The organism is Chryseobacterium paridis (assembly GCF_016595215.1).
GTDB classification, from domain to species: domain Bacteria; phylum Bacteroidota; class Bacteroidia; order Flavobacteriales; family Weeksellaceae; genus Chryseobacterium; species Chryseobacterium paridis.
In genome coordinates this window covers 1-115,343 of the sequence record NZ_JAENHK010000001.1, presented here as the reverse complement: position 1 = coordinate 115,343, position 115,343 = coordinate 1, and the positions used below count along the sequence as shown (strand labels likewise).

Below are 115,343 nucleotides of genomic sequence, written 5' to 3'. Positions count from 1 at the left end.
CACAAAAGTTCTTTCCGGACTTTCGTTTTCAGCATCTTTATATTTGAAGACTACTGTTAAGCGTTTTCCGAGAAATTGTTGAGCCTGATCCAGCTCATGATTCTGTAAAGAGCCTAATGAGTCATGAGCTAAAGTAAGCTCAAAGTTATGGTGCTTTCTTGCGCTTTGATCTAAGCGGAAATGCTTGAAGTGCTTAATTATTTTGCCCTCAATCACAACGTCCAGCTTTACCACACGCTGGACACCAGCAATATGGTTCTCAGCAATTTTGTCTGCATTGGTTATTGTATTTTTCATGACTTAGTGGATGTTGATGTATTATCTTTAAATCTAGAAATGTTTTGGGATTTTTTAAAGAAAAAAAATGTTAAATTTTAAAAAATGTAGTAGAATTACTACTTTTTTCAATTTGATTGCGAAAATATTTACTTAACATAATCACAAGTAAATGAATTTTTCTCTCGTAGAGATAAAAAGATCACCCCTAGGGATGATCTTCTTATAAATACCAATACATATAAATTATTTAGCACCTGGCCAAATACCTTCATAAATACCATTACCATAGTGGATTGTTTCAGCGCTTACGATAAAGCTGATCAACATACTGTTTTCATCCACTGCATCGAAGTCTACTTCGTGCTGGATTACATATCCATTCTCCCACTTTAAAGTAATCAGTGTTCCTTCTTCGTGAGATTTGTTGAATGTTACTTCTCCAGTTGTTGGTTTGTACTTTCCGTTTAGTAAGCTTTCTAAGATATCAGATTTCTCTGTAGCCTCAATGGTTAATTTGATAATAGCGTTTGATGGATCAGATGCTACACGTCCGGAAACGTCTGTAGATCTTGATACGCTATAGTTAAGTTTCAATAATTTTTGACCTTCGCCATTGTTGAATTTTAAGATTCCTCTTGAATTTGCTGCCATGATTTGTAAATTTTAATCGTTATTAAATGTTATAATTCAGTGATTATGTAGCAAATGTATACTTCTTTAATGGGACACAAAAACTTTTAAATATAAGTTTCATTTTTTGTAGTGTTTCTACGATTTCATGTAGTAGTTCTACGATATTTTGTAGTAGTTCTACGATTTTAAGAAGGAGGAATATAGTTTAAGTGCCGATGAATAGGACTTTTTCTGTTATAAATAGATCAATTGTGTCTTTATAACTTTTCTGCCAAGACTTTCCAATACCCTTTTATAATTTTCTATTTGTTGATCATTCTTTTCAGAGATTTCTCCTGTTTTGAAGTCAACGATAATGTAGCCCTCAGTACTTTTCAAAATTCTATCAGGTCTGTAAATTCTGCTTTCTCCTCTTTCAGAGATCATGATATCTTTCTCATTAATTACTTCCCATTTTTCATCAAAAAATTCAGAGTAGGTAGTAACGATCTGTAGCAATGTTTCCTGAATTTCATTTTTTTCAGACAAAGTAATCTGTCCTTCCAATACATAGCTTTCCAATACTTTTTGAATATCTTTCTCAGTATTGATCTTTGATAGTAATTCGTGAACGAAAAGACCTATCCTCACTTTTTCATTGCGAACCTGATAGTTTTTAGAAGGAGTGGCAATTTTTATAGAAGTATTTCTTTCGTTAATGTTCTTCAGGTTTCTGATATCCTTTGTTTGAAAAGATGAAATTTTATCCTTAGAATGTTTTTTCAGCATTTCAGGATTCACTTCGTAAAGATCAAATTCATCAGATTGTTCTGTGCCCAGTTTTTGTATAAATTCTAAAATTTCAAGATTATTAGAGGTCTTATTTTGCTTTTGAAGATAAAAAAAGAGCTGTTCTACCGGGCGGGTAGTAGCTACATATTGTAAACATAACCGGTCAATTAAGTTTTTGTATGAATTTTTTTTATTAAACTTTTCAATTTCTTCATCATAAACTTCCAGACTTTTATTGAACTGATTAATGTTGACTGACTTTAAAGCTTCATCGCTATTGGTTTCAAACCAATTGGAAAATTCAGCGTCACGATTTTTGTTCATCATCGGTATAAAAACAATAGGAAATTCAAGTCCTTTTGCTTTATGGATGGTCATGATCTGGATAGCATCAATATTTTCCGAAGCCTGAATAGTATATGTTGAAGCCTCTTCATCCCAATATTTTAAAAACTCTTTTGTGCTGGCTCCTGCATTTTGGGTAAAATTGAAAAGCATTTCCAAAAAGTTGAGAAGGAAGTCTGTTTCTTTATTTTCGAAAGAGAATTCGTTAATATAGTATTCGACAAAATTATACAAATTGAATCTCGGAAAATGATCCTGTTTCAGTTGTAAAGAATAATTCTTTTGGATGAATTGCAAAATTTCTTCGTGAGATTCAATCTCTAAAATTTCTTTCATGCCTAATGTGAAATCCGATAAAGTAACCCGACCTAATTTATTCAGATAATACATCATCATGATTAAATTGGTTTTGTTTTTCGGATTGGTTTCCCATTTCAGGAATTCGATAACTGCTTGTATCGTATTTGATAATTCTAAAGTTAATCCCTTATCTGAAATTGTTTTAATATTTGTTTCTTCACCCTTATATCTTACTTTTAGATTTCCCAGCTTTTGAGAATAGCTGAAAATATCAAAGTTACCACGGCAAAGAATTGTAATGTCAGCAAATCTAAATCCGTTATCCAGACATCCCTGAATATCTCTTTGCATTCTTTCAGAAGTGTCATTATAAAAATCCTCATTCGTGAGATTTTCAATGAGATTTACCTTTACACGACCTTCGATTCCGGATTTGGAATTTTGTTCTGCATCAGTACCGAAAATATTTTTGTGTTCTTCTTCCAGATTTACGGAATGAAATTGATACAGCTCATTATTGAACTTTACAATGTTTTTAGCACTTCGCCAGTTATCTTTTAATACCAGAAGGTCAGCTTCTTTAGGAGAAACTTCTTTCTTATTGATAATATCCAGCATCAGTTTACTTTCTCCCCCACGAAACCTGTAGATACTTTGTTTAGGATCGCCTACTAAAGTAAATGTTGTATTTTCAGTGGAAACGCTATGGTCTCTTAACGGTACAAAATTTTGCCACTGTAATTCCGAGGTATCCTGAAACTCATCAAAAAAGTAATGCTGAAATTGTGAACCTACTTTCTCATAAATAAAAGCAGAAGGTTCATTTCTAAGATTTTCGTTAATAAGAATATTAAATTTTGAAAGGAGAACCAAATCGTTTTCTTCCTCAATTTTTTTTAATTCATCCTGAATATCTTTATTTACTTTTAATGGAAGTAGCGCTGATAGAATTTTCTCTTTCTTCTGTGTTTCTATATAAAGGAGAATGAGTTGCATCCTGTTGTCCAATAACTGCTCCAGAATTTCTAAGATATCTGATTCTTTATGTTTGGCTTTGGAAGAAGCCCCTTTTCTATAATTATTGACTACAGATTCTTCCTGTGTCGTTGGAAAAGGGAAACCAGTTCTTTTCTGTTGATAAAAGTCCAAAACTTTAGTAAAGAAACCACCAATTCCATTTTTTCCCTGCGCAAAATCTTCAATGTCAATATTTCTTGATTTGAATAGATCTATGGATTGGGTTGCAATTTCAACAGCATTTTTTTTGTTGGATACAATCTCTTTACGGATTGTATTCTTTATATTTTCATAATTTGTGTCATCAAAATTTGTATTGTTTTTCAATTGTTCATAATGAATGTCTTTTACAAATTCTTTTGCCGAATCATACAAATTCTTGTTAAGATTGATGCGTTCATTATTTTCGAGGCTGTAATCAACATAATCCATAAAAGAATTGGAAATAGCATCATTTTCACCAATCTGATCAAGCATTTTATCTACTGCCTCAATCAGAAACGGTTCTGCTTCAATTTCAAGATTGAAATTTTTTGCCAGTCCTAATTCGTAAGAGAAGCTTCTTACTAATCGGGAATTAAAACGGTCAATGGTTCCAATATTTAAAGTAGAGTAGTTATGCAGAATGTAATCCAGTAATTTTTTTGAACGAATATGCAATTCGTCGATAGTAATCCGTAATCCCTCGTCTTCAAAAACCTTTTGAATGTTTTTCAAATCATTGTTGTCAGCAAAATTATTGGCCGAAAAGTTACCCAGCCAGGATAAGATCCTTTCTTTCATCTCATTCGCTGCCTTATTGGTAAAAGTTAATGCTAAAATATTTCGGATGGCATGCTGCTGATTAGGATAACGAAGACAGATCATCAAGAGCCTCTGAACAAGAGCATAAGTCTTTCCCGAACCCGCAGAAGCATTGATAACTGTGTAGGAATTTTGCATTTTTTGAGATGAATTGAAACTGCAAGTTAGCTAAAAAATAAGTGAAATTTTAACAATAACAAATCACTATTTAACAAATTGGAAATAGAAATTCCAAAAAAAATGCTAAAACGCGTTAACTGTGGTTAAACTTATGGTATACGTTAAAAATAATTTTAGATTTGTTCTATAAAAAACTTTCCGTGAAATTAAAACTACTTTTTATTTTATCATTTATTTTCTCCATTCATATTTATGCTCAAGATTATATTTTCGGAAAAATAACAACCGAAGAAAATATTGAAATGCCAGATGTTACAGTAATCAATATAAGAACTGATGAACGGGTTGTAACAAATACAGACGGACATTTTATGATTTCGGGAAGAGAAGGTGATGAACTTCGTTTTGTGAAAAATGGATATGAAAGGATTAACAGAAAAGTAACCAAAGAAAATATAGGGTCTCCTTTAAATGTAGCACTTGTCAGGCAGACAACCTTAATTGCAGAAGTAGAGGTGAAGCGCGGGCTCACCGGAGATTTAAAAATTGATTCTAAAAGCCTTAACAAACCCAAAAAAGTACAAAAGCTCACAAAAGACATTGACAAATATATAGCTCAAAAATCTGATCCAAGAATTCTTGCCGCAAAAGCAGGAGAGTTTGTTCAGCCTAAAGGGCAGGGCTTTTCTGTGGGAAAGGTGAAAGACCAATGGGACGATGTTGATTTTATGAATTATTTACGTGAGAGCTTAGGTGATCAATATTTTATCGATCTTAAAATAGAAAAATCCCTGATACAACATTTTATTTATTACGTTTTGAGGGGAGGATTTGAGCGAAAAAAGATACTTAAATACGGATTTTGTAGTGATGCTGACCTGATGAGATTTCAAAGAGCAGTACTTATAAGAATTTCTTCTTATCGTGCACCTCAGACCCAAAGATAATTGAGCATGAAGAATCTATTGATTAGAAATAGTTTGTATCTTATTCCATGCTTTGTCTTTACTGATGTGTATTCACAACAAAAAGTTTCAGGTAGAATAACGGATGAAGATAGTAATGCTTTAAATTCTGTACTTGTTTTCAATATTTCAAATAATAAGAAGGTTCAAAGTGATCCTTCGGGCCAGTTTATTATTGAAGCAGAAGAAAATGAAGAAATTCGCTTTATAAAAGATGGTTTTTACCGTTCTGATAAAAAAATTACGAAGGACAATATAAGTTCTCCTCTCCAGGTTAAGCTTCTCAGGAATGAGACTTTAATTCCGGAGGTTAAAATTGCATATAAACCCACAGGTAATTTAGCAAGAGATACCAAACATTTTGATGAGGCAAAAAAGACGGTTGCATTAAAATCAGAAATGGATAAATATATGCGAACACCCTTCAAGGTACCCTTGCCTGAAAATAAGATATCTAAAACTTTTAGTGGACATGATTTTAGTACGGGCCAAGTTGATGTTGTCAAATTATTGCTTACAGGAATAGGATTAGTGAAAAAGGCAACAAAACCTAAAATAACAAAAGCTGATTATAATGAGACCCAAAGTTTCATGAATAGGCTTAAGTTGGAGATTAATCTCGATTTTTTGGTAAGACAGGGGATGAATGAAGAACAAATAGATGAATTTCTAATCTATGCTAATGATACAAAATATCTGGCAAAGAAATATAGGAGGGACTTTAACAATGATATCATAGAATCAGAATTAAAAATTGCTTTTCAGGAATATAGCAAGACTAATAAAATTAGAGATTGATAATAGCAATTATATATAGAATATCGTTTGAATGAAAATGAGGTTTTTCTTTATTATATTATTTTTTTATGGGATTGCTTATTCTCAGCAGATTGTAACGGGTAAAATTACAGATGATAATGACATTAATCTGGGAGGTGTCACTATTGTTAATATAAGAACAGATCAAAAAGTATATAGTAATGCTTTAGGCGAATTTTCTATTGAAGCGTCAAAAAATGATGAATTGAGATTTGTAAGGCCTGGATATGAAAGGGTTTCAAAACGGATCTTTGCAGATGGGGTGAATTCTCAGGTTTTTATAATTCTTGTAAAAATCCCCGAAGAAATAGAAGAGGTCGAAGTGAAAAAGCTGTCTGGTGATCTGACAAAGGATTCAAGAAGTGTGGCTAAAGTTGATAAGGGGGAAATTGTACAACAGGCGGTTGGTCTCCCACAACCTGTTGGGAAAATGAGAGAGAAGCCTGCTGAAGTCAAAAAAGTATTGTTGCCAATACTTCTGGGACAATTAGATGTTCAGGGAGCTTTTGATCTGATCAGTGGAAAAGCCAGAAGGCAAAAACGCCAATATAAGTATGACGATTTACAGGATAATATTCTTTGGGTTCGTAAAAGGGTAGATGATGAATACTTTACCAATGCGGGAATTCCCTCAGAAAGGATTTCAGAATTTATAGAATTTTCATTTGTACTTAAACCCCAGGTTCGTACTTATGTCAAGGCCAGAAATTTATCAGGTGTATTATTACGATTAGAAGAAACGATGCCTGCATTTTTGAAAAGGCTGGAAAAATCTTAAGCTATTTTGTTAAAAAAATCTTAAAATTTCGGAATGGAAATTGATATAGTAATTTCATTGAAAATTAAATTTTAAATGATGAATCAATCAAATTCACAAAATTTTATGAATAAAAATATTATTGCGATTGCGATCGCAGCTTTAGGTTTTATTATAGGTTTAGGCTTGTTAGGAAGTGCTATTAAAAACAGAAATAAGTCTGAAAATACAATTTCGGTAACAGGGCTGGGGACTAAACAATTTACGTCTGATCTTATTACCTGGTCTGGTAGTTTTTCTAAAAATAACTTTGATCTGAAATTAGCTTACGATGGATTGTTAGCTGATAAAAAAGTAATCAATGATTATCTGATTTCTAAAGGAATCAAGCAAAATGAGATCATCTATTCTTCCGTAGACATTCAGAAACAATTTCGAAATTATACAGATTCGAATGGAAACAATGTTCAGGGAGAATTTTCAGGATATAATCTAACTCAAACCGTTTCGATTGAAAGTAAAGAAGTGGGCAAAATTGAAAATCTTTCCAGGAATATAACTGAGATCATTAATAGAGGAATTGAATTTACTTCCTCGTCACCCTCTTATTTTTATACCAAACTAACTGCTGTGAAGCAGGAAATGATAGCTACAGCTACAAAAGATGCCAGAGAACGCGCTGAAAAAATCGCAGAAAATTCAGGAAGTAGTCTTGGTAATCTTAAAAAGGGTACAATGGGTGTTATTCAAATTACCGCACCCAACTCGAACGAGGACTATTCTTACGGAGGAGCGTTCAATACAACTTCAAAAGAGAAGGTAGCGAGTATAACCATAAAACTGGAATACGAAGTGAACTAATTCTCTAGTTGTATTATTAAAAATATTTTAAAGCCGGAAGTAATTCCGGCTTCTTTATTAATGGTAAACGATATCGTAAATTTCTTCCTTGACTTCTTTTAGATTTTCAGGAGAATAATTGGCCAGTAGCCAAAGATCTAAAGGAGGTTTTCCTTCTCCATAACTTGGTTGTATATATAAATCATCAACTAAAGAAAATCCATTTTTTTGATAAAAAGAATATCGTCTTTGTGCATCTTCCCCCAAATGAGCGGGTTCAATTTCAAGAATAATCTTCTGATAATTTTTAAATAAGTATCCTGTAATATGTGATCCTAGTTTTTGACTTCTAAATTCAGCAAAGACTTCAAAATGTTCTACAAAAATAAAAGTGCTAAGCTCCCAGAAAATTAAATAACCAATAGCTTTGGATTCATTAAGTACAGAAATGACTTTGGCGTTAGGATGTGTAAATAATTGTACAAATTGATTCCAATCTCTTTGTTCTTCCGGAGGAAAAGTGGTAGAGTAAGAATCATAGATCTGCTTGATCCTATGGTCTTCAGGTGAAGTAATTTGTAAAAATTCCATAATTATAAATCAAAAACGCTAGGTCTTCTTGTAATAAAAATATCTTTAATCCATAAGGTAAATGCTAATCCCAGATAGATGAGAAAGAAAAACCCTGCCGTAGCAAAAGTAGAATAAATGAAGAACACCCGAAGTTTAGAAACAGGAATTCCCAGTTTAGCGCCCATTCTCGTAAGAACACCGAACCATTCTCTTTCCATTTTATGACGGATATTATCTAGCATTGGGTGAATTTTTTAAAAGGTTAAATTCAATACTGCAATTTAAACAATTTTTTTTGTCATATTATTTTATACTTGTAAAACTTTTTAACCGGATCTGATTGTAAAGTATTAATTAGATTCTATGCTATATATTATACTCACAATCTTCCATTGTCCTTCAACTTTAGCCACGTGCCAGAACTCCTTACCCCAATTGGTAACTTTATTATTGGATAGAAAAGAATAGTCAAAAGCTACCGAACCAATTACATCATCATTCTCAATATGTATATTTTTAAATATTTCTTCTTGCTTACCTTCATCTAAAAGGAACTGGTAGAAATTCATGGGAGTCTTTGTGAAAATATTTGAGGGCTGCGATGTTTTATTTTTTAACCTTTTTTGTTGAGTTTTGTCTTTAATTACTGCCGTCCAATTAAATGATTCTTTTGCAAAAAGACTTTTAAAAGTAGCAGTGTCTTTTTGGATTATACTTTTTTTGGCACTTGTTATGAGACTCTGTATTTCAGTTTCTTGCTTTTTGTAAGCTTGTGCATAATAAAAGTTCATAGCCAGTACTAAGAATAAAACATTAATGGTTTTCATACATTTTAATATTAAATATTTTTTTTAGATTACAAATATTCAATTAAATCGATCTGGTTTGCAGAAGAAAGTGTGGAGGGATATTTTTCTTATGTAGAAAGCGTTATTGTCTGTTTGAAAGGGGTCGATAAAATATTTTTTATGAATCTTTTAAAATTGAAAACCCAATCCTGCACTTCAGGCAGTTTTTTTCTTCACAAGAGGTTTTAAAATGATAAATAAGGCTTTGTGTTTCTAGTGAGTTATTCATTTGTATTCCCAGTTTTTTCCAGGAGGTTATAATAGCATTTTTTTCCGGAGATATTTTTTTATAGAATTCAAGTATTTCACTGAGAATTTCCTCATTGTGATATTTATGATAAGTATATTTTAGAGGAAGTATTGTATTGAGTATAACAAGTTGTATAAACTCGTAGCTTAATGTTTTGGGCTGATTAACTGTTGAGGTTTTTCCAAAATTAAAATGATCATTCCAATATTCAGATGCTTGAATATCTTTAAAAACATTTACCAATTCATTTGGATCTTTTGAAAGTATAATTCTTGAAAATAGATTTTGATGGTTGTGGTAAAGTGCTGCTAGCTGAGAAAGTCTTATAGTAGGAAAATTAGGAGGTCTTAAACGTAAAAACTTTGGATGAAATTTCATATCAGATATTTGATATTTTGCTTTTACAAAGTCAAATTCTCTTTTCCAGATTTTCATTTGTTCATCCTGAGGTTGATCAAGCCATCCCGAGATTCCAAATAGTAATCCCTCCAATTGATTTTTATTTTGTCGGATTTTATTTATAATGCTAAAATCAATACTTTCAGCGATTTGCTTAAAAATAAATGCATTTACTTTTAATCCAAAAGAGTAAGCAAGACTATGAAATAGTACTGCTTCAAAATTATTTTTAGATTGTTCTAAACTTTTTTCCAGCTCCTGAGATTTTTGATCCAGCTTCTTTACAATATTTTCTTCATGAAAATTAATGGGAATATTGTCTTTATTGAAAATATCTTCACAGGGAATAAACTGATTTTCTTTGATCAATTTTTCATATTTCCATAGAATGCTTTCATCGATATAATTCTTCAATTCTAGTTTAGGGACCTTCTTATCATTGAATTCTTCAATTTCTATATCATTTTGAAAAACAACATGAAGAATAATATTTTGGTAATTGGGATCTTGAGAATGATTATGAAAAATCCAGTCAGAGGACTTCACATGAAGCTCTATGTTTCCACTTAAGAATATATTGTTGATTTTGATTTTTGCCAGTAAAAAATCCGGACCGGCATCAGTATTCCATTTTCCGAAATTTATTATTTCAACAGGATTTCCTTCAACGTCCTTGAAGTCAAAATTTTTGAAAACCTTAAAGTTCCAAAGATATTGTAATAGTTTTTCCGTCATGAGTGCTACACAAATATAAGAGAACTCTTATGCTTTTTGCCATTCGTTTTTCAAATTTTCGATAGCCATTCTTTACATTGATGGATCTATAGGATATATTTGTTTAGATAGAATTTTGCAGTTATTTGGGGATTGGTTTTTTTGTGTTTTAATTAATATTATAATTACCAGTTCAACAACTACAGGATTCATTTGCATTGAAAAAAGATAGATTTAAGGTTTAGGAGAAAAAAAATAAGGGCTAGAAATAAATCTAAGCCCTACTTTTATAGCAGATAATACTAAGATGTTCCGACAAAACATTAAGCTTTTGTCAATTCCTTCTTAAAATTTTCTATGGTTGTTTTATACATTTCTTCATATATCGGAAGAATGTTTTTCAAATCGAATTTTATGGCTTGTTCTTTTGCGTTTATTTTCATTTTTGCTAAAAGTTCGTCATTGCTCAAAAGCTTGATTGTGTAATTACTCATAGCCTCCACATTTCCTATTTCTGCTAAGAAACCAGTTTCAGCCTGAATATTAACTTCAGGAATCCCACCAGCATTAGAGCTAATAACAGGGGTATATGCGGCCATTGCTTCTAAGGCAGCCAAACCGAAACTTTCCTGTTCGGATGGTAATAAGAAAACATCAGAAAGCTGGAGAATTCGATATAAGTCATTTACCTTTCCAAGAAGACGAATCTTGGAAATCAATTCCGGATTTTCTTCCAGAAATTGATTTACCTTTTCCATGTCCGGACCTTCTCCGATGATAATCAATTTGGATTTTACCTTCTTATTAACATTCTTAAAGATCTGCAGAACTTCTTCCACACGCTTTACAGGGCGTAGGTTGGATACATGGATCAATATCTTTTCATCCGGATCAGCAAACTGGGTTCTTTGGCATTCGTTGCATTCATCGAATTCAGAATTATCAATAAAGTTGGTAATGACCTGGATAGGTTTTTTAATATTGAAAAACTGTAGAGTATCCTTTTTTAGACTTTCAGATACAGACGTAATCGCATCTGATTTATTAATCGAAAATTCTACTGCGTGTTTGTAACTTGGATGTTGCCCTACCAAAGTAATATCAGTTCCGTGAAGGGTTGTTACCAAAGGGATATCGTTATTGTCTTCCTGTAGCATTTGCTTTGCCGTAAAGGCTGCATAGGCATATGGAATTGCATAATGAGCATGAAGTAAATCAAGTTTATATAGATTAACGACACGATAGATCATTGAACTTAATGCAATATCATAAGGCTGATACTGAAATAGGGGATACGTTTGAACATTGACCCTATGGAAAAAAATATTTGGATTCGTGATATCTAATCTTGCAGGAAGAGCAGAGCTTATGAAATGAACTTCATAGCCTTTATTAGCAAGAGACATTCCCAATTCTGTTGCTACGATACCGCTTCCGCCGTATGTTGGATAGCAAAGTATGCCTATTTTCATTGGTTTATTATTGTTTTGATGTTGTAAATATAGTTGAATTCACTTTGGTATCAGAAGCTGTAGATGGATTCAAATCAATACCCATTCCAGCTTTTAACTGATCATTAATTAGCACCGGAAGTCTCCCCCAGATTTTTGTTTTTCCAAGTAAAGCATTGGCAGTGGCGATCATTGAGTCATCATTGTTTTCATAGGAAACAAGAACCGTTGAAACTTTTGTGATATCAATGTCTTTTAATGCATAAGCACTTCCGAATACATTTAATATTACTTTTTGATTTTTGGTCAAATCAGCAAGGACTTTTCTAGATTCTGCCGAAATTTTATATGGCTTATAAGCAGTGGAATTATCTTTATGAAAGCCAACAATTACTGTAGAATTAGAAGGAATGGTATTGATTTCGCTGGCTTTTTTAATGATAACCGTAGAACCTAGTTGATTGGCAAAAGTTTGATAGGGTGCCTCTTCCAATGGAACATAATAAATTTGTTTTCCGCTAAGAGGGAGTAGTCTTTGTTCGTCTTTCAACAAAGTAAGTGCATTGGAATAAAGATTCTGAACCAGCAATTTATGGGAGTCATTATTAAGGTCATTATTAATGTTTTCGGGATTTTTCGGATGGTATTTGTCCAGACCTAAATAATATTTTGTTAATAATATTTTCTTCACACTTTCCTCTACCCGGGATTGTGGAATTTCTCCGTTATCGATCGCTTTTTGAATTAACTTCTTTCCTTCTGACACGCCTTGTGAAAAAAGCATAATATCATTGCCGGCTTTGAATGCTAATGCATCTAACTCCCCAGGCTTGTATTTATTAGCCACAGCACCCATATTAAGAGCATCTGTAATGATAAGGCCTTTATATCCTAGTTTTTCTTTTAAAAGTCCGGTAATAATATTTTTAGAAACAGAAGCCGGAATTCCTTTTCCTGACTCCAGAGTAGGGACATACAAATGGGCTACCATTACGCCACCAATTCCTTTATTCATCAGAGCTTTAAAAGGAGCTAATTCAACTGTATTTAAACGGTCCAATTGATGTGAAACGACTGGCAGGTCTAAATGTGAATCTGTACTGGTATCACCGTGACCAGGGAAGTGTTTTATGGCAGCTAGTATATTGTTATCTTGCAACCCATTAGAATAAGCTAATGCTGAATTAATTACATTATCTACTTCAGAACCAAAACTTCTGTTTCCAATAATTGGATTATTTGGATTGGTATTCACATCAACAACAGGAGCGAAGTCCCAGTTGATTCCCATTCTTTTACAATCTTCAGCAATTTTAGAAGACATCTGATAAATGAGATTTTTATCCTGAATTGCTCCTAATGTCATTGCCCATGGAAATTTATGAGCAGCTGCTATCCTTTGATATAATCCCCATTCAGCATCCATTCCAATCATTAATGGAACTTTAGACTTCTGCTGAAATTCATTAACCAGTGCTATTTCTCTTGCTGCATCATCCTGCATTAAAATCAATCCACCTATTTTATCATTTGTGACAATATTTCTTACCTGGTTGATATGGCCTTCATCCTTGTTTGTATAAAGAGCTACAATGAAAAGTTGTCCTAATTTTTCATCTTGTGATAAAGATTTATATGTTCTGTCAACCCATTGGTTAGCTTTACTCATGTCAGCCTGAGAAATGCCCTTTGGGAGGTACTGGGCCGTGATTTTTGAACTGATAAATAAGAATATGAAGAGAGAAGTGTAAACTATTTTGTTCATAACTATTGAATAAGAACAAAAATACAATTAAAAAAATCATCAGAATGGATGTTTTTAAGTTTTTTGGTATATGTTTTGGATGTGGTTTATAAATAATATTAAAACTTTTATAAAAATGAAAAAATTTCTTCCAATCCTTCTATTAGCTTTTGTCAGCTTATTTATTTTTAGCTGCGACAATAGCGATGATAATAATAACAACAATCCTGTAGATAATGATACCGTAGGTACCGCATTTGATATTACGCCAACCTTCACAAGAAGTAGTGATAATTTATATCAGTATTCTGATGCTTTTAATAGTCCTCTAGTGCAATCTGATGTAGTATTGATTTATTTACAAACTGGTCTTACGAATAACAACTCTCCAATCTGGAGATTACTTCCATATACATTCTTTACTACTAATAATGTAGCGGTTGATTATTCATTTGATTTCAGCAAGTTTGATATTGGTATTAATGTAAATTCTACTTTAAATTTAAGTACGAATCCAACATATTATACAAATAAGAGATTTAGAGTGGTTATTTTACCTGCTAATACTGGAAAAAATGCTAAAAATGCGAATGCTAAGAATGTAGCTGCTCCAGTAGACTATAATGATTACTATAGTGTAATTAAATATTATAATATTGACGAGTCTAAAATAAAGACTAGAAATTAAGATATATCTTTTCAGTTTTTTTATAATTAAAAAAGGCTCTGGAATTTATTCCGGAGCCTTTTATTATTTCTTTTCTTAATTATCATTGTCATCCAGGAGATGTCCAAAATAATCTTTCTTTGTTTGTAGATAACCTCTGCTGATGTCATTAGCAGGAATCTGTAAAGGAATTCTCGAGTTAAGGTGGATATTACTTTCTGTAACATATTTTACCTTCTCAGGATTATTTGTTAGAAGATTGATGTCTTTTACTTCCAGAACATTTAAAATTTCAATGGCTACATTAAAATTTCTGTCATCTGCAGGAAGACCAAGTTGTAAGTTAGCTTCTACAGTGTCAAATCCTTTTTCCTGTAAAGAATAAGCTTTTAATTTATTGATTATTCCAATATTTCTTCCTTCCTGACGAAGGTAAACAATAACCCCTCCATTTTCATGGATATATTTCATAGCAGCATCCAACTGCTGCCCACATTCACATTTTTTTGAATGGAAAACTTCGCCGGTAATACATTCTGAATGGAAACGGACGTTAACTGGTTTTGAAAAATCTGTATTTTCAGCAATAATTGCCATGTGAGGCATCCAGTCATTTTCGTTTTCAGAGAAAGCGATCATTCGGAAAGTTCCATGTTCCGTAGGAACGTTTGCTTCCGCTTGAATTTTAATCATTAATATAAAGTAGTTGAACTAGTTTTTAATTTCCTTTAAGAGAATCCTCAATAATAGAAATATTGGTTTTTAATCTAACCAGGTATCTGTTAAGGATTTCATCATCATCTTTTGGAAGGTTTTGTCTTAGTTTCTGAATCTTTTTATAGGATTTTTCAAAGCTTTTAATAGATCTGTTTTTTCCAGATATATTATTAGCATCTATTGCGTATAAGTAATTCTGTAAACTGTATTTCAGAGAAACTACTTCTTCATTTACACTAATAGTTTTGAATTTAGGAAAGGTAGAAATCAGATTAGATATTTCAGAGGCATTTACATTTTCTTTGATATTAATGTCTATGCTTTTCTTGAGTCCCCTATCAGAATCCGAACCTTTTGCTTCACTATAAAAACTACTAGACAACGGAGAAAAATTTAATTTTTCCGATGCGCAAGAAGAAGTTAGTATAAACAGTATTCCAAAAAAAAATAATCTTTTCATTTTTGTTGCCCCTTTTGATAAAGGATTGGGTTAAGACTTTCATCGTTATACATTTTCATTTGTTTGTATACCTTCATCTTAACATCACCGTTTTCAATATCAGTAAGCAACTGATTAATAGAAGTGGATAGGTCTTCTTTCTGTATCAGAAGGACATCTAATTTTGCCTGGCAATTCAGACGATGTTCTTCTGAAGCAGATTCTCTATTTGCTTCTAGTGACATATGATAAACCTTTAATGCGAGTATTGATAATCTGTCCACAGCCCAAGCGGGTGTTTCCGTATTGATCTTTGCATCAGGTTTTGGAGTTATATTTTTAAACTTATTAAGAAACCAGCTGTCAATAAATTCAACCAAATCAGTTCTTTGCTGATTGGATGCATCAATTGTTCTCTTTAACTGCAGAGCCTCAACTGGATTAATATTTTCATCTCTAATTATATCTTCCAAATGCCATTGAACGGTATCAATCCAGTTCTTTGCGTACAAAATTCGTTCCAAACTGTCTTTTTCGAAAGGATTATTAATTAGATTGTTGACGTCATCAAATACGTGGTAATCTTCAATAGATTGATTGAAGACTTTCCATGCAGTCTCTGTAAAATTCATTAATTCTGAAGAATTTTAGTTGCTTGAAGGATTATTGGTCGAAGAATTTTTGTTTTCAGATGGATTTTTATCCTCTTCTTTTACTGCATCTTTAAATTCTTTGATACCTGATCCTACACCCCTCATTAATTCTGGAATCTTTTTACCTCCGAATAACAGAACTAGAAGGATTGCCACGATAAGGATATGTTGCCATGATAAGGCAAGTATTGTTAATGTTTCCATTTCTAAATTTTTTACAAAGTTAGTCTTTTTTTAATAAGAAACCCACCCTAAAGGATCAACTGGTGTAGTTCCGTTCCATACCTGAAAATCAAGGGTATAAGAACCATCAAAATCTTGTCCTACAGTACCTACAATAGTCCCTGCAGAGACCTGTTGTCCTTTAGAAACATTCACACTTCCCAGGTTTGAATAAATCGTAAAGTAGTTTCCATGTTTAAGCATAACAGTTTTTGTTCCGTCACTATTTGCTAAGACTGAAGATACAGACCCAGGAAATACCGATTTCGCTCGGGTACCAGATGGAACAGAGATTTTGATTCCGTTATTTTCTTCTGTGATATTTTTAAATACAGGATGCGGCTGTCTTCCAAAACGGTGTGTAATTTGTCCCTTTTCAACAGGGAAACCTAATTTACCTCTGTTTTCAGCAAAGTTATTTCCTGCAGCTGTAGAAACTCCAAAATTGGTCATTGCTTTGGTTTCTGCTGCTTTTTTCTCGTCATCTTTTCTTTTCTCAAGTGCTGCTTCTGCGGCTTTTGCAGCAGCTAGTTTGCTGGCTGCTTCTTTGGCTCTGGCACTAGCTTCTGATGAGGCTTTTGCTGCTGCTACTTTTCTGGCTTCATCCCTGGCGTTGGATTCTGCCCGAGCAGCTTCTTCAGTACGTTTTCTCTCTTCTTCAGCTCTTTTTGCTGCCAGTTCCTCTGCTCTTTTTGCTTCAGCTTCAGCTAATTTTCTTTCTCTTTCTAATGCTTCAGCTCTAGCTCTGTTTTCCGCTTCAATTCTTGCTTTTTCTCTTTCAGCTGCAATTTTAGCTAAACGTATTTTTTCGGCTTCCGCCTTTCTTCTGGCTTCTTCTTCTGCTTTAGCAATTCTGATTTCCTCAGCGATAATACTTCTGATCTGTCCTTCTAATGCTTTGGACTGAACTTGTTTTTGCTTCAGCTCAGCCGTTAATTTTGATTCATTTTTCTTAAAATCCTCAACAAGCTGTTCTTTTTGAGCTCGTTCAACATTGATGGTTGTTAGATCTTTTTGTTGATTGATCAAAAGTTGTTGTTTATCTGTAACTGATTTTTGTCTTTGAGCGATTGTTTTTTTGATCTGATTAGCGGCATCTGTGATTTCAGCTGCCTTTTTGTCTTGATAATCAGAATATTCCTTGAGATATTGTACTCTTCGAATAGCTTCACCCAGGTTTTTTGCAGAAAGAATAAAGGTCACTTTATTTTGTACTCCTTTATTTTTATATGCATTCACTAAAACCTCAGCATAATTCTTTCTCAATACCGCTAGCTCTTTATTCTGACGGTTGATTTCCAACTGACGAAGATAAATATCATCTTCAATAAATCTCTTTTCCTTTTGCGTATTGGCGTAAACTTTTTCTCTTAAGCTTAGTTTTTTATTGATATTGGAAAGGTAGGCTATAGAAAGTTTGGACTCATTTCTTGTTTTAGCCAGGTCGGAATTTATTTGGGTGATTTGTTTTTTAAGTTCAGCATTTTGCTTCTGCAATTGTTCTTTGTTTTGTTGCCCATTGTGCAATCCGAACAATAAAATACCTATTAAAAAGCTAAATTTTTTAATCATTTAATTTCAATTTTCTTATAATTGGCTGGGACTGAATAGGCCACTTCCATCTTCGAAAAATCAAATTTCGTATTTTCTAATAAAATCTGGCTGGTTTTTGAACCTTTTATAATTATTTTAACATTTTTTGGTAGACGAATTTCATTATATTGATCCCAATCACTATAAGAAATTTCTAACTGATCTGTTGATAAGACATCCTTTAGCTGGACGTTTAATAAATCATAATTTTCATCGTATTGCAGTGAAATTTTATACTCTCTGGTTTTCTCGTCCGTAACAATTTTTTGATTTACGGAAGATACCAATTGGAATCCCTGGGCATTTTTTGTGAGGTTAAATTGAGAGTCGTTGATTTTTACGAAAGTTCTTCCCATTAAAATTCTTTCCAAAGACTTATAATCAATGAAATTCACATTGAGTAAATGGTTCAGGTATTCAAAATCTGAATCGATATAGGTTTTGCTGGTTTTATCTTGTCCTTTGACACCTTCCGGAGTTGCAATTCCTCTGGCAACGTTGATGAAAAGAGCTCTTAGATTCATCCATACCTTTTTGTCGTTTTCAATATAAATGGTTGCATCCAGAGTAGGGATAAAGCTTCCGGTTTCTACTCGTACTTTACTGTCTATCCTTATTTGCTCAAATTTAGGCTGGATCAATACATGTTCAAAAAATGTAAGTTTATCTCTTACAGGTTCGTTTGCATCTTTTGGATCGTTATTATTTTTTATAATGATACTGTCTTTACTATTATTATCTGTATTTTTAGTAACATTTCGTGTTTTACAGGATGACAAAAGAAGAAGTAATAAAACGAATGGAACCCAATTTTTCATGTATTTATCTTTTCGATTAAAATAATACTTTGCAATATTAACGCCAAACCACACAAAACATTTTGTGTGGTTTGAATATATTATATCTTGATTTATTCTATATTATTTAGATAGAAAATCTAAAACGGAATAATCACCTAATGAAATTTCTCTTGCTACTCCGAAATACTGTGCAGAATTACCAATCATAGAGTTTGATAGATTTCCATGATTAATCTGTGTATTTTCCTGAATCAGAGAGTTTTCAATATTCGAATTCACGATTATTGTATTATTACCCAATGAAACTCCCGGACCAATTTTAGAATTGGATATTTTTACATTTTCTCCAATGAAACAAGGTTGGATAATTAAAGAATTTTCAATTACAGCTGAAGAAGGGTATTGTGACATTTCTTCTTTTTCGTAAGCAAGTATTTTACTGTTGGTTTCTACAGTGGCATTTTTATTCCCACAGTCCATCCAGTCATTTACTTTTCCAAGACTGAATTTAGCTCCTTTTGCTCTTAAATTCTCTAAAGCAGTTGTCAACTGATATTCTCCACCATTTTTTATATCATTATCCATGATATAATTGATTTCATTCATTAGTTTCTCAGCACTATTAAAATAATAGATACCTATAATAGCTAAATCAGAAACAAATGTAGTAGGCTTTTCAACAAAATCTGTAATGAATCCATAGTTATCTAATTTAACAACACCAAACGCTGAAGGATCTTCTACACTTTTCACCCAGATAACACCATCTGAGTTTTTGTCTAATTGGAAATCTGCTCTGAATAAAGTATCCGCAAATGCAATAACCACATCTCCCTGCATTGAATCTTCAGCACATTTGATTGCGTGAGCTGTTCCCAGAGGGTCATTCTGATAATATATGCTTCCTTTTGCTCCTAATTTTTCTGCAATCTGAATTAAAGATTTTTCTATTTCAGGGCCGAAATCTCCGATGATAAAGGCTACTTCTTCTATTTTCTCACCAGCAACCTTTGCAATATCCTCTACCAATCTTTGAACGATAGGTTTTCCTGCAATGGGAATAAGTGGTTTTGGAACGGTAAGTGTATGTGGACGTAATCTGGATCCACGTCCAGCCATTGGTACAATAATTTTCATAAGTTATATTAGGGGATTTTTAGTTGTTTTTTATTTGAACGAATGGCTAAAAGTAATTTATAACCATATAATAAGAATAGTTGTATTATTTTAAATATTTGTTTAATTTTTCAATTTCAGTAGCATCAAAATAGAGACCAAAGTCTAATTTTTTCTAATTTTTGAAAGGAGTATATCTTTCTCTGTATACAATAGAATTCCGGTATAAAAAAGAAATAAAAGGTTACCTATCCAGAAGTTATAATCAAACAGATTTACGATCATATAGCTGAATATTCCTAAAAGTATAATAAAGATTGATATCTTTTTCATTCTATATGGAATGGGATAATATTTTTGTCCTAAAAAATAAGATAGAACCATCATTGTAAGGTAGGCAGCTAAAGTCACCCAGGCAGAAACCATAAAGCCATATTTTGGTAAAAGTACAAGATTTAGTACGATGGTAATAATAGCACCTGTCCAGGAAATATAGGTTCCTACTCTCGTTCTGTCAGTTACTTTATACCAGGTAGACAGGTTGTAATAGATTCCAAAAAACAGATTGGCAATTACAATAATAGGAATGATATTGATAGCGATCCAATAAGAGCTATTGGGAACGAGAAGGAGTTTTATCCATGATACATTAGCAATAATTCCTAAAGCAACGACCGAAGCAAAGAAAGAAAAGTATTCAGTCACTTTTGCATAAGTAAATTTTGCATTTTCATTTTGCATTTGCTTGAAGAAAAAAGGTTCAATTCCCATCCTGTAGGCTGTTACAAAAAGAGTCATAAGCACTGCCATTTTGTAGCACCCGCCATATGCTCCAGCGGCTTCAGCATCAATAATGAATTTTTGAACAAACTTATCGAAGTTTTCATTGACCATAAATGCTAACCCAGCGATCATTATTGGCCATGAATAGGTAATCATCTGGATGAACAGGTCTTTAGAAAACTGGAATTTAAGCTTTAATATAATTGGTAATACAAGAATAAACCCTAAAAAACTTGCCGCTAAGTTACTGTAAAAAGGGTAAGTTACTTTTTCTTTTAAACCAAATCTGGCACTGAATTCCTGAGGGATATATAAAAATAAAGCGATTACAAAAATACTTTGAAAGACAGCTTGAATTACTCTTACAGCAGAATATTTTATAGGTTTATTGTGAAATCTTAACCAGGCCAGAGGGATTACCAGAAGGTTGTCAAAAAATGCGATCCATGCAAACCATCGTATGAATTCAGGTGTTTTGGAATACCCAAAAATATCTGCGATCGGTTGATTAAAAAACAATACCAATAATAAAAAGATACCTGACAGCCCAGCTAAAAACCAAAACGAAGTATTAAAAACTTTTTGTTCATCATCCTTATTGGAGGAAAATCTGAAATAGGCTGTTTCAAAACCAAAAGAAAGAATAATATTAACAAAGGAAATTAATGCATATAGATTGGTGAAGATTGCAAAATCACTTGTACCAATATTTTTGATGAACAAATAATTAAGTAATACTACAATCACTCTCGGCATAATAGCCCCAATTCCATAGATAATAGTTTCGTTAAGAAGTTTTTTCAAAATGCGAAATTTTCTGCAAATGTAAATATTTAGAAATTGATTCTTTAGCAAGGATATTAAAATTCATTCATAAACCTTAATTTTGTAAGCAATCTAAAGTCTAAAGAAAAGTAAATGAGAACGCTAATAAAAAACGTAACGGTCGTTAACGAAGGGAAGACCTTTGAAAGTGATGTTTTAATTGAAAATGATTTAATTTCTAAAATAGAATCCCATATTTCCACAGATGCTGATCAGATCATTGATGGTTCAGGAAAGTTTCTTCTGCCAGGAGTAATTGATGATCAGGTCCATTTTCGTGAACCGGGGTTAACGCATAAAGGAGATATTGAAAGTGAATCGAGATCGGCTATTGCAGGTGGTATCACAAGTTTTATAGACCAGCCTAACACGGTTCCCAATGCAGTAACCCAGGAGTTGTTAGCGGATAAATATGAAATAGGGGCTAATAAAGCGTATGCTAATTATGGTTTTATGATGGGGGGAACTAATGACAATCTGGAAGAATTATTGAAGACCAACCCAAGAAATGTTCCCGGAATCAAATTGTTTTTAGGATCTTCTACTGGAAATATGCTTGTAGATAATCCAGAGACATTGGAGAATATTTTCAGTAATACTAAAATGCTAATTGCTGTTCATTGTGAGGATGAAGCAACCATCAGAGCAAATACTCAAAAATATATAGATCAGTACGGGGATGATATTCCCGTAAAATTTCACCACCTCATCAGAAGTGAAGAGGCTTGTTATAAATCTTCTTCCAAAGCTATTGAATTGGCTCAAAAAACAGGAGCAAGACTTCACGTTTTTCATCTCTCAACAGCGAAGGAAACAGCATTGTTCAGAAATGATATTCCTTTAAAGGATAAAAAGATAACAGCAGAGGTTTGTGTACATCATTTAACTTTCACCAATGAAGACTATGAGACTAAAGGCAATTTCATTAAATGGAATCCAGCTGTAAAAACACAAAAAGATAAGGATGGACTTTGGGAGGCTCTTTTGGATGGGCGAATTGATGTTATTGCTACAGATCATGCTCCCCATACGTTGCAAGAAAAACAGAATGTATACACCAAATGCCCTTCCGGGGGACCATTGGCTCAGCATTCACTAGTGGTAATGTTAGAGAATTTTAAAAATGGTAAAATCTCTTTAGAGAAAATAGTGGAAAAGATGTCTCATAATCCAGCTATTCTTTTCAGAATTGAAAAAAGAGGTTTTATAAGAGAGGGCTATAAGGCAGATCTGGTATTGGTTGATTTAAACGAAAACTGGACAGTTGCGAAAGAAAACATTCTATATAAGTGTGGTTGGAGTCCATTGGAAGGGATGAACTTCCATTCTAAAGTAACGCATACATTTGTAAATGGAAATCTGGTTTATGACAATGGGAAAATAGCAGACGAAAAGTTCGGAGAACGATTGCTTTTTGAAGTTGAGGAGTAAAATAGTGGAATTGTTATATGGCAAAATAGCCAAATTGCGGAATTGCAAAAACGAAATTATAAATATTATTCAATAGGAGCGGGCTTTAGCCCGCTTTTCTTATTTTAATATCCTCTGGCTTTAGCCAAAACTTATATCTAGGAAATGAGGAAACAAAATTGAAAAGTGATCTTTCAAGTGATAATTGTATTATTCTTTTCATTAATATTTTGCCCAATGACAAATTTTAGATTCGAAGGATTTTATACTTTTACCTAAAGAATCACTGAATAATTTACTGATGAAAGAATTTATAGATTATATACTGCATTTCGGGAATTTAAATGAGCAGCAAATTAAATTCATTTCTCAAAAAGGAAATGAGTTAGAGTTAAAGAAGGAAGATTATCTCGTTGAAGCAGGAAAGCCTTTGAAGCAAATAGGTTTCTTATTACAAGGAGTAATTAGAGTCTGCTATTATAATAATAAAGGAGAGGATATAACATGCTATTTTGTAGATGAAAATCATCTTATCTTTGGATGGCAAAATTATGTAGATGACTTGCCAATGTCTGTGTATCTACAGGCAGCTACAAATTGTCGATTGATTACTTTCTCAATTCAAGACTGGAAAGAAATTTCAAATACCATCGTTGGGTGGGATAAGATCTCTCATAAGATTTCTGAAAAAAATCATATTGAAAAGCTGGAAAGAAGAAGTCGATTGGTTTCACAGGATGCAAAGACTAAATATCTCGAGTTTTTAAGTTATTTCCCTAATCTTGCTAATCGTATTCCACTCTCTCAATTGGCTTCTTATTTAGGAATTACACAATCTTCCTTAAGTAGAGTAAGAAAAGATATCCGATAGGCACTTTTTGTCATATGGCAAAAAAACATACTTTGTGATGCTCTACCTTTACATCAATAATTTAATAAAATACCAAATGAAAACAGTATTAATTACCGGAGCCAATAAAAGTATAGGCTTCGAGACTGCAAAACAATTACTAGAAAAAGGATTATTCGTTTATCTTGGAAGTCGTAATCTGGAAAAAGGAGAAGAGGCCGTTAAACAACTTAAATCTAAGGGATTTAATAATGTTGAAGCGATACAAATTGATGTTGCTAATCAGGAGTCAGTTGATTCAGCAAGGGTTGAATTAGGTAAAAGAACAGAGACATTGGATGTTTTGATCAATAATGCTGGGATCACTGGAGATGTACCACAAAATGCTCTTGATGTTACAATAGATAATTTCAAAAATACCTATGAAACAAATGTATATGGTCCTATAAGAGTAACCCAGGCATTTATTGATTTATTAAAAAAATCTCCAGAGCCACGTATTGTAAATGTGAGTTCAGGCCAAGGATCACTTACGCTTGCATCAGACCCTACGAATATTTACTATCCCTATAAAGCAGCAGTTTATCAATCGTCAAAATCTGCATTAAATATGTACACTGTTGTTTTAGCATATGAGCTACGTGAAACTCCTTTTAAAGTAAATGCAGTCGATCCTGGATTTACGAAGACTGATTTTAATGGTCATCATGGAACAGGAACAGTTGAAGATGCCGGATCTCGTATTGTGAAATATGCTTTAATTGGAAAAGAGGGGCCAACCGGAAAATATTTCAGTGAGGAAGTAAATCCTGAGACAGGAGAGATTCCCTGGTAGTATAAGGGGATTACAAAATCGTAAAATCGAAATTAGTACTGGGCTTTAACCAGTGGCTGTTCAATCGAACGATTATTAAGTTTGGCTGAAATTATAATGTCAAGTAAATAAAAAAAAGACTACATTTTTGTAGTCTTTTTTATCTAAAATATAATTGTAGTTAACAATCATCAATATCTGATCAATTATTTTTTCGGCTTATTGCTCATATAAAAAGTAAGTTTTCCACCTTTTGCAATATCAGCATGTTTCAAAGTAAAGTTTTTGATCTCTGTTCCATTGAGAAGAATCTTTTTTACATATACATTTTTTGGATTCTGATCGATTGCTTCAATTTCAAAAGTTTTTCCATTTTCCAGATTTAATATGGCGTGATCTATTGCCGGGCTTCCAATAGCATAATCTTCCGAACCTGGTGCCACTGGGTAGAATCCTAGAGAACTTAAAATATACCAGGCGCTCATTTGACCTGTATCATCATTTCCTCCTAATCCATCAGGAGTCGCTTTATATTGCATTTCTAAAATATGGCGAATCTGAGCTTGTGTTTTCCAGGGTTGTCCAGCCCAATTATAAAGATAAGCGACATGATGCGCCGGTTCATTTCCATGGACGTATCCACCAATAATTCCTTCTCGGGTAATATCTTCAGTATCTGCAAAAAACTCATCCGATAAGTGCATGGTGAACAATTCATCAAGTTTAGAAGCGAATTTTTTCTTTCCACCCATTAAAGTAATAAGTTCATCAGGGTTTTGAGGAACAAAGAAACTGTAGTTCCATGAATTTCCTTCAATAAATCCTTGCCCATGAGTACTTAAAATATCGAAATCTTTTTTAAAGCTGCCATTTGCTAAACGAGGACGCATAAAGCCAATGCTTTTGTCAAAGTTGTTTTTCCAGTTTTCGGAACGCTTAATGAATTGATTATAAATTTCCGTTTCACCTAGATGCTTTGCTAATTGAGCAATAGCCCAATCATCATAGGCATATTCTAAAGTATTGGAAACAGAAGTTCCACTTTTCTCGGCAGGAATATATCCTAAATCTATATATTGTCCAATACCTTCGTAGTCTCTTTTATTAGCTGTCTCAACGCAAGCTTTCAATGCTTCTTTTGGGTCACCGGTGTACACTCCTTTAATAATGGCATCTGAGACTACACTTACACTGTGATAACCACTCATACACCAGTTTTCATTGGCATAATGAGACCAGATTGGAAGCATCTTTAAAGAAAACTGTTGGTAATGAGCCATCATTGACTTTACAATATCGTCGTTTCTTTTGGGCTGAATGATATTAAATAAAGGATGTAAGGCACGATAAGTATCCCAAAGTGAGAAAGTAGTATAATTGGTAAAGCCATTGGCCTTATGAACATTCTGGTCCAGTCCTTTATATTCTCCATTGGCATCCATATAGGTAGTCGGATTGATAAAGGTATGATACATTGCGGTGTAAAAATTTGTTTTCTCAGTTTCAGATCCTTGTATAATGATCTTATTTAATTCTTTATTCCAATCTTCCTGTGCTTTAGCTTTTACCTGATCAAAAGATAAATTTCCGGTTTCTTTTTCCAGGTTATCAAGAGCGTTATTTTGACTTACCGGAGATAAAGCCAGCTTTACTTCAATGGCTTCATTTTCGTTGGTGTCAAAATCAAAATTCATTTTCAGATTTTTTCCGGCGATTTCAGGGAAGTTTTTGGTCTGATCAAATTTTCTCCAGAAACCACCATATATCTGCTTCCCATCATAGTTTTTTTGACCATATGATTTGAATGGTTTTGAGAATTGTATAGCAAAATACACTGTTCTCGTCCTTGCCCAGCCATTAGTTTGTCTATATCCTGTAATGGTGTGATCGTTTTCTACGCGAACATAGGTCCATACATTTTTTCCGTCATAATTGTAGATTCCAGCCATCAAATCCAGGATAATATGAGCCTGATCAGATTTTGGAAATGTATAACGCTGAACGCCAACTCTCGTCGTTGCTGTAAGTTCAGCCAGAATATTGTGATCTTCTAGCTTTACTTTATAGTAGCCTGCTTCTGCTTTTTCATTTTGATGAGAAAACCTGCTTCTGTATCCTTTCTCTGGATTGGAAGCTGTTCCCGGATTGAATTGTAGTTTTCCTACTGTAGGCATCATGAGGAAATCTCCCAGGTCTGAATGGCCGGTTCCACTAAAATGAGTTGAGCTGAAACCTACAATTGTTTTATCTTCATAACGGTAACCTGCACAATATTTATAAACCTCACCATTATATTTTCCATTTAATTCATAGGATATAGTATCTGTTTCAGGGCTTAGTTGTACAGCGCCGAAAGGAACTGTTGCACCTGGATAGGTGTGTCCCATTTTTTCAGTACCAATCAGTGGATTAACATATTGATATAGTTTTTCGAATTTTTGAGCTTTACAATGTATGCTAAAGAATAAAACAAATAGAAAAACAAACGTTCCTGACCTTTTCATGTATAAAGTAATTTTTCGGATAGTAAAATTAAATAATAATTGTTTATAGATTCAGGTTATCTAAAATTATTTAGAACTTATTGTTTATCAGAAAACCGGAAACCTATTCCGTGTAGATTTTCGATACATACATCTTGTTCATCAGCAAGCACTTTTCTTAATCTGGAAATAAATACATCAAGACTTCGCCCCATAAAATAGTCATCATCTCCCCAAATTGCTTTGAGTATTTCCTGTCTCTTCAAAACTGTATTCTTGTGACTGATAAAATAGAGAAGCAAGTCGGATTCTCTTTGTGTAAGAGTAATTATGTTTCCGTTATTTTGCAAAGTATAGTTTTTAGGAGAAAAGTCATATTTTCCAACTTTGTATTTTGAAGGAATGGTATCTATTTTCTTTGTGCGTCTTAAGAAAACTTCAATTTTTAGAATGAGTTCTTCAATACTGAATGGTTTAACCAAATAATCATCTGCTCCGATCTTCAATCCTTTAATTCTATCTTCTTTTAATGCTTTTGCTGAAATAAAAATAATGGGGATTTCAGCATTTTTGTCGCGGATATACTGTGCTAGTTCAAAGCCATTAATTTCTGGCATCATAATGTCTAAAAGGCAGATGTCGAAACTCTGACTGTTGAATGCTTCAAGTGCCGATTTTCCATCAGCATAATGATCAATTGTATAATAGAGTTCCAAACTATCCTGGATTAGGAAAGCTATAGTCTTATCATCTTCAGCATACAAAATTTTAGATTTTTCCATTATTTATGCATTATTGAATTTAAAAAAAGGAAAAAATAAAGTTATCGTAATTCCCTTATCTGTATTGTTCACTACTGAGATTTTCCAATTATGTTGCTGTACTATTTTTTTTACATAAAATAAACCCAACCCAAAACCATTAATTTCACTATTTCTTTTTGTATTGACCCTATAAAATTTATCAAAAATATGGGGAATATTTTTAGCTGGAATTCCTGTTCCATTGTCTTTAAATTTTAAATATAACCCTTTTGAATCTTTATTAGCTGAAATAATGATACTGGGTTTTGTTTCACAATACTTTATAGAGTTATCGATAATGTTGTATATCATATTGGTGAAGTGAAACTCATCGGCAATGATTGATGTACTGCTGTCAATTTCTATTTGAATAAAAAGGTCATCATTCCTTTGCTTTATGGTGTCAGTAATTTCCTGAATGAACGGCAGTAAAACTATTCTTTGAGGTTTTAATGAGAGTCCCGAGGCATCATTTCTGGCAATATTCAGTATTTTTTCAATGTGATTATTGAGTTTATAACTTTGGGTAGTTATGATAGAAGTATATGTCTGAAGTTTGGAATTTTCCTGTATTATATCGTGTTTGTTAAGTGCTTCTGAAGCCAAAACTATGGAGGAGAGTGGAGTTTTGAATTCATGTGTCATATTATTGATGAAATCCCGCTGTAATTCTGAGAATTTTTTTTGCTGAATGATAGTGTATATAGAATACACATACACCAGAAGGATGATAATAAGTGCAAAAGTAAGGATATACCAAAATCGTAATGAACTTATCAGATAAGAGGCTTTATCAGGAAAACGAATGGAAAAATAATAAACCAGATCTTTATGTTTTGGGAATTTAATGGCTTTGTTGTCCGGACTTTCCTGTTTTTTTGAGATGTATTTTCCATAGATCATTTTATCACTATGGCAATTGTATAAGGCGTATACGTAATCTGTATTTATTTGAAAACGCGTGAATTCTGTTCTAAGATAATGTTCCAAAACTGCGGGGTGGAATTCATTATTAATATTAACGACATAATAGTCGTTGGAAATATTCTGTATTGGGCTTTCAGTAAAGGAAGTTTTTCCTCCGGACAGCTTTTGTACGACCTCCAGTAAAGCAATATTTACTGTTTGGTTAAATTTTTTATCTTCCAGATTATAAGCTTGTCGGGTCCATAGAAGCTGGGCTATCAAAATCCCAATAATAGCTACCAGCCCAAGAGTTATAATGATATTTAGTTTTTTTATTTCCATTTTATGAGAAGCAATATTATCTAAAAATATTTATTAATCTTTTATCATTAACAACTTGTTAACAATTGTTTGATAGCAGTTAACAATGTGTATTGGTGATCCATCTTACATTTGTTTAATCCAAAGATAATAATCGATTTCTTTGATTTTTTAACTATTAAAATTTATACTCATGAAAAAATTAAAAATTTCAGCTTTGCTGGCAGTTTTGGCATTCTCACCGTTCTATGCGACTGTATTTCCTGTTGAAGGAGCTACAGTAGTAAAAACGATTACAGATGCTATTAAATGGAAATCAGAATCTATTGATGTAGGAAATATTCCTCAGGGAAAACCTAAGTTGATCAGATTTGAATTTACCAATACGTCATCCAAACCCATTGTGATAGAAAATGTAGCACCATCATGTGGGTGTACTACAGCAGATTATACTAAAACACCAATTCTTCCTGGTAAAAAAGGATTTGTAGAAGCTAGTTTTAATGCAGCTGCAGCCGGGCCATTTATGAAAACGGTTGTTGTTACAACCAGCGATAGTAAAAGTCCTAAAACACTTTCTTTCAAAGGAGTGGTTGCTTCATAATTATTATATTAAAAGAATAAAATCGGCCTGGTAAGTATTTATCAGGTTTTTTATTTTATTCGGAAGAAATAGTAAAACCAAACTGATTTCAGCTATTTCATTTTAAAATAAGAACAAGAATAATTATTTATAACATTATTTATAGTATGATTTTAAATGCCATCCGTTCAATATTTATTACTTTTAGGAAAAATTAAATGATATGAATCTATATACACAGCCAATGCTTCGTGAAGGCGCATTGAAGGATAAAGTAGCTATTGTTACCGGAGGTGGAAGTGGTCTTGGAAAAGCAATGACAAAATATTTTCTTGAGCTAGGAGCGAAGGTGGTCATTACTTCAAGAAATTTAGAGAAATTACAAGGGACTGCAAAAGAATTGGAAGATGAAACAGGAGGCAAGGTTCTTTGTGTAGCTTGTGACGTAAGAAACTGGGATGAAGTAGAAGCTATGAAAGAAGCTACTTTAAAGGAGTTTGGAAGAATAGATATCTTGCTGAACAATGCGGCAGGTAATTTTATTTCTCCAACAGAAAGATTAACACATTCAGCTTTTGATTCTATTTTAGATATTGTTTTAAAGGGAACAAAAAACTGTACACTTTCCATAGGGAAACATTGGATTGATTCAAAAACACCAGGGACTGTTTTGAATATTGTAACTACGTATTCATGGACGGGTTCAGCATATGTTGTTCCGTCAGCGTGTGCGAAGGCAGGAGTTTTGGCTATGACAAGATCTTTGGCGGTAGAATGGGCGAAATATGGAATTCGTTTTAATGCAATCGCTCCCGGACCTTTTCCTACAAAAGGAGCTTGGGACAGATTACTTCCAGGAGATTTACAGGAAAAATTTGATATGAGAAAGAAAGTTCCTCTAAGAAGAGTTGGCGAACATCAGGAGTTAGCTAATTTAGCGGCTTATCTTGTTTCGGACTATTCTGCCTACATGAATGGAGAGGTAGTAACTATAGATGGTGGTGAGTGGCTTCAGGGAGCTGGCGAATTTAATATGCTTGAAGATATTCCACAGGAAATGTGGGATGCTTTAGAGGCTATGATTAAATCCAAAAAATCAAATTAATTATAAAAAGTTAAAAAATCCTGAACCTGTAACAAGTTCGGGATTTTTTTTACTTATTTATCAAGACCATAAATTTTATTAAATGAATCGTAAACTCCCAACCCTTGTTTCCGCTATTGCAGTTTTTCTGTTTTCAGGATCTGCTTTTGCTCAGGAAGCTCCGAAATATGATTATGTAGAAGCATTTAAACCTTTTTTCTATCCGCAGACAGGAACTGAAACACGTTCCGCAAGCGGGCAACCAGGTCATGCTTATTGGCAGAATTCTGCAGACTATAATCTAAATGTCAGCCTGAATGATGCTAAAAATGAAATTACAGGAACTGCTGAAATTAAGTATACGAATAATAGTCCTGATCAGTTGAGTTTCCTATGGCTGCAGCTTGATCAGAATTTATTTCAAAAAGATTCGCGTGGTAATGCTGTAGTTCCAATGTCAGGGAGTCGAAATGGGGCTCATGGTGAAAAATTTGATGGAGGATATAAAATTAAATCCGTAAAACTTGATGGTAAAGATGTAAAATACATGATTACCGACACAAGAATGCAGATTGATTTACCAAAGGAGCTTAAATCAAGAGGAGGTGTTGCAAAAATTACCATTGATTATTCCTTTGTATCTCCGGAATATGGTTCAGATAGAATGGGATTTAAACAAACTAAAAATGGTAAAGTTTTTACTATAGCTCAGTGGTTTCCAAGGATGTGTGTCTATGATGATGTTTTGGGATGGAACACAATGCCTTATGTGGGGGCTTCAGAGTTCTATCTGGAATATGGAAATATCACAGCAAATATTACGGTACCGGCAGACCATTATGTAGTGGCTTCCGGGGAGCTTCTTAATTATAAAGAGGTATACAGTAAAGAAGAAAATAACCGATGGGAACAGGCAAGAAACAGTGATAAAACAATAATGATCCGTCCGGAATCAGAAATTGGTAAAAATCAATCCTCAGGAACTAAAACCTGGAAGTTTAAAATAGATCAAACAAGAGATTTTGCATGGGCTTCTTCAGCGGCATTCATATTAGATGCTGCAAGAATTAATTTACCAAGCGGTAAAAAATCTTTAGCGATCTCTGCTTACCCTGCTGAAAGTGGTGGGGAAAAAGCGTGGGGAAGATCAACCGAATACACCAAAGCTGCTATAGAACACTATTCACAAAAATGGTATGAGTATACCTACCCGGCTGCGACCAATGTTGCTGGTAATGAAGGAGGGATGGAATATCCGGGAATTGTATTCTGTCATATGAATTCTAAAGGAAGCAGTCTTTGGGGAGTTACCGATCACGAATTTGGACACAACTGGTTTCCAATGATAGTAGGATCTAATGAAAGATTATTTGCCTGGATGGATGAAGGGTTTAATACATTTATCAACGAGTTATCTACAGAGGCATTTAATAAAGGAGAGTACTATAATAAACGAAATGTTTCTCAGATAGGTGGCTATCTGATGAATGATAATTTTGAACCTGTTATGGTTGGTCCGGATAATATGAAAGAAGGTAGTATTGCTGCCCTTGCTTATTTCAAACCAGGAGTAGGATTAGGCGTTTTAAGAGAATCTATTCTCGGACCTGAAAAATTTGATAAAGCCTTTAGAACTTATATTGCTCGTTGGGCTTTCAAGCATCCTACACCATGGGATTTTTTCCACACTATGGAAAATGTTTCTGGTGAAGAGTTGAATTGGTTCTGGAGAGGTTGGTTCTTCAACAAATGGAAAATTGACCAGTCTGTTAAAGATGTAAAATATGTAAGTGGTGATTTTAATAAGGGAGCGCAGATTACAGTGGAAAATATTGGACAGTTGCCTGTACCTACAACAGTTCAGGTGGAATTCAAAGATGGAACGAAACAAGTTGTAAAACTTCCTATTGAAGTTTGGAAGCGTAATAAAGAATTTACTTTTAAAATAGATTCCATAAAAGAAATTAAAGAGGTGAAACTGGATCCAAATTCTCAGATTCCAGATATAGATCAGAAAAATAATAGCTGGACTTCTAAGTAAGTACAATATTTAACAATATAGTCACAATTTTAAAGCTTCTCTCCGGTAGAGAAGCTTTACTTTTGTTTATTATTTAAAATATATAATTATGAATTTTCGTCTTTCAATCGTACTCCTGATGTTTTTTATACTAGGGTTTTCACAAGATCTTAAGGTCATGAGTTTCAATATCAGACTTCAGGTAGAATCTGACAAAGAAAATGCATGGACAGAAAGAAAACAGGATGTACTGGATTTATTAACATTCTATCACCCTGATTATTTTGGAGTTCAGGAAGCGCTTCCTGAACAAATGAAAGACCTTAAAAGCGGATTAAAAAATTATGACTACGTAGGAGTGGGAAGAGATGATGGTAAGGAAGATGGTGAGTTTTCAGCTATCTTTTATGATAAAGAGAAATTACAGATTGTAACATCCGGGACTTTCTGGCTGTCAGAAACTCCGGATAAGCCTTCCCGAGGATGGGATGCTGCTTGTAATAGAGTGTGTACTTATGCCATTCTTAAGGATAAAAGTTCTAAAAAAGAATTTTTAGCCATGAATCTTCATTTTGATCATGTCGGAAATGTGGCAAGAACTAAATCTGCTGAACTCCTTTTAAAGAAAATAAAAGAATTAAATCCTAAAAATTTGCCATTGACTTTAAGTGGAGATTTTAATTTAACGGATACAAGTGAGCCAATTAAGATTATTTCTCAAAATTTGAAAGATAGTTTCTACAATACTGAAACAAAACATTATGGTCCTGTGGGAACTTTCACAGCATTTAATGTGAATGAGGTTCCTAAAGACAGGATAGATTATATTTTTGTAAAGGGAATGAAAGTAAGATCCCACAGGCATATCAATGATAGAAGGAATAACCTGCTATATCCTTCAGATCACTTTCCGGTTATTGTCGATCTGTCTTTGTAAGGCATTATTTTACAGGAAAATCAATTTCAAATCCAATTCCCCTCAAGGATTGGATTTTTATTTGCGAGTCATCACTGAAATACTTTCTGAGTCTGCTAATGAACACATCGAGGCTTCTTCCTGAAAAATAGTCATTGGCTTCCCAAAGGTTGTCAAGAATATCATCTCGTTTTATGGTTTGGTTGTTATGCTTTAAAAGATAAAGTAAAAGATCTTTTTCACGCACAGTCAGACGGACATTTCCGTTGGGATGTGATAACAAAAGCTTTTCTGAATCTAGAGTATAGCTACCAATATTGATATGTGTTTCTAGGGTTGCCGGAATACTTCTTTTTAGAATATTTCTGATTCTTAGAACCAGTTCTTCAGGATCGCAAGGTTTTGAAATGTAATCATCAGCTCCAATCTTTAAACCGGTTAAACGATCTATTTTTTGATTTTTGGCAGTCAGGAAAAGGAGCGGAAAGCTGGGCTTTTCTTTTAAAATTATTTTAGCCAAAGAGAATCCGTCCATATTTGGCATCATAATGTCAAGAATACCAATTTGAAAAGTGAAATCTGAGCTTAATAAAGATACTGCCTCTTCCGGATTTTGAAACCAGGTTACATCGAATTCTTCCAACTCAAGATACTGCTTAAGGATCATCCCGAAATCAGGGTCATCTTCTACTAAAAGTATTTTAGTTTTCATAAGGCATTTGTATTTTAAAAGTTGTTCCTTCCTTTAGCTTACTGGTCACTTCTATCTTTCCATTGTATTTTTTAACGATCTGCTGTATAAAATACAATCCTAAACCGAGCCCTTTTGTATTATGAATGTTATTTGACTGTATTCTGTAGAATTTTTCAAAGATGCTTTTTAATTCTTTTTTCTCCATACCTTGGCCATTGTCCGAAACCGTAATTTCCAAACCATTTGGTGGATTCGCAATATTAATGTTTACAACAGATGCACCATATTTTACAGAGTTTTCACAAAGGTTTTTAATGATGGTCTCCATCATACTTTTACTGAAAGGGAGTTCTTGTGAAATGTTATTTTTTAAGGTAAACTGTGCTTCCGGATATGTGAAATTTAAATCTTCTATAAAAAAGTTCCAGTCTTCAGGTTGTAATGTAGGGACTCCTTCTCCTGTTTCATCTTTGTGAAGCTGAGACATTAAATTTTCGAGCCTGTTAATCTGCCTGTCTATAAGTGGTAGTGTTTCCGGATTTAAATTCTTTTTTAAAGCTTTAGATGCTATTTTCAATGTAGCAATAGGGGTTTTGAATTCGTGAGAAATGTTATCTACTACTGTATGAAGAATTTCTACTTGTTTCTGTTGGCGAATCAGGTTTCTGATGGTAAAAATATAAAGCATCAAAACACCTGAAAGTAAAAGAGTGCAGCATAAAATAAGTAAAGCGAGTTCTTTGAAAACAATTGTTTTCATATTTAATACCTCAAAGCTCGTTTTACTTCCGATTAGAAAGGCATTTTCTTTGTCTTTTTGGTTACGTTCTGAAGAAGTCCTCCATCTTCCTGTATTGGAGACACCAGCTTTTACAAGCTTGTTTTTAGTTTCATAAAGGGTGATAGGTTTATCGATAAGGTCGGTGTTGGTTGGAAGGAATACGATTGATAAATATTCAATTTTGACAGCAACTTTATATTTTTCTTTTTTAAATTTATAATCCACATACTGGCTGAAGTGGTCCTCCGTTTTTTTTCTGTTGTCTTCAAAGATGGCTAAGAATTTTTTCTTACTAAGTTCTTTGTTATTAAGCATGATAAAAATATCTTGTAAGGAGTCATCTGAAATTTTTCTAAGTCCCCCATTGTCCTCAAGCTCATCAGTAAATTTAGTGAGACCAATCTGTATATCTTTATAGATTTCACGTTCTTTTACCTGATAGGTTTTGTATAGAAAATAAGTTTGAATCCCCAAAAGAAGAAGAAACAAGATCGTAAAAAGGGCAATAAGATTTTTACTTTTAGAAATCATCTGAACAAATATAAAACTTTACTTTTCTCCTAATGGACATTAACTCATCATTAACCTTCCATTAACCGAAATTTTCCTTGATAATATACACTTTTGTAGGAGAAGATTTTTCTTCTGTCAAAATTAAAGAATCATGTATAAATTTTTAATTTTCCTATGTCTGCCTGTTTTTTTGTTTTCTCAGAAACAAAAAATTGAAGGTACAGTATCCAATACTCAGGGAGAAAAACTTTCAGCAATATCTATTAATTTATTAAATGCTAAAAATGAATTACTTACAACGTTAGTAACCAATGAAAATGGAGTTTTTGTAATAGAAGGTATCGCAGACGGTTCAGTGAAGCTGGTTATTAAAGATCTTGAATATGCTCAGTTTGAAAAGAATATTGATCTTGAAAGTCAGAACAATACATTAAATATTATCCTGAAAAAAGATGTCCAGGATATTCAGGAAGTGGTTATGACAAAACAAAAACCTTTGGTAAAAAGGAAAATAGATCGCTTAGAATTTAATGTAGAAAATAGTAATATTTCTTCTCTTAATGCCTGGGAAATCCTTAAAAAGACACCAGGGGTTACTTCTACCAATGATGTCTTAGCTATTAAAGGAAGTCAGGGGATTTTGGTGACAATTAATGATAAAAAAATAATGCTCACTGGTGAAGAGTTGAAAAATTTACTTGAAAATACTCAGGGAGATGATGTGAAATCCGTTGAGGTGATCACCAATCCACCTGCAAAATATGAAGCTTCCGGAAGTGCTGTTTTAAATATCGTGATGAAAAAAAATAAAATAGAGGGATATCGTGGTATACTTTCTTCCAAGTATATCCAGACACAATATGCAAAGGGAGTGGTGGGGATTTCCCAATACTATAAAAAAGATAAACTATCTCTCATGGGAAGTTATAATTTAGGAACAGGAACATATTATAGAGAAGGAATAGATTATGTAAATTATGTTGAAGATCAGACACGGTGGATCAGTACAATGAACCGGAAAGACAAAAATAAAAGTCAGAATACGGTGAATTTTAATTTAGATTATGAAATTGATAGTTTGACTAATATGAGTCTAAATTATTCAGGTTATTTTAGTCCAAAATCTTTTGGAACTTATGATGTACCAACATTAATATATAATAACCAGGATATTATAGAATCCCATTACAGGACAGTAAATGATCATTATTCAAGAGCGATCAATAATTCGGTAAGTTTTGAAATGGACAGGAAACTGAATAAAAAAAGCCAATTGACCTGGACGAATTATTTTGCAGGAAATAATGCACGGAAATACCAAAATGTATTAACCTATTTAAACTTCGTAAATCAACCCCCGAAAGAGAATAATTTTTTGACAAATAACCGAAATAATGTCCAGTTATATTCCACCCAGGCAGACTATCAGTGGAAAGATGATAAATGGGAACTTGAATCCGGCGCAAAATATAGTTTTGTAAAAACAGACAGCCAACTGGATTTTTCGGATAATGAGAATGGACAGCTTCAATATCGTCCTGATAAGAGTAATGTTTTTAATTATAAGGAATATAACTTTGCCCTCTATTCTTCATTAGCTTATAATCCGGGGAAATGGAATTTCAAAGCTGGTCTTCGTGCGGAGAAAACCGATTTGGAAGGAATTGTTTCCGAGCCTTATGAAGTGAATAAAAACAATTACTGGAAACTGTTTCCAACCCTTTTTGTACAATATACAACCGAGAATAATCATCAATTTGGTTTGTCATATGGAAAGAGAATTTCAAGGCCTTCTTATTCCTGGCTAAACCCGGCTAAATCTTATTTCAATTTATTTTCATATTTCCAGGGAGATCCGGAACTTAAGGCAACTATTGTGCATAATCTTAATTTCAACTATACCTGGAAAGAATGGAGCCTTGATCTGTATTATAGAAAGGAAATTTTTCCTTCTATGGAGATTTCATTTCAGGAGCCTAGTAATAATAATGTGATTTACCATTTTACAAATATTGAAAAAGCTCAGGCATATGGATTGAGTCTCTATAAAAACCTGCAAATCAAACCTTGGTGGAGTTTTAGTATTTCTGAAAATGTCGAACATAATGAGAATTATTTTATTGGTGTTGACGGTATTTTATATAACAATAAGATCTGGAATTGGGTTTCCGATGTTTCAACCAGTTTTACGTTAGATAAAAAAAGTGATTGGAAAATAGAAGTTGGACACCAGTATAATTCACCATCGGTACAAGGGACTTTTAGGGTATCCAGTTCATCATCTACTTATTTGGTGATGAATAAAAAGTTCTTAAATAAAAAATTAGAGGCAAGCCTTTTATTTAATGATATTTTCAGAACTTCAGGAGAAAAGGTCAGTACAAAATATGCCAATCAGGATAATTATTATCGGGATTATCGCGATGCTCAAAGTTTTTCAATTTCATTGAAGTATAATTTTGGAAACCAGTCAGTGAAAAATGCTAAAACCATTAAAAAAGCAGACGAACAAGGAAGGATGTAAAAAATATACGTTAAAGTTTCCTAATATCAGTATCTAAGGTATGATTAATTATATTTCTCTGTTACATTTTACCTAATTTTGAGACTTATTTTTAAAAATTACATATGAAGAGATTGCTTTTTGGATGGTTAATGGTTGCTTCAATGCACTATTTATCAGGACAAGAACTATACATGCCGAGAAATATAAAAAAAGCATATGAAAATGGAACGCGGGATATTTCGGGAGCTCCAGGTAAAAATTACTGGCAGAACAAAGGGATATACAATGTTGAAGTAAAAGTAGATGCCAACACAAAAATAGTTTCAGGAAAAGAAACAATCACCTACACAAATAACAGCCCGAATGATTTAAACTCATTAGCCATAAGATTTGTCAATAATCTTCATAAACCGGAAGCTCCCAGATCGGGAGTAGTCTCAAAGGATTTTTTAACCTCTGGTTTGCATATCAAATCTTTTATTGTCAATGGTCAAAAGTACAGTGTAAATAGTGATGATTGGGGAACTGTAGCAAGCGTTAAGCTACAAGCAGTTTTAAAATCAAAATCAAAATCAGAAATTAAAATAGAGTGGGAATATCCGCTTTCTGTTAAGAGTGGAAGAGAAGGTCAGATCGATTCTGAAACGTTCTATGTAGCTTATTCATTCCCAAGGATTTCAGTATACGATGATTATAATGGCTGGGATATGCTACCACATTCTGACAGACAGGAATTTTATAATGATTTCAACGATTATAATTTTGCAATTACTGCTCCCAAAAATTACGTAGTTTGGGCAACAGGAGATTTTCTGAATCCTGATGCGGTTTTGCAACCTAACTACTTAAAAAGATATAAATCATCTTTAAAAAGCGATCAATTAGTCCATATTGCTACTCAGGAAGAAATGAAATCCGGGAAAGTAACAAAACAAAATAAATGGAATGTCTGGAAGTTCAAAGCAAATAATATCACTGATTTTTGTTTTGCTTTGAGTAATCATTATGTATGGGATGGAGCTAGTGTTCAGCTAAAAACAAAAAGAGCAAGTGTTCAGGCTGCTTACAAAGAAGGAGCTAAGGACTTTGAACATTATGTAGATTGGATGCGCTATAATCTGGATTGGTTTTCTAAAAACTGGCCTGGAATAGAATATCCTTTTCCGGTAATGACAGCTGTTCAGGGATATGCTGATATGGAATACCCAATGATGATCAATGATACAAGTATTCCTGATGATTTTCAGGATGCAAGATTGACCGCAGATCATGAGATAGCACATACTTATTTCCCTTTCTATATGGGGATTAATGAAACCAGATATGCTTTTATGGATGAAGGTTGGGCAACAACATTAGAATATCTGATCGGGATTGATGAAAATGGAGAAGCGAAAGCCAAAGAGTTCTACCAGAATTTCAGAGTAAAAAGATGGATCAATGATCCATCAGCAGAGGAAGATCAGCCGATTATTACAATGAGTACACAGGTGAGTGGTTTAGGATATGGAAATAACTCTTATGTGAAAGCGTCATTATCTTATTTGGCCTTAAAAGATTATTTAGGAGATGACTTGTTCAAAAAAGCATTACACCATTATATGAATAACTGGAATGGGAAACATCCTATTCCGTGGGATTATTTTAATTCTATGAATACCGGATCTGGAAAAGATCTTACGTGGTTCTGGAATAACTGGTTTTATTCTAATTATTACATAGATCTGAAAATCACAAAAGCTTTGCAGGATAATGGTCTTCTTACGGTGAATGTAGATAATGTAGGAGGGTTTGCAACTCCATTTGACGCAGTGATAACCTATGATGATGCTTCGGTAGAAAATCTCCATTTTACACCTTCTCTGTGGGAAAAAAATCAGAAGCAGACAACATTGACAGTGCCAATCAAGAAGAAAGTGAAATCAGTAAAATTAGACGGCGGTATTTTTATGGATTATACACCGGAAAATAACTCAAAAAATTTATAAAACGAAAAGCCTTCAGAATTCTGAAGGCTTTTTGCTTCCTAAAAATAAGCTGTTAGTCTTAATCCAATAGTGATATACTTAATTCTTTCTTTGGCAAACGAAGTATTGAACATTTCGTTCATTTCGTCATCATCCTTTACAAGGTCACTGAATTGATAATTCATTGTAGATTTTAACTGATTGTATTCGGCATAGGCGGTGATTCCTAATTCAGAATTGAATTTATAGGTAAGCGCACTTCCCAGATTTAATCTAAATGCATTTGACGGCTTATAAGATGCTAATTCAATTTCGTTGTTGGGTGCGTCAATATGTTCACTTTTTACAGATATTTTTCCACTTGCCGGAGTTGAATAGCCTGCTGTTGCTTTCAATGTTAGCTGCCAGTTTTCTGAAAAATCATGTGAGAAATAGGGGCCGATTCCAAAGTTTAAAAATCCTAAAGATTGAGTTGTTACATCAAAATTTTCATAGTGCTGTTCGTCATCTAAGGTTAATCGTATTGGTTTTATAGGAAAACTGCTGAAGCTTACGTCTCCACCGATTCCCCATTTTTTAGAGAAAAAGTAAGCTCCTTCCAGTCCTGCCTCAAAACCTACCTGTTTATGATCATCCAGCTCAGACTCTTTTAGAAAGTTGGTTGTAGCTAAAGCTGATCCTAATTTTATAGAAAGAAAAGAAGGATTGCCATTGCTTTCTATCCTTGAAAGTAAACTTAAGTTATCTCCTTTATTCTTATAAATTTTATCAATGAAGAAATAGCCTAATTCTGTTGAGATGATCCCGATCCCTGCACCTGCAAGAATATCAGGCATCCAATGTCTATTGTTCAGGTTTCTTCCAAGTCCTGTAAGAGTTGCAGCTCCATAACCTCCTATACTATAAGCAGGATTTACAAGGCCATATTCTTTATCTAAAAAACCAGCATTGGTAAAAGCCATAGCAGCATGGCCTGAAGGGAAAGAATTTTTTGCAGAAGCATCTGGACGTTCAACTTTTGAAGTGTACTTTATAGAATTGACGAGGATTGCCATGATCGCCAGACTTGTACCATATGATAGAGTAGCTCTGCCAATATTATTTCGCCCTTTCACTCCTGCTAATTTTAAACCATATACAGTGGCTGCCGGAGCATATTGAAGGTAATCATCAAAAGTTGCTTTAAAGTTAGGGATGTATCGGTTCCTGATTTCACGGATGTTTTCCCGTCCGCCCCATGTGGCAGCAGATGCTGTAAAAAGTAAAGTCGGAGCAATCGATTTTTTTACCCATTCTTTCTTAAAAAAAAGTTTTTTTTCTGGAAGAGTTGGAGTTTCTGAAATGGCTTGCTGAAGATCATTCTTAGATGGAATAGTGTCTTGCGCCTGATATAAGCATATCATTAGCAACATGCAGAATGCCAATGCTATTTTATTCATTTTTGTGTTTTTTATGTAGTCTAAATTAAACTGGACCAAAAATATAAAAAAAATCCTTTCTCAAATCTGAGAAAGGATTTTTTTTAATATAAATTTAATTTTTTAATAAACTCTTAAACCAGCTCTTGATCCTGAAGAAGCAACAACGGCTTGCATTCTAGATTTTTGTCCTGCAGAAAACATAAACATAGCAGCGTCATCTACGTAATCCATATAATTCATGAACATGATAGATCTTGAAGTACCACTGCATGTATTATATTGAGGGTAAGTTGGCTTACCGCTGCTGGAAGTAGTTTGTGTAGGAGTATCTGCTACAAGGTCATTTCCGCAATTTGCATCTCCCCAAATATGTCTAAGATTTAAATAATGCCCCACTTCATGAGTTGCTGTTCTTCCAAGGTTGAAAGGAGAGGTGGCTCCGGTCTTTCCAAAATATGGAGCCGCGATAACCACTCCGTCATTCCATAACCCTGCTGATTCAGGAAAAGTAGCATATCCAAGAATTTCCCCTTGACTCGTTGGCATGCTTCCTACTACCCAAATGTTGAAATAATTTGTAGGATTGGTTGCGTCAATACCTCCTGTAGACGCTTTTTTCATTGCATCATTATCTGTCCAGCTTGTTTTAGTAGTAGCTTTTCTTACTGTATTAGATAGTTTGAATCGTACTTTTACATCACCAGCTTTTACAGATTGAAATTCTGTTGGAATTTTTGAAACATCACTATTGCTTCCGCCGTAATCAGCATTTAAAACTGCAATTTGTTCAGCAATTCTGGCATCTGATACATTTTGCGCAGCAGTTTTGTATAATACATTTACCACTACAGGAATTTCAACAGTACCATCTGCAAGGACTTTACCTAGTTTAAGGTCATTCATGAATTTTTCCGTATTAGCCTCTAGGTCGGCATACCTTTGTCTAAGCTCAGGATTGTTTTGAAGAGCCTGTTTTCTGATTTCCTCAGAAGGACAAAATCTTTTTCCTGTTACATTAGAAGAAGATTCAGACTTGTTAGTTGCATCTTCACTTTGATTTGAAACGTTGTCGCTGTTACATGCGGACATGAATCCTAATGCAAGGATTCCAAATAATAGTTTTTTCATTGATTTCAATATTTATATATCTTGTGGAAAAACGAAATTATATTATTTTGAATTAGTTTGCAAGTTGTGAATTTTTATTTTGATAGTGTTTTCTGTATTTTTCAAATGAAATATTTAATTTTAGGATGTAATTTTTATTGATTTGCGTGTTGTTTTAGGTACTTTGGTGGCTTTTTGTTATTTTTATAATTTCCATGTTTGTTGTTGATTTTATATTGTAATTATGTAATTAAATAAGCTATTCATTGCATAATTCGTATTAGATTAGTTATTTTTAAGATATTAATGGTGTCTTATTGATTTAATTTAAAAAATAAGTTATAATAGCATTTTATGTAATTATTATTAACTATTTGTGAGTAATATGAATATTTTTTTAACAATACTAATGGATTGATTTTTAAAATGTAAATAGAAAATAAAATCCCTTCTCGGATTGAGAAAGGATTTATATTTACAATAATATGGATTTAATTACCCTTAAGCATGATTTTAGTCTTAGGAACAGTTAGTATCTAAAAGGTGGATTTTCCATAATTAATTTAGTTGAGGAAATTAATCAAAACCATTTTTCATAGCAAAAACAGCTAGACCCACACGGGTTTTCAAATCTAATTTTTCACAAAGCTGATCTCTATAACTTTCTACAGTTCTTGGGCTGCAACACATCTTATCTGCGATTTCCTTATAACTAAGCTCTGTCACAGTATATTTTAAGAATTCTTTTTCCCTATCAGAAATCCTGACAGTGTCTTTCGACTCTTTTTCATTGTTTAGGTTAGAAAATATAATGCGTGATGCCCATTCTGGATAGAAAAACCCTTCTGTATTTAATTTTACAAGAGCTGTTTCAAGATCTTTTGGATGTGTATTTTTTAATAGGTAGCCTTTTGCTCCATTTTTGATCATTTTGATGACACTTTTATCATCACCCTGCATACTTAAAGCCATTACCTTAATATCAGGTTGGTTTTCTTTAAGCCATAATACCGTTTCGAAACCATCCATAATAGGCATACTTATATCAAGAAGGATAATATCAGGAATTTTACTATTATTTTCAAATTTCTGAATCATATCTTTTCCGTTTTCACAGACATAAATAACTTCAAAATCTTTAAAATTATCAATAATGCCTTCCAGTGCCTTTGCAATGAGGACATGGTCATCTACGATAACAATTGTTTTTTTCATGGCTGTTTTTTTAAAATAATATTGATGGTAGTTCCTTTGTTTTTCAGACTTTCGAGGCTGAAGTGAGCCCCTATGATCTCGGCTCTGTTTTTCATATTTGTTAATCCAATACCATTGGATTTTATATTACTTCTGTCAAATCCTATACCATCATCTTTGATGTTTAGCTCCCAAAGTACTTCGTCTGAAGTGTCCAGGTTTATAAAAATGTTTTTACAGTTGGCGTGCTTAATGCTGTTTTGAATAAATTCCTGAGTAATTCTTAAAAGTACATTCTTATGTACAAATCCTAGATCAAGCTGTTTAAAATTATGTTTAAAACTTACCTTACACTTTTTAAAAGCATTGGTATTATCAACTTCTTCCTGAATTAAAGTGACTATTTCTTTTTGGTTGATGTTGTCATCAGTCAAGGTTTTTGAAAGACTTCTTAAATCTTGTAGTGACTGATTGATAATTTGTGAAACTTGTTCTATTCTTTCACTTACTTCAGTAACTCTATTTTCATACAAAAGTTGTTGGGTATAAAGGCTTACAAGTGTAAGCTTTTGCCCGATATTGTCATGGAGTTCACGTCCGATCTGTTGCATAGTTGCTTGTTGAATCTCCAATTGCGTAGCTAAAAGCTCTTTTTGATGAATCTCATTTTTTATTTCAATTTCATTTAAATATTCTTTTTTACGTTGCTTATATTTTCTAATGTACACCATTACTGCAGCAACAAACAATACGAAGAAAATGTTGAATAAAATAATCGTTATTAAGAGTTCTGTTTTCCCCATATAAATGAAATTGAGAATAATATATACATAACAGCTCCAGAAATTTGGAAATAGACGAAATACATATCCCAAATTGTAATATACTTCCTTATGAGTGAGAAAAATGTTAAAAATGGTAGCGTTCCTATATAAAATAAGGTTACCCCTAAGTTAATATAAAACATTCTATTTCTACTAAAGCTAAGAATGGAATAAGAATTAACTTGCTTGTAGTATTCCATAATTACAAGTACCATTAAGATGAGACAACCAAAAGTATAGTTTAGAGAAAAAACAATTTTACTTTCTGAGAAAAACAATTCACTAGGTATAAATGATAATAGGTATATTATTGATAATGTGTAAAATAATTTTTTATTTTCCAGTGATTTAAATGCATACAACCAATAAAAAAAGATATACTGGAATGGAATTACAAAATAATTATAAAAATGAGGTTTATTTAAATGGATGAAAGGTTCTCCCCATTTTGCTACGGATTCACAGAGAAAAATGATAATTAGGTAAAGGACAAAGTATTTCCAATGTTGTCCCTTTACACGATTGTAATATAAAAGGGAAACAATAGCTGCAAGTCCTTCACACCAGTACATGCTTTCAGCCATAATTTTTTGAAAGTCACTCATTATCGGTTGTATATATTAGCTTTTTGATTTTAAAATAATTCAACTTTTGGATCAGAAGGAGGGAAAAGGCTTCCGTGGTTTTGTCCAATGCCCTCTTCTTCCATAGGAGTTGTTGCATTACGGGATTTTAATGCCATTCCTACAGCTTGTCCATTCTGAGAAAGTGGGTTGAAATCATAATCAAGTAGTTCTCCATTTTCATCTTCTTTTTTCAGAGTTGGAATCATTACTAAAGTATGTCTTTCAGCATATTCTATTGGGACAGTATGATTTTCCATAATGGACCAGTTTTCAGATTTTGGATATGCTGCATAATAAAATCTAATACCCAGATCCTTATCTGTCGTTGCTGGATTGGATTTTTTAGCCATATTTTCTATATCAACAATGAATTTTTTTAATTTTGGCAAATCAAACCAAATAGAATGTGCATCATTCACTTCAAGATTAGAATTAATTGCCTCTAGTTGGTTGTTACGATAATTGTTAATAAGTTCTTTAATAAAAGCGGTAGTCATGGTGTTGGGCATGTTGAGTGTTTCAACATCACCTTCGAAGATAGGTTTTGTTTCCATAATGTTAGTTTTTAAACACATTGTTAGTTAGTATTGCAAATCTCGGAAAATTTTTAAGTTAATTGACAGGTATTTTTCCTATTTGTTATCCGTAATTCTACGGAGTGTGCATTTTTTCTTTCTATTATGTGATTATGTTGGTTTTGCTTAAAATTTTTGTGCCGGATTAATAATGTTTTATGAGAGTTATTTTGAATTTTAAGTTAAATTTATTTATTCATTAATATAATTAATTATTATATCTATATATTTACTATAAGAAAAAAAATATTTTGAAAACAAAAATTTTTAAGAGCTTTTTAAGCTTTTTAGTAGTGTTGGTATTATTTGAATCATGTAATAATACTACCGAAAGTGATGCTTCCAAAAATGAAATAGTTTCTTTAAACTATAAGAGCCGATTAATAGATAGTAAGGCTGCTCAAGCACTTGGGAACGGATACTTGGCTAATAACTATGCTTTGTTGTCAAATCAAAGATTAGCTAAAGGAATGTCTGGGGAAGATGCAAGGCAAGTAAGTTATCCAATAGAAGTTTTACAGGCATATGTAGATTATGTGGGTTCGAAAGTAGGAGAGGAAACTTTAATTGGTGTTAATCTTGGGCAATATCCTACAGATGGAATTATAGATAATCATCAAAAAGAAGATTATATGGGATATCAAACCATGTATTTAATGTGCTATAAAAATGAAAATGATAGTATTTCACCGATCAATGGAATGGAGACATTGAATCATGCGAACCTTTTTCCTCCAGCAGAAGTAGCACCTACATATGATAAAGATTTTAAAAACTATGTAATTACAGATGATGCAGCTTCACGTTTATACAATGCTTACAGTCAGAATAATGGAAAAGTATTAGATTCGAAAGGGATAGAAGTGAAAAGACAGTATTTTTATAGTGTTGCTGTATTAAAAGGTTATCTTCAGTATGTGAAAGACCAAGCACAATTAAAAGGAATAAGTGATGTTAATATTGTAATTAACTTTGGGCAAGATAGTTTTAGTTCAGGTGTTGAAAATAAGAGCACAGGAAAAGGAGGAGATCAATGTATTTATTTCACAGCATTTCCTAGAGGAAATGAGATGAAAAATATGACGGGAAATCCTCTTAATACTCTTTCTGCACTTAAATAAAGTAAATCAGAATTACATAAATGAAAAGGTGGGAATTTGTTCTCACCTTTTTAATTTTATACGCATGGATATTTTCTGAAATCTTTGCATGTATTGTCTGCAGTACAGCATAGACCCGGAGGACAATTCCCTGCGATATCACAATAAATAGGAGCTGGACCAGCTCCAACGATTTTCTTCAAATCATTTCTTTTTAATTTTTTCATAACGGTCATTGTTTTAATTACTATAAAATTTGGTAATGATAAATGTATGAATAAGTATTCACTAAGTGACTTATTAAATAGTAAAAAAATAAGTGCTGTAAATTTTGTTTACAGCACTTACTACAAAAATAATATATATGAAAAAAACTACTTTATTTTTCTGATGGTCTGAAGACCAATCCTGTTTCATCGAAATAATCCAACGTAATTCTGTCACCATCATTTACAGTTCCGGCAAGAATCTCTCTTGATAGTTTATTCAAAACCTCTTGTTGAATTACTCTTTTTAAAGGTCTGGCTCCAAAAGCCGGATCATATCCCTTATTCATTAGATAATCTACAGCGTCCTGGGTAGCAGTCATAATGATATTTCTTTTCGCTAACATATCATTAAAGCCTCTCAATTGATACTGAACGATTTTTCCAATTTCTTTTTTCTTTAAAGGCTGGAATAATACTATTTCATCAATTCTGTTTAAGAATTCAGGACGCAAAGTTTGTTTCAACAAATCAAAAACTTCATCTTTTGTTTTATCAACAATCTCATCCTGATTTTCCTCTGTAATATTCTCAAAATTCTCTTGAATCAAGTGTGAACCTAAATTCGAAGTCATGATGATAATTGAATTTTTAAAATTCACAACCCTGCCTTTATTGTCAGTTAAACGTCCGTCATCCAAAACTTGTAACAGAGTATTGAAAACATCAGGGTGGGCTTTTTCAATTTCGTCCAAAAGAACTACAGAATAAGGTCTTCTTCTTACAGCTTCTGTTAATTGTCCTCCTTCATCATATCCAACATATCCCGGAGGAGCACCCACTAATCTGGAAACAGAATGACGTTCCTGATATTCACTCATATCAATTCTTGTCATATTGTTTTCATCGTCGAATAAAAACTCAGCCAACGCTTTAGCTAATTCAGTTTTACCAACACCGGTTGTACCTAAGAATAGAAACGATCCAATTGGTTTTTTCTCATCACTTAAGCCGGCTCTGTTTCTTCTGATAGCATCAGCTACAGCTTGAATGGCTTCGTCCTGACCTACAACTCTATGATGAAGTTCTGTTTCAAGGTGTAATAATTTTTCTCTCTCAGATTGTAAAAGTTTTGTAACCGGAATTCCTGTCCATTTTGCAATTACTTCTGAAATATTTTCTGAGGTTACTTCCTCCTTGATCAATTCATTCTGATGATTTTGCATTTCCAATTCAACTTTCTGCAAAGCATCTTCTTTCTCTTTAATTTTTCCATATTGGATTTCTGCTACTTTAGCATAGTCTCCGGCTCTGGAAGCTCTTTCAGCTTCTAATTTCAGAGATTCTATATCTTTTTTGATCTGAGTAAGATCTTCACTTTTTTGTTTTTCCTTCAGCCATTTAGCATTGATCTCATTTCTATCCTCGGAAATTTTTGCAATGTCTTCTTTTAAATGGTCTATTTTTGTTTGGTTGCCTTCTCTTGAGATAGCAGCCAACTCAATTTCCATCTGCATCAATTTTCTATCCAGTACATCAAGTTCTTCCGGTTTTGAATTGATTTCCATTCTCAATTTTGCAGAAGCTTCATCAATAAGGTCAATAGCCTTGTCCGGTAAGAATCTGTCTGAAATATATCGTTGAGACATTTCAACTGCAGCAATGATTGCTTCGTCTTTAATCCTTACTTTGTGGTGGGCTTCATATTTATCTTTAATCCCGCGAAGAATGGAGATAGCGGATTCCGTATCCGGCTCTTCTACCATAACTTTCTGGAAACGTCTTTCAAGTGCTTTGTCTTTTTCGAAATATTTTTGATATTCATTTAAAGTTGTGGCACCAATAGCTCTTAATTCACCCCTTGCCAAAGCAGGTTTTAAGATATTGGCTGCATCCATCGCACCTTCTCCCCCTCCAGCTCCAACCAACGTATGGATCTCGTCAATGAAAAGAATAATCTGTCCATCTGATTTTATTACCTCATTTACTACAGATTTTAAACGCTCTTCGAATTCTCCTTTATATTTTGCACCGGCAATTAGGGCTCCCATATCCAATGAATACAATGTTTTATCCATTAGGTTTTCAGGAATATCTCCGGAGATAATACGGTGAGCAATCCCTTCTGCAATGGCTGTTTTACCAACGCCGGGCTCACCAATCAGGATCGGATTGTTTTTAGTTCTTCTGGAAAGGATTTGTAACACTCGACGAATTTCTTCATCACGCCCAATTACAGGATCCAGTTTTCCTTCAGCTGCTAATTCGTTGAAATTTTTAGCATATTTATTTAAGGATTGATAAGTTTCTTCCGAACTTGCAGAGCTTGCTTTACTTCCTTTTCTTAATTCTTTAATTGCTCCCTCCAACAGGCTTTTGGTAACACCCATATCTTTTAGCATTTTAGAAACCTCAGAATTTGTTTCTAAAAGAGATAACCACAGATGTTCAATCGTTACGAATTCATCACCCATTTTTTTTGCAATATTAGGTGCGTCCAATAAAACCTTATTGGCAGATTGGGAAAGATAGATATTACCACCTTGAACTTTAGGTTGTTTTTCTAAATTTTCACGATTGCGTTCTCTTACCAGATTAGCATCTGCTTCAGATTTTTTTAATAAGAAAGGGGATATATTTTCATCCACCTGGAAGATCCCTTCCAGAAGATGTTGAGGTTCTATGCTTTGATTACCCAATTCCATGGCAACTTGTTGTGCCGCCTGGATGGCTTCTTGTGATTTTACAGTATATTGATTTAAATTCATATTTTATATTTTTTGAGGTTGACTTAAGTAATTTAGATTTCAGACATCAGATTTCAGACCATAAGACCTTGAATTAAAATAAATTTTAAAATCTATATCTAAAGTCTGATGTCCTTGATCTAATTTTAATCATTTAATTCGAGTACCATATCGCAAAAAGTGTTCAATTGTTGAATTTATAAAATAATTGGACAAAATTTCCGAATATTATATTTTGAGATTGAAATAGCTAGACAAAATTTCCATTTTTAAAAAATCAATTGTAAATTTTGACATTCTTTATCATTTTAACTATGATTAAAATTACTATCTGAAACTTTTGTACAGCAAAAAACTTCAATTTGATTCAAAAAAGTTACTTTTGTATTTTACTGATGGAGCTTAAAGAAAAACAAAGGAAAATATTAGACGAAGCCGTTCAGCTTTTCAAAGAGAAAGGTTATATGGGCAGCTCTGTAAGGGACTTAGCCACTCAATTGAATATAAAGGCAGCTTCTTTATATGCACATATCCGGTCTAAAGAAGAAATTCTTGAATGGATCTGTTTTGGAATTGCACAGGATTTCTTTGTAGAGCTTCAGGAAGTGTTGAATACAGACATTAATCCAAAAGATAAGCTCAATTTATTTATTGATAAACACTTATCCGTTGTCCTTAAAAATCCTGATGTTACCCACATTTATTCTAATGAATGGAAACACCTTGAAGACAGGCTTCCTGAGTTCGTAGAATTACGAAAGAAATATCAGCAAGAAGTAGAGCAACTCATTTCAGCAATCTATGAAGCTGAAAACTGGGAATTAAAATCATCTGTTTTTACCACGAGATTCATTCTTCATACTTTAAATAATTCTTATTTCTGGTTTAAAAAAAATACAGAATCTACCACAGAAATTACTGATGAGATCAGGAATAAGATACTCTTTGGCCTCCTGGGAAATCAAAAAAGATAATCCATTTTTACATCGTCGTTATTTAGAACGATTCAAAATATAACGAATGTCATAAAAATTTTGTCAGCTTCTAAAATCTTTTTAAATTTACACCTAACAAATGTTAGTTAGTTTTATGGATTTTGAAGTTGAATATTTAAAACTCGACCAATTGAGACAGCTCCAATCTGAAAGATTGATAAAGTTGGTCACTTATCTAGAGGGTAGATCGGATTTTTACAAAAGAAAATTTAATGAAATAGGAATATCTCCTCAGGAAATAAGGTCGATTGAAGATATTTCAAAATTACCTATTACTTACAAGCAAGATTTAAGAGATCATTATCCTTTTGGATTATTTACTGTTCCGAAGGATGAGTTGCAAAGAATTCATTGCTCGAGCGGAACCACTGGAAAGCCTACTGTAGTAGGATACACTAAAGAAGATGTTGACCTTTTCAGTGAAGTGGTTGCAAGATCACTGAACGCAGCTGGTGCTAAACCTGGAATGCAATTGCACAATGCTTATGGTTATGGGATTTTTACAGGTGGATTAGGTCTTCATTATGGAGCTGAAAAATTAGGAATGAGTGTTCTTCCTATTTCGGGCGGGATGACAACGAGGCAGGTGGATTTAATTATGGATTTTAAACCTGAGGTAATTTGTTGTTCGCCATCATATGCTTTGACAATCGCTGATGAATTTGCTAAAAGAGGAATCTCGGCTGATGAAATCAGTTTAAAATATGCTGTTCTGGGATCAGAACCCTGGACCGAAATTATAAGACATCATATTGAAGAAAGACTGGGAGTTCATGCAACTAATATTTATGGACTGAGCGAAATTATAGGACCTGGGGTATCTATGGAAGATTTCGAAGAGAAAGGAGGATCTTACATTTGGGAAGATCACTTTTATCCTGAAATTTTAGATCCTATTACAAAAGAACCAGTTCCTTTTGGAGAGGAGGGAGTTTTGGTCATTACCACCTTAACGAAAAAAGCAATGCCTCTTTTAAGATATTGGACGAATGATATTACAAGTCTTTACTATGATGAAAAAGGGAAAAGGACAATGGTGAAAATGAAGCCTTTGCTTGGAAGAGCTGATGACATGTTGATCGTAAGAGGTGTAAATGTATATCCAAGCCAGATAGAAGAAGCCTTTTCACATGTACAGGGGGTGGTTCCGAATTATTATCTGACACCCATCGAAAAAGAACAAATGTGTGTAGCATTAGATATAGACTTAGAAATTGATAATGATTTTGTTATTTCTCAACAACTTGATATAAATACCGATGATTATGCTATTTTTGTCGGGAATTTTGGAAAGAATATAGAAAACGAAATAAAAAAACGAGTAGGAATAACCACAAAAGTGAAAATTCATGCTCAAGACAGCTTGCCGAAATGCGAGGGTGGAAAAATTAATAGAATACTTAAGAAAAAATGAATTCATTTTATAAACTAAAAACTGTAAAGGTTCAGAAAGATACCGATGAAGCTGTAAATGTAGCAGTGGAAATTCCTGATGAGCTAAAAGATAAATTCAGGTTTAAGCAAGGACAATATCTTAACTTCCGAATGATGATCGACGGAAATGAGGAGAGACGTTCTTATTCTATCTGCAATGCTCCAAGTGAAAAAAGCAATACATTAGAAGTATTGGTAAAGCTTTTAGAAGGCGGAAAAGTTTCAGGATATTTTAATGAACATCTTCATATGGATGAACTTCTGGAAGTGATGCCACCGATGGGGGGCTTCAACACGAGTTACCATCCAACGAATACTAAAACATATGTTGGTTTAGCTGCGGGAAGTGGAATCAGTCCGGTGCTTTCCAATATTAAAGAAAGTCTTTATCAGGAGCCTGATAGCAAAGCTTATCTGTTTTATAGCAACAGAAGCATGAACCATGTGATGAAAAAAGGCGAAATCGATAAATTGGTTGAGTATTTCAAAGGAAGACTGAATGTAGTTTATCTTGTAAGTCGTGAAAAACACGAAGATCCTATTTTTGAAGGGAGGATTTCTCCTGAAAAGCTGGATCACTTATTCGAAAGATATGCTGATATTGATGTTAAAGAGGCTACTTATTTCATTTGTGGACCTGCGGAAATGATCAAGGGGATTTCTGATTATTTAAAGAAAGATAAAAAGGTACCCGCTATTCAGGTATTATTTGAATACTTCACAGCTCCGGATGATGAAAACTCTGAGGAAATGAGTGATGAATTTAAAGCTATTGCCAATATAGAAAGTATGGTAACGGTCATTATTGATGATGATGAATATTCGTTTCACCTTAATTCTAAAAAAGAGAGTATCTTAGATAAAGCATTGAAAGACAATCTTCCGGTACCTTTCGCTTGTAAAGGAGGAGTTTGTTGTACATGTAAAGCGGAAGTTTTAGAAGGTGAAGTTTTCATGGAGAAAAATTTTGCGCTTACTGAAGACGAGGTAGCAAGAGGATTTGTTCTTACTTGCCAATGTCACCCAACAACCAATGTGGTGATGCTTAATTACGACGTTTAAAAATTAATGTAACAATGTAATAATTTACCAATGTAACAATCATTGGTACATTGTTAAACTGATACACTGCTAAATTGAAAATTATGGACTTAGAAAAATTTGTTCAATACGTTCACGAAGAGAATAAAGTAGAACCAAAAGATGTAATGCCAGATGATTACAGAAAATTATTGGTTCGTCAGATTTCACAGCATGCACATTCTGAAATTGTTGGAATGTTGCCTGAAGCTAACTGGATCTCCAGAGCTCCTTCATTAAGAAGAAAAATGGCTTTGTTGGCTAAAGTTCAGGATGAGGCAGGGCATGGTTTGTACCTTTATTCAGCAACTGAAACTTTAGGAAATGGAACCATTAGAGCTGACAGAGATGCTACTTATGATGATATGCTTGAAGGAAAAGCAAAATATTCAAGCATTTTCAATTATCCTACCTTAAGTTGGGCTGATATCGGAGCAATTGGTTGGTTAGTAGATGGTGCTGCCATTATGAACCAGGTTATGTTGATGGGGAATTCTTATGGCCCTTATTCAAGAGCGATGGTGAAAATCTGTAAAGAAGAATCTTTCCATCAAAGACAAGGATATGAAATTCTGATGGCTCTTTGCCGTGGAACAAAACAACAGAAAGAAATGGCTCAGGCTTCTTTAGATCGTTTCTGGTGGCCGGCTTTAATGATGTTCGGACCTAATGACGACAGCTCGCCAAACTCTAAAATTTCAATGAACTATAGAGTAAAGCGCGAAAGTAATGACAGTCTTCGTCAAAGATTTATCGACGTTACCGTTTCTCAAGCTGAATTCCTGGGCTTAACAGTTCCGGATAAAGATTTGAAATGGAACGAAGAAAGAGGTCACTATGATTTTGGTGAACTTCCTTGGGATGAATTCATGGCGATCCTAAAAGGAAATGGCCCTTGTAACAAGAAAAGACTGCAAACGAAAGTGAAAGCGCAGCAGGAAAATCTTTGGGTAAAAGAAGCGGCAGCAGCTTTTGCAGCGAAACAACAAAAAGAAGTAATATAATAATGTAACAATATACCAATGTAAAAATGTAACAATCAATTTTATCATTCTGAGCAAAGCGAAGAATTTTATTGGTAAGCTGTTACACTGATACATTGTTAAATTAAAATTTGACTATGGCAAATTTAGATATGTGGGAAGTGTTTATTCAGACTAAACCAGGTTTATCTCACAAACACGCCGGAATTGTACAGGCACCAACAGCAGAAATGGCTTTGCAAAATGCAAGAGACGTTTATACAAGAAGAAAAGAAGGAACTTCTGTTTGGGTAGTTCCAAGCAAATATATAGTGACTTCAGAAGGGGTAGATCAGGAATCTTTTTTTGATCCTGCTGACGACAAATTATACCGTCACCCAACTTTCTATGATATTCCTAATGATGTAAAAAATATGTAATTAATATAGATTTGAAGATATGAGATATCAGACCCCAGACTTAATGTCAACATCTGAAATCTAGTGTCTGAAATCTGAAATCTATTAAACAATGAATTCATTATATAATTATTTATTAAAATTAGCGGATGATAGCTTCATTATGGGACAAAGATTGTCTGCATGGTGTGGTGAAGGTCCGTATTTGGAAGAGGATATTGCATTGACAAACATCGCTTTGGATGAATTAGGTCAGGCTAATAACTTTTATGTATATGCATCAAGAGTTGCTGATAATGGCAAGAGTGAAGATGATTTAGCATTTTTAAGATACGAGCATGAATATCTCAATGCGCATCTAACGGAACTTCCTAATGAAGACTATGCACAAACAATTCTTAAAGTATATGCTTTTGCTGTGTATCAGAAACTGATGTATGAAGCATTATCAAACTCTACGGATGAAGAACTTTCAGCAATTGCTCAGAAATCTTTTAAAGAAGTTAGATATCACTACACCCATGCTGCTTCGTGGATGAAGATTTTTGCACAGGGAACAGAAGAAAGTAAAGCACGTTTAGTAAAAGCAATTGAAAATATCTGGGAATACACAAAAGGTCTATTTGCGAAAGTGGAAGGAGAGGATGATTTAATAGCCTTAAACATTGTTCCGAATGCAGACGAATTATACAATCAGTTTGTTGCGATTACAGAAAAAGATTTTCAGGATTTTGGTTTAGAATATCCTAAAGATCATTTTATGCAGCCAAAATCAAGAACAGGATATCATACAGAATATTTTGGATTCATTCTTTGCGAATTACAATATATGCAAAGAGCTTATCCTGGATGTACCTGGTAAAAAAGAATGAGTGAATTTGAAAATGGTGAACTGCTTTAAATTTTCAAATTTTTTAATTCTCAAATTAATAAATGAAAAGCCCTTTAGAAATATTAGAAATGGTTCCCGATCCGGAAATTCCTGTGATTAATATTGTGGAACTAGGTATTGTGAGAGAAGCGATAGTTACCAGTGAGAACTCTGTTGAGGTGACTATTACGCCAACTTATTCTGCCTGTCCTGCCATGTTTACGATCGAGGAAGATATTATGAAGATCATGAAGGAGAATGGTTGGGATGCAAAAGTAGTAACCAAAATGTTTCCGATTTGGACAACAGACTGGTTGACTGATGAAGCGAGAGAAAAACTTCGTGTTTATGGAATTACACCTCCCGAAAAAGGAGCGGATGAACATCATATTGGGAAACCAAAAAAATGTCCACGTTGTGGTTCTATGAATTCAAAGCAGATCAGCAGGTTTGGGTCTACATTATGTAAGGCTTCTTATCAATGCCTGGACTGTTTGGAACCCTTTGATTATTTTAAATGCCATTGATTAATCGGCCGGTTTAATAGTAATTTATTTGTTACATTGTTAAACTGTCTGATTGTGCATTATTCTACATTGCTAGGTTATTTAATATTGTTAAATTAGGGCAATGTAATTATCTAATCATTTAATTTTTAAATTTAAAATCATGTATACACAACTTGATATTGAAACGCATTTTGATGGGAAACTCAAAATAGCTTACCTGAATCAACCGGAAACGATGAATGCTCTTACTAAGCCATCTTTATCAGATTTAAAAGATTTTATTAGCGATTGTAATAATGATGACACAGTAAGATGTGTGGCAATTTCCGGAAGAGGAAGAGCATTTTGCTCCGGACAAAATTTAGATGATGCGTTCGTGCAAGGTAATGAGCATCATGATAATGATATCATTAGAAAAATTGTAGTGGATTATTATAATCCTTTGGTGACGGAAATTACGCATTGCAGGAAACCTGTTGTTGCTTTAGTAAATGGTCCTGCAGTAGGGGCTGGTGCTATGTTAGCATTGATTTGTGATTTTGTTTTAGCCGTTGATAAATCTTATTTTGCTCAGGCATTTTCAAATATTGGATTAATTCCTGATACAGGTGGAACTTACTTCTTGCCTAAATTATTAGGAAGACAGTTAGCAAACTATTTGGCTTTTACAGGAAAAAAACTATCCGCAGAAGAATCAAAAAGCCATGGATTAGTGGCTGAAGTTTTCACAGAAGAGGAGTTCGTTCCAAAGTCAATGGAGATCTTAGAAAGAATGGCGAATATGCCAACGGCAGCTATAAAATTAACTAAAAAAGCTTTTGCTCAATCATACAACAATACATTGAAAGAGCAGCTTGAGTTAGAAGGTGATCTACAGCAGGAGGCAGCAGAAACTGAAGATTTCATTGAAGGTGTAAATGCCTTTTTACAGAAAAGAAAACCTAATTATAAAGGAAGATAATCAATTTGGAAATGAGTTAATTTGAAAATTTGAAAATGAGGAATGACAGAGAAAATATTATCGTAAACAAGACTTTCGAATTTGCATTACATATTATTGAATTTTCGGAAAGTCTGTATAAGATTAATAAATACTCGTTAGCAAATCAAATTTTTAAATCAGGAACTTCGATCGGAGCCAATGTAAGAGAAGCTCAGAATGCAGAAAGCAAGGCTGATTTTATTCATAAAATAAAAATTGCAGCCAAAGAAGCAGATGAAACAGAATATTGGCTTTTGTTATGTCTACAGTCAGAGTATTTAAATTCTCCTGATGAGAAATTACTTTCAAGTTTAAAAGAAATTATATTAATTATTAATAAAATTATTTCTACGTCAAAATTTAAATAATTTTCAAATTAACTCATTTTCAAATTTTCAAATTTAAAATATGAATGTAGGAATTATTGGTGCCGGAACTATGGGAATAGGCATCGCACAAGTAGCCGCAACGAACGGATGCAAAGTTTGGGTATATGATGCCAATCCAAAACAAATAGAAACGGCAACCGTAGGTTTGGAAAAAACATTAACCAAACTGGTGGATAAACAGAAAATTTCAGGAGAAAAGATGACTGAAATTTTAGCCAATATTTCTATCGCTACAGAATTAAAAGATTTCAAAGACTGTGAATTAGTCATTGAAGCCATTATTGAAAACAAAGAAATTAAAACCAAAGTTTTCACAGAATTAGAAAATCATGTTTCTGAAAACTGTGTGATCAGTTCCAATACATCATCTATTTCCATTACCTCTCTTGGTTCGGAATTAAAGAAACCGGAACGTTTCATTGGGATCCATTTTTTCAATCCAGCACCATTAATGCCTTTGGTTGAAATTATTCCTTCTTTATTAACTGAAAAATCTTTAGCAGAGAAAATGTACAAACTCATGAAAGAATGGGGAAAAGTTCCTGTAATTGCTAAAGATATTCCAGGATTTATTGTGAACAGAATTGCCCGTCCTTATTATGGCGAGGGATTAAGAATTGTTGAGGAAAACATAGCTACACCGGAACAGGTAGATGATGCGATGAGAACATTGGGGAGCTTTAAAATGGGACCTTTTGAATTGATGGATCTCATTGGAGTTGATGTGAATTTCTCTGTTACAACTACAGTTTATAAGGATTATTTCAATGATCCTAAATACAAACCTTCTTTATTGCAGCAACGTATGTCTGAGGCTAAACTTCATGGTAGAAAAACCGGAAAAGGTTTCTTCGATTATAGTGAAGGTGCTGAAAATCCTGTTGCTCAGAAGGATGAAACTTTATACCAACAAATATTTCTTAGAATCATCTCGATGCTTATTAACGAAGCAGTAGAAGCAAAAAGATTAGGAGTTGCCAATGATGAGGACATCGAATTAGCAATGCAAAAAGGTGTAAATTATCCGAAGGGATTGTTAAGCTGGGGGAAAGAAATAGGATATTCAAAAATTTCTGAAACCTTACAAGATCTCTATCAGGAATATCAGGAAGAAAGATACAGACAAAGCCCATTGCTAAAGAAATTAATTTAATACATCTTTAAAATGAACATTTATAAAAAAAGAATCATAAAATGTACTGCTGTTGCTTTTTTTATGACTTTTATGTTTATCCTCATAAAGATGCCTGATAGTAAAGAATCTCAAATTTCTTCTTACGAAAATTTAAATTGGAAACTATATTCATTGTATTTCTTAGGGATTTTTGTGATATACTATCTTATCGATCTGATAAATAAAAGTAATACATTAAAAAATAATAAATGACGCCGAAACAAGTTGTCGATTATATGTTCGATCAGGATTATTTCTCCCAGTGGATGAATATCAAAATGATTGAAGTAAAAGAAAATTATTGTTTACTAGAAATGCCCATCAAGAAAGATATGATTAATGGGTTAAAAACGGTTCACGGAGGAGTTACATTTGCTTTTGCAGATTCTGCATTAGCTTTCTCATCCAACAGTTCCGGAGATGCTGCGGTAGCATTAAATTGTATCATCAATTTTACCAAAGCAGGAAAAGAAGGTGATGTCTTCAGAGCCGAAAGTAAATTAGTGAATAATACCAGAAAAACAGCGATCTACGATATTGTAATCACGAATCAAAATGAAGAGCTGATTGCTAAATTTACCGGAACAGTTTATAAAATTGGAAAAAAAGTAGTAGAATTATAATTTATCAATTTACCAAAGTATCAATTTAGCTATGTAACAATATAAATATCAACGTAATTTTAAGCTGATGATAAATTTTGAAAATAATCCATTGATCCAGAAGACTGTTCAATTTTCATTAGATATTATTGAATTCTGTGAGCTGTTAGAAGAAAAAAGAAAATTTGTTATTGCGAAACAACTATTGCGTTCCGGAACAAGTATTGGGGCAAATGCATTTGAAGCCCAAAATCCTCACAGTAAAAATGATTTTATTCACAAAATTAAGATTTCAGCCAAAGAATTAGAAGAGACCAAATATTGGCTGTATTTGTGTAAACATTCCAAAAACTATCCGTTTGATGAAAAGTTAGAACATCAAATTGTTGAATTAGGGAAAATTATTTATAAAATATTAAGTACAAGCCTAAACAAAAACCTAAATAAAAACCAATCAATTTAATATTGCCAAATTGTTACATTGTTAAATTGATAAATTAAAATAATATGAATAACGTATACATCATAGATTATATCAGAACTCCAATTTCAAAATTACAGGGAGGACTATCAGAAGTAAGAGCTGATGATTTAGCAGCAATTGTTATCAAAGAAATTGTAGCAAGAAATCCTGAAGTTCCGGTAGAAGAAATTGAAGATGTTATTTTTGGATGTGCAAATCAGGCTGGGGAAGATAATCGTAACGTGGCCAGAATGGGACTTTTGTTGGCTGGACTTCCTTATAAAATTGGAGGAGAGACAGTCAACAGGCTGTGTGCTTCAGGAATGTCTGCGGTTGCTAATGCATTCAGATCAATTGCAGCTGGTGAAGGTGAAATTTATATAGCAGGTGGAGTGGAGCATATGACCCGTTCTCCATATGTAATGTCAAAACCAGGTGCAGCTTTCGGAAGAGATAGTCAAATGTTTGATACTACTTTCGGATGGCGTTTTATAAACCCTAGAATGAAAGAGCTGTACGGCGTAGATGGAATGGGTGATACTGCTGAAAATTTAGCGGACCTTCATCAGATCAACAGAGAAGATCAGGACACATTTGCATTGTGGTCTCAACAAAAGGCAACAAAAGCTCAAGAGAGCGGAAGATTGGCAGAAGAAATTGTGAAAGTAGAAATTCCTCAGAAAAAAGGAGAACCGAAAATTTTTGATAAAGATGAATTCATCAAACCAACTTCTTCTATGGAGGGGCTTGGAAAACTTCGTCCGGCTTTTAGAAAGGAAGGTACAGTAACTGCAGGAAATGCCTCTGGAATGAATGATGGTGCAGCAGCACTTATTTTAGCAAGTGAAGAAGCTGTTAAAAAATATGGTTTAAAACCAAAAGCAAAAATCTTGGGATCTGCCGTTGCTGGTGTTGAGCCAAGAATTATGGGGATAGGTCCTGTAGAGGCTACTCAAAAATTATTGAAAAGATTAAATCTTTCATTGGATGATATGGATGTCATTGAATTGAACGAAGCCTTTGCAGCACAAGCTTTGGCCGTAACAAGAAGCTTAGGATTAAAAGATGACGATTCAAGAGTGAATCCAAATGGAGGAGCTATTGCTATTGGCCACCCGCTTGGAGTTTCAGGAGCAAGAATTATAGGTTCTGCAGCGATGGAACTTCAGAAGCAAGATAAAAAGTATGCGTTGTGTACCCTTTGTATTGGTGTCGGACAAGGATACGCAATGGTTATTGAAAAAATGTAAGAATCTAGTAACCTTCTGTCATGCTGAGCGTAGCCGAAGCATCTCATTGGTATATTGGTAAACTGATACATTGTTAAATTAATTAAGAATCATGAACATCTACTCATATCACGGAATTCGTCCGGTTATAAAGCCTTCAGCTTATATTCATCCGCAAGCGGTGATTATTGGTAATGTAGAGATAGGCGAAGAAGTTTACATCGGTCCCAACGCAGTTATTCGCGGGGATTGGGGTAAAATCATTATAAAAGACGGTGCTAATGTTCAGGAAAACTGTACCCTCCATGTATTTCCTAATATTGAAACGATTTTAGAAGAATCAGCGCATATTGGACATGGGGCAATCATTCATTCCGGACACATTGGAAAAAACTGTTTAGTAGGAATGAATGCTGTTGTAATGGATAAAGCCGTAATTGGTGAAGAATGCATTATTGGTGCCTTGGCTTTCATACCTGCTAATTTTAGAAGCGAACCAAGAAAATTAATTGTAGGAAGTCCCGCGAAAATTATCCGTGATGTTTCTGATGATATGATCCATTGGAAAACCCAAGGAACAAAATTATATCAGGAATTGGCAAGAGAAGGAAAGGAAGCTATTTTACCTTGTGAACCTTTTTCAGGATTTGTAGAGCAGATCCCAACCAAAATTGTTGATTACAGTATTTGGGCAGATATTAAATAATTAATCCAATTCAATTTATTATGATAAAGAAAATTCTCGTTGTATGCAGCGTTTTATTAAGTTTGAAATTTGTGGTTTTAGCACAAAATACATCAGTAAAACCTCTTACTATTGGAGAAATAAGAACTTTTAAATCTAAAGTTCTAAATGAAGAACGAACGTTGAATATTTACCTGCCAGGTAATTTTGATAAAACAAAATCTTATCCTGTTATTTATTTACTGGATGGAAGTATAAAAGAAGATTTCATACATGTTTCAGGATTGGTTCAGTTTTTTAATCAAATGTATTCGATGCCTGAGACTATTGTGATCGGGGTTGCTAATGTAGATCGCAAGAGAGATTTTACCTTTCATACGGATTTAAAAGATCTGCAGAAAGATTATCCGACGACGGGGCATTCTGATAAATTTATCAGCTTTCTTGAAAAGGAATTGAAACCTTTTGTAGAAAGTCAGTATAAAGTAACAGATACTTATTTATTTGGACAATCATTGGGAGGGCTTCTTGCAACAGAAATTTTGCTTAAAAAGCCGGAAATGTTTACTAATTATTTTATCATCAGCCCGAGCTTATGGTGGGATGATGAAAGTCTTTTAAAGCAGGCAAAGGAATTACTTGGTAAATCAACAGATACAAAGAAATTTGTTTATGTTTCTGTAGGTAAGGGGGAGCATCCTGTCATGGTAAAAGATGCAGAAACTTTTTATGATATTCTTAATAATTCTGGCAAGAAGAATTGGACAGTAGAATATAAAATGATGGAAGGAGATAATCATGCGACGATCTTACATAGAAGTTTATATGAAGGCTTGGTAAAATTGTTTCCTTATCAGGAGCCAAAATAGTTCAATTGAAAAATGATAAATGCCTTGAAAAGATATTGGCCTTTACTATTGATAGTATTTATTGCAATCAATATTTTAGGATTTTGTTTCATAAAAGAATCAATTGGTATTTCTGATGCTTTAGAACATGCAGATTCTAATGAAATGATTGAAAGACTTAGAGCTATAGATTTTACGTATTCGATTATTAACTCATTGTTTTTAATTTTAGACATTACAATTATTTTATTGGCGGGTTATCTATTAATAATGAAACTTTTTAAATTGAATAGACATCAATAATCAAACTATTTTTATCATGAAAAAGATACTTTTTTGTAGACGGACTCATATACGAAGGTATAACAGGTATTGAATGGATTGGGAAAAAGATCATGATCAGTATTCCTGATAAGAAAATATATATCATAAAATAAATAAGACAAAATCTATATTTACAGTAAACTCTGTTTTAAATTATGGAAAAATTAAAGAATTATATCTACGGAGAATGGGTAGAAGGAACCGGAATCGGTATTCCACTTTATAATGCTGTTACAGGTGAACAGGTAGCTGTTTCAGATACAGAAGGCCTTAATTTTGAGCAGGCTCTTGATTTCGGGCGAACAGTAGGATACAAAAACTTATCCTCTATGACTTTCTATGATCGTGGAGAAATGCTGAAGAAAGTAGCATTATATCTGTTGGAAAGAAAGAAAAAATATTACGATTTATCATATAAAACTGGAGCGACTCATGTTGACTCTTGGGTAGATATTGAAGGTGGTTTTGGTACTTTCTTCACGTATTCCGGATTAGCAAAAAGAATGCTTCCTAATACACCTTTTTGGGTAGACGGAGATACGCAGAAAATTTCAGCTAACGGAACTCATCTGGGAACTCATATTTTGACTCCAAGTGAAGGGGTATCTGTGCAGATCAATGCTTATAACTTCCCGGTTTGGGGGATGTTGGAAAAATTATCAACTTCACTATTGGCTGGAGTTCCTTCTATCGTGAAACCATCTCCTTTTGGATCTTATTTAACGAATGCTGTATTTCAAGATATGATTGAAAGTGGTGTTCTTCCGGAAGGTGCTGTCCAATTGGTTTGTGGAGAGCCAGGAAATATTCTGGATTATGTTCAGGACGGAGATTCTGTATTATTTACAGGTTCTGCAACAACTGGTAGAAAACTAAAAGCTTTGCCTTCGGTTTCCGGAAATGCAGTGCGTTTCAATATGGAAGCAGATTCTTTAAACTGTTCAATTCTTGGATTAGATGCAAAACCAGGAACACCGGAATTTGATTTATTCATTAAAGAGGTACGTAATGAAATGACGACCAAAGCAGGTCAGAAATGTACGGCGATCAGAAGAATTATTGTTCCTGAGCATTTAATAGGCGATGTTCAAAACGCATTGTCTAAAGCTTTAGATCAAACTAAAATTGGAAATCCTCTAAGCAGAGAAACCAGAATGGGATCCTTAGTAGGAAAACAACAATATGAAGAAGTGCTTAGAAAAGTAAACATTCTTAAAACTGAAACTGAACTTGTTTATGATGGAAAACACGAGCTGATAGATGCTGATTATGAAAAAGGTTCTTTCATGAGTCCTAAGTTATTCCTGAATGATAAACCATTTGAAAAAAACATCTCTCATGATGTAGAAGCTTTTGGGCCTGTTTCTACTTTGATGCCTTACAAAGATGCTGAAGAAGCTGCAGCATTGGCAAAAAGAGGAAAAGGAAGTTTGGTGGGTTCTATCGTTTCTCATGATGATCAATTCGTTGCAGAAACTTCCTGGAAGATGGCATCTCAACATGGTAGAATTTATGTATTGAACAGAGATAATGCTAAAGAAAGTACAGGTCATGGTTCACCACTTCCGACATTGATGCATGGAGGTCCTGGTAGAGCCGGAGGAGGAGAAGAAATGGGCGGATTAAACGGTCTTCATTTCTTCTTACAAAAAACAGCTATTCAGGGATCACCAGATATTTTGACAGCTATTACTAAAATATATCAGCAAGGAGCTGAGAAAAAGTTTGCAGATAAACACCCTTTCCAAAAATATTTTGAAGATGTTGAGGTTGGGGATTCATTGGAAACGGCAGGTAGAACAGTTACCGATGCAGATATCGTAAATTTCTCTAATGTTTCTTGGGATCATTTCTATGCACATACTGATGCGACAAGCTTAACGGGGACTATTTTTGATAAAACCGTAGCTCACGGATATTTCATCCTTTCTGCTGCGGCAGGATTGTTTGTTTCCGGGAAAAAAGGCCCTGTAATTGCCAATTATGGATTGGAAAACTGTTCGTTCTTCAAACCTGTTTATGCGGGAGATACAATCACCGTTTATTTAACTGCAAAAGAGAAGATCAACAGAGGAGTAAAAGGAAGAAATATTCCTTCAGGAGTTGTTAAATGGTTGGTTGAAGTAATTAACCAAAGAGATGAGGTGGTTTGTGTTGCTACCATTTTAACATTGGTTGCTAAAAAATCTCCTTTTATCGATTTAAATCTAAAGGGTATCCAAAAATCATTAGGAGGCTTAACTGAAAATACCCAATCTAATTGGGGTAAAATGTCTCCACAACAGATGATTGAACATCTTGAACATGGAGTCCTTGTAAGTCTGGGAGAACCAGAAGCAAGCAAGTGTTTTACGCCAGAGGAGCAGTTAGAAAAATGGCAAGATTCCCTTTATAATCATAGAAAGATGCCAAAAGATTTTCCTGCACCTTTCTTAGCTGAAGATGATACGTTATTGGAACTAAGACATAAAAACCTCGATGCTGCAAAAGAATCCTTTATGGAAACCCTGAAGAGATTTTCAATTTATTACAAAGAAAATCCACAAGCGGAACATATGAATTTTGTATTTGGAAAATTAAATAAAGAAATGTGGGAACTGATGCACAGAAAACATTTTACCCATCATTTTGAGCAGTTTGGATTGATTTAATTCAAATAAAATAATGATATTTGAGGGAGCTTTATAGCTCCCTTTTTTAATGAACAAAACGATATGGAGTTACAATTTTTTAAAAACTTTGATTTTACGAATTTTTGGGATAATGATGAGTATTCCCGGAAAGAATATACAGAAGATTTTCCTGGTGATGAATTAATCACATCAATCGAGCAGGAGTTAGGGTATAAATTGCCAGACTCCTATATAGAATTAATGAGGCTGCAAAACGGAGGGACGCCGAAAATGACTTGTTTCCCAACTTCTGAAAGTACTTCATGGGCTGAGGATCATATTGCAATTACCGGAATCATGGGAATCGGAAGAGACAAAAGGTATTCTATTGGTGGAGATTTAGGAAGCCAATTTATGATTGATGAATGGGAGTACCCTAACGATGGAGTTTATATTTGTGATTGTCCTTCTGCTGGTCATGATATGATTTTACTGGATTATTCAAAATGTGGTAGAAATGGAGAACCTGAAGTTGTTCATGTAGATCAGGAAGATGATTATAGAAAAACATTTCTTGCTAAGGATTTTGAAACTTTTATTAAAGGCTTAAAAGATGAAGAAGAGTTTGATCTGGAATAAATAAACAGTATTTTTAATCATTAATTCAAAATCATAAAATATAAAATAATGAACGAAAGCTGGATGCAAAAATGGGAAGCGGTAAAAGAAATACTTGTTTGTCCCACAGATTTGGAAGCCTATTTTACATCAGGTGAAATTTTAGGGCAGAAAATGGAAGTAATGGATATTGGAAATGTTTCTCTCCCTTCTGGAAAGGTTATTGTAAGGGATCCTTTGGTTTATCTTAATTCTGGAGAAAAGCCTTATTTTGTTGAGGCACCCAAAGGCAACTTTCCGGTACAAATTGCAGTCGTGAAGTCAGAAGAATGGGGTGATAGATACGCTGTAGTAAGGGTGATCTTTACGGACAAAAAACCTGCGGTTTATAGAGAAGCTTTAATTGGGCATGAGGAATTGGAAGGAGTAGCTGAAGGTGACTATTTTGGATTTGCTGTGGATGCTGGTTTGGCTTGTATTACCGATGCGGAAGTAATCCCTTATTTTGATCGTTTTCTTACGGAAACCAATGTAGAGAATATCTATGATGATTATTTTGCAGGTATTTTTGCGCAAAGTTTCAAAGATCATCCAAAAAATCAAAGAGATCTTGGTGACTGGATCAACTGGACTATTCCTAATACATCTTTTCAGATTCCTATGTTTGCAAGCGGATTTGGGGATGGCGGATATCCTGTATACTTTGCCTATGATGACAACGATCAGATTTGTGGGTTGTATATTCAATTTATTGATATCGAATTAGCTCTTTCCGACGAGGATGAGGAAGATGAGAATGATTTATAGGGAAGATCATAATTTTGCAGATAAAGTTATTGAGTTTAATAAAGGACTTCAATATCATGGAGAGTTGCCTGGTAATTTTGAAGTGCTGAACCCATATTTTGATAATCCTGAAACAATAGATGTTATGCAGAAGTTTTATCATAAATATTATAACGACTCTGAACCAAGAAAATTTATTATAGGAATTAATCCCAGTCGCCATGGAGCGGGTGTAACTGGAGTTCCATTTACAGATACAAAACGATTGGAAAATGTATGTGGGATACCAATGAAGTCTTCCAGAACTCATGAAATTTCATCTGTTTTTGTGTATGATATGATTGAACAATATGGAGGAGCCGATGAATTTTATAAGGATTATTATATCAATTCACCTTTTCCTTTAGCTATTGTAAGAAAATCAAAGAACGGTTGGTTGAATGCCAATTATTATGATGATAAAGAATTGTTCGCTAACGTCAAGGATTTCATGATTGATTCTTTGAGAAAACATATTAGTTTAAATATCGATACTTCAGAGGTGTTTATTCTCGGAAAGAAAAATGCTGATTTTATTTCAAAACTTAATAAGGAAGCCCAGCTATTTAAAAAAATGACCATATTGGAGCATCCTAGATACATACAGCAGTATAAACTGAAAGAAAAACAATTGTATATTGATAAATATATTCTAGCTTTAAAGAGTAAAATGGAGTTTTAGCTCCTGTAAGTATATATGTTAATTCCACAGTTTTAAATTATTTTTTTATTAGATTTTATGAAATCCTTTCCTGAAAATATCAAATTTAAATACAGTTGGCGGACTTATCAGAAGAATTTTTTGAATCACCTTAATGAATATCTCATTGATAATCATTTGCATATTATTGCGCCTCCTGGATCTGGGAAAACAGTATTAGGATTAGAGGTTATGTTAAGGCTTAATAAGCCAACATTAATTGTTGCCCCCACACTAGCAATCAGAAACCAATGGGTGCAAAGATTTTGCGAATTGTTTTTAGAAGTGGAAGATATGCCGGAATGGATATCTACCGACCTTAAAAACTTGGGTTTTGTTACAGTTACCACTTATCAGGGTATTTATTCTGCGTTTATTAACTCGATGGATGTGGATAAAGAACAGGATGAAATATCCTCAAATTTTAATGTTTCAAAGATTGTAAAAACATTAAAGAAAAATAAAATTGAGATTTTTATTTTCGATGAAGCTCATCATTTAAAGAAGGCATGGTGGAAAAGCCTGATAGAACTGAAGCATGAAGTTAATCCTATCATTATATCCCTTACTGCAACTCCTCCGTTTGATGTGTCAGCTTTAGAATGGCAAAGGTACATTCAACTTAATGGTAATATTGATGTGGAAATTTCTGTTCCGGAATTAATGCTTGAAGGTGATTTATGTCCACATCAAGATTTGGTTTATTTTACACTTCCAACAGAAAAAGAGCATCTGAAAATTGAACATTATTACACATCCGCAAATCAATTTTTTGACGAAATCAGAAATGATGATATGCTTCTTAATACTCTTGAAAATCACCCTGTTTTTAGAGCTCCACAAGAGCATTTGGAATGGATATATGAAAATATTTCATCTTATTCATCCGTTTTGATTTATTTACATTTTAGAGGAAGGAAAATTGCCGAAGTACATTTTGAAATTATCGGAGATCAGGAAAAATACATTCCTGAGTTTGATTTTTTTTGGATGGAGGAATTATTGGATTTTTATTTATTTGTTGATGATGAAAATGTAACAGAACATCGTTTAAAATTAGAGAATAGACTTAGACGTGAAGGTTTTATTGAAGAAAAAATGGTGAATTTTTTTAATAATAAAAATTTAGTTCAAACCTTAAATTCAAGTGTTGGAAAATTTAATGGAATAAAAGAAATTGTAGACTTTGAATATTCAGCATTGCAGGACGAATTAAAAATGGTAATTCTTACTGATTTTATTAAGAAGGAATATCTTAATAATGGGATTGAAAATAATTTTAATCTGGATAAATTAGGTGCAATTCCAATTTTTGAAAAATTAAGAAGGGAAAATACTCAGAATGTAAAAATCGGGGTTTTAACAGGAAGTATAATTATTATTCCTAAGACAGCTAAAGATAGGTTCGATCAGCTTTATTCTAAAGTTTCTATTTCAAACGAGTTTATTTCATTACTGCCGTATGATGAAAACTATTTTATAATTTATGTTAATGACCAATTAAGAAGTCATACAGTTCATATCGTTACTGAAATTTTTCAATGTGGGCAAATTCAAATTTTGATTGGAACAAAATCTCTTTTAGGAGAAGGCTGGGATGCTCCTAAAATGAATTCTTTAATTCTGGCAAGCTTTGTAAGCTCTTTTGTCTTATCTAATCAGATGAGGGGAAGAGTGATAAGAACTCAAAAAGATAATCCGGATAAAACTGGAAATATTTGGCATTTAGTATGTTTTGATAAAAATAATGCTTCAGGAGGAGAAGATTTTAATGTCCTGAAAAGACGTTTTAAAACTTTCGTAGGGATTTCTAATGATGATGACCCTACTATAGAAAATAATTTTGAAAGACTTCGTATTAAAGAGATAGAGAGTGTTAATGATATAGTATCAATTAATAAAAGCAGTTTTTTATTAGCTAATGAAAGAAATCAATTAAGTAAAAAATGGAAACTAGCTCTGGGCAAAGGGAATATTCTAATAGAAGAAATTAAAATACCTCTTGAAAGTAATCGAGAAGCTAAACAAATGAAACTGAGTTACCTCAGCAAGATGATGAGTAATTTTTCAATGATAGTAATCTCTTCTTTTGTAATGTTTTGGTGGGATTTCTTTGTAGGAATGTTTAAGTCTGCAAAATCAGTACATTTTGAAAGTAACTTTTCTTGGCTCGCTTTGATATTTGGATTTGTCGGATTTGTAACTTACAGTGGAAAGTTTTACAGAGCGCTGAAGCAATATTTGAAATATAAAAATATTGCAAAGCATATTGAAATATTTGGAGATATTATTTTAAAGAATCTTTTAAGAGAAAAGATTATAATCACGCCCATTGAAAAATTAAGTGTTATTAGTACTAAAGATAATGAAGGAAATGCAATTTGCTATCTGAGTGGTGGAACTAACTATGAAAAGGCTCAATTTATAATGACTCTACAAGAACTAATTTCGCCAGTTGATAATCCCAGGTATTTACTTAAACAAAAAACTTTCTCATTTTTTATAAAAAGTGATAATTATTATCCACTTCCTGAAGTATTTGCCAAAAATAAAAAGAGCGCCGAATTTTTTAATAAGACTTGGAGTGAATTAATGGACAAATCAGAGTTAGTTTTTACAAGAACAATTGAGGGAAGAAAAATACTTATAAAATTGAGATTTCAATCATTAATGAAAAGGAATGCAAGAATTGAGCATTTACACAAATGGAGTAGATAAAACAAATCCCCTGAATAACTCAGAGGATTTTCCATTTGTGTGATAGAATCTTTCACGGTACAATCTAGCTTATGATATAAGTTTCATGGTTATTAGTTTTTACCTCAGTAAGCTATTTTTTTATGATCTTATAAGATCCGGAAGAAGTTTTGATTAGATATTCTCCTGTAGGGAACTCAAAGATATCCGTATCTGTTACTCCTTTTTTAATATCTATGCTTTTTAGCAGTTTACCTTCCGGGCTGTATATTTCAGCTTTGGAGTTTTCATCAGTTTTTATAGAAAGAGGACCACTTGTTGGATTAGGATAAATAGAGACATTTTCCATTGGTGCTTTTACTTCGCCTGTAGCTAATACAATGTTTGTATCTTTTACCCATGTGAAGGCATCAAAGTCTGCATAAGTGTATGCACCACCCAATGTGATTTGAAGTTCATCAATAATGAGGTTTGAATAATTCTGACCATTCAGATTCGTTAAATCAATTAATGTATGTCCATTGGTTGATCCTAAAGATGTTGCAAAACCGGAAGTTTTTGTTTGTGAAAATTTTGTCACCCCGCTTAGTTTTCCAACTATAGTAAGATCACCCACTACATTTTGGTTTAAAGAATTGTTTGAAAGGAATACCCAAAATCTGTTTACCTTAAATAAATTTGAAGTTGTTTTAATACTGAAAGATGCTCCAGGAGCCACCGAACCAGAATTATCTATATATCGGTTGTCATTAGCTGTTCCATTCCAGCCGGTTCCGGGGTAGTTGGCTTGTATATCAAAAGTTGAAACATGTGATATAATGTTAAATATTACTCCGTTATCAGTAAAGCTAGTACTGCCATTGGATTCGGTTTCAAATACTTCCGTACTGGTCTGCCCAAAAGAAAAAATAGAAATGAGCAGGCTACAGATCATTAAAAAAGTAGTGCTTTTCATAATTTTTGTTTTTTTAGATTATTATATTGGTGAATTTTACTCTCTTGAAGGATATATACCTGCCACACAAATAATGTAATTAAGACCCAGAAAAGGAGGCATATTATTTATGGGTAGGTTTTGTCCGACATAAGTAATTGATTGAGGACTGATTACTGTATCTGGTGTGTCATTTACATAACTTGGTACTGCTGTAAAGTCTCTTCCTACTTGATTTCCTGTTATCGCAATAGAAGATGATGCAGTTGGAGTTGATGAATTAGCATTTTTATTAGCCACTTTCAATTGAAACCCTGCCATGCTTGGCATATTTTGTTGTAATAAGGTTGTGGTGTCACTCCCTGCAATAATACCTAAGGGATAAGATTTACCACTTGCGTTTCCTGCTCCTAATGCCATACGGCCAATTAGGTTGGGTAAAGCAAAAGTGGTTATACCATCACCACCATATGTGGTTCCTAATAAAGAAAATAAAGCACTGTTATTGGCGATGCTCAAAAGTCTTCCATCGCAGAACATCCAATTTCTTGGTGCAAAATTTCCTGCAAATAGTTTTACTATGCCCATGTATTCTTCCATAATAATAAGTTTTTTTGGTTTGTAAGTTTTATACCCTCGTTTAGGTCAAAAGAGTAATTTATGAATACCCCAAAGGAACAATATATACAGAGGTGAGGGTAGAGTAGAAAATACCAAATTGATGAATCCGTATTTTTACGTAATGAATTTATAAGACAATATAATTGCTGTGATGCCAGTAGAAATTAAATAATAAATAAAAATATAACGGAGATGATTTTGTACAGGTTTAATTTTTGTTAACAGCCTGTATTTAGTATTTTTGTAACAATCCAATATAAATTAAAAATGAACGAATTTGTAGAATCAGAACTTAAAAATAATATCGCAGAAATTACTTTTGGGACCCCTAAAAGTAATTCGCTTCCAGGAGCAATTCTGGAAAAATTAGCACAAACCATTTTGGAAGAAGGTGCAAAAGATGAGGTTAAAGCTATTCTTGTTAAAAGTGAAGGCGAAAAGGCTTTCTGCGCTGGGGCGAGTTTTGATGAACTTCTTGCAATTGAAGAACTGGATGCTTCCACAAAATTTTTTGGAGGTTTTGCTAAAGTTTTGAATGCAATGAGAAATTGTGGTAAAATAGTTGTGGTTAGAGTACAGGGAAAAACAACGGGTGGGGGAGTAGGTATTGCCTGTGGTGCTGATTACTGTTTTGCGACAAAAGATGCTGCACTGGCACTTACTGAAATTAATCTTGGAATTGGCCCTTTTGTAATTGGTCCATATGTAGAAAGAAAAATAGGGAAATCTCAATTTTCTGCAATGGCTATAGATGCAGATTTTAGATCAGCAGAATGGGCAGAACAACATAATGTATATCATTCTGTTTCTGAAAGCATTGAAGAAATGGATAATAAGTTAGAGAAGTTTTTACAAACTCTTGCCTCAAGAAGCAGTGATGCTTTAGCATTGATTAAAAAGGTTTCCTGGGAAGGAACAGAACATTTTAATGAATTGATGCCGGCAAGAATTCACATGAGTGCAAGTTTGATTTTGGAAGACTCTGCAAAGAAAAATATTGAATCCATTAAGGAGAGGCTGAGAGCTAAGTAATCCTTTTAAAATAAATATAAAAAACCGTTGATGAGAATCAGCGGTTTTTTTGTGCATAAAACTTAAAAAACTAACGTCAGTTAGTTTTGTGATATTGAACTATTAATATTATTGCTTAATGGTTATTTATGTTTTGTTAATTAAGTCTTTAAAATGTAATATATTTATAAATTTAACTAAAATTTGTATATATTAATATTTATTATCATATTTACCAGCTTAATGTTAAAAATATGTTAATATGAAATTAAAATTGTCTTTAATGACTACGGCTGTTTTATTTTTTGTCGGAGGACAGTTGGTTGAAGCTCAGAAAGTCTCAACCGATACGCTTCCAAAAGAACAGAAAATTGAAGAAGTTATCGTTGTAGCTTATGGTAGTCAGAAAAAAGAAACCTTGGTTGGTTCCAATACGGAAGTTAAAGCGAAACAATTTGCAGATCGTCCAATCTCAAATATTGGACAGGCAATTGACGGAGCAAGTCCGGGAGTAAAGGTAAGTACTAGTACCGGACAGCCAGGTAGTGCGCCTAGTATACAAATTAGAGGGATCGGATCCTACAATATTTCAACATCTCCTTTGTATGTAGTGGATGGGGTGATATATACAGGATCTCTTTCAGCTTTAAACCCGAATGATATTGCTTCTTTTAATATTCTAAAAGATGCTGCATCAACGTCTTTGTATGGCTCTGCTGCTGCCAATGGTGTCATATTGATTACAACAAAATCAGGAAGGAAGGGATCGGATGTATTGAATTTCAATATGAGTACAGGATATGTGGGTAGATCAATTCCAGAATACGACAGAGTGAATGCACGTCAATATTATCCACTTATTTGGGAGGCTATAAGAAACGGACGCTTAACATCTGTTCCCGGTACTACTGTTACTGCAGCTAATGCCTATGCTACAGCAAATTTGATTTCAGGAGTATTAAAAACAAACGTCTTTAATGTACCGGATAATCAGTTGGTAATTGATGGTATTTTAAATCCTGATGCACAATTAAGATATACTGACCTGGATTGGCAAAAACCATTGGTGAAGACCGGATTTAGACAAAATTATGAGTTAAATTTTAGCGGTGGGACTAATAAAACGACTTATTTTTCTTCTGTAAGTTATACCAACGAGACAGGGTATATAATAAAATCTGATTTCGAAAGATTTACAGCAAGATTAAAAGTAGATTCTCAAATTAAAAACTGGCTTAAAGTAGGGACAAGTATTACTGGAGTTTCTTCTTATGGTAATAATTCTGTTGATGGAGCAGATAGCAATTCTTCATATATCAATCCATACAGATGGACAAGGTTTATTGGTCCTATTTACAGTCCCTATGCACATGATCCTACAACATTTGCTACGCTCTATGACAGTTCTGGAAATGTTATTTACGATGCAGGTAGTGGCAGGGGTGCTGATGCAGCCGCAGGAAGAAATGTAATTCAGGAAACTCTTTTAAATAAAGATATATCAAAAAATTTCTATATCATTTCAAGAGCTTATGCCGAAATTAAAGTTGATCAGTATTTGACATTATCAACAAATGTAGGTTATGATATTAGAAATAATAGAAGAAGCACTTATGGAAACAGAATAATTGGAGATGCTGCGCCAGCTGGATCGGCGACTAAAACAGCTATTACTGAGCAAACACTTACTTTTAATCAGCTATTGAATTACAAAAGAAAATTTGGTGAGCACAATTTTGAATTTCTATTGGGTCATGAAAATTACAAATTTCAGTACGAATATTTGTACGGCTACAAGCAAGGGCAGGTGGTTGACAATAATGACGACCTGATTAATTTTGTAACCATAAGATCTCTACCATCACAAACTGATAATTATAGAAAAGAGAGTGTTTTTTCAAGAATCAATTATGATTTCAATTCTAAATATTTATTGTCTGGATCTATCCGATGGGATGCTTCATCAAGATTTAAAGAAGATGTAAGATGGCATTCATTTTGGTCTGCCGGTGCAGGATGGAGAATAAAAGGAGAGGATTTCCTTAAAGATTCTAAAACGATCAATGAGCTAAAAATTCGCGGTTCATATGGCGAGGTAGGGAATGATAATACAAATAGTTATTATATGTATCAAAGTACTTATGATCTGGGATATAATAACGCTCAGGAGCCTGGAATTTTGTTTGGTTATCTTGCTGATCCTAGTATTACCTGGGAATCCAACAAGCAAACAGATGTCGGAATTGATTTTGGTTTCCTTAATAATAGAATTACTGGTTCTGTGGAATATTATAATAGAATTACTGATGACTTAATTTTTCAGGTTCCTTTGCCTGTTTCTTCTGGGGTACCTAATAACTATGTGTACAAAAATGTGGGTACAATGTATAACAGAGGTTTTGAATTCAGTTTAAGTGCAGATGTTCTCAAAACTCAAAATATTACCTGGAATATCAATGCAAATGCTTCTACATTAAAAAATAAGGTTACAAAATTATCAGATGGTATTAATGAAATCATTAATGGAACGAAGAAAATTTCTGTTGGACACTCTGTATATGATTATTGGTTAAGACAATGGTACGGTGTTGATGCAGCAGATGGATCTCCTTTATTTTTGGTAGCAGATGATTATGCTGGGACAACGGCTTCGGATATAAGAACTGTGAACGGAACTTTAGTAACTACAAATTTTAATAAAGCTAAATATGATTATTCCGGAACTGCTATTCCTGATTTATTTGGAAGCTTTGGAACATCTTTCAGCTATAAAAACTGGTCTTTATCAGCTATGTTCACCTATCAGCTGGGGGGAATGACCTATGATTCAAACTATGCTTCTTTAATGTCAAGTTATTCGCAAGGGGGAGCATTAAGTACAGATATATTGAATAGATGGACTACTCCAGGTCAGATTACAGATGTTCCTGCACTAAACTCTGCTACCTACAATAGCTCTAATGCAGGTTCAAGCAGATGGTTGGTGAAATCAGACTTTCTTTCTTTCAGGCAGGCGACAATTGGATATTCTTTCAATACCAGTGATATCTCACAACTTGGTCTAACCTCTCTAAGAATTTTAGTGTCTGGAGAAAATCTATGGAGTAAAACTGCAAGAAAAGGTCTGGAGCCTGTACAAACTTTTAGTGGTACAACTTCAAACAGATACACTCCAGCCAGAATTATCACTATTGGTTTTAATCTATCATTTTAAAAAAAGTAATATGAAAAATATAATAAAACAGAATAAAAAATTAGCGTTATTACTATCAGCTGTAACCATCTTATCATTAAGTTCTTGTAAAACAGATTATCTTGAAACGGATCCGACAACGGCTGTTTCTGAGTCAGCAGCATATGCCAGTGCGGCAAATCTTATGGCAATTGTTAATGGTATGCACAGAGATATGTACTCAAGACAAAATAATAACAATAATAGTCAGGGGCAAAATGGACAAGGTGGTATAATGATCATGATGGATGCAGTAGGGGAAGACTTGGTTTTCCCTTCTACCGGTAATAATTGGTATGTTTCTGTAGTGAGATGGCAGGATCAGGTAAACGTAAGTAGTGATTATAGCTTTTATCCTTACCAATTCTATTACGCCTTGATTAGAAATGCTAACCTGGTCATTGCGAATGGGCCTAAAGTTCCCGTACTTTCTTCATCAGATGAAACAACAATTAAATTAGCAATTGGAGAGGCTCATGCTTTTAGAGCATTTTGTTATTATATGCTGGTTCAGATTTATGGAAAAAGATATGTTCCGAATACTGTAAATAGCCAATTAGGTATTCCTTTGAGGCTAGTTGCGGATGAGGCTCCCATGGCCAGGAATACTGTTGAAGAGATTTACGCACAAATAAATACTGATTTAAATGAAGCCTTAACTAGACTTAGCGGAAGCCCTCGAGCTAATAAATCTCACTTTAATCAAAATGTAGTGCTAGGGCTTAGAGCAAGAGTTGCTTTAACACAGGGGAACTATTCTGTTGCTGCTGCTTCAGCAAAATTAGCAAGATCAGGATTTCCTTTAATGAACAATGCCACTTATACTTCTGGTTTCAATAATCTGGAAAGTAATGGTGAGTGGATGTGGGGCTCAACAATTGTTTCAGATCAAGGAGACTCATTCTCAAATTTTGGAGCATACATGTCCAGGAATTTTAATTCTACAAATATCCGCCAGGCACCCAAAGCGATGAGTTCCAAACTTTTCGGAATGTTTCCCAAAACTGATATTAGAAGAAAAGTCGTTGATTCTACAGGAAAACACGTGGATCTTAATTTGCCATCCACGTATTCGAAGTTTCCTTATACAAGTCAAAAGTTTTTATCATTTAGTGCCTCAGACAGTCGTGTAGATGTGCCTTATATGAGAGCTGCAGAAATGTATTTGATAGAAGCTGAGGCTTTAGCAAGATTAAATAAAGAAACTGAATCGAAAGTTGTATTTAATGAATTTGAAAAAAATAGAGATGAACCGTATTTGGGAGCTGTCACTACAGGAGCTGCGTATATTAATGAAATTCTTAATAGCAGAAGAATTGAATTATGGGGAGAAGGTTTTAGATTTCTCGATCTTAAGAGGTTGAATCAAGGTTTAGACAGAACAGGAGCCAACCATTCCTCTGTAGTGGTGAACAATTTATTTACAGTACCTAATACAGATAAGCGCTGGGAATTTGTAATTCCATTGAAGGAAATTAATGCTAATCCATTAGTGGTTCAAAATCCATTATAATTTAATGAGTTTATATTTAAGATGATCCTGCCAAAAGGCAGGATTTTTTTTAAAAATATTTTGGAGATTCAAAAAAAGATTTAACTTTGTATTTCAAAGTTCTTTATATGGATTCAAAAAATTATCAAGAAGACCTATCTCATATCCGCTCTATGATGGAGCGATCTTCAAGATTTATTTCATTGAGCGGATTATCTGGTGTCTTTGCCGGTCTTGCTGCAATTGCAGGAGCTGTATACGTCTATTTTGTTTTTCAAAGAGAAGGGATTGACTATTTTGATGGAGACCGCAATATTTATAGTCCGGCATTAGTTAGAGAATTGATGATCATTGGAACTTTAATTTTGTTTGTTGCAGTGTTAAGCGGATATTTTTTCACTGCAAATAAAAGTAAGAAGAAAGGGTTGAAAATCTGGGATGCTACCACAAAGCGTCTTTTATTAACATTTTCTGTTCCTTTAATAACCGGAGGAGTTGTATGTCTTGGTCTTTTACACCATCATCTATTTCCATTAATTGCCCCTGCTACTTTGATTTTCTATGGTTTAGCATTGGTGAACGCTGAAAGATACACGTTGACAGATGTGAAGTATCTGGGATATTGCCAAATTATATTAGGACTCCTTTCATTATTTTTTTTAGGATGGGGATTAATTGCCTGGACCATTGGATTTGGCGTTTTGCATATTGTGTATGGATTGATTATGCATAAAAAGTATAAATAAATATATAAATTTTCGATTTGAAGAACTAAATCCTGCTACTCAACACCTGCTACCTTTACATTATGATTAAAATAAATCAACTCAATAAAGAATTTGAAAGTCGTGTAAGATTAGGCATTATGTCTGTTCTTATGGTAAACGACTGGGTTGATTTCTCTGAAATGAAGGCCTTGCTGGAGATCACAGACGGGAATTTGGCCAGCCATAGTAATGCATTAGAAAAAGCGGGTTATATAGAAGTAAAAAAAGAATTTGTTGGGAAAAAGCCAAAGACGTCTTATAGGGTAACACAAAACGGAAGGCAGGCTTTTACAGAGCATTTAGATGCTTTAGAAAAATTAATAGGTAGATAAAAGCTATATTTTTTTGCAAATATACTTTGTATTTCAAAGTTCTTTGTTTTAGTGAAATTATAAGAAGATCAATGACAAGAAAAACATTTTTAAAAAGAATCTTTCAGCTTTCCTTAGTAGGAGCTTTTCCAGCATTATATTCCTGGCAGGTAGAACCCTTTTGGGTTGAATTTGTTGAAAGGAAACTTCATATTAAAAATTTATCCGATGATCTTGACGGTAAAATTTTAATGCAGATTTCAGATTTACATGTAGGAGACCGTTTTGATTGGAACTTTTTGATTGAATCATTCGAAAAGGCGCAACAGTTTAAGCCTGATTTTGTTGTTTACACTGGGGATTTTGTCAATCGGGGAAATGCTCAGGAACAAAATGATTTAAGAACAGTAATGGAAAAAGCTGTTTATGGTCAATTGGGAACTTTTGGAATTTTAGGAAATCATGATTATGGACTTGATGGAAAAGATATTGGGCTTTCCCGGAATATTTGTGGAATATTAAATGACTTTGGAGTTGAAATGCTTAATAATGAACAGCAAGAAAAACAAGGCCTTAATTTTATTGGTTTTGAGGACTTATATTCATCCAATTTCGATCCAATGCAAGTAATGAAAGACTATGATCCCTCAAAAGCTAATCTGGTACTTTGCCACAATCCGGATGCTTGCGATAAAGATGTCTGGAATGGTTATCAGGGATGGATTCTGAGTGGACATACCCATGGGGGACAGTGTCGGATTCCTGGAGTGATCACTCCAATACTGCCTGTTAAAAACAAGAAATATGTATCTGGGGAAATTGATCTGAAGGATGGGAGAATGCTCTATATCAACCGGGCGATTGGACATTCCTATCAGGTTCGCTTTATGGTTCGCCCGGAAATTACAGTTTTCACTTTAAAGCAAGCATAAAATAAATATGAATAACAAGCAAATTTTAAACATTGGAAAATACGTGTTCGCATCTTCATTTTTACTAGGGAATATATGTCTTTTCGGATACTGGAGCACCAAACTTGCCTTATTTGCAATGAGTGGCTTTTTATTGCTCATTGTTGGATCTGTTTTTAATCTTTTAGTGATATCAGGTTTGTTAATTTATGGCTTTGTCAATACGTCTAAACTTAATACTTGCTTACAAGCAACAAGTATTCTTCTGGCTAATATTCCTATTGCTATTCTTTATGCACTCATTGGATTACATATTATTTAAAATAATCAAACTATGAAAAAATTACGTGTTCGCTTTCTCCTTTTTGTATACGACAAAACTCAAAAACTATACAGAAAGTACTTTAAGAAAAAGAAAAGACAATGGCAGTTCAATGAACAGCAATTGCTCAGTTTCAATGAAGATACTTTAGGCAGGAAGTTAGGAGAATTTTATAAGCGTCATGGATTCACAATGATTCCAAAGATGGAAAATCATGACGTCCATCACCTTATTACCGGGTGCGGAACCAACTTCGAAGATGAAATTGCCATGCAATATTTACTTCTTGGAAATGGAAAGCTCAATGCACACCTTTTGGCTGCAGTTGTATTGGGAACATTGATCTTACCTGAGTATTCTAAAATGTATGCTAAAGCATTTCAAAAAGGGAAAAATATGAGACCATTTCACCAATGGGATTTTGAAGGCTTACTATGGCAGAATTTCGAAAATCTAAAAGATTTTATTCAACAAAAAAATATAATAACATATTATTAAATTCATCATGAAAACACATCATTATATATTTCTTACAACCGCTTTATTTGTCTTTTTGTTTTACAATGAAAACGTAGGATTGAATCTTGGAATTCTGGGAATTATTTATGCTATACTTACTGGCTACAAAACTCCTGAGAAAAATAGGACCAAAACTTTTCTGATTCTTTTCATAACCAGTATTCTTTCCAGTATTGCCTTTGCATGGTATGGAGACTTTCCTTCATTTCTAGCGGTTGTAAGTTCACTTTTATTATTGTCGTATAGATCAAAAAATAGGAAAATGAAAATACTTTTGCTTATTCCTGTTTTTGTAGTCAATTGCTTTACTTTTTTATGCCGCTTTTTTAGTTTCGATGGGTGGCTTCCCAAAAGAAATATATCAGGTCTGGGGCAAAAGCTCTTTGCATTTATTCTAATCCCTTTAGTATTAGTTGCTGTTTTCTTTGGAATCTATTCTGTTGGAAGTGCCCACTTTGCGAAACTATTTGCCAATATTGAAATAGATTTCAATTTCTGGCAACTCTTCTGTATTAGTGTCTTGGGAATGTTTATAGCATTTAATTATTGGAACTATACCGTAGAGAAACTTATTTATAAGCAAAATCACATTTTAAATGATACTTTTCATGATAAAGAAAAAATGATAAAGTCAAGTTATTCTTTTCTGGATCTTGATACGGAGAGAATGAGCGGAGTGATTTCCTTTTTCTTACTCAATATATTGTTGATCTTTTTTATCTTTTCCTATAATTATGAACAGTTCTATGAAACATCGAAGACTCCCAATCAATTATCAGAAGAGACTCATGAGAGGGTAAACGCAGTGATCATGTCAATTATTATGGCTATTCTGGTTATTATGTTTTATTTTAAATCAAGCTTCAACTTTGATCCAAAAGCAGGGTTAATGAAAACTCTGGCTAAGATCTGGATATTTTTTAATGCAATATTGATTGTTTCTGCGATGATAAAAAATTCCGAATATATCATCAATTATGGTTTTACCTATAAGCGATTGGGAGTGTATGCTTTCTTGATTTTATCATTGATAGGATTAATAATGACGTTTATTAAAATTCAGTACAAAAAAAGAAATGCATTCCTGTTCAATACCATGACCTGGTATTTTTATGGAACAATTTTGGCTTGTAGTTATATCAATTGGGGTGGATTTATAACTTCCCAGAACATGAAACGAAATGATTTTGTAATCAATTATCATTTGACAGCTATTAATTTCAGTGAGAAAGAAATGCTGGAATTTGCAGAGAAAAAGAATGATATAAAATTAAAAAAACAAATTATAAATAAAGTTAGAAAAGAGAAATCACCAACTCTCCTTTCAAAGATTCTTTATTATGAAACATTAAAAGAATAATTATTATGAAAAAGTCCTTATTGCTGATCCCATTAATTATGATCTCTTGTAAGAAAGAAGCTACATTAAACGAAACTACCAACAAAGATTCGGTTATGGCTACGGAGCAGCCCCATCAGGAATCATCAGTGGATTCCGTTGCTTTAAGAAAAAAAGATTCTATTATTAATAATTCTCCGGTTACAAAGCATGTCTTAAAAAAAGGCGTCATGCGAAGTGAGAAAGATGGCCAGATTATAAGGACTGCGGATGCTTCACAACTTCCATTTACGGTGGGAGAGCAATTTACTAAAGAAGGGCAGGAGCTCATTCTAAAAATTACAAATTACAATAAAAGTGATCTTAAAGCTGCTATTACCACCAAAGAAAAAGACTTTAATATTAGATTTAATCAGATCAAATTACCAAATGGTGACTACGATGGACCTTTTGGAAGAGATATTTTTTATCAGATTGCAGGGAAAGGAGAAGTTTGGTTAATTATAGGAAAAAGTAATATGGCTTCAGGAAATACAAAAGGAAGTTTTTCAGTAACTGTAGAGTAGTCTTTGGTATAATTTCTGTAAGATAATTTGAGTATTAAGATTTACAATTATGAAAAATATATTTTTGACAGCAATAGTAGCTTCAGCTGCTCTTGTTAGTTGCGGAACAGTGCAATCATTGGTTCAAAATACATTTCCCTATACAGCTAATGTTTTAGTGTCTACAGGAGTGCCTGCTGATAAAGAAGTTTCTTCTACTGCTACAGCTTCTAATGTACAGACCTGGTTTGGAGGAAATAACAACGCAAAAATAAAAGATGTAAGATTAGCAGATGCGAAAATATCTGTGGTTTCTCCTTCGGATGGAAATTTAAGTGCCTTAAAAAATATTAAAGTATATATTTCTTCAGCAGGAACAGGTGAAAGACTGGTTGCTTCCCGTTCCAATATTTCTTCAAACAGTTCCAGTCTGAATCTGGATTTAAATAATAACGGATTTTTAGATGAAGTGGTAAAGAGTAATGGGGTAACTGTAAGAACAGTTTATGAATTGAAAAACCAGACAAGTTCAGATATGAACTTAAAAGTAGCGCTTAATTTTAGCAGTATTCCTGCAAAATAGTTTTTATAAAAGTTTATAAGAAAACGTCTTTCAAATTTTTGAAAGACGTTTTTTTTATTTAATTATTGTTTAATAAATTTTTCTACAACTCTTCTTTCACCATCTGTTGCATTGATAAGATAGTTTCCTTTTGGTAAATTCGAAACATCTAACTTTTTATCAGTTGAGGTTATTCCTTTTAAAATCAACTGACCCGTCATTGTAAAAATTTCAAAATTAATATCTTTATTTTCAGAATTTCGAACTGAAATATAATTCGATGCCGGATTAGGGTATACTTCTATTTTTAATGGAGCTAAACTTAAAGCCTTATCAGAAATAGAAGGAGCAGTTTTATTATTTTCTAAATATTGTATCGCGGCTTTAATATTAGGGAGAGGCCCAATTTTTGTTGATAAATCTCCCCCTTGAGGAATTCCTGTGTTGATTAATAAAGTTCTCATTTTTGCGGAGGTAAGATATTGCCCCGTTTGTTGAAAATTAAAAGACTGTATCAATATTGCAGCAGATGCCACTATGGGTGTAGCTGAACTTGTTCCATTGAATAAGTTATAGGTTCTGTTATTGTCATTATCATATTTGGCCCAATCACCATAACCTGCTGCTAATACATTTTGCCCCCAACCTTGTACATCTACTCTCGAACCATAAGTACTGAAACTTAATTTTGAATGTTGGGTAGTATTTGATCCTGCCCCAACAACAATAGCTCCGCTATTCCCTCTTGCTCTGTAAGCTGAATAAAATGAAGCATCTAAATTTTCATTCCCATTTCCAGCAGCTGCTATGATTATGATTCCTGAATCTGTTGCAGCCTTTGTTAGATCCCAGATAAGATTATCATATTCAGCAAGAACGTAATTAGAATTCTGTCCTCCTGTTTGCATTTCATATAGGATGATATCACCTGCATGAGACGCATTTATGGATCTGGAAACCGCAGCAACCCTATTGTATGAACTTGTCGTCCATTCCAGAAAACCTTTCATTTCTGTTGCATTATATGCTGTTCCTGAAAGCCCTATATTATCTTTTGCTGAACCAAGAATGCTCATTACAGCAGTTCCATGGTCAAGGAAGTTATAATATGAACTGTTTGGATTCGTTAATGATGAATTTGGTGAAACTCCTGATTCAAATTGTATAGCACTTCTACTAACAAGCATTTCATGAGACTTATGAAAACCATATTCTACATCACGAACCCTTACATTTTGACCAGTAATTCCCCTTGACCATGCATAATTTACATTGATCCCTGGATCAGCTAATAAATAAGTTTGAGAGGCTTCCAAATTTGGAGTAGCAACAAACGTATTAATAAATGGAGGGGTAATAGGTTCATTGCTTTGGATCGAAACATATTCGACTTCAGTAAATTTTTCTAGGCCTTGGGCAAGTTTTATGATATCCTCGTTTTCTTTCGTAGGTGTCTCAATTTTATAAATTCGTTTTAATTTTTCAATTGACTCTCCCGTTTGTTTGTTCTTTTTACTGGCTTCAATCATTTCGTTCAGTTTCCTGTCATCGAACCCAAGATCATTGACAAATGATAAATCATTCTTTTTAACGAATTCCTTAAGTGAAGGATTCTTATCCAGAACATAGGGAATAAGGTCATGTGAACCAGCTGCCTTAGAAAAAGAAACATAGAGAGAATGAGATCTCGAATTTTGTTGGAGTTGAAATTGCCCCTTTCTGCTTTGTCCAAAGGATATAGCAAAACAGAAAATCAATAGAATAAAGATTTTTCTTTTCATGTTATTAAAATTTCAACATTTGGTGAAATAAAATTATTGAATTATATTGATATTTTAATAATGATTTTAATGAAATGTTAAGAATTTATGATTTTGTTCTACTATCCATTACAATTGTGACAGGGCCATCATTGATTAGAGAGACTTTCATATCAGCACCAAAAATTCCACTCTCTGTCTTTAATCCTGATTTTGCAATTTCTTCTTTAAAATAATCAAAAAGAGGAACAGCTTTATCAGGTTTTGCTGCCTTTATGAATGAGGGACGGTTCCCTTTTTTATATTCAGCAATCAGCGTAAATTGGCTGATGCAAAGTATTTCCCCTGTAATATCTTTTATAGAAAGATTTAGTTTTTCTTCAGAGTCTGCAAAAATTCTAAGATTTAATATCTTTTGTACAAGCCATTCTGCATCTGCTTTTTCGTCATTTTCATCAATTCCAATAAGAAGCATGAAGCCATTATTTATTTCTCCAACAATCTTTCCATCTACTTTTACATGAGCTCCAGAAACTCTTTGTACGACAACCTTCATGATCTAATAATAAATATTTAAAATTCTGCTTGATGAATTGTAATTATAAGGATATGTTTTTGGCGGAAGGTTTGTACCGGATGATGGTTGGCCGGTAAGTAAAAACCATTTTGCATTATCTTTTGGACATATGATACTAATGTTATCTTTTACTTCAAGTGTTGTATCATTATCTGGACAAATATGAGGAGCATTCCTGTCGTATACCATAAATTGAGCATCAGATCTCCTAACAACAATTAGACCTCTGGTTCCGGATTGCTGTTCATCTACATAGATCCACCCTCCAACATAGTTTAAATTATTATAAGCCGCTAGATTAAGGTTTAAAGTTACGTTAATTGGAGTATTAGGAAAGCAGCTTACAGTATCTTCTCTGCTTCCACAAGAATTGATAGTTAAATAACTGATTGTCAGTAGTGTAAAAAAGAATAATATTGAAAAAGTTTTTTTCATTTCAATTTAAATTTTTATATATTTGTAAAAATTAAACGATTACAACACGAAAACATTGTCCGACAAATGTCGGATTATTTTTTTATACTAAAACTAAATTTTGAAAATTATGGCAAGCTATGTTACAAAGGAGGGGTTAGATAAAATGAAAGCTGAGCTGGAACAGTTAGAAACTGTAGAAAGACCTAAAATTACTCAGCAGATAGCAGAAGCAAGAGACAAAGGTGATTTGTCTGAAAATGCAGAATATGATGCAGCGAAGGAAGCGCAGGGAATGCTTGAAATGAGAATTTCTAAACTAAAGGATGTTATTTCTGGTTCTAAAATTATAGATGAAAGTCAACTAGATACTTCAAAAGTTTCCATTTTAACGACTGTGAAACTAAAAAATAATGCTACTCAACAGCAGCAGGTATTTACTTTGGTGCCAGATAATGAAAGCGATTTGAAAAGTGGTAAAATTTCTGTTAATACACCTATTGCAAAAGGTTTATTAGGCAAGGTTGTTGGAGAAACTGCTGAGATCGTCCTACCAAATGGAAATAAACTTTCTTTTGAAGTACTGGAAATTACTTTATAATCCAATTAATATTTAACTTCTAGAAATATAATCAGGTAATATGAGTACAATATTCACAAAAATCATTAATGGAGAAATTCCTTCTTATAAGATTGCGGAAGATGAAAACTTTATTGCATTTTTAGATGCAATGCCTTTGGTGAAAGGACATACTCTGGTAGTTCCTAAAAAAGAAGTTGATCTGATTTTTGATCTGGAAAGTGAAGAATATAAAAATCTTTGGGGATTTTCTCAAAAGGTGGCGAAACAGATAAAAAATGCAATTCCTTGTGTAAGAGTGGGTGTTGCAGTAGTAGGACTAGAAGTTCCGCACGCGCATATTCATTTGATACCACTCAATAAAGTGGAGGATATGAACTTCCGAAATGAGCGATTGAAATTAACAGACGAAGAGTATATCGAGATTCGAGACTCAATTACTAATTACTAAAAATAAAAGATCGTAAAAAAGAAATTTTTTACGATTTTCTTTAACACATATATATTATATAATAATATGAATTCAAACCAATGTTCTTTTTGTGGCAGAAAAAGAAATGAAGTACAAATGCTTATTTCTGGTCAGAATGGCTTTATTTGTGAAAATTGTATAGAGCAGGCACATTCCATTGTTAAAGACAGTGCTAATAAAACCGAATTTTCACCTGCAGAAAATATAGATACTCTTAAGAAACCAAAAGAAATTAAAGAATTTCTTAATCAATATGTAATTGGTCAGGATCAGGCAAAAAAACAACTTGCAATTGCTGTTTACAACCATTATAAAAGATTACTCCACGCTCAGGAAGAAAATCGTGAAGTGGAGCTGGAAAAATCGAATATCATCATGATTGGTGAAACCGGAACTGGAAAAACATTATTGGCAAAAACAATAGCAAGAGAATTGAATGTTCCTTTCTGTATAGTTGATGCTACGATATTAACTGAAGCCGGATATGTAGGGGAAGATGTAGAAAGTATCTTGTCAAGACTTCTAATGGTAGCTGACTATGATGTGGAGAAAGCGGAAAAAGGAATTGTATTTATTGATGAAATAGATAAAATTGCCAGAAAATCAGATAATCCAAGTATTACAAGAGATGTTTCCGGAGAAGGTGTTCAACAGGGTTTACTTAAGTTATTAGAAGGAAGTATTGTAAATGTTCCACCTCAGGGAGGAAGAAAACACCCTGATCAGAAATATATCCAGGTAAATACACAAAATATATTATTTATAGCCGGAGGTGCTTTCGATGGTATCAAAGAAATTATCGAAAGAAGAATGAACAAACAAGCAATTGGCTTCAGTTCAGAAAAAATAAATAATGTAGATGAAGATGAGTATGTATTAACAAATATTAATGCAATTGACCTTCGTTCTTTCGGATTAATTCCCGAACTTTTGGGAAGATTTCCAATCATTACTTACCTTGAAAAATTGACCAAAGAAACTATGGTGCGTATAATGAAGGAACCAAAAAATTCAATCGTAAACCAATTTATAGAGCTCTTTAAGATGGATGGCACGGAATTGGTATTTACGGATGGTGCTATTGAAAAAATTGTTGATGAAACTCTTGATAAAGGGTTGGGAGCCAGAGGGCTTAGAGGAACAACCGAAAAAGTCTTGGAAGATCATATGTTTGCGATAGGCGAAGAGAAAAAAATAGTATTAACGGAAGATAATATTATTGTTAATAAATAAAAATAATTTTTTTATTATGAAAAAAATCATACCTTTGCGGGTGAGATTGTATTATAACACACACAAATAATTTATACAATGAGAAAAAGTTTATTTGCTATAGGTCTTTTAGCAATTGGTTATTCTGTTCAGGCGCAGATATTATGTCACGTAGACACTAATGCTAATATGTATGTAAGTAAGGGCACGCTAGTTTATAGTGGTGGAGGTTTACAAATGAAAGCCAATGGTACTATTGAAAACCATGGTAATTTTATGGTTTCAGGTACAAGTACTGATCTTGTTAAAACAATTGATGCTTCCAACGCTAATAAAACAGAAGCTAACGGAGGTGGAAATTTTATTAACAAGCTTAATGAGCCTACTGCTTATGCATCTGTAAATACCAATAGTTCTACGGCTACTCCCGTTTATACATACGGGCAATTATTTATTACTGGTATTCCTCAAGCGAACATTACTGGAATTGTAGATCAAGAATTCAGACAAGTTCGTCAGGGTGATTATCAACAAATTGGTATGCCGTTCTATTTTAAAACTCCAGCTACTTTAAATGCTGAATTTGGTAAAACATTTACCACAGTAAGGAAATCAAAGAATGATGTTCTATATTGGAATAACACTACAGTACAGTTTGTTCATTTGTCACCAATCAATGGTATTTACAAGTTCGGTGATGCTGCACCTACCTATGCTTATTGGGCATTAGGTGGAGCGGGCTTAGATGTTAGTTCTACTACTCGTACAGTAAAAGGACGACCTGTGAGTGATGTAAGTGGAGCAGATGTTTTTGGAACTAGTCTTACACTACAAAATGCAGGCGCGGGAATCAACTTTGGGGCAGGTGGAAATAATCTAAATGCATATAGAGAAAAATACAATACCTATGCATATGACCCATTCGAAATTCCTTCAGGTGGAGCGTTGTGGACAGGTAATTATGCTAGAAACATGTATCAATTTGGTAATCCATTCCTAACCAACCTTGACTTATCAAAAATTGCATATAACGAACCTGCTGCTAATGGCGACGGAGTAAATCTTAGTAATATATATGGTGTAGTACTTGATGTATCTGGGGTTGTAAATAATCAAGGTGGAACAACTACTGGTGGTTATAAATCGGTTACATTTAATGCGGGCGTTCCAACAGGGGATGTTGATTATTTGATGATTAGACCATTTGGAACTTTTACGATTAAGCTTAATAACAATAATAATACGGATGTTCTAAACTTTGGAAACCTTAGGAGGTTTAATTACTATAGCAGAGCGGCGAATACTGATTATAATGTTAATGCAAGCAGAAGTGCTGCAGGTAGCACGAGTCAAGGCACTGTAAAGCAATTAGGAATTATTGCTCTTGATGCTAATGGTGTAGAAATTGGTAAAACTTATTATGTGGTTTATCCAAATGCAACTACTGGACATTCAGCAGCTGCTAAAACACAATATGCTGCATCAACAGCAGATGTTGTGGGTACTTTTGAAGAAAATACGACTGGAGGATATGATAATGATTATACTTCAAAGTATTGGTTACATATCAATGAAGCTAATGAAAATGATTTTAAAGGAAAAAGTGTAATGTTAGCAACTTACAGTTCTGATATAAAATCTTTTAAATTTGAAATTAGAGAGAATGCTGAATTGGTAAGTAAAGGAACACACCAATTATCTTCTGGTACAGGTTTCTATTACAAAGCTCCAAACGGAACAGTAACTGAAGCAAAACAAGGAGATGTAATTCCTGCTAAGGGAACTGAATACAGTTTATATTATGGTGCACCTGATGCATCAACAGCAAGAAATCTTGCAATGGATGGGGCAGGGGTGAAGCCTTCATCAAGAACTAAAGTAGTTTATAACCCGGATATTACAAATTATATTGTAAGATTTGATCCGGATTGGAAGAAAGCAGATATAGAAGTTTATGATATGAGTGGTAAACTAGTAATCTCTAAAAAAGCAGTAAATACTTCTGCAGATTTTGTAATTGAATTAAATAATTCTATTAAAAACTCTTATGTAGTAAAAATTGTTTCAGATAAGGGAGAAACTGTTAACACTAAAATCTTAAAATAAAATATATGAAAGCTTTAAATAAACTATTATATAGTCTTTTTCTTTTTGTTTTTTGTGTATTGAATGCACAAGGAACGGGCCCTGGAGGACAACCTCCTGAGCCAGGTGGACCACCTACTGGTCCTGGTGGAGATTCAGTGCCAATTGATATGTATATTTATTTACTATCAATAGTCGCGGTAGCATTTATTGTATTTTATACAAAAAAATACAAAAGTCAAAAAATATAAAAATTTTATTAAAATATGTAAAACTCTCTGATTAATCAGGGAGTTTTTTTATTTTTACATTATGAAAAAGATATTTGTATTATCAGCAGTTTTATCTGCATTTTCTTTACAGGCGCAATTTACAATTACAGTTCAGGCTCCAGCTGATTTTAAAGATCAAGATGCAATTCTATATACATTAAACGGTTCTAAGGATATTATTTTCACGAAAGAACAAAGTAAAAATAATATATGGACTTTTAAATATCCTCAAAACTATGTGGGGATGATGAAAATGTACTTTCCTTCTACCAATAATACATTCAATTTTATTTCCGAAAATAAAAATGTAAGCATTAGGCTAGATACGCAAGGTAATAAGATCAAAGATGTTATTTACCAGGATGAGGCTAATAATTTGATGAGCAAGCAGCAGGAGGGTTCTCAAAAGAAGGAACTTATTTTGCCAGCATTAACTCAAATCAAGGAGTATTATAAAGATAATACTGATTTTGGCAAAGCATTGAAAACTGAAATTAGTAGACTTTCTGGAGGTGGTAATGAAATAAACCAAACTGATCATCCATTTATTTATTATTATAATACCAATTATAGTAAGTTTTTAAGTGCAGATCCTTCTAAAAAAGTTTCTCAGGATGAGATCATTAATTTTATTGATAAATCCAATGACATGCTTGAAAGCTCATCTTTATTGAGACCATTATTGGTGGCTTATCTTAATTCAGGAGGTAATACAAATGTTGCTGGTTCTGTGGATAAATTGTTGGATCAACTTAAAGTGGAAACACCACGGGGGCAAACTGTTTTATCAGAATTGATTGATATTTTTGATGTGTATGAAATGGCAGATCTAAAGAAGAAATATCTTGATCAGGCAAAGAATCTTAAATGTACAATTAATGATAGATTAGCATCAACCCTTAAATCAAATGCTAATGTACAGATTGGAGCGGCTTTTCCTAACTATAAATTCCAGTCTGCGGTTAATACAACTGCTAAATCTATTTATGATGTAAAAGCGGATAAAAAGATTGTAATTTTCTGGTCTTCTACATGTTCTCATTGTGAGACGGAACTGCCAAAACTGTTGGAGAAATATAATGATCTAAAAGCTAAAAATGTACAAGTAATTGGACTTTCATTAGACGTGGATAAAGAATCCTATTCTAAGAGAATTACTGCATTTCCTTGGATTAATGATTCAGAGCTAAGAGGATGGAATAGCAGCTATAGCGAAACTTACAATATTCATGCAACACCTACTTATTTTATTTTAGATGCTAACAATAAGATAATCAATAAACCAGACCATGTTGCCGATGTTTTGGAGTTTTTTAAGCTAAAATAATTTTGGAGGTATAGAAATATTTTATATATTTGCACCACCAAAAAGGCGAGGTAGCTCAGTTGGTTAGAGCGCAGGATTCATAACCCTGAGGTCACGGGTTCAATTCCCGTCTTCGCTACAAAAAAACCGTAACAAACATGTTACGGTTTTTGTTTTATATGGATATTTATAATTAGCTACTTTGATATCCAAGGAGCTTTCTGATCTGATAGAAGAACCTTTCGATCAGTCTTAGATCTTGAGTTACAATATCTGCATTTCCTTTAAGTTCTTTATCAAATGTAAGATCTCTTTTATAAGACGTTTTCAGTCCTTTTGGTAGAAGGACATCTACATAATAATTACCTTTATCATCGGTAGAGAGAGAAATACTTTGAACTTTCCCTTCTACAATACCATATTCCTGGAACCGATAATTATCTAACTTGATCAATACTTTTTCTCCTGGAGTAATTTTCCCTGAGTTAGTAGGAGGGACAGACATTCTTCCAACCAGCCTTTCTCTATTTTTTGGAAGAATAGATAGTATAGCTTCACCACTTTTTACAAACTGATTTTCGCCAAAAAACTGTTGGAAGCTGGCAATACCATCTGTAGATGAAATAACCAGGAAATTTTGCTCCCATTGCTTTAAAGACTTTCTTAATTGTTCAAATAGTTGTAAGCTCTGTGAAGAATAATTGATTTTATCTTTTTCAGTATTAATTGCAGTTCCACTTTTTGTTTTATTAAGGTTGGAAATAGCTTCTTCCATCTGAGACAGTGAAATAGTAATGTTTTCCAGATTTTGCTGAGCCTGGATGTATTTTATCTTTTCAGCCTCAAGCTCCATAGATGCGATTACGCCCTGATTAAACAATTCCTGAGATCTTTGATAGCTTTTCTTTGTAAGTTGATATTTTGCCTGTTCCAGGCTCTTTTGTTGCTTGGTAGTAGCAATCCTTAGTCTGTACTCAGAAATACTTTGATTCGCTGCGAGATTTTCAGGAGCATAAGGCTGTAGCCTTGTAAAAAGATCCTGATCCTGGAAAGCTTTTGCGAAATTGTTATAATCACCTTGTAATTCTCCTAATTTAAAGTGTGATGTTTCTTGAATAGGGAAAGAAGAGAGCTGATTTGGAGCCAAGGAGTCTATGATCTTTTTTAATGTTAGAACATCATTGTAATTGGCTGCAGATTGCATGACCATAAGGACATCATTTTTTTTGACCTCCTGATGATCTTTTATAAATATCTTCTCAATTTTAGAATTAGTTCTGGCTTCTAATTTCTCTGGTGGATTTTGTGAAGTAACAACAATAGGTGCTGAGACAAATTCAGGATATTTTATTATATAACTCATGATTAAAATGAGTATAAGAATAATGAATATAACGCTATTGCCCCATCGGATCATCCAATGAGGTGGGCGTGTAAGAATATCCTGAACACTCTCCGAACGAAGTTCTATATTATCTAAAATTTCTTTTTCCATATAAGAATAAACGATTGAAAGTAAAAATCCTCAAATCGAGGATTTTACTTTAATCTTGATATAATTAAATTATTTACAGAGGTAATTTATAATCACATTTTGGGTCATTCCCCATTTCAACTCCAGGAATTACCCCTCCCGGACAGTATTGATTGCATGCATTCCATACTTTATTGCTGCCAATGATGCAAAAGCAATTACATGGATAAGCAGGAATAGGTCCTGCACCCGTAATTTCTTTTAAATTTTGTCTTCCGATTTTCTTTAAATCTCTCATAGTTAATATTTTAGGATTAATTTAGTCAAGTTACTAAAAATCATAGATTAATTTCCTAATTCAAGTTGATTTTTTACAAGTCTGTAATATTCACCTCGTAAAGCAACAAGCTCAACATGACTTCCTTCTTCCACTACTTTTCCTTTGTCTAAAACAATTATTTTATCGGCATGTTTAACGGTAGATAGTCTGTGAGCAATTACAATTGCTGTTTTTCCTTTAAAAAACTGCTCCAGATTTTCCATAATGATCTTTTCATTATTTGCATCCAGTGCAGAAGTAGCTTCATCAAAGAAGATGTACTCCGGAGACTTGTATACAGCTCTTGCTATAAAAAGCCTTTGTTTCTGTCCACCACTTACACCAACACCTTCGTTTCCTATTTTAGTATTATAGCTTAATGGGAGTTCTTCAATGAATTCTTTTATGTTTGCTATTTCTACGGCTTTTCGTAATTTTTGCTTGTCAACAGTGTCTTCTCCAATAGCAATATTATTAGCAATCGTATCATTGAAAACATATCCTTCCTGCATTACTACACCGCAATGATCTCTCCAAAATCTTGGCGAAACGTTTTTTAATTTTGTATTGCCAATTTTAATATCACCACTATTGGGTTCGTAAAATTTCATTAATAACTTAAGTAATGTTGTTTTTCCACTTCCGCTGGCACCAACAATGGCAGTCGTCTTTTGGTAGGGTATATTCAAACTTAAATTTTCAAATACATATACATCAGAACCAATATATCTGAAAGAAAGATTTTCAATTTCTATATCTTTTTGAGGGAGTTCAGAAGCATATTGCTCATCTTTATTTTCCTCGTCTTCTTTGTCATGTATTTCGCCTAATCTTTCCAGGGAGATCTTGGCATCTTGAGTTTGTTTGATAAAATCAATCAACTGTAATAAAGGACTATTTAGCTGACCAATAATATACTGTACAGAAAGCATCATCCCCAGTGTCAGATTTCCATCAAGAACCAATTTAGCTGATAGAAAGCTTACCAGAATATCTTTCATCTGATTAATGAAGTTACCTCCAACAGATTGCCATTGTTCCAGAGAAAGAGATTTTATTCTGATTTTGAATAATTTTACCTGTAGGAATTCCCAATCCCATCGTTTTTGTTTTTCGGCGTTATGCATTTTTATTTCCTGCATTCCATTGATCAGTTCGATGACCTTACTCTGCTCCTGAGATACCTGGGAAAACCTTTTATAATCAAGTTCTTTTCTTTTGCCTAAAAAGAATGTGATCCATCCGATATACAAAATGGCTCCAACCAGGTAAACGATAAACAATCTATAATCGTAAAGTAGGAGTACAATACTGAAAATGATTAAGTTTACCAAGGAAAATAATGTATTCAGCGATGAGCTGGTAAGAAGTTGCTCAATTCTGTGATGATCATTAATTCTCTGCATGATATCGCCTGTCATTCTGGTATCGAAGAAACTAATAGGAAGTTTCATGAGTTTGATAAAGAAATCCGAAATAATGGAAATGTTTATCCTTGCAGAGAGATGAAGCAAAATCCAGCTTCTGATTACTTCTATGCCCATTCTACCAATAAAAAGCATAATTTGAGCAAGTAAAACCAAATAAATGAAATGTAAATCCTGATTTTGTATACCAACGTCTACAATACTTTGCGTCAAAAATGGAAATATAAGAGATAATAAACTCCCCGCTAAAAGTCCTACAGCAAGCTGAATGACCAGCGATTTATATTTAAACAAATATTTTGATAGGAATGAAAAACTGGCTTTACTTTCTTTGTCATCAAATTCTGTCTGGAAGAAAGCCGGAGTCGTTTCTAAAATTAAAACAATTCCCTCCTCTGTCTTTTCAGTTGCATTTTCACCAATCCATAATTTGATAAACTCCTCTTTGCTATAGGTGATTAGCCCATAACTGGGATCTGAAATATATACTTTATTATTTTTGTCCACCTTATAGACAACTACAAAGTGATTTTTGTTCCAGTGTACCACACATGGAAAAGGAACTTCTTCAGCAAATGTGTTAAAATCGACCTGAACTCCTAATGATCGGAATCCTAAGTCTTCGGCTGCATCACTTAATCCCAACAAACTGCTTCCCTCACGAGTAGTTTCAGAAAGGCTGCGGATTTGTTGCAATGAAATACTTTTGCCGTAGTACTTGCTAATTATTCTAAGGCATGTTGGACCGCAATCTTTGGCATCAGGCTGCCTGTAAAAAGGAAATTTCTTCAAAATTTATAATCATTTAAAAATGCCGTCATATTTGACGACATTTTTTATTAATATTTTTTAATACCAATTAAATTAGTGCTGACAGATGTTATCAGTGATTAAACACTTAGAAGGTATTTCATTACAAATCTCTAAAGGATAATAACCTGAATTTAACGAAACTCCTATAGTACATGGAGAGTGTATTTTCGAGGATCTATCGCTTACTTTTTTACGATCTGGTTCTGAACTTTTCTTTGAGTTTTCCATGGTGAAAATTTTCTGATATAACTGGCTGCGACAAGGCTTTTAGAGTCCTGTTTTATTTTTTTCCTAAATTAGTGAAATTTGTTAAATTATTACAATTTTTTTAAATTTCATCATCTTCAATCAGTTCATCAATGAAATAATGAATATCCTCACGATCATATTTATCCGGAAACTGAAATCCGTTAATGATCAAAATAGGAGTGAAGTTTAATCCCGCATTGCTATTTTCATGTGACATTGCATTAAGAGCACTAAGATCTTCTACTTGATTATTACCTACCAGATCTTTGATCTGTTTTTCATCTCTATTTTCGAACCACGTTTCTACCACTTTTAAGAACTCATTTTCATGCTTGTTTTTATAAATATTCATGAAGTCTGATAAAAGACCCGTAGATTTCTCATTTGATCTATCAGAAAAATAATTGAATCTTATCTGAGCAGAAATGTCATTTGGATATTTTTTTAATAGGCTTTCCAGGATTTCATGTGCTCCTTTACAGAAGCCACAATATGGATTTGAAACTACAGCTATGTGGAGTTTTGCATCTTTATTTCCTAGGGAAAAAGTTTGGTTATCACTGAATGTTACTTTATCTTTTTCTAAAAGTTCTCTTTTGAATAGATCGTAATTTCTTTTAAATCTTAAGTTTTTAGCATTTGATTTCTGTAGAGCCTCTTTATCTGTGAGTATAGTATTGAAATAAGAAACAGCAAAGAAAATAATTCCCCATAATAGTAAACTTAATATTGCAATGTTGGTGTTGAAATAGAAGTTCTCAAAAAAGAATAATGTAAGGATTAACTGAACTACTAAAATTGAGATAATCAAAAGGCACACACGACAAAATGTCTTTTCTACAAATGCTTGTATATAAATAGAGTAGCCAATAGCGATGAGTGAAACAATTGTGAAGCCTTTAATTATATAACCAGTTGCCGGTAAAAATACTCCGAGAACTGCAATTCCTATGAAATAGATCAGTGAGAAATCTGAGAATTTTAATCCAAGTATGCTGGTTTTATCTTGATTAATGATTTTGTTGCATGAGTTTACGGTTTGATTTGCTGACGTATCGCCACAAATACTTCCAATCACCGCTGAAGTATTTCCAAACTTCTGATTGAAGATTTCTAAGGAAATATAGACACCTGCTAGTGACAAGAGATTAAATAAGATTTGATACCAGGCGAAGTTGATAGCAGAATACAAAAGAATTATTCCGAGAATAGCATATATAAATGGCTTATAATTCGATATCTTTTGTTCCGAATTTTCCGTTTTTTCAAATAAAAGAACAAAGTCGGATGATGTTTTATGAAGTTCTTCTTTATTTACAGTTTTTGATTTATCAGAATAAACAGAATATTGAGCTCCCGCTTTCTTTACCAATGAGAAAGAATTATCTACAATAGCAATAAATTCCTCTGGAAGTTCATCCCAATATTCTTTATCTAATTGGTAAGCATCATTTTTAACTCCCAAAAAGTTAAGTGTGTCACTAAAAGCAAGTGCTGATGGGTAATTCGGATGAGAATTAAACTGAAAAAGAAACTCCTGTTTATCTAGTTTTAAGTAGTTGATTAGTTTATCGAAGGTCATGTTAATATTTTTATCTAAAATACAAAGATGTTTTAAAAAAGCAAATGGTTTTTCATATTTATGGGACTTATTACGCCATTTTTATAGGTGTTTTCTTGCGCTGTTTTTATAAGTTTCTGATAATTATACATTTATTGCTAATTTATGTAGAATTAATCAACTTTGTATGAAATAATATTTATTCTGTATTAAAAGAGAGATTCAATTGGATTTACTTCACCTATAAAGCTTATATACTCACTAAAATGCTTTTCAAATATTTTTAACAAATAACTTTCTTATAAGATAAATAAAATAATTACAACAGGGTACAAACGATACCTCTTCGTAAAAAGATTCCAAAAGGAAGCCGTTTAATAGTATTGTTGCTAATTAATAAAACATCAGCTTATCAGGTTGATTAAGGTTAAAGAAAATATGTAAGTGATGAAACAATAGATGATGCTAAAGAACCATTGAAAGTAAAAAGATATACAGATAATTTTATAGAAATTCCGACTGTTGAAAAGTAGAGTTATTTATATAAGGACGGAATTTTTAAAATTGAATATTTTAAGTTTTTAAGCTGCTTTTTTTGGATAAAATGTATCTAAATAAAATGTTTTTTATTGAAATTAAAAAATTACTATAAAAATTGCCTATTCGGTGTAAACTCAAATAAACTTAAAAAATCATAAAGTTTTCATAAAGTTTTACAAAAGAATAAAAATGTTTTTGTTTTTATAAATAATGTTGTACTTTTACATCGCCTTGAATGAGGGAACAAGTCAAGGTAATAAATTTTTTTTCATCATTTGTGTTTTTAGAATCGTATCGCCTGATACGATTCTTTTTTATTGCTCGTAATTTAACAGTAAATCAATGAAATACGAGTATGTTACAGAGCCTTCCTGCTGATTGCTTTGTAAAAACAAATTGTTTGTAAATCCAAAAAAATCATCCAACCATCCCTGATGTTTTAAAATAAAACTTCTCTCATACAATCGATCCCTTTTCATTCCTGCAGAATAGTTATTTATGATAGATTTTACGAACTTAGGGTCTTGTTCAACGATAAATCTTAAAAGGCTTTTTAACGTAAAATATTCAGTGCTGTATCTTAGCTCCAGGTTTTCTGAATGTATACCCACCAAATATCCCACAAAATTCGCTTCCTGTTCTCTGGCAAAACCTAATTGATGGGAGCTTTCATGAGCAAGAGTAAAAGGTATAAATGAGGAAGGAAGATTTGGATTGTACTGCGCTTCTGCGGTGAAGGGATTATAGTATCCAAGAATTCCTGTAAAGTTCATCACCGTTTTGAATAGGCTCGGTTTTATTGAATTAATTCCTGTCTCTTTTTTACCTGAAATATAATTGGGAAGCCTTTGTTGTTGCGAAAGTATTTCCTCTTGAACAGTTTTTAAATCACGGGCTACAAAGATTCCGTTTTTATCCTCAGAAACAAGTTTTCGAGTAATCTTACATTTTTCAAGATATTGGAGAGCTAGTATTTTCGCCTTTCTTACATCTGGCTTTTCTTGTTTTTTTAATTTTTTAATGATAGGGGTTTGGAAATAAAGCATTCCCCAGGAAACCTGATAAGAAAAGTAAAAGAGATTGATGATCAATAAAAGCTTTAGAATGGCCTTGTTTCTACTTTTCTTACTGAAACATTGGAATATGATGTATATAGAAATGAAAGCGAGTAAAACGTACATTACATCGCCCAATGAAAAAGGGATCCAGGAAAAGATTATCTGATGAAATCCTTTTTGAAATTCAAAAAACTTTTCGAACACAGAAACGATTATTTTCGATTTTGAAAAAAAGAAAAACAAAAGAAATTGGGCAAGTAATATACCCGCCCAAAATCTTTTTTTCTTATATATATGTATATTTTTAGTGTCCACTACCTTTTGAAATTTTATCTAAATCAATTCCTTGAGATTTCAGAATTCCACTCACACGGATGGCATAAAATGCCAGATAAGCAAAACAAATAACTCCAATTATATAACTGAAATGCACTGTTGTCAAATCAGCTACATATCCCTGGATAATACTTACAATACCTCCTCCCATAATCATCATGATCAGGAATCCTGAACCTTGATTGGTATGTTTTCCTAATCCATTAATAGCAAGGGCAAAAATACATGGCCAAAGAGTAGAGCAGAACAAGCCTACACTTGTAAATGCATAAACTGAAACCATTCCAGTTGTTAGCATTCCTGTCAATAGAGCAATAATCCCTGCAACGGAAAATATAAGAAGCATTCTTGCTGGGTTTCCTTTACTCATAATATCGCAGATGATCATCGCTATAATAATAAATGCGTAAACATAAAAATGAGAAAGATCGTGTTTAGCAATGGCATTTACTAATAAGAATACACCAAATGCAAGATAAGGAGCTAAAAATCGTAATATCTTTTTTAAACCCGAACTAAGGTCAAATGCTTCCACGGCACCTGTCCAACGTCCAATCATTAATGAAGCCCAATATAGAGAGATGTAGGGAGCAACATCCTTTGTTTCAAATCCAAGATTTTTTTCCATATAAGCAGGTAGATTACTTGCTGTAGAAACTTCTACACCTACGTAGACAAATATAGCAATCATTCCAAGTACCAACTGTGGGTATTGAAAAGCCGATTTTCTGTGTTCTCCTGGAGTAGCATCTTCAGTATCTTCAAGATTTGTAGGAGTAATAGCTGGAAGAGAGGAAAACTTAAGCATTATGGCAACTAAAACAAACGCAACACCTAATATTAAATAGGGTATTTTAACACTCTCGATACTTGCTTCTGTATTGGCAGCAGCTGCAGAACCGAAAATAGCAAAAGAAACAATTAATGGACCAATAGTTGTCCCAAGGTTATTAATACCTCCTGCCATTGTTAATCTTTGTGATCCAGTTTCAATAGGACCAACTTCGATGGCTAAAGGATTGGCTACGATCTGCTGTAAAGAGAAGCCTAGCCCAACTATAAATAGTCCTGAAATCATCAATGGGAACGATCCCATATTGGCAGCCGGATAGAATAATAAAGTTCCTGCAGCTGAAATAAGTAGTCCTGTAATCAGACCGTTTTTATATCCAATTTTGTTTACCAGGTCTTGTTTCAGCCCTTTAGAAATAGCCATATAAATTAAAGAACCGACTGTATAGGCAACATAGAAACAAATCTGTACCAGCATACTTTCGGTTTGTGTTAAGTTAAAAGCTTTTTGGAAAACTGGGATCAGAATATCATTACTTGCTGCAACAAATCCCCAGAAAAAAAATACAGTGACTAATGGGATGAATTGTCCCCAATTAGTTTGTTTAGAATAATTCGACATGTTTGTTAAAGATTTCTTAATAACAAATATAATTATTTCTTTTAAATAGAACGTTCTAGCAAGGTTTTTTTTATTTCGTTAAAAGCCTCGGTTTTCATCTCTTTTTGTGAGCCTGTAGGTTCCATAATATCATTGAAATACACCTTGACCTTGCCTGGGCGACCTTTAGAATTGTCGAATGGAAATATTTCTTTTAAACCAATGAATGTATAAACTGCTATAGGAGAATGATGTTTTGTAGACAAGGTGAATGCACCATCTTTGAATTCGTCTAAGAGTATAGAGGTATCATCCGGAACACCCCCTTCAGGAAAAATAACGATGCTATTACCTTCTTCCATTTTTTCTGCACATCTTCGGTATACATCTGCACGGCTTCTTGCGCTTCCACGATCTACCATTACACATATTCTTTTATAAATAGTTCCGAAAATGGGAATCTTTACCAATTCTTTTTTACCAACATAGCAAAGAGGGTGGTTAGGAAACAGGATGCAGGGAAGCATAATGTCCATAATAGAGGTGTGATTCGAAATGACCACATATTGCTTATTAGGATCAACTTTTTTATCTGTGAGATTGATGAGTTCATATCGAAGTCCCATTCCATAGAACATTCCAAAACACCAAAAACGGATAAACTGATAAGCGTATTTATAATGTTTTTTGCTAAACGATAAAATATAAACCGGTATTCCAAATACAATCGTTAAAACAAAGGCTAATATCAGAAGCCAAAGCCTCCACATATAATTTAAAATCTTTACCACAGACTAACCATTAAAAATTACTTTCTTCTTGACCGAATAATTAAGAATAGAAACCAATAAAATTGCTGCAATCTTACTCAGTATTTCCGGGCTCAAGGTATAAAAAATTAAATTGATATTATCTTTAAATATGAAACTATAAAATACCTGGAAGAAACTAAGGCTGAGTAGTGTTGAAATAAAAGAGACTACCATAAAATAAACAAATTCCTTTCTTTTTGAATGTTTCCCTCTTTCAAAAACAAACCATATACTTAAAAAGTAATTTGTAATAATCCCGCAGCAGGTAGAGAAAATATTACTCAGTGGATAATGGATTCCATGGAAATTTGTTTCCGAATGCAAAAATTGAGGAAGGTAGGTGCTGAAAATTTTAAAACTTCCGATTTCCATAATAGCACTTAGTCCTCCTGCTAATATGAAGAAAAATATTTGTTTCTGACGTAGTAGTAATTCTCTCATCGAATTTATCTGATGTGCAAATTTATAACTATATGTTAAACAGTAAAAAAAGTTGTTAAATATTTTTTTTTAATGAAAAATAGTTCTAATTTTAATTTCAGAAACAAATAAAAAGCACCTGATAATAAATTCATTTTCAACTAGTTGTGTTGATGGTTTTTTCTATCTTGTAATGCGCGATTGAAAGCATTTTCCAGAACTTTATAACCCAATTTATAATAATATTTGTATGAAAAGTCAAAACAAATACAGAAAATTCCAGCTCCAACAGAAAAATATTGAGACTCTTGAAAGAGAGAATTCAAGATTTAAGAGAGTTTACTCCGAGTATGAAAATATGTCTGATGAACTTTGGAATCTTGAGAATTCTAAAGGAGAACAGGTGCCTGATGATTTTATAAATGCTATGATCTTACAGACTTCCTACCTTGAAGATGAGATTCAGGATTGGCTAATACAGTTCAATGAGAAAAAAGATGATATAAAACATTAATTTTCCAAGCCACCTTCTGGCTCGTTTGTAAAGCTATTTAGAGATAAAATTCATAATTTAGCATCCTTAAATTAAAATGTAATATATGGTTGCTATTGTTGATGGTGGTTCTACCAAATGTGATTGGGTGATTTTAGACGACTTCAAAAAAGTCTTTATGAAAACGGAAACTATTGGTTTTAATCCCAATAATATTGGTGCAGAACTTATTGTACCCGAAATAGAAAAGAACATCAACCTTAGCGCTGTCAAAAATTCTATAACAAAAGTATTTTTCTACGGTTCAGGTTGTGGAATACCTGAAAATTGCGCTACTATCGAAAGAGAACTTGCGAAATTTTTTATCAAAGCAGATGTGGTAGCGAAAGAAGATCTAATGGCTGCTGCATATGCCGCATATACTGGTAAACCTGCAATTGTCTGCATCTTAGGAACGGGGTCGAATTCCTGTTATTTCGATGGACAGAATTTAAAAATAAAGCTTCCATCACTTGGATTTCTTATTGGTGATGAAGGCAGCGGTAGTTCAATTGGAAAACAATTGGTTCGACGTTTTTTTATGCTCAAGCTTCCAAAAGATTTGCATACTGAATTTGAAGAAACTTATCACCTGACTATTGAGGATGCATTGAAAAACATGTATCACACTTCAAGACCCAATGCTTATTTAGCGAATTTCAATAAATTTGTTGTTGAAAGAAAAGATCATCCTTATTTTCAACAAATGGTTTTCGAAGAAATGAAAAATTTCTTCGAATATCAGGTTCTTCCCTATGAAGAATCGCAAGATGCCGAAATTAATTTTATTGGCTCTATTGCCTATTATTATGAAGATACTCTTCGATCTGCAGCAGCAGAACTTAATTTAAATGTTGGTAAAATTGTACAAAAACCTATCGAAAGTTTAGTAAATTACCATATTAAATATATACTATAAAAATAAATTCTATGTCAAATAAAATCCATCGCGACGAAAAGAACTTTAATCAAGCCGCATTAGATTATCATAAGGCTGAACCTAAAGGTAAGGTTGAAGTCATTCCTTCAAAACCGCATTCTTCTCAAAGAGATTTGTCTCTGGCGTACTCTCCGGGAGTTGCAGTTCCTTGTATGGAAATTCACGAAAAACCAGAAACAGTTTATGATTATACCGGAAAAGGAAATCTTGTTGCGGTAATTTCTAATGGTACTGCCGTTTTAGGATTAGGTGACATCGGACCAGAGGCTTCAAAACCGGTAATGGAAGGAAAAGGCCTTTTATTTAAAATTTTTGCTGATATCAATGTCTTTGATATTGAAATCAATGAAAAAGATCCTGATAAATTTATCCAGATTGTAAAAGGAATTGCACCTACTTTTGGTGGAATCAACCTTGAAGACATAAAAGCTCCTGAGGCATTCTATATTGAACAGAGGTTAAAAGAAGAGCTGGATATTCCTTTGATGCATGATGACCAACATGGAACTGCAATTATTTCTGCGGCAGCATTGATTAACTCTTTGCAAATTGCCAATAAGAACATTGAAGATGTGAAGATGGTTGTAAATGGAGCAGGAGCTGCTGCAATTGCATGTACCAAACTTTATATTTCTTTAGGCCTTAAGAAAGAAAATGTTTTAATGTGCGACAGCAAAGGAGTTATTAATCACAAAAGAGAAAATCTTACTCCTGAAAAATTAGATTTTATTGTAGAGACAGATATTGAAAGTTTAGAAGATGCTGTAAAAGGATCTGATGTATTTGTTGGATTATCTAAAGGAAATGTGATGACTCCGGAGATGCTAAGCAGTATGAATGAAAATCCTATTGTTTTTGCTTTAGCCAACCCTGACCCTGAGATCGCTTACGATTTAGCACTTGAAACTCGTAAAGATGTGATCATGGCTACGGGAAGAAGTGATTTTCCTAACCAGGTTAATAACGTACTAGGGTTTCCTTATATTTTCCGTGGAGCATTGGATGTGCAGGCAAGGGGGATTAATGAAGAGATGAAGTTGGCGGCAGTTCATGCTATTGCTGATTTGGCAAAAGAACCAGTTCCAGAAGCTGTTATTTTAGCTTATAACCTTCAGAATCTTCAATTTGGTAGAGAATATTTTATTCCAAAACCATTTGATAACAGATTAATTACCCGAGTTTCAAGTGCAGTAGCAAAAGCGGCTATAGATAGTGGAATTGCAGGTAAAACGATTTCTGATTTTGAAGAATATGAACATCAGCTTCTTGATAGAATGGGAAGAGATGAGAAGCTTGTAAGAATGATGCAAAGCCGCGCAAAATCTAATCCAAAGAGAGTTACATTAGGAAATGCTGAGGAATATAATGTATTGAAAGCGGCTCAGATTCTTTATGAAGAAGGAATTGCATATCCAAGTCTTTTAGGGGAAAAGAAATATATCAAAGAACAGATGGAGCGTTATGGAATTAACCTTGATGTTCCGATTATTGATCCTAGTGACGACGATCAGGAGGAAAATAGAAAAAAATACAGAGAAACGCTTTGGAAACTTCGTCAAAGAAAAGGGATGAACGAGTATAAAGCAAAAAGATATGTTCGTCAGAGAGACTATTTCGGTCCTTTAATGTTGAAACATGGAGATACAGATGCCTTGATTGTTGGGTTTTCTAAAAACTATGCATCTGTTTTACGTCCTGTTTTAGAAATTATTGAAAAGGAAAAAGGAGTAGACAAAGTGGCGGCGATGATGATGATCCTTTCCGAAAAGAAACCTATTTTCTTTGCAGATACATCCATCAATAATAATCCTACAGCAGAAGACCTGGTTAATATTGCAAAAATGGCTGAAATTACAGTTAAGTCTTTTGCTATTGAACCAAGAATTGCGATGCTTGGATTTGAAAATTTTGCAGCGATTTCTGATACTTCTAAAAAAGTAGCAAAGGCTGTAAGCATCTTGCACGAAAAATATCCTAAAATGATTGTAGACGGAGAAATCCAACCTGATTTTGCAATGAATGCTGATCATCTTAGTGATTATCCTTTTTCAAAATTAGGAGAAACTCCAGCCAACACATTTATTTTCCCAAATCTTGAAAGTGCTAATTTATCATACAAGATTATCAGAGGTATGAAAGTAGCTCAGGTGATAGGGCCAATTCTTATGGGATTAAAGCAACCTGTACACGTTTTACAAATGCGTTCAAGCGTAGATGAAATTGTAAATCTGGCTACTGTTGCTGTTCTTGATGCTCAAAGAAGAGAAGCAAAAAAGTAATCTTTTTTAACAAATTGTTTAAATAAATATTGAAAACTCCAAATTTTGGAGTTTTTTGTTTTTAAACCAAATGATTGAATATCACCTCAAAATTTAAGTTAAAAATCATTCGTACGTGAAATGAAAACATTAATTAGTTTAAATTACTATATTTGGGAGTTTTAAAAAATTATAATGATATTTTCTTTACAAGGCATTGTTCAAGAACTTACGCCAACTTATGCTGTAATCAACGTCAATGGAGTTGGTTACTATACGGGCATTAGTTTAATGACCTCACAAACTCTGACACTTAATCAGGAGACCTTTTTATTTATTCAACAGATTATTCGGGAAGATGCACATTTACTATTCGGCTTTAACAGTCGTTTAGAAAAAGAAATGTTCAATCTGTTAATAAGTGTTAATGGTGTTGGAGCAGTTTCTGCTCTTATTTTGTTGTCGACATTAAGCCTTGATGAGATTGCTTCAGCGATACTTTCAGGCAATAGTGCATTGATTCAAAAAGCTAAAGGGATAGGGGCTAAAACAGCAGAAAGAATCATCGTAGATTTGAAGGATAAAGTCCAAAAATTCAGCAACCCGGAAGAAAATATTTCTACAGTTGCAAATAATAAAATCAAGGAAGAATCGTTATCTGCATTAGAAGTTTTAGGAATTCCTAAACGCATGAGCGAGAAGATTGCAGATCGCATGATAAAACAAAATCCAAGTATTTCAGTAGAAGAATTGGTGAAACAAATTTTAAAAAACCTTTAACATTTGGTGGCAAATAATAAGTATCTCAATATATTCCTGTTCCTGTCGTTCTTGTGTATGTCAGTAAGTACTTTTGCACAGGTACGACGAGACACCGCAATTATTAAGAAAGACTACGAACTGGCGGACCCTACACAATTCGAAGCATTTTACGATATAAAAACCGGAATGTACTACGTATATCCTAAGATTGGAAATACGGTAACAGGGCCACCGACAGCTATGTCTCCCCAAGAGTATAAGGAATTTATGCTCGCAAGTCAGACAAAAGCCTATTACAAAGATAAATCAGACAAATACAATTTACTTTTCAGAAAAGATAAAAGTGATGCACAGAGAAAAGGCTTAATTCCTGCTTTAACCATTCGTAACAAGCTTTTTGAAACTATTTTTGGAAGTAATAAAATAGAAATTATTCCTACAGGATTTGCATCCTTTGACTTTGCCGGTCTTTATCAAAAGATCGATAACCCATTAATTTTACCACAAAACAGAACCAGTTTTACCTTTGATATTAATCAGAGGATTCAGCTTGGGTTGTTGGGGAAAGTTGGGGAGAACCTTCAGTTAAAAGCCAACTATGATACCCAAAGTGGTTTTGCATTTGAGAACAGAATGAACTTGGTCTGGCAAGCAAAGGGAAGCTGGAAAGATTTGCAGCAAAAAGGACTTGGCGATGTCAATGCACCAGGAGCCGGATCTGAAGATAAGATCATCAAAAGAGTAGAATTTGGTAATGTTAACATGCCCCTTTCTACAAGTTTAATTAGAGGTTCTCAGTCTTTATTTGGGGTTAAAACGGAATTCCAGCTAGGGAAAACTTTTGGAACAGTAGTACTTTCCCAACAACAGGGAGAAGCTCGAAATATTGTAGTCCAGGGTGGTGGTGCTGTAAATACCTTTAAGATTGATGCGATAGATTATGAAGACAATCAACACTACTTTGTAGGACATTATTTCTTAGATAACTATGATAGGGCGCTAACCAATTATCCTCAGATCAATTCGAGAATTAATATCACGAGGATGGAAGTCTGGGTATTGGATCAAGGAAATAGTAATCTTGCCGCTCAAAAAAGTATTGTCGGAATTAGAGATTTAGGAGATAAGGACGGAATACTTCCTGACAACCCTAACAATAATCTTTATCAGGCGATTTCAACTACGATGGGGACAAGAGATCCCGGTATTAATTATAACGATCTTATCAAAAATCAGTCTCTCCCAGATGCAACTGGGGCTTCGGTGCCATATGTAGAAGGGGAAAACTTTATTTTTAATAAAAAAGCAAGAAGATTAAATACCAGCGAATATACATTGGAACCTAAGCTGGGGTATATTTCATTAAATCAGAAATTAAATGACGGCCAGCTTTTAGCGGTTTCCTATTCCTATACGGACGGAGCCAATAAAGTATATAAAGTAGGGGAATTCTCGGAAGAGAGCCCTGTTCTTATTACTAAAGTTTTAAGATCAAACACTACGGTGAATGTATCTTCTCCTATGTGGCCATTGATGATGAAGAATATCTACTCGTTAGATGCCGGGCAAATAAGCCAGGATGGATTCATCTTGAATGTGCTTTACAGAGATGCTCAAACCGGAGGTAAAGTAAACTACCTTCCCAATACAAGTGTTAAAGATATCAACTTACTGAAGTTATTGAATTGGGATCGTTTGAACATGAACGGAGATATACAGAACAATAGTGGTGGAACCACAGGAGATGGTATATTTGACTTTGTAAACGGAATCACAATCAGACCAGAAAATGGTAAGGTTATTTTCACGAAAACACAACCTTTTGGTAGCTACATGGCGGGTGTTCTGGGATCAAGTAACCCTCAGTTTGTTCAAACAGATATTTATAATCAACAAAAACAGTTTGCAACATATGTCCCTAAACGTTATACACTTGAAGGACGATACAAAGGAACAGCAGGGCAGGGAATCTCTTTGGGTGCAGTGAATGTTCCTCAAGGTTCTGTAAAAGTTTCTGCTAATGGTGTCCAACTGACAGAAGGAATAGATTATACCGTAGACTATATGCTAGGAACGGTTACCATTATCAACGAAAATGTAAAACAGTCCGGACAGGCTATTAACATTTCGTTAGAAAATCAATTAACTTTTAATACTCAAAGAAAACGATTTCTAGGATTAAATCTCGAGAGAAGATTTAATGAAAACTTTATTTTAGGAGCTACTGTTGTCAATTATTCTGAATCTCCACTTACCCAAAAGGTAAATTATGGGCAGGAGGCTGTTAATAATACAATGGCTGGAATTAATTTGATGTACAACAACCAGCTTCCTTTCCTTACAAGACTCACCAATAAAATTCCAATGGTGAAGACCGAAGCTCCATCCAATTTAAACTTTAAAATGGAGGGTGCCTACTTACTTCCGGGATTAAATAAAGGAACAAATGATCAATCCTATATTGATGATTTTGAACAGACCACATCAAAAATATCATTAAAAGAGCCTGCAGCATGGAGTTTAGCTTCTAAACCTGAAAAATCAGGTGGGGTATTCCAAGGTGCAGGTGCCAGCAATGATCTTACGAATGGATATGGAAGAGGACTTTTATCGTGGTATACTATTGACCCTAGGTTCTGGGGAGTAGGAGGAAGACCTCCTGCAGGGATTACTCCTCAATCAGTTTCCAATCATGCTTCCAGAAGGGTACAATATTCAGAGATTTATAATAACAGAGATTTTGTTGCTGGTGAGCAAACTTTTACCAACACATTTGATATTTCTTACTACCCAGCGGAAAAAGGTCCTTATAATGTCAATCCGAATAATGAGGCTACCCAACAAAGATGGGCAGGTATTATGAGGCCTATTAGTGTATCCAATTTTGTGAATTCAAATATTGAATATGTTGAATTTTGGATGATGGATCCGTATGCTGATGGAAATAATTTAGGAGCTAATCCAAAATTATTACTTCAGTTAGGTAACGTGTCTGAAGATGTACTAAAAGATGGTTTTATGCAGTATGAAAATGGATTGCCAACAGGTTCTGCACCATCAGTTACAACAAGTTCAAATTGGGGAACACAACCAAAACAACCTCCTATTCTCTATGCTTTCTCAAGTGAAGGACAAGACAGGACTGTACAGGATGCCGGATATGATGGTTTAACTTCAGACCAGGAGTCCATGAGATTTGGAAATACATTTACCAATCCAGTGACCAATATTGCTGACCCTGCGGTGGATGATTTTGTATTCTATATGTCAGCAAGGTTTACTGGAACTCAGGCATCATCATTGGTTCAGAGATATAAATACTTCAGAGGTCCTGAAGGAAACTCACAAAGTAACTCATTAGAGGTTTCTTCTCAAACTCCTGATGCAGAAGATATCAATAAAGATTATAACCTTGATCAAAGTGAGAACTATAACGAATATCAGATTAAGTTAGATCCAGGAAGTTTAGTTTTAGGGGATAATAATATTGTTGATGTAAAAACAGTTCAGGCACAATTTCAAAATGGACAGACATCACCTGTAAAATGGTACTTATTCAGAATTCCTGTTTCACAATATGTAATGGATGCTGGAGATCATAATCCTGGAGTTCTTAATAATGTAAGATTTGCAAGAATGTTATTGACAGGTTTTGATCAGACTTCTACCATAAGATTTGGAACAATGGATTTAGTAAGGTCAGACTGGAGAAAATATCCTAAAAAAACTGCAGCGACAGGAGAAGTTGGGGCTACTGATCCAGGGACTGAAGGGGTTAATGATTTATCTTCCGGTGACCTTGCAAATTTTGAAATAGGAAGTGTTAATATTGAAGAAAATGCTCTAAATCAACCTCCTTATGTTTTGCCTCCAGGAATAGACAGACAAATCCTAAGTGGAAACGCAGGTGTACAAAGACAAAATGAAAGTTCATTGTATTTAAAAGTCAAGAGTCTTCCGTCTGGACAATCAAGAGGGGTGTTTAAAAACACAACATTAGATATGAGAAGGTATAAAAAGTTAAAACTTTTTGTACATGCTGAAGATCCTACTGGAAGTGGTGATGGTATGGATCCGAGAACTAAATTTTTTATCCGCTTCGGAAGTGATGCTGCAGATAATTACTATGAATATGAATCTTCATTGAAGATCACAGCAAAAACAGCGACCACTCCAATGGAGATATGGCCTATGGAAAATGATGTTGATCTGGAAATTCAAAATTTCGTTGATGCGAAGATTAGAAGAGATAAAAGTGCACCAAATGATATTTCAAAGAGAATTAGAGATGCAGTATTTGGTGAAGGGGATGCTCTTAAAAATATTTATATTAAAGGACGTCCAAGTTTAGGAAATATCACAACTATAGTAATCGGTATTAGGAATGGAGATACTAGGGCAGCTCTTCCTGATAGAATATTATGGGTTAATGAAATTCGACTTTCGGAGATTGATAATAAAGGAGGGTATGCAGGAAATGCAAGTTTAAACTTTAATCTTGGTGATTTTGCAGTAGTAAACGCCAATGGGTCTTATACATCAGTTGGATTTGGAAATATTGATTCAAAACCTGCAGAAAGAAACCAGTCTACACAGTCAGCATTTAGTATTAATACTGCTATTAATCTAGATAAATTCCTTCCTGAAAAAACAGGGGTTAAGATTCCGGTTAATTATTCTTACGCACAAACTATTGAAGATCCTAAGTATAATCCACTAGATACAGACGTTGAGTTTAAGAATGCACCAAACAGAGAGCAGCTCAAAAAGGTAGCAAGAACCTACACTCAACAGAGAAGTTTAGGAGTTGTTAATATGCATAAGGAAAGAGTGAATCCTAATAAGAAACCTAAATTTTATGATGTAGAAAATGTTTCAGTTACTGCAGTGTACAACGATGATTTCTTCAGGGATATTTATACCAAGAAAAATTATCGACAGTATCTTAGAGGTTATGTAGATTATAATTATACTTTCAAACCTTGGGTGATCAAGCCATTTAATAAGATGATTAGTGATACGGCTAAGTCAACGAAGTATTTGAGATGGGTCAAAGAATTTAATCTTAATCCAATTCCTACAAGGTTCTCTTTCAGAACAGAAATTGATAGGAATTACAATGAACTTGAGTTCCGAAGTGTTGATGCTATTATCAATGGTAATTTTAATGATCAATCTCAAGCGATTAGAAATAGAAACTTCTATTTTGGATGGCAATATGGTTTAGGATTTAATTTTACGAAATCATTAAAATTAGAGATCAATTCTGCAACAAGAACATTGAATGATAACGTTGATGTAAATACAATGGATAATTCTTCAATTTTTGGAAATGTATTCAGAGCGGGAAGACCTGTCTTATATAACCATAGAGTACAGTTAAATTATAAACTGCCGTTCCAATACTTACCGTACCTTGATTTTATCGATGCCGAATTAGGTTATGGATTTACTTATAATTGGAATGCCAGATCTACTGCTTTATACAGTTTTGTTAATCCAGATACTCAAAAATCAGAAAGTTTAGGATCAATAGGACAAAACACTAATGTTATTCAAGCAACTGCAACAGCTGATTTCCCTAAGTTCTTTGGTCAGTTCAAATATTTCAAAAACATAGCGACCAAACTTTCAAAACGTAAGCAGGAGATTGACTCATTGAATAATGTGTATACACAGCAATGGGAAAAGAAAAGATATAAGTTTAAAAACTATAAGTTTAAAAATAGACTGACTGTTTTACAAAGTGCAGCATTTTTACTTACTTCTTTAAAACAGTTGGATGTTAACTATTCAGAAAATAATGGAACTGTATTACCAGGTTTGCTATCTGCACCAAATTGGTATGGGTATGGACAAACGTTAGGTGGTCCTACTATTGGATTCCTATTAGGGTCACAAGCAGATATTCGAAGAACAGTAATTGAGAATGGTTGGGTGAGTGGTTCCGACTATATGACTGATCCATACGTTCGAATGTCAACAAGAGAACTAAGAGCCAATTTGCAGGTTGTGCCAATGAATGACTTAAGGATTGATGTCAGTGTATTGCATAATTATAATAGAAATTTTTCACAGACAGGATATAATAATCGACTTAATCTAGGTAGAACCAATCATGATTATACATTTGCGAATGATTTGATTACTTATTCAAATTCCGTGGTACTTTTGAAGACTTCCTTCAAGGATGGTGCAGCCGTATATCAATCCATTAGACAGAACGCGCGAGCTATTTCTCAGCAAATGGGAAATCCTGCTACTACAGATAATAATGGTTTCACTGACGGATATGGTATTGGTAATGCATATGTTTTAATACCTGCATTTAGGGCAGCAGTTGAAGGGAAATCTCCTAAAGCAATTGGAGATGCCAAAAAAGCAGGATTACCAATTCCAAACTGGAAGGTAACTTATTCAGGTTTAAGAAATGTACCAATTATCAATGGTCAGTTCTCTAAGTTTGATATTTTACATAGTTATAATGCTACTTATACAGCAACGGGAATTCAGTCAAGTATTGATTATTTTAATGCGATTTCAACCAATGGTAGTCTCTTTGATGTGAATGGAAATAGAATCAATCCATTTACATTCTCTCAGGTAGGATATGTGGAATCTTTCTCACCATTGATTGGAGTTGATGTTACTATGAGAAACAATATGCAGTTTGGTATTCAATACAACAGAAACAGAATGTTGTTATTAGGATTGGTTAACCAAACGCTTACAGAAGATGCAAACACAGAATATGTAGTTAGACTAGGATATATCATCCGTAACTTCAGATTAGGTGTGAATGACACCAGAAGACGAGGTAAAGGTAAGGGAAGTGATCTCAATATCCGTGGAGACTTCTCATTGAGAGATAGCAGAACAAGTGTTACGAATATATTATTAGATGATTCTCAACTTACAGGAGGACAAAGATTAATGAACATAAAGCTTTCTGCAGATTATAATGTTTCTGAAAATCTAAACTTAAGAGTATTCTATGAGCAAATGACTTCTAAATACAAAATCTCTACAGCATTCCCGCTATCAACTGTTAGAGCTGGATTGTCTGCAACATTTACATTTGGCGATTCCGGAGGCTTTTAAATAACAATTATTTCCATATTAGTTGATCCCCTTCTTGTCATAGAAGGGGATTTTCTTTTAAATAGAGTACATGTAATAAAAACAGATGGAAGTATATTTACAGCATGATAAATTAATTAAGCTTTGCTACAGTGATAAGCTTTAAAAACATTTTAAATAAACAAACATTCTTTTTTTGGAGCTTATAGAATTTTGAATAAATTTGTAGAATAATAAAAATCAAAAAATGAACACACCATCGGAATTAAAGTACACTAAAGATCACGAGTGGATCAAGATTGAAGGAAACGTAGCTACTATTGGTATTACAGATTTTGCACAGGGAGAGCTTGGAGATATTGTATATGTTGATATAGATACTGTAGATGACGATCTTGACAATGGAGCTGTATTTGGAAGTGTAGAAGCAGTAAAGACTGTTTCAGATCTATTCTTACCTATCGCAGGAAAAGTTACAGAATTCAATTCAGAGTTAGAAGCTCAACCTGAATTATTGAATACTGACCCTTATGGTGATGGATGGATCATTAAATTAGAGATTGCTGATGGTGCAGATCAGTCTGATTTACTTTCTGCGGAAGAATACCAGGCTATCATTGGATAGAATTTCAAAAATATTTAGTAAGATATTGCCCATTTATTGGGCATTTCTTACTTATATGCTTCTCAAGCCCGGAGAAGAGAACCACGAATATTTTTTTATGTTCAATGGATTCGATAAAGTTTTGCACGTAAGTATATTTGCAATGCTTGGGTTTTGCTTTATTGCAACTTTCCCCAAAATCAAATTCTCTTACTTCTTTCAGATCATCCTTATATATGCCTTCCTTACAGAAATATTGCAGGAAGAGATGGGTCTTGGAAGATCTATGGAAACCTTAGATATAGTGGCAGATATTATTGGATGCCTTCTTGGATACTATATATATAAGGTACTTATTAAGCGGTTTTTCTGATCAGATAATTTATTAACCTACGATGAAGTCTTCATCTTTCCCTTTTTTCTTAGAAGCTTAATCCCGCTATCCACTCATACTCCTCGTTCCATCGCCTTCTTTAAGAGCCACGCTTACTGCGGGGTAGCCGTTACTATCGGGGCTAGAGTATTCGTCCTTTTTGTATTATTGCTCTTATACAGAAAAGAAGTTTTCTTTTATACCTATTTATAGAGCTAAAAAATCTATCATCTGAAACATTTCGATAAAATAGTAAACAGAAGAATAGCTGTTGGATTCACAAAAAGTTTCAATTTTTATATAATAAAGCTTTTTAGGGAGGTTTCTTTTAAATCATTTCCACTATAATAATAAGGTTATTCTGCCAATAAACTCCATCTATATCCTCTGTTAGAAATTAATTGGTTAATGTGGATAAGTATATTGAGTTTTTAAATTATGTAATACCAGTTACTTAGCTAAATACTTTTCCACTATATCGAATCTGAAGTTAAATAATTTTGGAAGTGTAGGGTAATAAGTACTACTTTTGCCCCACTGAAAACGAGAGATAGTAGGTAGCGCAGAAGAGTAATTAAGAACGAGAGGCTGATAAAAAAATAAATAAAGATTTATTTTGAAAAGTCAAAAAAGTTTGTATCTTTGCAGTCCCAATTAAGGGAGCGTAGGAGTATAGAGATTGAATGAAATGAGAGGTTAGGGTTAATGAAAAAAAAACTTTAAAATTTTCTTCAGAAACATTTGGTCAGATGAAAAACATTACTTACTTTTGCACTCGCAAATCTGAAGCAATAACGACAGAAAAAACGCTTTAGAGGACGCGAAAGAAAAGAGA

101 protein-coding genes, 1 tRNA gene and 1 pseudogene (1 of these 103 running past the window's edge) are annotated in these 115,343 nt (G+C 33.6%); 61 read left to right on the top strand and 42 right to left on the bottom strand.

Going from position 1 to position 115,343, the window contains the following annotated elements; translation table 11 throughout:
- The 3 genes from JHL15_RS00510 to JHL15_RS00500 form a co-directional block, all read right to left on the bottom strand.
- A protein-coding gene (locus tag JHL15_RS00510; protein ID WP_200241471.1) for a type VI secretion system Vgr family protein crosses the window boundary here: on the bottom strand, positions 1-297 show its 5' portion. It extends 1,629 nt beyond the left edge of the window; 297 of the gene's 1,926 nt are visible here — the first part of the coding sequence; its start codon is at positions 295-297; its stop codon lies off the left edge, out of view.
- Positions 298-522: 225 nt separating this feature from the next.
- Positions 523-930, bottom strand: coding sequence for a type VI secretion system tube protein TssD (gene tssD, locus JHL15_RS00505; protein WP_200241470.1), 408 nt, complete (start codon positions 928-930; stop codon positions 523-525).
- Positions 931-1,146: 216 nt separating this feature from the next.
- Positions 1,147-4,287, bottom strand: a complete 3,141-nt coding sequence (locus JHL15_RS00500; protein WP_200241467.1) for a UvrD-helicase domain-containing protein — start codon at positions 4,285-4,287, stop codon at positions 1,147-1,149.
- Between the two features lie 182 nt (positions 4,288-4,469).
- On the opposite strand from JHL15_RS00500, the gene JHL15_RS00495 reads away from it, so the two are divergent.
- From JHL15_RS00495 to JHL15_RS00480, 4 genes are all read left to right on the top strand, one after another.
- Positions 4,470-5,216: a peptidase associated/transthyretin-like domain-containing protein gene (locus tag JHL15_RS00495; protein WP_200241465.1), complete on the top strand. Its 747-nt coding sequence runs from the start codon at positions 4,470-4,472 to the stop codon at positions 5,214-5,216.
- Between the two features lie 6 nt (positions 5,217-5,222).
- On the top strand, positions 5,223-6,032 hold the full coding sequence (locus JHL15_RS00490; RefSeq protein ID WP_200241463.1) for a hypothetical protein: 810 nt from the start codon (positions 5,223-5,225) through the stop codon (positions 6,030-6,032).
- Between the two features lie 31 nt (positions 6,033-6,063).
- Entirely contained in the window at positions 6,064-6,831 is a 768-nt protein-coding gene (locus JHL15_RS00485) for a peptidase associated/transthyretin-like domain-containing protein (protein ID WP_200241461.1), read from the top strand.
- A gap of 105 nt (positions 6,832-6,936) precedes the next feature.
- The gene (locus tag JHL15_RS00480) at positions 6,937-7,671 is read left to right on the top strand and encodes an SIMPL domain-containing protein (RefSeq protein WP_200241458.1); all 735 of its coding nucleotides are present in this window, start codon (positions 6,937-6,939) and stop codon (positions 7,669-7,671) included.
- Between the two features lie 57 nt (positions 7,672-7,728).
- Here the strand turns inward: JHL15_RS00480 and JHL15_RS00475 are convergent, their stop codons facing one another.
- The 6 genes from JHL15_RS00475 to JHL15_RS00450 all read right to left on the bottom strand — a co-directional run bounded on the left by JHL15_RS00475 (position 7,729) and on the right by JHL15_RS00450 (position 13,650).
- The gene (locus tag JHL15_RS00475; RefSeq protein WP_200241455.1) at positions 7,729-8,241 is read right to left on the bottom strand and encodes a GNAT family N-acetyltransferase; all 513 of its coding nucleotides are present in this window, start codon (positions 8,239-8,241) and stop codon (positions 7,729-7,731) included.
- Positions 8,242-8,243: 2 nt separating this feature from the next.
- Complete coding sequence (locus JHL15_RS00470) at positions 8,244-8,465, bottom strand: PspC family transcriptional regulator (protein WP_007839346.1); 222 nt, start codon at positions 8,463-8,465, stop codon at positions 8,244-8,246.
- A gap of 108 nt (positions 8,466-8,573) precedes the next feature.
- The gene (locus JHL15_RS00465; RefSeq protein ID WP_200241452.1) at positions 8,574-9,050 is read right to left on the bottom strand and encodes a hypothetical protein; all 477 of its coding nucleotides are present in this window, start codon (positions 9,048-9,050) and stop codon (positions 8,574-8,576) included.
- Positions 9,051-9,189: 139 nt separating this feature from the next.
- Positions 9,190-10,455, bottom strand: a complete 1,266-nt coding sequence (locus JHL15_RS00460) for a DUF2851 family protein (RefSeq protein ID WP_200241449.1) — start codon at positions 10,453-10,455, stop codon at positions 9,190-9,192.
- Between the two features lie 302 nt (positions 10,456-10,757).
- On the bottom strand, positions 10,758-11,906 hold the full coding sequence (bshA, locus tag JHL15_RS00455) for an N-acetyl-alpha-D-glucosaminyl L-malate synthase BshA (protein WP_200241446.1): 1,149 nt from the start codon (positions 11,904-11,906) through the stop codon (positions 10,758-10,760).
- Positions 11,907-11,913: 7 nt separating this feature from the next.
- A complete protein-coding gene (locus JHL15_RS00450; RefSeq protein ID WP_200241443.1) occupies positions 11,914-13,650 on the bottom strand; it encodes a glycoside hydrolase family 3 protein in 1,737 nt (578 codons plus the stop codon).
- A 115-nt stretch (positions 13,651-13,765) separates the two neighbouring features.
- On the opposite strand from JHL15_RS00450, the gene JHL15_RS00445 reads away from it, so the two are divergent.
- Entirely contained in the window at positions 13,766-14,317 is a 552-nt protein-coding gene (locus JHL15_RS00445; RefSeq protein WP_200241440.1) for a hypothetical protein, read from the top strand.
- 75 nt (positions 14,318-14,392) lie between these two features.
- Here the strand turns inward: JHL15_RS00445 and ribA are convergent, their stop codons facing one another.
- The 8 genes from ribA to JHL15_RS00405 all read right to left on the bottom strand — a co-directional run bounded on the left by ribA (position 14,393) and on the right by JHL15_RS00405 (position 21,423).
- Complete coding sequence (gene ribA, locus JHL15_RS00440; RefSeq protein WP_200241437.1) at positions 14,393-14,989, bottom strand: GTP cyclohydrolase II; 597 nt, start codon at positions 14,987-14,989, stop codon at positions 14,393-14,395.
- A 25-nt stretch (positions 14,990-15,014) separates the two neighbouring features.
- Positions 15,015-15,473: a hypothetical protein gene (locus JHL15_RS00435; RefSeq protein ID WP_200241434.1), complete on the bottom strand. Its 459-nt coding sequence runs from the start codon at positions 15,471-15,473 to the stop codon at positions 15,015-15,017.
- A complete protein-coding gene (locus tag JHL15_RS00430) occupies positions 15,470-16,084 on the bottom strand; it encodes a DUF4254 domain-containing protein (RefSeq protein WP_200241431.1) in 615 nt (204 codons plus the stop codon). Before JHL15_RS00430 ends, JHL15_RS00435 begins: the two co-directional genes overlap by 4 nt.
- A 15-nt stretch (positions 16,085-16,099) precedes the next feature.
- Positions 16,100-16,309 carry a twin-arginine translocase TatA/TatE family subunit gene (locus JHL15_RS00425; RefSeq protein WP_200241428.1) on the bottom strand — a complete coding sequence of 70 codons (210 nt, stop codon included), beginning with the start codon at positions 16,307-16,309 and terminating at the stop codon, positions 16,100-16,102.
- A gap of 30 nt (positions 16,310-16,339) precedes the next feature.
- Positions 16,340-17,899 (bottom strand): peptidoglycan DD-metalloendopeptidase family protein, encoded by a 1,560-nt coding sequence (locus tag JHL15_RS00420; protein ID WP_200241425.1) that lies wholly within the window; start codon positions 17,897-17,899, stop codon positions 16,340-16,342.
- A complete protein-coding gene (locus JHL15_RS00415) occupies positions 17,896-18,738 on the bottom strand; it encodes a DUF4292 domain-containing protein (RefSeq protein WP_200241422.1) in 843 nt (280 codons plus the stop codon). Before JHL15_RS00415 ends, JHL15_RS00420 begins: the two co-directional genes overlap by 4 nt.
- Before the next feature lie 102 nt (positions 18,739-18,840).
- Entirely contained in the window at positions 18,841-19,857 is a 1,017-nt protein-coding gene (locus tag JHL15_RS00410; protein WP_200241419.1) for a sugar phosphate nucleotidyltransferase, read from the bottom strand.
- Between the two features lie 144 nt (positions 19,858-20,001).
- Positions 20,002-21,423 (bottom strand): lipopolysaccharide biosynthesis protein, encoded by a 1,422-nt coding sequence (locus JHL15_RS00405; RefSeq protein WP_200241416.1) that lies wholly within the window; start codon positions 21,421-21,423, stop codon positions 20,002-20,004.
- Positions 21,424-21,537: 114 nt separating this feature from the next.
- On the opposite strand from JHL15_RS00405, the gene JHL15_RS00400 reads away from it, so the two are divergent.
- From JHL15_RS00400 to JHL15_RS00390, 3 genes are all read left to right on the top strand, one after another.
- A complete protein-coding gene (locus tag JHL15_RS00400; RefSeq protein ID WP_200241413.1) occupies positions 21,538-22,875 on the top strand; it encodes a dihydroorotase in 1,338 nt (445 codons plus the stop codon).
- A gap of 280 nt (positions 22,876-23,155) precedes the next feature.
- A complete protein-coding gene (locus JHL15_RS00395; RefSeq protein ID WP_200241410.1) occupies positions 23,156-23,725 on the top strand; it encodes a Crp/Fnr family transcriptional regulator in 570 nt (189 codons plus the stop codon).
- Between the two features lie 76 nt (positions 23,726-23,801).
- Positions 23,802-24,539 (top strand): SDR family oxidoreductase, encoded by a 738-nt coding sequence (locus JHL15_RS00390; RefSeq protein WP_200241407.1) that lies wholly within the window; start codon positions 23,802-23,804, stop codon positions 24,537-24,539.
- A 185-nt stretch (positions 24,540-24,724) separates the two neighbouring features.
- On the opposite strand, the gene JHL15_RS00385 is transcribed toward JHL15_RS00390, so the two are convergent.
- From JHL15_RS00385 to JHL15_RS00375, 3 genes are all read right to left on the bottom strand, one after another.
- Complete coding sequence (locus JHL15_RS00385; RefSeq protein ID WP_200241405.1) at positions 24,725-27,022, bottom strand: GH92 family glycosyl hydrolase; 2,298 nt, start codon at positions 27,020-27,022, stop codon at positions 24,725-24,727.
- A gap of 77 nt (positions 27,023-27,099) precedes the next feature.
- Complete coding sequence (locus tag JHL15_RS00380) at positions 27,100-27,783, bottom strand: response regulator transcription factor (RefSeq protein WP_200241403.1); 684 nt, start codon at positions 27,781-27,783, stop codon at positions 27,100-27,102.
- A 3-nt stretch (positions 27,784-27,786) separates the two neighbouring features.
- Positions 27,787-29,052, bottom strand: a complete 1,266-nt coding sequence (locus JHL15_RS00375) for a sensor histidine kinase (protein ID WP_200241402.1) — start codon at positions 29,050-29,052, stop codon at positions 27,787-27,789.
- Positions 29,053-29,224: 172 nt separating this feature from the next.
- On the opposite strand from JHL15_RS00375, the gene JHL15_RS00370 reads away from it, so the two are divergent.
- From JHL15_RS00370 to JHL15_RS00355, 4 genes are all read left to right on the top strand, one after another.
- Positions 29,225-29,635: a DUF1573 domain-containing protein gene (locus tag JHL15_RS00370; protein WP_200241401.1), complete on the top strand. Its 411-nt coding sequence runs from the start codon at positions 29,225-29,227 to the stop codon at positions 29,633-29,635.
- 202 nt (positions 29,636-29,837) lie between these two features.
- Positions 29,838-30,719 carry an SDR family oxidoreductase gene (locus JHL15_RS00365; RefSeq protein ID WP_200241400.1) on the top strand — a complete coding sequence of 294 codons (882 nt, stop codon included), beginning with the start codon at positions 29,838-29,840 and terminating at the stop codon, positions 30,717-30,719.
- Between the two features lie 82 nt (positions 30,720-30,801).
- Positions 30,802-32,739, top strand: coding sequence for a M1 family metallopeptidase (locus tag JHL15_RS00360; protein ID WP_200241399.1), 1,938 nt, complete (start codon positions 30,802-30,804; stop codon positions 32,737-32,739).
- 88 nt (positions 32,740-32,827) lie between these two features.
- Positions 32,828-33,655, top strand: a complete 828-nt coding sequence (locus JHL15_RS00355) for an endonuclease/exonuclease/phosphatase family protein (RefSeq protein WP_200241398.1) — start codon at positions 32,828-32,830, stop codon at positions 33,653-33,655.
- Positions 33,656-33,659: 4 nt separating this feature from the next.
- Here JHL15_RS00355 and JHL15_RS00350 read toward each other — a convergent pair whose 3' ends face one another.
- Together JHL15_RS00350 and JHL15_RS00345 are read right to left on the bottom strand one after the other, a co-directional pair.
- Positions 33,660-34,346 carry a response regulator transcription factor gene (locus JHL15_RS00350; protein WP_200241397.1) on the bottom strand — a complete coding sequence of 229 codons (687 nt, stop codon included), beginning with the start codon at positions 34,344-34,346 and terminating at the stop codon, positions 33,660-33,662.
- Positions 34,336-35,640: a sensor histidine kinase gene (locus JHL15_RS00345; RefSeq protein WP_200241395.1), complete on the bottom strand. Its 1,305-nt coding sequence runs from the start codon at positions 35,638-35,640 to the stop codon at positions 34,336-34,338. The genes JHL15_RS00350 and JHL15_RS00345 overlap by 11 nt, the downstream gene beginning before the upstream one ends.
- A 133-nt stretch (positions 35,641-35,773) precedes the next feature.
- On the opposite strand from JHL15_RS00345, the gene JHL15_RS00340 reads away from it, so the two are divergent.
- Together JHL15_RS00340 and JHL15_RS00335 are read left to right on the top strand one after the other, a co-directional pair.
- Entirely contained in the window at positions 35,774-38,146 is a 2,373-nt protein-coding gene (locus JHL15_RS00340) for an outer membrane beta-barrel family protein (protein ID WP_200241393.1), read from the top strand.
- A 104-nt stretch (positions 38,147-38,250) separates the two neighbouring features.
- Positions 38,251-40,116: a M1 family metallopeptidase gene (locus JHL15_RS00335; protein ID WP_200241391.1), complete on the top strand. Its 1,866-nt coding sequence runs from the start codon at positions 38,251-38,253 to the stop codon at positions 40,114-40,116.
- A 38-nt stretch (positions 40,117-40,154) separates the two neighbouring features.
- Here JHL15_RS00335 and JHL15_RS00330 read toward each other — a convergent pair whose 3' ends face one another.
- The 5 genes from JHL15_RS00330 to JHL15_RS00310 form a co-directional block, all read right to left on the bottom strand.
- Positions 40,155-41,534: a phosphatase PAP2 family protein gene (locus JHL15_RS00330; protein WP_200241387.1), complete on the bottom strand. Its 1,380-nt coding sequence runs from the start codon at positions 41,532-41,534 to the stop codon at positions 40,155-40,157.
- A gap of 102 nt (positions 41,535-41,636) precedes the next feature.
- Positions 41,637-42,644 carry a zinc metalloprotease gene (locus JHL15_RS00325; protein WP_200241384.1) on the bottom strand — a complete coding sequence of 336 codons (1,008 nt, stop codon included), beginning with the start codon at positions 42,642-42,644 and terminating at the stop codon, positions 41,637-41,639.
- A 555-nt stretch (positions 42,645-43,199) separates the two neighbouring features.
- Positions 43,200-43,838, bottom strand: coding sequence for a response regulator transcription factor (locus JHL15_RS00320; RefSeq protein WP_200241381.1), 639 nt, complete (start codon positions 43,836-43,838; stop codon positions 43,200-43,202).
- Positions 43,835-44,620 (bottom strand): sensor histidine kinase, encoded by a 786-nt coding sequence (locus JHL15_RS00315; protein WP_200241378.1) that lies wholly within the window; start codon positions 44,618-44,620, stop codon positions 43,835-43,837. Before JHL15_RS00315 ends, JHL15_RS00320 begins: the two co-directional genes overlap by 4 nt.
- Positions 44,621-45,275: 655 nt before the next feature.
- Positions 45,276-45,821, bottom strand: coding sequence for a hypothetical protein (locus JHL15_RS00310; protein ID WP_200241375.1), 546 nt, complete (start codon positions 45,819-45,821; stop codon positions 45,276-45,278).
- Positions 45,822-46,093: 272 nt separating this feature from the next.
- On the opposite strand from JHL15_RS00310, the gene JHL15_RS00305 reads away from it, so the two are divergent.
- Positions 46,094-46,963 carry a hypothetical protein gene (locus JHL15_RS00305; RefSeq protein ID WP_200241373.1) on the top strand — a complete coding sequence of 290 codons (870 nt, stop codon included), beginning with the start codon at positions 46,094-46,096 and terminating at the stop codon, positions 46,961-46,963.
- 56 nt (positions 46,964-47,019) lie between these two features.
- Here the strand turns inward: JHL15_RS00305 and JHL15_RS00300 are convergent, their stop codons facing one another.
- Positions 47,020-47,169, bottom strand: coding sequence for a hypothetical protein (locus JHL15_RS00300; protein WP_200241371.1), 150 nt, complete (start codon positions 47,167-47,169; stop codon positions 47,020-47,022).
- 152 nt (positions 47,170-47,321) lie between these two features.
- Entirely contained in the window at positions 47,322-49,916 is a 2,595-nt protein-coding gene (clpB, locus tag JHL15_RS00295; protein WP_200241369.1) for an ATP-dependent chaperone ClpB, read from the bottom strand.
- Positions 49,917-50,257: 341 nt separating this feature from the next.
- Between clpB and JHL15_RS00290 the strand changes: the two genes are divergently transcribed.
- The 21 genes and pseudogenes from JHL15_RS00290 (at position 50,258) to JHL15_RS00195 (ending at position 70,334) form a co-directional block, all read left to right on the top strand.
- Positions 50,258-50,869 carry a TetR/AcrR family transcriptional regulator gene (locus tag JHL15_RS00290; RefSeq protein WP_234047652.1) on the top strand — a complete coding sequence of 204 codons (612 nt, stop codon included), beginning with the start codon at positions 50,258-50,260 and terminating at the stop codon, positions 50,867-50,869.
- A gap of 115 nt (positions 50,870-50,984) precedes the next feature.
- A complete protein-coding gene (locus tag JHL15_RS00285; protein ID WP_200243695.1) occupies positions 50,985-52,304 on the top strand; it encodes a phenylacetate--CoA ligase family protein in 1,320 nt (439 codons plus the stop codon).
- A complete protein-coding gene (locus JHL15_RS00280) occupies positions 52,301-53,386 on the top strand; it encodes a 2Fe-2S iron-sulfur cluster-binding protein (protein ID WP_200241367.1) in 1,086 nt (361 codons plus the stop codon). The genes JHL15_RS00285 and JHL15_RS00280 overlap by 4 nt, the downstream gene beginning before the upstream one ends.
- A gap of 83 nt (positions 53,387-53,469) precedes the next feature.
- Positions 53,470-54,408 (top strand): 1,2-phenylacetyl-CoA epoxidase subunit PaaA, encoded by a 939-nt coding sequence (paaA, locus tag JHL15_RS00275; protein ID WP_200241365.1) that lies wholly within the window; start codon positions 53,470-53,472, stop codon positions 54,406-54,408.
- A gap of 116 nt (positions 54,409-54,524) precedes the next feature.
- The gene (gene paaB / locus JHL15_RS00270; protein ID WP_200241364.1) at positions 54,525-54,806 is read left to right on the top strand and encodes a 1,2-phenylacetyl-CoA epoxidase subunit PaaB; all 282 of its coding nucleotides are present in this window, start codon (positions 54,525-54,527) and stop codon (positions 54,804-54,806) included.
- 91 nt (positions 54,807-54,897) lie between these two features.
- Positions 54,898-55,647: a 1,2-phenylacetyl-CoA epoxidase subunit PaaC gene (paaC, locus tag JHL15_RS00265; RefSeq protein ID WP_200241362.1), complete on the top strand. Its 750-nt coding sequence runs from the start codon at positions 54,898-54,900 to the stop codon at positions 55,645-55,647.
- A gap of 71 nt (positions 55,648-55,718) precedes the next feature.
- Positions 55,719-56,183: a 1,2-phenylacetyl-CoA epoxidase subunit PaaD gene (gene paaD, locus JHL15_RS00260; protein ID WP_200241360.1), complete on the top strand. Its 465-nt coding sequence runs from the start codon at positions 55,719-55,721 to the stop codon at positions 56,181-56,183.
- A 142-nt stretch (positions 56,184-56,325) separates the two neighbouring features.
- Entirely contained in the window at positions 56,326-57,126 is an 801-nt protein-coding gene (locus JHL15_RS00255) for an enoyl-CoA hydratase/isomerase family protein (RefSeq protein ID WP_200241357.1), read from the top strand.
- 35 nt (positions 57,127-57,161) lie between these two features.
- Positions 57,162-57,515, top strand: a complete 354-nt coding sequence (locus tag JHL15_RS00250) for a four helix bundle protein (protein ID WP_200241354.1) — start codon at positions 57,162-57,164, stop codon at positions 57,513-57,515.
- 40 nt (positions 57,516-57,555) lie between these two features.
- Complete coding sequence (locus JHL15_RS00245) at positions 57,556-58,689, top strand: 3-hydroxyacyl-CoA dehydrogenase NAD-binding domain-containing protein (RefSeq protein WP_200241353.1); 1,134 nt, start codon at positions 57,556-57,558, stop codon at positions 58,687-58,689.
- A 230-nt stretch (positions 58,690-58,919) separates the two neighbouring features.
- The gene (locus JHL15_RS00240) at positions 58,920-59,333 is read left to right on the top strand and encodes a PaaI family thioesterase (protein WP_200241350.1); all 414 of its coding nucleotides are present in this window, start codon (positions 58,920-58,922) and stop codon (positions 59,331-59,333) included.
- Between the two features lie 67 nt (positions 59,334-59,400).
- On the top strand, positions 59,401-59,775 hold the full coding sequence (locus JHL15_RS00235; protein ID WP_200241346.1) for a four helix bundle protein: 375 nt from the start codon (positions 59,401-59,403) through the stop codon (positions 59,773-59,775).
- 44 nt (positions 59,776-59,819) lie between these two features.
- Positions 59,820-61,025: a 3-oxoadipyl-CoA thiolase gene (gene pcaF / locus JHL15_RS00230; protein ID WP_200241344.1), complete on the top strand. Its 1,206-nt coding sequence runs from the start codon at positions 59,820-59,822 to the stop codon at positions 61,023-61,025.
- A 91-nt stretch (positions 61,026-61,116) separates the two neighbouring features.
- Positions 61,117-61,710: an acyltransferase gene (locus JHL15_RS00225; protein ID WP_200241341.1), complete on the top strand. Its 594-nt coding sequence runs from the start codon at positions 61,117-61,119 to the stop codon at positions 61,708-61,710.
- A 20-nt stretch (positions 61,711-61,730) separates the two neighbouring features.
- On the top strand, positions 61,731-62,558 hold the full coding sequence (locus JHL15_RS00220) for an alpha/beta hydrolase (protein WP_200241340.1): 828 nt from the start codon (positions 61,731-61,733) through the stop codon (positions 62,556-62,558).
- Positions 62,559-63,016: 458 nt separating this feature from the next.
- On the top strand, positions 63,017-65,512 hold the full coding sequence (gene paaZ, locus JHL15_RS00215; RefSeq protein ID WP_200241338.1) for a phenylacetic acid degradation bifunctional protein PaaZ: 2,496 nt from the start codon (positions 63,017-63,019) through the stop codon (positions 65,510-65,512).
- A 63-nt stretch (positions 65,513-65,575) separates the two neighbouring features.
- Positions 65,576-66,112, top strand: a complete 537-nt coding sequence (locus JHL15_RS00210) for an SMI1/KNR4 family protein (RefSeq protein WP_200241336.1) — start codon at positions 65,576-65,578, stop codon at positions 66,110-66,112.
- A 48-nt stretch (positions 66,113-66,160) separates the two neighbouring features.
- Entirely contained in the window at positions 66,161-66,898 is a 738-nt protein-coding gene (locus JHL15_RS00205) for a DUF4241 domain-containing protein (RefSeq protein ID WP_200241334.1), read from the top strand.
- Positions 66,888-67,598 carry an SMUG2 DNA glycosylase family protein gene (locus JHL15_RS00200; RefSeq protein WP_200243692.1) on the top strand — a complete coding sequence of 237 codons (711 nt, stop codon included), beginning with the start codon at positions 66,888-66,890 and terminating at the stop codon, positions 67,596-67,598. The genes JHL15_RS00205 and JHL15_RS00200 overlap by 11 nt, the downstream gene beginning before the upstream one ends.
- Before the next feature lie 57 nt (positions 67,599-67,655).
- Positions 67,656-68,192 (top strand): annotated as a pseudogene (locus JHL15_RS21360) (DEAD/DEAH box helicase); the annotation flags it as partial.
- Between the two features lie 12 nt (positions 68,193-68,204).
- Positions 68,205-70,334: a DEAD/DEAH box helicase family protein gene (locus JHL15_RS00195; protein WP_234047651.1), complete on the top strand. Its 2,130-nt coding sequence runs from the start codon at positions 68,205-68,207 to the stop codon at positions 70,332-70,334.
- Positions 70,335-70,446: 112 nt separating this feature from the next.
- On the opposite strand, the gene JHL15_RS00190 is transcribed toward JHL15_RS00195, so the two are convergent.
- Both JHL15_RS00190 and JHL15_RS00185 read right to left on the bottom strand, forming a co-directional pair.
- The gene (locus JHL15_RS00190; protein WP_200241330.1) at positions 70,447-71,268 is read right to left on the bottom strand and encodes a T9SS type A sorting domain-containing protein; all 822 of its coding nucleotides are present in this window, start codon (positions 71,266-71,268) and stop codon (positions 70,447-70,449) included.
- A 36-nt stretch (positions 71,269-71,304) separates the two neighbouring features.
- Positions 71,305-71,847, bottom strand: a complete 543-nt coding sequence (locus tag JHL15_RS00185) for a phage tail protein (protein ID WP_200241328.1) — start codon at positions 71,845-71,847, stop codon at positions 71,305-71,307.
- Between the two features lie 288 nt (positions 71,848-72,135).
- On the opposite strand from JHL15_RS00185, the gene JHL15_RS00180 reads away from it, so the two are divergent.
- The 11 genes from JHL15_RS00180 (at position 72,136) to JHL15_RS00130 (ending at position 82,900) form a co-directional block, all read left to right on the top strand.
- Positions 72,136-72,900: an enoyl-CoA hydratase/isomerase family protein gene (locus JHL15_RS00180; protein ID WP_200241326.1), complete on the top strand. Its 765-nt coding sequence runs from the start codon at positions 72,136-72,138 to the stop codon at positions 72,898-72,900.
- Between the two features lie 241 nt (positions 72,901-73,141).
- Entirely contained in the window at positions 73,142-76,093 is a 2,952-nt protein-coding gene (locus JHL15_RS00175; protein WP_200241323.1) for a SusC/RagA family TonB-linked outer membrane protein, read from the top strand.
- 10 nt (positions 76,094-76,103) lie between these two features.
- The gene (locus JHL15_RS00170) at positions 76,104-77,624 is read left to right on the top strand and encodes a RagB/SusD family nutrient uptake outer membrane protein (protein WP_200241321.1); all 1,521 of its coding nucleotides are present in this window, start codon (positions 76,104-76,106) and stop codon (positions 77,622-77,624) included.
- A 107-nt stretch (positions 77,625-77,731) separates the two neighbouring features.
- Complete coding sequence (locus JHL15_RS00165) at positions 77,732-78,349, top strand: hypothetical protein (protein ID WP_200241318.1); 618 nt, start codon at positions 77,732-77,734, stop codon at positions 78,347-78,349.
- 62 nt (positions 78,350-78,411) lie between these two features.
- A complete protein-coding gene (locus tag JHL15_RS00160; protein WP_200241316.1) occupies positions 78,412-78,702 on the top strand; it encodes a winged helix-turn-helix domain-containing protein in 291 nt (96 codons plus the stop codon).
- Between the two features lie 71 nt (positions 78,703-78,773).
- Positions 78,774-79,613 (top strand): metallophosphoesterase, encoded by an 840-nt coding sequence (locus tag JHL15_RS00155; RefSeq protein WP_200241314.1) that lies wholly within the window; start codon positions 78,774-78,776, stop codon positions 79,611-79,613.
- A 7-nt stretch (positions 79,614-79,620) separates the two neighbouring features.
- Positions 79,621-79,914 carry a hypothetical protein gene (locus JHL15_RS00150; protein WP_200241311.1) on the top strand — a complete coding sequence of 98 codons (294 nt, stop codon included), beginning with the start codon at positions 79,621-79,623 and terminating at the stop codon, positions 79,912-79,914.
- A gap of 12 nt (positions 79,915-79,926) precedes the next feature.
- Positions 79,927-80,412 carry a Coq4 family protein gene (locus tag JHL15_RS00145; protein ID WP_200241309.1) on the top strand — a complete coding sequence of 162 codons (486 nt, stop codon included), beginning with the start codon at positions 79,927-79,929 and terminating at the stop codon, positions 80,410-80,412.
- A 7-nt stretch (positions 80,413-80,419) separates the two neighbouring features.
- On the top strand, positions 80,420-81,793 hold the full coding sequence (locus tag JHL15_RS00140; protein WP_200241307.1) for a DUF4153 domain-containing protein: 1,374 nt from the start codon (positions 80,420-80,422) through the stop codon (positions 81,791-81,793).
- A 5-nt stretch (positions 81,794-81,798) separates the two neighbouring features.
- Positions 81,799-82,338, top strand: coding sequence for a hypothetical protein (locus JHL15_RS00135; protein WP_200241306.1), 540 nt, complete (start codon positions 81,799-81,801; stop codon positions 82,336-82,338).
- Positions 82,339-82,387: 49 nt separating this feature from the next.
- Positions 82,388-82,900 (top strand): hypothetical protein, encoded by a 513-nt coding sequence (locus tag JHL15_RS00130; protein WP_200241305.1) that lies wholly within the window; start codon positions 82,388-82,390, stop codon positions 82,898-82,900.
- 62 nt (positions 82,901-82,962) lie between these two features.
- On the opposite strand, the gene JHL15_RS00125 is transcribed toward JHL15_RS00130, so the two are convergent.
- The 3 genes from JHL15_RS00125 to JHL15_RS00115 form a co-directional block, all read right to left on the bottom strand.
- The gene (locus JHL15_RS00125; RefSeq protein ID WP_200241304.1) at positions 82,963-84,660 is read right to left on the bottom strand and encodes a S8 family peptidase; all 1,698 of its coding nucleotides are present in this window, start codon (positions 84,658-84,660) and stop codon (positions 82,963-82,965) included.
- 85 nt (positions 84,661-84,745) lie between these two features.
- Positions 84,746-85,195 carry a D-aminoacyl-tRNA deacylase gene (gene dtd / locus JHL15_RS00120; RefSeq protein WP_200241303.1) on the bottom strand — a complete coding sequence of 150 codons (450 nt, stop codon included), beginning with the start codon at positions 85,193-85,195 and terminating at the stop codon, positions 84,746-84,748.
- 3 nt (positions 85,196-85,198) lie between these two features.
- Positions 85,199-85,651: a hypothetical protein gene (locus JHL15_RS00115; protein WP_200241302.1), complete on the bottom strand. Its 453-nt coding sequence runs from the start codon at positions 85,649-85,651 to the stop codon at positions 85,199-85,201.
- 109 nt (positions 85,652-85,760) lie between these two features.
- Between JHL15_RS00115 and greA the strand changes: the two genes are divergently transcribed.
- The 7 genes from greA (at position 85,761) to JHL15_RS00080 (ending at position 91,696) form a co-directional block, all read left to right on the top strand.
- The gene (gene greA, locus JHL15_RS00110; RefSeq protein ID WP_200241301.1) at positions 85,761-86,231 is read left to right on the top strand and encodes a transcription elongation factor GreA; all 471 of its coding nucleotides are present in this window, start codon (positions 85,761-85,763) and stop codon (positions 86,229-86,231) included.
- Positions 86,232-86,271: 40 nt separating this feature from the next.
- Entirely contained in the window at positions 86,272-86,661 is a 390-nt protein-coding gene (locus JHL15_RS00105; protein ID WP_200241300.1) for an HIT family protein, read from the top strand.
- Between the two features lie 66 nt (positions 86,662-86,727).
- A complete protein-coding gene (clpX, locus tag JHL15_RS00100; RefSeq protein WP_200241297.1) occupies positions 86,728-87,915 on the top strand; it encodes an ATP-dependent Clp protease ATP-binding subunit ClpX in 1,188 nt (395 codons plus the stop codon).
- Positions 87,916-87,993: 78 nt separating this feature from the next.
- A complete protein-coding gene (locus tag JHL15_RS00095; RefSeq protein ID WP_200241295.1) occupies positions 87,994-90,000 on the top strand; it encodes a T9SS type A sorting domain-containing protein in 2,007 nt (668 codons plus the stop codon).
- A gap of 5 nt (positions 90,001-90,005) precedes the next feature.
- Positions 90,006-90,230 carry a signal peptidase gene (locus JHL15_RS00090; protein WP_200241292.1) on the top strand — a complete coding sequence of 75 codons (225 nt, stop codon included), beginning with the start codon at positions 90,006-90,008 and terminating at the stop codon, positions 90,228-90,230.
- Between the two features lie 61 nt (positions 90,231-90,291).
- Positions 90,292-91,578, top strand: a complete 1,287-nt coding sequence (locus JHL15_RS00085; RefSeq protein WP_200241289.1) for a TlpA family protein disulfide reductase — start codon at positions 90,292-90,294, stop codon at positions 91,576-91,578.
- 44 nt (positions 91,579-91,622) lie between these two features.
- Positions 91,623-91,696 (top strand) — tRNA-Met (locus JHL15_RS00080).
- Positions 91,697-91,750: 54 nt separating this feature from the next.
- Here the strand turns inward: JHL15_RS00080 and JHL15_RS00075 are convergent.
- The 8 genes from JHL15_RS00075 to JHL15_RS00040 form a co-directional block, all read right to left on the bottom strand.
- On the bottom strand, positions 91,751-93,052 hold the full coding sequence (locus JHL15_RS00075) for an HlyD family secretion protein (protein ID WP_200241287.1): 1,302 nt from the start codon (positions 93,050-93,052) through the stop codon (positions 91,751-91,753).
- A 73-nt stretch (positions 93,053-93,125) separates the two neighbouring features.
- Positions 93,126-93,329 (bottom strand): hypothetical protein, encoded by a 204-nt coding sequence (locus JHL15_RS00070; RefSeq protein WP_200241284.1) that lies wholly within the window; start codon positions 93,327-93,329, stop codon positions 93,126-93,128.
- Between the two features lie 47 nt (positions 93,330-93,376).
- The gene (locus JHL15_RS00065; RefSeq protein ID WP_200241282.1) at positions 93,377-95,569 is read right to left on the bottom strand and encodes a peptidase domain-containing ABC transporter; all 2,193 of its coding nucleotides are present in this window, start codon (positions 95,567-95,569) and stop codon (positions 93,377-93,379) included.
- Positions 95,570-95,918: 349 nt separating this feature from the next.
- Positions 95,919-97,421 (bottom strand): thioredoxin domain-containing protein, encoded by a 1,503-nt coding sequence (locus JHL15_RS00060; protein ID WP_200241279.1) that lies wholly within the window; start codon positions 97,419-97,421, stop codon positions 95,919-95,921.
- Between the two features lie 833 nt (positions 97,422-98,254).
- Positions 98,255-99,313: a DUF3810 domain-containing protein gene (locus JHL15_RS00055; protein WP_200241276.1), complete on the bottom strand. Its 1,059-nt coding sequence runs from the start codon at positions 99,311-99,313 to the stop codon at positions 98,255-98,257.
- Positions 99,303-100,748, bottom strand: coding sequence for a sugar MFS transporter (locus JHL15_RS00050; protein WP_200241273.1), 1,446 nt, complete (start codon positions 100,746-100,748; stop codon positions 99,303-99,305). Before JHL15_RS00050 ends, JHL15_RS00055 begins: the two co-directional genes overlap by 11 nt.
- 41 nt (positions 100,749-100,789) lie before the next feature.
- A complete protein-coding gene (locus JHL15_RS00045; protein WP_200241271.1) occupies positions 100,790-101,497 on the bottom strand; it encodes a lysophospholipid acyltransferase family protein in 708 nt (235 codons plus the stop codon).
- A gap of 24 nt (positions 101,498-101,521) precedes the next feature.
- Positions 101,522-101,980: a GtrA family protein gene (locus JHL15_RS00040; RefSeq protein ID WP_200241269.1), complete on the bottom strand. Its 459-nt coding sequence runs from the start codon at positions 101,978-101,980 to the stop codon at positions 101,522-101,524.
- 229 nt (positions 101,981-102,209) lie between these two features.
- Here JHL15_RS00040 and JHL15_RS00035 point away from each other — a divergent pair, with 229 nt between their 5' ends.
- The 7 genes from JHL15_RS00035 to JHL15_RS00005 all read left to right on the top strand — a co-directional run bounded on the left by JHL15_RS00035 (position 102,210) and on the right by JHL15_RS00005 (position 114,508).
- Positions 102,210-102,473: a hypothetical protein gene (locus JHL15_RS00035; RefSeq protein ID WP_200241266.1), complete on the top strand. Its 264-nt coding sequence runs from the start codon at positions 102,210-102,212 to the stop codon at positions 102,471-102,473.
- An 85-nt stretch (positions 102,474-102,558) separates the two neighbouring features.
- Complete coding sequence (locus tag JHL15_RS00030; RefSeq protein ID WP_200241264.1) at positions 102,559-103,410, top strand: BadF/BadG/BcrA/BcrD ATPase family protein; 852 nt, start codon at positions 102,559-102,561, stop codon at positions 103,408-103,410.
- Positions 103,411-103,421: 11 nt separating this feature from the next.
- Positions 103,422-105,710, top strand: a complete 2,289-nt coding sequence (locus JHL15_RS00025; protein WP_200241262.1) for an NADP-dependent malic enzyme — start codon at positions 103,422-103,424, stop codon at positions 105,708-105,710.
- A gap of 174 nt (positions 105,711-105,884) precedes the next feature.
- Entirely contained in the window at positions 105,885-106,469 is a 585-nt protein-coding gene (gene ruvA, locus JHL15_RS00020) for a Holliday junction branch migration protein RuvA (RefSeq protein WP_200241260.1), read from the top strand.
- A 57-nt stretch (positions 106,470-106,526) separates the two neighbouring features.
- Positions 106,527-113,552 (top strand): T9SS outer membrane translocon Sov/SprA, encoded by a 7,026-nt coding sequence (gene sov, locus JHL15_RS00015; RefSeq protein ID WP_200241257.1) that lies wholly within the window; start codon positions 106,527-106,529, stop codon positions 113,550-113,552.
- A gap of 226 nt (positions 113,553-113,778) precedes the next feature.
- Positions 113,779-114,156, top strand: coding sequence for a glycine cleavage system protein GcvH (gene gcvH, locus JHL15_RS00010; protein WP_200241255.1), 378 nt, complete (start codon positions 113,779-113,781; stop codon positions 114,154-114,156).
- A complete protein-coding gene (locus JHL15_RS00005) occupies positions 114,098-114,508 on the top strand; it encodes a VanZ family protein (protein ID WP_200241252.1) in 411 nt (136 codons plus the stop codon). Before gcvH ends, JHL15_RS00005 begins: the two co-directional genes overlap by 59 nt.
- Positions 114,509-115,343 lie beyond the last annotated feature (835 nt).

Bases quoted from the DNA above. Each gene is read 5' to 3' on its own strand.
- tssD (WP_200241470.1), bottom strand. From the start codon at position 930: ATGGCAGCAAATTCAAGAGGAATCTTAAAATTCAACAATGGCGAAGGT.
- JHL15_RS00500 (WP_200241467.1), bottom strand. From the start codon at position 4,287: ATGCAAAATTCCTACACAGTTATCAATGCTTCTGCGGGTTCGGGAAAG.
- JHL15_RS00490 (WP_200241463.1), top strand. From the start codon at position 5,223: ATGAAGAATCTATTGATTAGAAATAGTTTGTATCTTATTCCATGCTTT.
- JHL15_RS00485 (WP_200241461.1), top strand. From the start codon at position 6,064: ATGAAAATGAGGTTTTTCTTTATTATATTATTTTTTTATGGGATTGCT.
- JHL15_RS00480 (WP_200241458.1), top strand. From the start codon at position 6,937: ATGAATAAAAATATTATTGCGATTGCGATCGCAGCTTTAGGTTTTATT.
- JHL15_RS00475 (WP_200241455.1), bottom strand. From the start codon at position 8,241: ATGGAATTTTTACAAATTACTTCACCTGAAGACCATAGGATCAAGCAG.
- JHL15_RS00470 (WP_007839346.1), bottom strand. From the start codon at position 8,465: ATGCTAGATAATATCCGTCATAAAATGGAAAGAGAATGGTTCGGTGTT.
- JHL15_RS00465 (WP_200241452.1), bottom strand. From the start codon at position 9,050: ATGAAAACCATTAATGTTTTATTCTTAGTACTGGCTATGAACTTTTAT.
- JHL15_RS00460 (WP_200241449.1), bottom strand. From the start codon at position 10,455: ATGACGGAAAAACTATTACAATATCTTTGGAACTTTAAGGTTTTCAAA.
- bshA (WP_200241446.1), bottom strand. From the start codon at position 11,906: ATGAAAATAGGCATACTTTGCTATCCAACATACGGCGGAAGCGGTATC.
- JHL15_RS00450 (WP_200241443.1), bottom strand. From the start codon at position 13,650: ATGAACAAAATAGTTTACACTTCTCTCTTCATATTCTTATTTATCAGT.
- JHL15_RS00445 (WP_200241440.1), top strand. From the start codon at position 13,766: ATGAAAAAATTTCTTCCAATCCTTCTATTAGCTTTTGTCAGCTTATTT.
- ribA (WP_200241437.1), bottom strand. From the start codon at position 14,989: ATGATTAAAATTCAAGCGGAAGCAAACGTTCCTACGGAACATGGAACT.
- JHL15_RS00435 (WP_200241434.1), bottom strand. From the start codon at position 15,473: ATGAAAAGATTATTTTTTTTTGGAATACTGTTTATACTAACTTCTTCT.
- JHL15_RS00430 (WP_200241431.1), bottom strand. From the start codon at position 16,084: ATGAATTTTACAGAGACTGCATGGAAAGTCTTCAATCAATCTATTGAA.
- JHL15_RS00425 (WP_200241428.1), bottom strand. From the start codon at position 16,309: ATGGAAACATTAACAATACTTGCCTTATCATGGCAACATATCCTTATC.
- JHL15_RS00420 (WP_200241425.1), bottom strand. From the start codon at position 17,899: ATGATTAAAAAATTTAGCTTTTTAATAGGTATTTTATTGTTCGGATTG.
- JHL15_RS00415 (WP_200241422.1), bottom strand. From the start codon at position 18,738: ATGAAAAATTGGGTTCCATTCGTTTTATTACTTCTTCTTTTGTCATCC.
- JHL15_RS00410 (WP_200241419.1), bottom strand. From the start codon at position 19,857: ATGAAAATTATTGTACCAATGGCTGGACGTGGATCCAGATTACGTCCA.
- JHL15_RS00400 (WP_200241413.1), top strand. From the start codon at position 21,538: ATGAGAACGCTAATAAAAAACGTAACGGTCGTTAACGAAGGGAAGACC.
- JHL15_RS00395 (WP_200241410.1), top strand. From the start codon at position 23,156: ATGAAAGAATTTATAGATTATATACTGCATTTCGGGAATTTAAATGAG.
- JHL15_RS00390 (WP_200241407.1), top strand. From the start codon at position 23,802: ATGAAAACAGTATTAATTACCGGAGCCAATAAAAGTATAGGCTTCGAG.
- JHL15_RS00385 (WP_200241405.1), bottom strand. From the start codon at position 27,022: ATGAAAAGGTCAGGAACGTTTGTTTTTCTATTTGTTTTATTCTTTAGC.
- JHL15_RS00380 (WP_200241403.1), bottom strand. From the start codon at position 27,783: ATGGAAAAATCTAAAATTTTGTATGCTGAAGATGATAAGACTATAGCT.
- JHL15_RS00375 (WP_200241402.1), bottom strand. From the start codon at position 29,052: ATGGAAATAAAAAAACTAAATATCATTATAACTCTTGGGCTGGTAGCT.
- JHL15_RS00370 (WP_200241401.1), top strand. From the start codon at position 29,225: ATGAAAAAATTAAAAATTTCAGCTTTGCTGGCAGTTTTGGCATTCTCA.
- JHL15_RS00365 (WP_200241400.1), top strand. From the start codon at position 29,838: ATGAATCTATATACACAGCCAATGCTTCGTGAAGGCGCATTGAAGGAT.
- JHL15_RS00360 (WP_200241399.1), top strand. From the start codon at position 30,802: ATGAATCGTAAACTCCCAACCCTTGTTTCCGCTATTGCAGTTTTTCTG.
- JHL15_RS00355 (WP_200241398.1), top strand. From the start codon at position 32,828: ATGAATTTTCGTCTTTCAATCGTACTCCTGATGTTTTTTATACTAGGG.
- JHL15_RS00350 (WP_200241397.1), bottom strand. From the start codon at position 34,346: ATGAAAACTAAAATACTTTTAGTAGAAGATGACCCTGATTTCGGGATG.
- JHL15_RS00345 (WP_200241395.1), bottom strand. From the start codon at position 35,640: ATGATTTCTAAAAGTAAAAATCTTATTGCCCTTTTTACGATCTTGTTT.
- JHL15_RS00340 (WP_200241393.1), top strand. From the start codon at position 35,774: ATGTATAAATTTTTAATTTTCCTATGTCTGCCTGTTTTTTTGTTTTCT.
- JHL15_RS00335 (WP_200241391.1), top strand. From the start codon at position 38,251: ATGAAGAGATTGCTTTTTGGATGGTTAATGGTTGCTTCAATGCACTAT.
- JHL15_RS00330 (WP_200241387.1), bottom strand. From the start codon at position 41,534: ATGAATAAAATAGCATTGGCATTCTGCATGTTGCTAATGATATGCTTA.
- JHL15_RS00325 (WP_200241384.1), bottom strand. From the start codon at position 42,644: ATGAAAAAACTATTATTTGGAATCCTTGCATTAGGATTCATGTCCGCA.
- JHL15_RS00320 (WP_200241381.1), bottom strand. From the start codon at position 43,838: ATGAAAAAAACAATTGTTATCGTAGATGACCATGTCCTCATTGCAAAG.
- JHL15_RS00315 (WP_200241378.1), bottom strand. From the start codon at position 44,620: ATGGGGAAAACAGAACTCTTAATAACGATTATTTTATTCAACATTTTC.
- JHL15_RS00310 (WP_200241375.1), bottom strand. From the start codon at position 45,821: ATGGAAACAAAACCTATCTTCGAAGGTGATGTTGAAACACTCAACATG.
- JHL15_RS00300 (WP_200241371.1), bottom strand. From the start codon at position 47,169: ATGAAAAAATTAAAAAGAAATGATTTGAAGAAAATCGTTGGAGCTGGT.
- clpB (WP_200241369.1), bottom strand. From the start codon at position 49,916: ATGAATTTAAATCAATATACTGTAAAATCACAAGAAGCCATCCAGGCG.
- JHL15_RS00285 (WP_200243695.1), top strand. From the start codon at position 50,985: ATGGATTTTGAAGTTGAATATTTAAAACTCGACCAATTGAGACAGCTC.
- JHL15_RS00280 (WP_200241367.1), top strand. From the start codon at position 52,301: ATGAATTCATTTTATAAACTAAAAACTGTAAAGGTTCAGAAAGATACC.
- paaA (WP_200241365.1), top strand. From the start codon at position 53,470: ATGGACTTAGAAAAATTTGTTCAATACGTTCACGAAGAGAATAAAGTA.
- paaB (WP_200241364.1), top strand. From the start codon at position 54,525: ATGGCAAATTTAGATATGTGGGAAGTGTTTATTCAGACTAAACCAGGT.
- paaC (WP_200241362.1), top strand. From the start codon at position 54,898: ATGAATTCATTATATAATTATTTATTAAAATTAGCGGATGATAGCTTC.
- paaD (WP_200241360.1), top strand. From the start codon at position 55,719: ATGAAAAGCCCTTTAGAAATATTAGAAATGGTTCCCGATCCGGAAATT.
- JHL15_RS00255 (WP_200241357.1), top strand. From the start codon at position 56,326: ATGTATACACAACTTGATATTGAAACGCATTTTGATGGGAAACTCAAA.
- JHL15_RS00250 (WP_200241354.1), top strand. From the start codon at position 57,162: ATGAGGAATGACAGAGAAAATATTATCGTAAACAAGACTTTCGAATTT.
- JHL15_RS00245 (WP_200241353.1), top strand. From the start codon at position 57,556: ATGAATGTAGGAATTATTGGTGCCGGAACTATGGGAATAGGCATCGCA.
- JHL15_RS00240 (WP_200241350.1), top strand. From the start codon at position 58,920: ATGACGCCGAAACAAGTTGTCGATTATATGTTCGATCAGGATTATTTC.
- JHL15_RS00235 (WP_200241346.1), top strand. From the start codon at position 59,401: ATGATAAATTTTGAAAATAATCCATTGATCCAGAAGACTGTTCAATTT.
- pcaF (WP_200241344.1), top strand. From the start codon at position 59,820: ATGAATAACGTATACATCATAGATTATATCAGAACTCCAATTTCAAAA.
- JHL15_RS00225 (WP_200241341.1), top strand. From the start codon at position 61,117: ATGAACATCTACTCATATCACGGAATTCGTCCGGTTATAAAGCCTTCA.
- JHL15_RS00220 (WP_200241340.1), top strand. From the start codon at position 61,731: ATGATAAAGAAAATTCTCGTTGTATGCAGCGTTTTATTAAGTTTGAAA.
- paaZ (WP_200241338.1), top strand. From the start codon at position 63,017: ATGGAAAAATTAAAGAATTATATCTACGGAGAATGGGTAGAAGGAACC.
- JHL15_RS00210 (WP_200241336.1), top strand. From the start codon at position 65,576: ATGGAGTTACAATTTTTTAAAAACTTTGATTTTACGAATTTTTGGGAT.
- JHL15_RS00205 (WP_200241334.1), top strand. From the start codon at position 66,161: ATGAACGAAAGCTGGATGCAAAAATGGGAAGCGGTAAAAGAAATACTT.
- JHL15_RS00200 (WP_200243692.1), top strand. From the start codon at position 66,888: ATGATTTATAGGGAAGATCATAATTTTGCAGATAAAGTTATTGAGTTT.
- JHL15_RS00190 (WP_200241330.1), bottom strand. From the start codon at position 71,268: ATGAAAAGCACTACTTTTTTAATGATCTGTAGCCTGCTCATTTCTATT.
- JHL15_RS00185 (WP_200241328.1), bottom strand. From the start codon at position 71,847: ATGGAAGAATACATGGGCATAGTAAAACTATTTGCAGGAAATTTTGCA.
- JHL15_RS00180 (WP_200241326.1), top strand. From the start codon at position 72,136: ATGAACGAATTTGTAGAATCAGAACTTAAAAATAATATCGCAGAAATT.
- JHL15_RS00175 (WP_200241323.1), top strand. From the start codon at position 73,142: ATGAAATTAAAATTGTCTTTAATGACTACGGCTGTTTTATTTTTTGTC.
- JHL15_RS00170 (WP_200241321.1), top strand. From the start codon at position 76,104: ATGAAAAATATAATAAAACAGAATAAAAAATTAGCGTTATTACTATCA.
- JHL15_RS00165 (WP_200241318.1), top strand. From the start codon at position 77,732: ATGGATTCAAAAAATTATCAAGAAGACCTATCTCATATCCGCTCTATG.
- JHL15_RS00160 (WP_200241316.1), top strand. From the start codon at position 78,412: ATGATTAAAATAAATCAACTCAATAAAGAATTTGAAAGTCGTGTAAGA.
- JHL15_RS00155 (WP_200241314.1), top strand. From the start codon at position 78,774: ATGACAAGAAAAACATTTTTAAAAAGAATCTTTCAGCTTTCCTTAGTA.
- JHL15_RS00150 (WP_200241311.1), top strand. From the start codon at position 79,621: ATGAATAACAAGCAAATTTTAAACATTGGAAAATACGTGTTCGCATCT.
- JHL15_RS00145 (WP_200241309.1), top strand. From the start codon at position 79,927: ATGAAAAAATTACGTGTTCGCTTTCTCCTTTTTGTATACGACAAAACT.
- JHL15_RS00140 (WP_200241307.1), top strand. From the start codon at position 80,420: ATGAAAACACATCATTATATATTTCTTACAACCGCTTTATTTGTCTTT.
- JHL15_RS00135 (WP_200241306.1), top strand. From the start codon at position 81,799: ATGAAAAAGTCCTTATTGCTGATCCCATTAATTATGATCTCTTGTAAG.
- JHL15_RS00130 (WP_200241305.1), top strand. From the start codon at position 82,388: ATGAAAAATATATTTTTGACAGCAATAGTAGCTTCAGCTGCTCTTGTT.
- JHL15_RS00125 (WP_200241304.1), bottom strand. From the start codon at position 84,660: ATGAAAAGAAAAATCTTTATTCTATTGATTTTCTGTTTTGCTATATCC.
- dtd (WP_200241303.1), bottom strand. From the start codon at position 85,195: ATGAAGGTTGTCGTACAAAGAGTTTCTGGAGCTCATGTAAAAGTAGAT.
- JHL15_RS00115 (WP_200241302.1), bottom strand. From the start codon at position 85,651: ATGAAAAAAACTTTTTCAATATTATTCTTTTTTACACTACTGACAATC.
- greA (WP_200241301.1), top strand. From the start codon at position 85,761: ATGGCAAGCTATGTTACAAAGGAGGGGTTAGATAAAATGAAAGCTGAG.
- JHL15_RS00105 (WP_200241300.1), top strand. From the start codon at position 86,272: ATGAGTACAATATTCACAAAAATCATTAATGGAGAAATTCCTTCTTAT.
- clpX (WP_200241297.1), top strand. From the start codon at position 86,728: ATGAATTCAAACCAATGTTCTTTTTGTGGCAGAAAAAGAAATGAAGTA.
- JHL15_RS00095 (WP_200241295.1), top strand. From the start codon at position 87,994: ATGAGAAAAAGTTTATTTGCTATAGGTCTTTTAGCAATTGGTTATTCT.
- JHL15_RS00090 (WP_200241292.1), top strand. From the start codon at position 90,006: ATGAAAGCTTTAAATAAACTATTATATAGTCTTTTTCTTTTTGTTTTT.
- JHL15_RS00085 (WP_200241289.1), top strand. From the start codon at position 90,292: ATGAAAAAGATATTTGTATTATCAGCAGTTTTATCTGCATTTTCTTTA.
- JHL15_RS00075 (WP_200241287.1), bottom strand. From the start codon at position 93,052: ATGGAAAAAGAAATTTTAGATAATATAGAACTTCGTTCGGAGAGTGTT.
- JHL15_RS00070 (WP_200241284.1), bottom strand. From the start codon at position 93,329: ATGAGAGATTTAAAGAAAATCGGAAGACAAAATTTAAAAGAAATTACG.
- JHL15_RS00060 (WP_200241279.1), bottom strand. From the start codon at position 97,421: ATGACCTTCGATAAACTAATCAACTACTTAAAACTAGATAAACAGGAG.
- JHL15_RS00050 (WP_200241273.1), bottom strand. From the start codon at position 100,748: ATGTCGAATTATTCTAAACAAACTAATTGGGGACAATTCATCCCATTA.
- JHL15_RS00045 (WP_200241271.1), bottom strand. From the start codon at position 101,497: ATGTGGAGGCTTTGGCTTCTGATATTAGCCTTTGTTTTAACGATTGTA.
- JHL15_RS00040 (WP_200241269.1), bottom strand. From the start codon at position 101,980: ATGAGAGAATTACTACTACGTCAGAAACAAATATTTTTCTTCATATTA.
- JHL15_RS00035 (WP_200241266.1), top strand. From the start codon at position 102,210: ATGAAAAGTCAAAACAAATACAGAAAATTCCAGCTCCAACAGAAAAAT.
- JHL15_RS00030 (WP_200241264.1), top strand. From the start codon at position 102,559: ATGGTTGCTATTGTTGATGGTGGTTCTACCAAATGTGATTGGGTGATT.
- JHL15_RS00025 (WP_200241262.1), top strand. From the start codon at position 103,422: ATGTCAAATAAAATCCATCGCGACGAAAAGAACTTTAATCAAGCCGCA.
- ruvA (WP_200241260.1), top strand. From the start codon at position 105,885: ATGATATTTTCTTTACAAGGCATTGTTCAAGAACTTACGCCAACTTAT.
- sov (WP_200241257.1), top strand. From the start codon at position 106,527: ATGTCAGTAAGTACTTTTGCACAGGTACGACGAGACACCGCAATTATT.
- gcvH (WP_200241255.1), top strand. From the start codon at position 113,779: ATGAACACACCATCGGAATTAAAGTACACTAAAGATCACGAGTGGATC.
- JHL15_RS00005 (WP_200241252.1), top strand. From the start codon at position 114,098: ATGGTGCAGATCAGTCTGATTTACTTTCTGCGGAAGAATACCAGGCTA.